This window comes from Chryseobacterium bernardetii (assembly GCF_003815975.1).
In the GTDB taxonomy this organism is placed as follows: Bacteria; Bacteroidota; Bacteroidia; order Flavobacteriales; family Weeksellaceae; genus Chryseobacterium; species Chryseobacterium bernardetii.
This window is the reverse complement of record NZ_CP033932.1, coordinates 980,418-1,095,760: the sequence shown is the minus strand read 5'-3', so window position 1 is coordinate 1,095,760 and position 115,343 is coordinate 980,418. Positions and strand designations below refer to the sequence as shown.

106 protein-coding genes, 4 tRNA genes and 3 rRNA genes (1 of these 113 only partly in view) are annotated in these 115,343 nt (G+C 37.0%); 54 read left to right on the top strand and 59 right to left on the bottom strand.

Going from position 1 to position 115,343, the window contains the following annotated elements:
- The 13 genes from ftsA to mraZ form a co-directional block, all read right to left on the bottom strand.
- Positions 1-247: the 5' portion of a cell division protein FtsA gene (ftsA, locus tag EG339_RS05100; RefSeq protein WP_123869159.1), read on the bottom strand. It extends 1,139 nt beyond the left edge of the window; 247 of the gene's 1,386 nt are visible here — the first part of the coding sequence; its start codon is at positions 245-247; the stop codon falls past the left edge of the window.
- Positions 248-332: 85 nt separating this feature from the next.
- The gene (locus EG339_RS05095) at positions 333-1,310 is read right to left on the bottom strand and encodes a cell division protein FtsQ/DivIB (RefSeq protein WP_123869158.1); all 978 of its coding nucleotides are present in this window, start codon (positions 1,308-1,310) and stop codon (positions 333-335) included.
- Positions 1,311-1,375: 65 nt separating this feature from the next.
- Positions 1,376-2,734: a UDP-N-acetylmuramate--L-alanine ligase gene (gene murC, locus EG339_RS05090; protein ID WP_123869157.1), complete on the bottom strand. Its 1,359-nt coding sequence runs from the start codon at positions 2,732-2,734 to the stop codon at positions 1,376-1,378.
- Positions 2,735-2,741: 7 nt separating this feature from the next.
- On the bottom strand, positions 2,742-3,845 hold the full coding sequence (gene murG / locus EG339_RS05085; RefSeq protein ID WP_123869156.1) for an undecaprenyldiphospho-muramoylpentapeptide beta-N-acetylglucosaminyltransferase: 1,104 nt from the start codon (positions 3,843-3,845) through the stop codon (positions 2,742-2,744).
- Positions 3,846-3,904: 59 nt separating this feature from the next.
- Positions 3,905-5,143, bottom strand: a complete 1,239-nt coding sequence (locus EG339_RS05080) for an FtsW/RodA/SpoVE family cell cycle protein (RefSeq protein ID WP_123869155.1) — start codon at positions 5,141-5,143, stop codon at positions 3,905-3,907.
- A gap of 77 nt (positions 5,144-5,220) precedes the next feature.
- Positions 5,221-6,552, bottom strand: coding sequence for a UDP-N-acetylmuramoyl-L-alanine--D-glutamate ligase (gene murD / locus EG339_RS05075; RefSeq protein WP_123869154.1), 1,332 nt, complete (start codon positions 6,550-6,552; stop codon positions 5,221-5,223).
- An 86-nt stretch (positions 6,553-6,638) separates the two neighbouring features.
- Entirely contained in the window at positions 6,639-7,880 is a 1,242-nt protein-coding gene (mraY, locus tag EG339_RS05070) for a phospho-N-acetylmuramoyl-pentapeptide-transferase (protein WP_123869153.1), read from the bottom strand.
- Between the two features lie 44 nt (positions 7,881-7,924).
- Positions 7,925-8,272, bottom strand: a complete 348-nt coding sequence (locus tag EG339_RS05065) for a four helix bundle protein (RefSeq protein ID WP_228459752.1) — start codon at positions 8,270-8,272, stop codon at positions 7,925-7,927.
- Positions 8,273-8,342: 70 nt separating this feature from the next.
- Complete coding sequence (locus EG339_RS05060; protein WP_123869152.1) at positions 8,343-9,803, bottom strand: UDP-N-acetylmuramoyl-L-alanyl-D-glutamate--2,6-diaminopimelate ligase; 1,461 nt, start codon at positions 9,801-9,803, stop codon at positions 8,343-8,345.
- Between the two features lie 62 nt (positions 9,804-9,865).
- Positions 9,866-11,857: a penicillin-binding transpeptidase domain-containing protein gene (locus tag EG339_RS05055; RefSeq protein WP_123869151.1), complete on the bottom strand. Its 1,992-nt coding sequence runs from the start codon at positions 11,855-11,857 to the stop codon at positions 9,866-9,868.
- Positions 11,841-12,206 carry an FtsL-like putative cell division protein gene (locus EG339_RS05050; RefSeq protein WP_053327577.1) on the bottom strand — a complete coding sequence of 122 codons (366 nt, stop codon included), beginning with the start codon at positions 12,204-12,206 and terminating at the stop codon, positions 11,841-11,843. The genes EG339_RS05055 and EG339_RS05050 overlap by 17 nt, the downstream gene beginning before the upstream one ends.
- Before the next feature lie 67 nt (positions 12,207-12,273).
- On the bottom strand, positions 12,274-13,167 hold the full coding sequence (rsmH, locus tag EG339_RS05045) for a 16S rRNA (cytosine(1402)-N(4))-methyltransferase RsmH (RefSeq protein ID WP_123869150.1): 894 nt from the start codon (positions 13,165-13,167) through the stop codon (positions 12,274-12,276).
- Between the two features lie 45 nt (positions 13,168-13,212).
- On the bottom strand, positions 13,213-13,671 hold the full coding sequence (mraZ, locus tag EG339_RS05040; protein WP_123869149.1) for a division/cell wall cluster transcriptional repressor MraZ: 459 nt from the start codon (positions 13,669-13,671) through the stop codon (positions 13,213-13,215).
- Positions 13,672-13,943: 272 nt separating this feature from the next.
- Between mraZ and EG339_RS05035 the strand changes: the two genes are divergently transcribed.
- The 3 genes from EG339_RS05035 to EG339_RS05025 all read left to right on the top strand — a co-directional run bounded on the left by EG339_RS05035 (position 13,944) and on the right by EG339_RS05025 (position 15,835).
- Positions 13,944-14,705 (top strand): alpha/beta fold hydrolase, encoded by a 762-nt coding sequence (locus EG339_RS05035; RefSeq protein WP_123869148.1) that lies wholly within the window; start codon positions 13,944-13,946, stop codon positions 14,703-14,705.
- A gap of 64 nt (positions 14,706-14,769) precedes the next feature.
- Positions 14,770-15,393: a ribosome biogenesis GTP-binding protein YihA/YsxC gene (yihA, locus tag EG339_RS05030; protein WP_123869147.1), complete on the top strand. Its 624-nt coding sequence runs from the start codon at positions 14,770-14,772 to the stop codon at positions 15,391-15,393.
- Entirely contained in the window at positions 15,386-15,835 is a 450-nt protein-coding gene (locus EG339_RS05025) for a GNAT family N-acetyltransferase (protein ID WP_123869146.1), read from the top strand. Before yihA ends, EG339_RS05025 begins: the two co-directional genes overlap by 8 nt.
- Positions 15,836-15,955: 120 nt before the next feature.
- Here the strand turns inward: EG339_RS05025 and EG339_RS05020 are convergent, their stop codons facing one another.
- The 8 genes from EG339_RS05020 to EG339_RS24160 form a co-directional block, all read right to left on the bottom strand.
- Positions 15,956-16,270, bottom strand: coding sequence for a hypothetical protein (locus EG339_RS05020; RefSeq protein WP_123869145.1), 315 nt, complete (start codon positions 16,268-16,270; stop codon positions 15,956-15,958).
- A gap of 75 nt (positions 16,271-16,345) precedes the next feature.
- Positions 16,346-17,413: a type I restriction endonuclease gene (locus tag EG339_RS05015; RefSeq protein ID WP_123869144.1), complete on the bottom strand. Its 1,068-nt coding sequence runs from the start codon at positions 17,411-17,413 to the stop codon at positions 16,346-16,348.
- Between the two features lie 10 nt (positions 17,414-17,423).
- Complete coding sequence (locus EG339_RS05010) at positions 17,424-17,756, bottom strand: YegP family protein (protein WP_123869143.1); 333 nt, start codon at positions 17,754-17,756, stop codon at positions 17,424-17,426.
- Complete coding sequence (gene yidD / locus EG339_RS05005; RefSeq protein ID WP_123869142.1) at positions 17,734-18,045, bottom strand: membrane protein insertion efficiency factor YidD; 312 nt, start codon at positions 18,043-18,045, stop codon at positions 17,734-17,736. The genes EG339_RS05010 and yidD overlap by 23 nt, the downstream gene beginning before the upstream one ends.
- Positions 18,017-18,280 (bottom strand): hypothetical protein, encoded by a 264-nt coding sequence (locus tag EG339_RS05000; RefSeq protein WP_123869141.1) that lies wholly within the window; start codon positions 18,278-18,280, stop codon positions 18,017-18,019. Before EG339_RS05000 ends, yidD begins: the two co-directional genes overlap by 29 nt.
- 120 nt (positions 18,281-18,400) lie before the next feature.
- Entirely contained in the window at positions 18,401-19,066 is a 666-nt protein-coding gene (locus EG339_RS04995) for a response regulator (protein WP_123869140.1), read from the bottom strand.
- Between the two features lie 12 nt (positions 19,067-19,078).
- Positions 19,079-20,725 carry a tetratricopeptide repeat-containing sensor histidine kinase gene (locus tag EG339_RS04990; protein ID WP_123869139.1) on the bottom strand — a complete coding sequence of 549 codons (1,647 nt, stop codon included), beginning with the start codon at positions 20,723-20,725 and terminating at the stop codon, positions 19,079-19,081.
- Between the two features lie 69 nt (positions 20,726-20,794).
- A complete protein-coding gene (locus EG339_RS24160) occupies positions 20,795-20,947 on the bottom strand; it encodes a hypothetical protein (RefSeq protein ID WP_164465407.1) in 153 nt (50 codons plus the stop codon).
- 407 nt (positions 20,948-21,354) lie between these two features.
- Here EG339_RS24160 and EG339_RS04985 point away from each other — a divergent pair, with 407 nt between their 5' ends.
- Positions 21,355-22,215 (top strand): hypothetical protein, encoded by an 861-nt coding sequence (locus EG339_RS04985; protein ID WP_123869138.1) that lies wholly within the window; start codon positions 21,355-21,357, stop codon positions 22,213-22,215.
- 57 nt (positions 22,216-22,272) lie between these two features.
- Here EG339_RS04985 and msrA read toward each other — a convergent pair whose 3' ends face one another.
- The 9 genes from msrA to EG339_RS04940 all read right to left on the bottom strand — a co-directional run bounded on the left by msrA (position 22,273) and on the right by EG339_RS04940 (position 35,647).
- Entirely contained in the window at positions 22,273-22,827 is a 555-nt protein-coding gene (gene msrA / locus EG339_RS04980) for a peptide-methionine (S)-S-oxide reductase MsrA (RefSeq protein WP_123869137.1), read from the bottom strand.
- 255 nt (positions 22,828-23,082) lie between these two features.
- Positions 23,083-24,051, bottom strand: a complete 969-nt coding sequence (locus EG339_RS04975; RefSeq protein ID WP_123869136.1) for an ROK family protein — start codon at positions 24,049-24,051, stop codon at positions 23,083-23,085.
- A 79-nt stretch (positions 24,052-24,130) separates the two neighbouring features.
- Positions 24,131-25,342, bottom strand: coding sequence for a PepSY-associated TM helix domain-containing protein (locus EG339_RS04970; RefSeq protein WP_123869135.1), 1,212 nt, complete (start codon positions 25,340-25,342; stop codon positions 24,131-24,133).
- Between the two features lie 24 nt (positions 25,343-25,366).
- Positions 25,367-27,478, bottom strand: a complete 2,112-nt coding sequence (locus EG339_RS04965; RefSeq protein ID WP_123869134.1) for a TonB-dependent receptor — start codon at positions 27,476-27,478, stop codon at positions 25,367-25,369.
- Complete coding sequence (locus EG339_RS04960; protein WP_123869133.1) at positions 27,478-28,680, bottom strand: PepSY-associated TM helix domain-containing protein; 1,203 nt, start codon at positions 28,678-28,680, stop codon at positions 27,478-27,480. The genes EG339_RS04965 and EG339_RS04960 overlap by 1 nt, the downstream gene beginning before the upstream one ends.
- A gap of 40 nt (positions 28,681-28,720) precedes the next feature.
- On the bottom strand, positions 28,721-30,910 hold the full coding sequence (locus tag EG339_RS04955; protein WP_123869132.1) for a TonB-dependent siderophore receptor: 2,190 nt from the start codon (positions 30,908-30,910) through the stop codon (positions 28,721-28,723).
- A 151-nt stretch (positions 30,911-31,061) separates the two neighbouring features.
- Positions 31,062-34,136 (bottom strand): preprotein translocase subunit SecA, encoded by a 3,075-nt coding sequence (gene secA / locus EG339_RS04950; protein WP_123869131.1) that lies wholly within the window; start codon positions 34,134-34,136, stop codon positions 31,062-31,064.
- 124 nt (positions 34,137-34,260) lie between these two features.
- Positions 34,261-34,482, bottom strand: a complete 222-nt coding sequence (locus EG339_RS04945) for a DUF2795 domain-containing protein (protein WP_002662059.1) — start codon at positions 34,480-34,482, stop codon at positions 34,261-34,263.
- Positions 34,483-34,618: 136 nt separating this feature from the next.
- A complete protein-coding gene (locus tag EG339_RS04940) occupies positions 34,619-35,647 on the bottom strand; it encodes a GDP-mannose 4,6-dehydratase (RefSeq protein ID WP_123869130.1) in 1,029 nt (342 codons plus the stop codon).
- A 90-nt stretch (positions 35,648-35,737) separates the two neighbouring features.
- On the opposite strand from EG339_RS04940, the gene EG339_RS04935 reads away from it, so the two are divergent.
- A complete protein-coding gene (locus EG339_RS04935) occupies positions 35,738-36,535 on the top strand; it encodes a DUF2797 domain-containing protein (protein ID WP_123869129.1) in 798 nt (265 codons plus the stop codon).
- A 31-nt stretch (positions 36,536-36,566) separates the two neighbouring features.
- A complete protein-coding gene (locus EG339_RS04930; RefSeq protein WP_123869128.1) occupies positions 36,567-39,221 on the top strand; it encodes an AsmA family protein in 2,655 nt (884 codons plus the stop codon).
- Between the two features lie 117 nt (positions 39,222-39,338).
- On the opposite strand, the gene EG339_RS04925 is transcribed toward EG339_RS04930, so the two are convergent.
- The gene (locus EG339_RS04925; RefSeq protein ID WP_066691104.1) at positions 39,339-39,689 is read right to left on the bottom strand and encodes a hypothetical protein; all 351 of its coding nucleotides are present in this window, start codon (positions 39,687-39,689) and stop codon (positions 39,339-39,341) included.
- A 174-nt stretch (positions 39,690-39,863) separates the two neighbouring features.
- Between EG339_RS04925 and EG339_RS04920 the strand changes: the two genes are divergently transcribed.
- Together EG339_RS04920 and EG339_RS04915 are read left to right on the top strand one after the other, a co-directional pair.
- Positions 39,864-40,058, top strand: a complete 195-nt coding sequence (locus EG339_RS04920; RefSeq protein WP_123869127.1) for a hypothetical protein — start codon at positions 39,864-39,866, stop codon at positions 40,056-40,058.
- A 123-nt stretch (positions 40,059-40,181) separates the two neighbouring features.
- A complete protein-coding gene (locus tag EG339_RS04915; protein ID WP_123869126.1) occupies positions 40,182-41,228 on the top strand; it encodes a PA0069 family radical SAM protein in 1,047 nt (348 codons plus the stop codon).
- A 35-nt stretch (positions 41,229-41,263) separates the two neighbouring features.
- Here the strand turns inward: EG339_RS04915 and EG339_RS24155 are convergent, their stop codons facing one another.
- The 3 genes from EG339_RS24155 to EG339_RS04910 form a co-directional block, all read right to left on the bottom strand.
- Positions 41,264-41,434, bottom strand: coding sequence for a bacteriocin-like protein (locus tag EG339_RS24155; protein ID WP_164466417.1), 171 nt, complete (start codon positions 41,432-41,434; stop codon positions 41,264-41,266).
- Between the two features lie 146 nt (positions 41,435-41,580).
- Positions 41,581-41,742: a bacteriocin-like protein gene (locus EG339_RS24150; RefSeq protein ID WP_164465405.1), complete on the bottom strand. Its 162-nt coding sequence runs from the start codon at positions 41,740-41,742 to the stop codon at positions 41,581-41,583.
- A 201-nt stretch (positions 41,743-41,943) separates the two neighbouring features.
- On the bottom strand, positions 41,944-42,894 hold the full coding sequence (locus tag EG339_RS04910; protein WP_123869125.1) for an isopenicillin N synthase family dioxygenase: 951 nt from the start codon (positions 42,892-42,894) through the stop codon (positions 41,944-41,946).
- Between the two features lie 84 nt (positions 42,895-42,978).
- Here EG339_RS04910 and menD point away from each other — a divergent pair, with 84 nt between their 5' ends.
- Positions 42,979-44,655, top strand: a complete 1,677-nt coding sequence (menD, locus tag EG339_RS04905) for a 2-succinyl-5-enolpyruvyl-6-hydroxy-3-cyclohexene-1-carboxylic-acid synthase (RefSeq protein WP_123869124.1) — start codon at positions 42,979-42,981, stop codon at positions 44,653-44,655.
- Here the strand turns inward: menD and EG339_RS04900 are convergent.
- On the bottom strand, positions 44,652-45,278 hold the full coding sequence (locus EG339_RS04900; protein WP_123869123.1) for an aminotransferase class IV: 627 nt from the start codon (positions 45,276-45,278) through the stop codon (positions 44,652-44,654). The genes menD and EG339_RS04900 overlap by 4 nt on opposite strands.
- Entirely contained in the window at positions 45,262-46,239 is a 978-nt protein-coding gene (locus EG339_RS04895) for an aminodeoxychorismate synthase component I (protein ID WP_123869122.1), read from the bottom strand. Before EG339_RS04895 ends, EG339_RS04900 begins: the two co-directional genes overlap by 17 nt.
- Positions 46,240-46,283: 44 nt before the next feature.
- Here EG339_RS04895 and EG339_RS04890 point away from each other — a divergent pair, with 44 nt between their 5' ends.
- The 4 genes from EG339_RS04890 (at position 46,284) to EG339_RS04875 (ending at position 49,161) form a co-directional block, all read left to right on the top strand.
- Complete coding sequence (locus tag EG339_RS04890; protein WP_123869121.1) at positions 46,284-47,009, top strand: hypothetical protein; 726 nt, start codon at positions 46,284-46,286, stop codon at positions 47,007-47,009.
- Positions 47,010-47,082: 73 nt separating this feature from the next.
- Positions 47,083-47,817, top strand: coding sequence for a beta-carotene 15,15'-monooxygenase (locus tag EG339_RS04885; protein WP_123869120.1), 735 nt, complete (start codon positions 47,083-47,085; stop codon positions 47,815-47,817).
- Positions 47,818-47,836: 19 nt separating this feature from the next.
- Positions 47,837-48,913 (top strand): AI-2E family transporter, encoded by a 1,077-nt coding sequence (locus EG339_RS04880; RefSeq protein ID WP_123869119.1) that lies wholly within the window; start codon positions 47,837-47,839, stop codon positions 48,911-48,913.
- A 20-nt stretch (positions 48,914-48,933) separates the two neighbouring features.
- A complete protein-coding gene (locus EG339_RS04875) occupies positions 48,934-49,161 on the top strand; it encodes a DUF3820 family protein (protein WP_045501791.1) in 228 nt (75 codons plus the stop codon).
- A gap of 72 nt (positions 49,162-49,233) precedes the next feature.
- On the opposite strand, the gene uvrB is transcribed toward EG339_RS04875, so the two are convergent.
- Entirely contained in the window at positions 49,234-51,225 is a 1,992-nt protein-coding gene (gene uvrB, locus EG339_RS04870; protein WP_123869118.1) for an excinuclease ABC subunit UvrB, read from the bottom strand.
- A 315-nt stretch (positions 51,226-51,540) separates the two neighbouring features.
- On the opposite strand from uvrB, the gene EG339_RS04865 reads away from it, so the two are divergent.
- Positions 51,541-52,758 (top strand): PQQ-dependent sugar dehydrogenase, encoded by a 1,218-nt coding sequence (locus tag EG339_RS04865; RefSeq protein ID WP_123869117.1) that lies wholly within the window; start codon positions 51,541-51,543, stop codon positions 52,756-52,758.
- 85 nt (positions 52,759-52,843) lie between these two features.
- On the opposite strand, the gene EG339_RS04860 is transcribed toward EG339_RS04865, so the two are convergent.
- The 8 genes from EG339_RS04860 to EG339_RS04825 form a co-directional block, all read right to left on the bottom strand.
- A complete protein-coding gene (locus EG339_RS04860) occupies positions 52,844-55,294 on the bottom strand; it encodes a TonB-dependent receptor plug domain-containing protein (protein ID WP_123869116.1) in 2,451 nt (816 codons plus the stop codon).
- 163 nt (positions 55,295-55,457) lie between these two features.
- A complete protein-coding gene (locus EG339_RS04855; RefSeq protein WP_123869115.1) occupies positions 55,458-56,615 on the bottom strand; it encodes a pyridoxal phosphate-dependent aminotransferase in 1,158 nt (385 codons plus the stop codon).
- A 3-nt stretch (positions 56,616-56,618) separates the two neighbouring features.
- Positions 56,619-57,698: an FAD-dependent monooxygenase gene (locus EG339_RS04850; RefSeq protein ID WP_123869114.1), complete on the bottom strand. Its 1,080-nt coding sequence runs from the start codon at positions 57,696-57,698 to the stop codon at positions 56,619-56,621.
- 238 nt (positions 57,699-57,936) lie between these two features.
- Positions 57,937-59,313: a tryptophanase gene (locus EG339_RS04845; protein ID WP_123869113.1), complete on the bottom strand. Its 1,377-nt coding sequence runs from the start codon at positions 59,311-59,313 to the stop codon at positions 57,937-57,939.
- Positions 59,314-59,405: 92 nt separating this feature from the next.
- Positions 59,406-60,023, bottom strand: coding sequence for a DUF502 domain-containing protein (locus tag EG339_RS04840; protein WP_045492390.1), 618 nt, complete (start codon positions 60,021-60,023; stop codon positions 59,406-59,408).
- Between the two features lie 23 nt (positions 60,024-60,046).
- Positions 60,047-60,625 carry a MiaE family protein gene (gene miaE, locus EG339_RS04835; RefSeq protein ID WP_123869112.1) on the bottom strand — a complete coding sequence of 193 codons (579 nt, stop codon included), beginning with the start codon at positions 60,623-60,625 and terminating at the stop codon, positions 60,047-60,049.
- A 168-nt stretch (positions 60,626-60,793) separates the two neighbouring features.
- The gene (locus EG339_RS04830; protein WP_123869111.1) at positions 60,794-61,888 is read right to left on the bottom strand and encodes an acyltransferase family protein; all 1,095 of its coding nucleotides are present in this window, start codon (positions 61,886-61,888) and stop codon (positions 60,794-60,796) included.
- A 123-nt stretch (positions 61,889-62,011) separates the two neighbouring features.
- Positions 62,012-62,899, bottom strand: a complete 888-nt coding sequence (locus EG339_RS04825) for a neutral zinc metallopeptidase (RefSeq protein WP_123869110.1) — start codon at positions 62,897-62,899, stop codon at positions 62,012-62,014.
- A gap of 182 nt (positions 62,900-63,081) precedes the next feature.
- Here EG339_RS04825 and rplU point away from each other — a divergent pair, with 182 nt between their 5' ends.
- The 5 genes from rplU (at position 63,082) to EG339_RS04810 (ending at position 65,857) form a co-directional block, all read left to right on the top strand.
- Positions 63,082-63,660 (top strand): 50S ribosomal protein L21, encoded by a 579-nt coding sequence (gene rplU, locus EG339_RS04820; protein WP_123869109.1) that lies wholly within the window; start codon positions 63,082-63,084, stop codon positions 63,658-63,660.
- Between the two features lie 12 nt (positions 63,661-63,672).
- Positions 63,673-63,930 (top strand): 50S ribosomal protein L27, encoded by a 258-nt coding sequence (gene rpmA / locus EG339_RS04815; RefSeq protein WP_027372929.1) that lies wholly within the window; start codon positions 63,673-63,675, stop codon positions 63,928-63,930.
- 191 nt (positions 63,931-64,121) lie between these two features.
- The gene (locus tag EG339_RS24145) at positions 64,122-64,286 is read left to right on the top strand and encodes a bacteriocin-like protein (RefSeq protein ID WP_164465404.1); all 165 of its coding nucleotides are present in this window, start codon (positions 64,122-64,124) and stop codon (positions 64,284-64,286) included.
- Between the two features lie 40 nt (positions 64,287-64,326).
- Complete coding sequence (locus tag EG339_RS24140) at positions 64,327-64,494, top strand: hypothetical protein (protein ID WP_164466416.1); 168 nt, start codon at positions 64,327-64,329, stop codon at positions 64,492-64,494.
- Between the two features lie 172 nt (positions 64,495-64,666).
- Complete coding sequence (locus EG339_RS04810) at positions 64,667-65,857, top strand: T9SS type A sorting domain-containing protein (RefSeq protein ID WP_164466415.1); 1,191 nt, start codon at positions 64,667-64,669, stop codon at positions 65,855-65,857.
- Positions 65,858-66,005: 148 nt separating this feature from the next.
- Here EG339_RS04810 and EG339_RS04805 read toward each other — a convergent pair whose 3' ends face one another.
- Positions 66,006-68,540, bottom strand: coding sequence for a DUF5686 family protein (locus EG339_RS04805; protein ID WP_228459702.1), 2,535 nt, complete (start codon positions 68,538-68,540; stop codon positions 66,006-66,008).
- 636 nt (positions 68,541-69,176) lie between these two features.
- Complete coding sequence (locus EG339_RS24135; protein WP_164466414.1) at positions 69,177-69,326, bottom strand: hypothetical protein; 150 nt, start codon at positions 69,324-69,326, stop codon at positions 69,177-69,179.
- Between the two features lie 578 nt (positions 69,327-69,904).
- Here EG339_RS24135 and EG339_RS04800 point away from each other — a divergent pair.
- From EG339_RS04800 to rrf, 5 genes are all read left to right on the top strand, one after another.
- A 16S ribosomal RNA gene (locus EG339_RS04800) occupies positions 69,905-71,421 on the top strand.
- A 217-nt stretch (positions 71,422-71,638) separates the two neighbouring features.
- A tRNA-Ile gene (locus EG339_RS04795) sits at positions 71,639-71,712 on the top strand.
- Positions 71,713-71,817: 105 nt separating this feature from the next.
- A tRNA-Ala gene (locus EG339_RS04790) sits at positions 71,818-71,894 on the top strand.
- Positions 71,895-72,046: 152 nt separating this feature from the next.
- Positions 72,047-74,801: ribosomal RNA gene (locus tag EG339_RS04785) — 23S ribosomal RNA — on the top strand.
- 179 nt (positions 74,802-74,980) lie between these two features.
- Positions 74,981-75,088, top strand: a 5S ribosomal RNA gene (gene rrf, locus EG339_RS04780).
- Together the 16S, 23S and 5S rRNA genes with 2 tRNA genes alongside form the textbook arrangement of a ribosomal RNA operon.
- 667 nt (positions 75,089-75,755) lie before the next feature.
- Here rrf and EG339_RS04775 read toward each other — a convergent pair.
- Positions 75,756-75,829, bottom strand: a tRNA-Asn gene (locus tag EG339_RS04775).
- 646 nt (positions 75,830-76,475) lie between these two features.
- On the opposite strand from EG339_RS04775, the gene EG339_RS04770 reads away from it, so the two are divergent.
- From EG339_RS04770 to EG339_RS04755, 4 genes are read left to right on the top strand one after another with little or no spacing between them, the layout of a single operon-like run.
- A complete protein-coding gene (locus EG339_RS04770; RefSeq protein WP_123869105.1) occupies positions 76,476-76,829 on the top strand; it encodes an ISAon1 family transposase N-terminal region protein in 354 nt (117 codons plus the stop codon).
- A 19-nt stretch (positions 76,830-76,848) separates the two neighbouring features.
- Complete coding sequence (locus tag EG339_RS04765; RefSeq protein ID WP_123869106.1) at positions 76,849-77,802, top strand: ISAon1 family transposase; 954 nt, start codon at positions 76,849-76,851, stop codon at positions 77,800-77,802.
- Positions 77,796-78,149, top strand: a complete 354-nt coding sequence (locus EG339_RS04760) for an ISAon1 family transposase N-terminal region protein (protein ID WP_123869105.1) — start codon at positions 77,796-77,798, stop codon at positions 78,147-78,149. Before EG339_RS04765 ends, EG339_RS04760 begins: the two co-directional genes overlap by 7 nt.
- Before the next feature lie 19 nt (positions 78,150-78,168).
- The gene (locus tag EG339_RS04755) at positions 78,169-79,107 is read left to right on the top strand and encodes an ISAon1 family transposase (RefSeq protein ID WP_123869104.1); all 939 of its coding nucleotides are present in this window, start codon (positions 78,169-78,171) and stop codon (positions 79,105-79,107) included.
- Positions 79,108-79,290: 183 nt separating this feature from the next.
- Here the strand turns inward: EG339_RS04755 and EG339_RS04750 are convergent.
- The 3 genes from EG339_RS04750 to EG339_RS04740 form a co-directional block, all read right to left on the bottom strand.
- A tRNA-Asn gene (locus tag EG339_RS04750) sits at positions 79,291-79,364 on the bottom strand.
- 80 nt (positions 79,365-79,444) lie between these two features.
- Positions 79,445-80,926, bottom strand: coding sequence for an RIP metalloprotease RseP (rseP, locus tag EG339_RS04745; RefSeq protein ID WP_123869103.1), 1,482 nt, complete (start codon positions 80,924-80,926; stop codon positions 79,445-79,447).
- A gap of 106 nt (positions 80,927-81,032) precedes the next feature.
- Positions 81,033-81,473, bottom strand: coding sequence for a DUF6646 family protein (locus EG339_RS04740; RefSeq protein WP_066693281.1), 441 nt, complete (start codon positions 81,471-81,473; stop codon positions 81,033-81,035).
- A 188-nt stretch (positions 81,474-81,661) separates the two neighbouring features.
- Between EG339_RS04740 and EG339_RS04735 the strand changes: the two genes are divergently transcribed.
- A complete protein-coding gene (locus EG339_RS04735; RefSeq protein ID WP_123869102.1) occupies positions 81,662-82,414 on the top strand; it encodes a nitrilase-related carbon-nitrogen hydrolase in 753 nt (250 codons plus the stop codon).
- 40 nt (positions 82,415-82,454) lie between these two features.
- On the opposite strand, the gene EG339_RS04730 is transcribed toward EG339_RS04735, so the two are convergent.
- From EG339_RS04730 to EG339_RS04720, 3 genes are read right to left on the bottom strand one after another with little or no spacing between them, the layout of a single operon-like run.
- On the bottom strand, positions 82,455-82,754 hold the full coding sequence (locus EG339_RS04730) for a thioredoxin family protein (protein ID WP_123869101.1): 300 nt from the start codon (positions 82,752-82,754) through the stop codon (positions 82,455-82,457).
- An 18-nt stretch (positions 82,755-82,772) separates the two neighbouring features.
- Positions 82,773-83,150 (bottom strand): rhodanese-like domain-containing protein, encoded by a 378-nt coding sequence (locus EG339_RS04725; protein WP_123869100.1) that lies wholly within the window; start codon positions 83,148-83,150, stop codon positions 82,773-82,775.
- Between the two features lie 4 nt (positions 83,151-83,154).
- Positions 83,155-84,564 (bottom strand): MBL fold metallo-hydrolase, encoded by a 1,410-nt coding sequence (locus EG339_RS04720; protein ID WP_123869099.1) that lies wholly within the window; start codon positions 84,562-84,564, stop codon positions 83,155-83,157.
- A gap of 350 nt (positions 84,565-84,914) precedes the next feature.
- Between EG339_RS04720 and EG339_RS04715 the strand changes: the two genes are divergently transcribed.
- The 14 genes from EG339_RS04715 to EG339_RS04655 all read left to right on the top strand — a co-directional run bounded on the left by EG339_RS04715 (position 84,915) and on the right by EG339_RS04655 (position 99,940).
- Positions 84,915-86,441 carry a helicase HerA-like domain-containing protein gene (locus EG339_RS04715; RefSeq protein ID WP_123869098.1) on the top strand — a complete coding sequence of 509 codons (1,527 nt, stop codon included), beginning with the start codon at positions 84,915-84,917 and terminating at the stop codon, positions 86,439-86,441.
- Positions 86,442-86,579: 138 nt separating this feature from the next.
- Positions 86,580-87,803, top strand: a complete 1,224-nt coding sequence (locus tag EG339_RS04710; protein ID WP_123869097.1) for a 3'-5' exonuclease — start codon at positions 86,580-86,582, stop codon at positions 87,801-87,803.
- Between the two features lie 260 nt (positions 87,804-88,063).
- Positions 88,064-89,266 (top strand): diaminopimelate decarboxylase, encoded by a 1,203-nt coding sequence (gene lysA / locus EG339_RS04705; RefSeq protein WP_185146518.1) that lies wholly within the window; start codon positions 88,064-88,066, stop codon positions 89,264-89,266.
- A 247-nt stretch (positions 89,267-89,513) separates the two neighbouring features.
- Positions 89,514-91,247 carry a thiamine pyrophosphate-dependent enzyme gene (locus EG339_RS04700; protein WP_123869095.1) on the top strand — a complete coding sequence of 578 codons (1,734 nt, stop codon included), beginning with the start codon at positions 89,514-89,516 and terminating at the stop codon, positions 91,245-91,247.
- A gap of 134 nt (positions 91,248-91,381) precedes the next feature.
- Positions 91,382-91,861 (top strand): energy transducer TonB, encoded by a 480-nt coding sequence (locus EG339_RS04695; protein WP_123869094.1) that lies wholly within the window; start codon positions 91,382-91,384, stop codon positions 91,859-91,861.
- Between the two features lie 30 nt (positions 91,862-91,891).
- Positions 91,892-92,305, top strand: a complete 414-nt coding sequence (locus tag EG339_RS04690; protein WP_123869093.1) for an energy transducer TonB — start codon at positions 91,892-91,894, stop codon at positions 92,303-92,305.
- A 169-nt stretch (positions 92,306-92,474) separates the two neighbouring features.
- The gene (miaB, locus tag EG339_RS04685) at positions 92,475-93,911 is read left to right on the top strand and encodes a tRNA (N6-isopentenyl adenosine(37)-C2)-methylthiotransferase MiaB (RefSeq protein WP_123869092.1); all 1,437 of its coding nucleotides are present in this window, start codon (positions 92,475-92,477) and stop codon (positions 93,909-93,911) included.
- Positions 93,912-93,920: 9 nt separating this feature from the next.
- On the top strand, positions 93,921-94,217 hold the full coding sequence (locus EG339_RS04680; protein WP_123869091.1) for a hypothetical protein: 297 nt from the start codon (positions 93,921-93,923) through the stop codon (positions 94,215-94,217).
- Between the two features lie 41 nt (positions 94,218-94,258).
- Positions 94,259-94,435, top strand: coding sequence for a hypothetical protein (locus EG339_RS24130; RefSeq protein ID WP_164466413.1), 177 nt, complete (start codon positions 94,259-94,261; stop codon positions 94,433-94,435).
- The gene (locus EG339_RS04675; protein WP_123869090.1) at positions 94,407-95,204 is read left to right on the top strand and encodes a tetratricopeptide repeat protein; all 798 of its coding nucleotides are present in this window, start codon (positions 94,407-94,409) and stop codon (positions 95,202-95,204) included. The genes EG339_RS24130 and EG339_RS04675 overlap by 29 nt, the downstream gene beginning before the upstream one ends.
- 36 nt (positions 95,205-95,240) lie before the next feature.
- Positions 95,241-96,530 (top strand): sigma-54 interaction domain-containing protein, encoded by a 1,290-nt coding sequence (locus tag EG339_RS04670; protein ID WP_123869089.1) that lies wholly within the window; start codon positions 95,241-95,243, stop codon positions 96,528-96,530.
- A gap of 15 nt (positions 96,531-96,545) precedes the next feature.
- On the top strand, positions 96,546-97,253 hold the full coding sequence (locus EG339_RS04665; RefSeq protein ID WP_123869088.1) for a hypothetical protein: 708 nt from the start codon (positions 96,546-96,548) through the stop codon (positions 97,251-97,253).
- Positions 97,243-97,794, top strand: a complete 552-nt coding sequence (locus EG339_RS04660; RefSeq protein WP_123869087.1) for an LptE family protein — start codon at positions 97,243-97,245, stop codon at positions 97,792-97,794. Before EG339_RS04665 ends, EG339_RS04660 begins: the two co-directional genes overlap by 11 nt.
- Position 97,795: 1 nt before the next feature.
- Complete coding sequence (locus EG339_RS04655; protein WP_123869086.1) at positions 97,796-99,940, top strand: tetratricopeptide repeat protein; 2,145 nt, start codon at positions 97,796-97,798, stop codon at positions 99,938-99,940.
- Positions 99,941-99,985: 45 nt separating this feature from the next.
- Here the strand turns inward: EG339_RS04655 and EG339_RS04650 are convergent, their stop codons facing one another.
- The 4 genes from EG339_RS04650 to EG339_RS04635 form a co-directional block, all read right to left on the bottom strand.
- Complete coding sequence (locus EG339_RS04650) at positions 99,986-100,591, bottom strand: DUF4126 domain-containing protein (RefSeq protein ID WP_123869085.1); 606 nt, start codon at positions 100,589-100,591, stop codon at positions 99,986-99,988.
- 267 nt (positions 100,592-100,858) lie between these two features.
- Entirely contained in the window at positions 100,859-101,230 is a 372-nt protein-coding gene (gene rnpA, locus EG339_RS04645) for a ribonuclease P protein component (protein WP_123869084.1), read from the bottom strand.
- A complete protein-coding gene (locus tag EG339_RS04640) occupies positions 101,230-101,955 on the bottom strand; it encodes a tRNA threonylcarbamoyladenosine dehydratase (protein ID WP_123869083.1) in 726 nt (241 codons plus the stop codon). The genes rnpA and EG339_RS04640 overlap by 1 nt, the downstream gene beginning before the upstream one ends.
- Positions 101,948-102,574 carry a TatD family hydrolase gene (locus tag EG339_RS04635; protein WP_123869082.1) on the bottom strand — a complete coding sequence of 209 codons (627 nt, stop codon included), beginning with the start codon at positions 102,572-102,574 and terminating at the stop codon, positions 101,948-101,950. The genes EG339_RS04640 and EG339_RS04635 overlap by 8 nt, the downstream gene beginning before the upstream one ends.
- A 96-nt stretch (positions 102,575-102,670) precedes the next feature.
- On the opposite strand from EG339_RS04635, the gene EG339_RS04630 reads away from it, so the two are divergent.
- The 9 genes from EG339_RS04630 to EG339_RS04590 all read left to right on the top strand — a co-directional run bounded on the left by EG339_RS04630 (position 102,671) and on the right by EG339_RS04590 (position 111,570).
- Positions 102,671-103,300, top strand: a complete 630-nt coding sequence (locus tag EG339_RS04630) for a TetR/AcrR family transcriptional regulator (protein ID WP_066693165.1) — start codon at positions 102,671-102,673, stop codon at positions 103,298-103,300.
- A 103-nt stretch (positions 103,301-103,403) separates the two neighbouring features.
- Positions 103,404-104,399 carry an outer membrane protein assembly factor BamD gene (bamD, locus tag EG339_RS04625; RefSeq protein ID WP_123869081.1) on the top strand — a complete coding sequence of 332 codons (996 nt, stop codon included), beginning with the start codon at positions 103,404-103,406 and terminating at the stop codon, positions 104,397-104,399.
- A 42-nt stretch (positions 104,400-104,441) separates the two neighbouring features.
- Positions 104,442-104,765, top strand: coding sequence for a DNA-directed RNA polymerase subunit omega (locus EG339_RS04620; protein WP_039370228.1), 324 nt, complete (start codon positions 104,442-104,444; stop codon positions 104,763-104,765).
- Between the two features lie 122 nt (positions 104,766-104,887).
- Entirely contained in the window at positions 104,888-106,093 is a 1,206-nt protein-coding gene (gene coaBC, locus EG339_RS04615) for a bifunctional phosphopantothenoylcysteine decarboxylase/phosphopantothenate--cysteine ligase CoaBC (RefSeq protein ID WP_123869080.1), read from the top strand.
- Between the two features lie 36 nt (positions 106,094-106,129).
- Positions 106,130-107,035: a type IX secretion system protein PorD gene (porD, locus tag EG339_RS04610; protein ID WP_123869079.1), complete on the top strand. Its 906-nt coding sequence runs from the start codon at positions 106,130-106,132 to the stop codon at positions 107,033-107,035.
- Positions 107,023-107,556: an SMI1/KNR4 family protein gene (locus EG339_RS04605; protein ID WP_123869078.1), complete on the top strand. Its 534-nt coding sequence runs from the start codon at positions 107,023-107,025 to the stop codon at positions 107,554-107,556. Before porD ends, EG339_RS04605 begins: the two co-directional genes overlap by 13 nt.
- 97 nt (positions 107,557-107,653) lie before the next feature.
- Positions 107,654-109,303 carry a DNA repair protein RecN gene (locus EG339_RS04600; RefSeq protein ID WP_123869077.1) on the top strand — a complete coding sequence of 550 codons (1,650 nt, stop codon included), beginning with the start codon at positions 107,654-107,656 and terminating at the stop codon, positions 109,301-109,303.
- Positions 109,304-109,353: 50 nt separating this feature from the next.
- Positions 109,354-110,820, top strand: coding sequence for a DUF5687 family protein (locus EG339_RS04595; RefSeq protein ID WP_123869076.1), 1,467 nt, complete (start codon positions 109,354-109,356; stop codon positions 110,818-110,820).
- Between the two features lie 3 nt (positions 110,821-110,823).
- Positions 110,824-111,570 carry an ABC transporter ATP-binding protein gene (locus EG339_RS04590; RefSeq protein ID WP_123869075.1) on the top strand — a complete coding sequence of 249 codons (747 nt, stop codon included), beginning with the start codon at positions 110,824-110,826 and terminating at the stop codon, positions 111,568-111,570.
- A gap of 65 nt (positions 111,571-111,635) precedes the next feature.
- Here EG339_RS04590 and fumC read toward each other — a convergent pair whose 3' ends face one another.
- Positions 111,636-113,030: a class II fumarate hydratase gene (fumC, locus tag EG339_RS04585; protein ID WP_123869074.1), complete on the bottom strand. Its 1,395-nt coding sequence runs from the start codon at positions 113,028-113,030 to the stop codon at positions 111,636-111,638.
- Positions 113,031-113,225: 195 nt separating this feature from the next.
- Between fumC and EG339_RS04580 the strand changes: the two genes are divergently transcribed.
- Positions 113,226-114,833: a fumarate hydratase gene (locus EG339_RS04580; RefSeq protein ID WP_123869073.1), complete on the top strand. Its 1,608-nt coding sequence runs from the start codon at positions 113,226-113,228 to the stop codon at positions 114,831-114,833.
- A 164-nt stretch (positions 114,834-114,997) separates the two neighbouring features.
- Positions 114,998-115,282 (top strand): hypothetical protein, encoded by a 285-nt coding sequence (locus tag EG339_RS04575; protein WP_181575077.1) that lies wholly within the window; start codon positions 114,998-115,000, stop codon positions 115,280-115,282.
- The last annotated feature ends 61 nt before the right edge of the window (positions 115,283-115,343 follow it).

The following is a 115,343-nucleotide window of genomic DNA, read 5'->3' as shown; positions in this document are numbered from 1 at the left end:
TTCCTGCAATACCTACCGTAACTTTGCGGATAGGAACCCCGGCACTGGATTGTGCTTCGGATACTGCAGCCTTGATTGAATTAATAGTTTGTGAAATATTATTCACAATCCCTTTATGAACACCAAGACTTTTAGCTTTTCCTACACCGAGAACTTCTATTTTCCCGTGTGCATTCCTTCTTCCGACAATCGCGACTATCTTTGTTGTCCCGATGTCCAGACCTACTGAATACTCTTGATTTTCCATTTTTATATCGATTTGATTTTTTTCTACTTTTTCCATGCAGAACCAAGTCTGCTTTGTGTTAAATTGTCCTTTCAGGACTCTCTTTTTATTCTATTTTCACCTTTGATTTCGGCTTTGGTTTGGACTGTACCGGGGCCGTTGTTTTTTTCTCTGTTTTCTTTGTTTCTTTTGCCTGTGTTTTAGGTTTGGTACTCTCTTTCGGTTTTGCCGGGGTTGAGCTTGTTTTTTTTACTTCTGCAATCTTTGGTTTGGCATCCGCCTTTTTAGCAGCAGCCGTAAGTGCTGGTGCTTTTGCCATTTCTAATTTACCAGCCTTCAGGATACTGTCGTTTTCCTTAAAGTGTGGATTTAGAGTGGTTACAATCTGATTTTGGTATTTTACAGAAACCATGCTGTATTTTTGGGGATCCTGATACACCAGGTATTTTTCCACAAAGGTTTTAAATCCTTTTACTTTAAAATCAATATTCTCCAGGTCCCCGATCTCTACTCTGTAGTTTCCTTCGCTGGTCAGAAGATTGTAGCTGTCTTTGCTTTTTGAAATACCAATGAAGAATTTCTTACTGAAGTCGTCTTTATCAATTTTTCCAACAAGCTCTGCCAGCTTTTCATATTCATCAGGCTGTACATTTCCTGTAACCAACATACATGGATGTGAATAGGTTCTTGAAATAGGGAATTCAACTCCTTTTTCATCCACATAAAAGTCTTTCCCTTCTTTATTAAGCCTGAAAACCGGGACTCTCTGTTTAATGTCCAGGTTGAGTTTTCCATTTAGGTTCAGATAGACATTGGCACTGTCAACAGCCGGAAGAGAATTGATCTTTTTTTCCAACGCCGGAATGTTCAGATCGCCTACTTTTCCTGATGGATTCTCCTTTTTTACAATCTCTCTGATGTCTTTTTCATCTACAAAGTAAACAGGAGTTTTCTCATTCATTTTTACAGAAATCTTATTATCTGTAATCTTCTGGCCGCTGAATCTCTTCAAGGAGAAACTCAGTAACAACCCAAGGATGATTACCGTGATAACAATTTTTAATATTCTGTATTTATTTTTCATACATTTTTTGTATTCATGTATTTATGTAAAATGTATTCATGAATACGTAAATACATTATTACTTTTTACAATTTATTCATCCATTCACAGATAGGGTCGTATAGGGTATCTATATTTCCGGCTCCCACGGTGAGAAGGATATCAAAGTCTTTTTCTTTTATTTTTTCAAAAGCATCGGATAACGTGGATACTTCTTTTTTATCTAATGTTACTTTTTCCAGTAACCAGCCTGAAGTAATTCCTTCAAAGTTCTCCTGAAGTTCTCTTGCCGGATAAATATCCAACAGGATCAATTCATCTGCATTGCTCAGGCTTTCTGCAAATCCGTCTGCAAAATCTCTTGTTCTGCTAAACAGGTGAGGCTGGAAAACTACCAGTAATTTTTTATCGGGATAAAATGTTTTGATAGAGTCCATTACCGCATTAATTTCTGTTGGATGGTGAGCGTAATCGTCAATATAAATTTTACCGTTTTCGTAAATATGTTTGGTATATCTTCTCTTAATTCCTTTAAAATTGGTAATTGCTTTTTTCAGCGTATCAAAATCTGCGCCTAAATTGTGTAGAATTGCCAATGCTACGGTAGCATTTTCCACATTATGGATTCCCGGGATCTCCCAAACAAAATCCTTGATGGTTTCTGTTGGAGTATGGAAATCAAAATAGATCTTATCGTGGTCCATTCTCAGATTATCTGAGTAATAGTCGGCTTTTTCATTCACTGCATAGGTTTGGTGTCCTCTTCCTATTTCAACACCTTTTCTTACAAATAGCTGTTGGTCTTCAGGAACTAAGGCTGCAAACTGTCTGAAACCTTCTTCAATATGGCTTTTGTCTCCATAAATATCCAGGTGGTCCGCATCAGTTGAAGTAACTACTGCCCAATCTGGTGAAAGGTTCAGGAAGCTTCTGTCATATTCATCTGCTTCTACCACGGAATATCTAGACCCGTTATACAGGAAGTTTGATTTAAAGTTCTCTGAGATCCCTCCTAAAAAGCATGAGAAAGGTAAATCTGCTTCTTTGCACAAATGAGAGATCAAAGTAGACGTGGTTGTTTTACCATGAGTTCCCGCTACTGCAATACAGTCTGTATTTTCTGTGATTAATCCTAAAACTTTAGCACGTTTCAAAACTTCAAACTGACTCTGGTTGAAGTAATCTAAAATACCCAGTGTTTTGATAGCTGGAGTGTAGATTACCAATGTATCTTCTTTTTGGAGAGCGGTAATTCTTTCGTCAATGAGGTCTTCAAAAACAATATCGATTCCTTCTTTCATCAGATTCTGGGTAAGTTTGGTGTTGGTTTTATCGTAGCCCAATACTTTTTTTCCGGACGCATGGAAGTAGCGTGCCAGGGCACTCATTCCTATACCTCCGATTCCAACGAAGTAAAAGTTTTGATATGTTTCTAAATTCTTCATTATTTCTTTATCTATTAATCACTTTAAATATCTCATCTACAATCTCTTTTGCGGCATCTGGCTTTGCAAAGTATTTCAGATTGTAGGACATTTCTTTTCTCACATTTTCATTTTCGCAGATTTCTGATAATGTATTCCAGAATTTTTCCTGCATTTCAGAGTCTTTTACCATTCTGGCTGCATTTTTTTCAACCAGATTCATGGCGTTTTTGGTTTGATGGTCTTCTGCTGCAAAAGGGAAAGGGACCAACAATACTGGTTTCTGGGCTACTGCCAGCTCTGAAATGGCAATGGCTCCGGCTCTTGAAACGATGATATCTGCTGCGGAATAAGCCAGCTCCATGTCTTTGATAAATTCACGGATCTGAATATTTCTGGTATCACTATTTTTCGTTTCTTCAATAATATCCTTATAATCAAGCTTACCTGTCTGCCAGATCAGCTGATAGTCTTTGTCTGCAATTTGTTTTAGATGAGATTTCCATGCATTGTTTAATGTTCTGGAGCCTAAAGATCCGCCTACCGATAAAATGGTAAGTTTGTCTTTGTTTAATCCCATTTTTTGCTTTGCCTGAGCTGTTTCCCGCATTCCCGAAATAATCGTGGACCGAATAGGGTTTCCAAGAAATTTTATCTTTTCTACGGGGAATCCTGCTACTTTTGGATAGGCAGTAAATATAGCTTTGGCTGCTTTACTTAATATCTTATTGGTTACTCCTGCATGAGAGTTCTGTTCCTGAATAAAAACCGGTACGCCCAATTTGGTTGCTTCATATAAAGCAGGGCCGCTTGCAAAGCCTCCTGTTCCGATAGCAACATCAGGTTTGAATTCTTTAATGATCGCTTTCGATCTGCTCAAACTTTTTATAATCTTGAAAGGAAGTCCCAGGTTGGATAATAAATTACCTCTGTCAATTCCTGCGATATCAATTCCTTCAATTTTATAACCGGCTTGTGGAACTTTTTCCATTTCCATTTTTCCGTTGGCTCCAATGAACAAAAATTCTGCATCAGGAAATCTTTTTTTGATTTCGTCTGCGATGGCGATTGCCGGGAAGATGTGTCCCCCTGTTCCTCCGCCTGATAGTAGTACTTTTAGTTTTTTGCTCATTGTCTAATATAATAGGACTGTGTCCGATGTTTTGTTAAATCGTCCCTTTGGGACTTGGTTTATGCTATATCGTTTATTTCCGCTATGCTTTGTTTTTTGCCCATTCCTTCTTCATCATAAATCTGAATTCTGGAGCTTATATTTAAGATGATTCCTAACTGTAAATAAGTCACTAGCATTGAGGTTCCTCCGTAACTTATCAATGGAAGCGGCTGTCCTGTTACCGGGATCAGGTTAACGGCAACGGCAATATTTACCGATAACTGTATAAAAATCATCACCCCGAGACTGAGCACGAGCAATGATCCGAAGAAGGCCGGCATTTTACTGGCGATCATTACAATCCTTATCATCATAATCAGATAGAGACTGATTAAAAATGCGGCTCCAATAACTCCGTATTCTTCTACGATTACCGCAAAAATAAAGTCTGAAGCAGATTGCGGAAGCATTTGTTTCAAGGCACTTTTTCCAGGTCCCATTCCTGTAATTCCACCATGTACAATAGCTGCTTTGGCCTGCATTACCTGATAGTTCTTGGCTTTTACGCTTTCATCGTCGGTGTCTGCTGTTTTAGCTTTACTTGATGTAAATGTTTCAATACGGCTCATCCATGTGTGAACACGGTTTCCGCCAATCATATTGGTATTCAATGCAATCAACAGAAAGAATACGATGGCTACAAATGAGGCAGAAATAAAGCCTGCAATATATTTCCAGTGAAGCTGTCCGATAATCAGAACTATTACTGACACCATCAGGATCATTAATGCGGTAGAACCATTATCTTTTGCCACCAGTACAAAAACAAGCAAAATGGGCCCAAAAATATACATGATATTCTCTATTGGCAGTCTTTCCCTTGTAATCTTCTTGGTTAAATATCTGCATAAATAGATAATCAACATCAGGAAGGCGAATGATGATGGCTGGAACGAGATGGGGGTTCCGGGAATTTTCAGCCATCGGGAAGCACTGGCTCCGTCAATGGTTTGTCCTGTAAACATGGTTACAATCAATAAAACGATCATCAGCCCAAGCAGGATACTGCTTAGTTTTCCGATGTATTCATATTTTATTGTTCCTACAAGCCTCATAATTGCCAAACCAAGGAGTACGAAGAACATGTGTTTGATAACGTGGCCGGTTGTGGTTCCGTTATTAACAATATATTCCAGGTTTGAACTTGCAGAGTAAACGGGGAAAATAGAAAAAATGGAGATCACAAGAATGACCATCCAAAGTACTTTATCGCCCTTTAGAAATTCAAATCTGGTTTCTGTATTCTGCTCGTCCATAATTATTGTATCATGTATTGATGTAAAATGTATTTCATGAGATTGATCTCAATGATACAGTAGTACATATATACTCTTTATACTGATTTTAATACCTGCTCTTTAAACTGACGTCCTCTGTCTTCATAGCTTTTGAATAAATCAAAGCTTGCGCAGCATGGGGAAAGCAGAACAGTGTCTCCTTTTTTAGCCAGTGATTTTGAAATTTTCACGGCTTCTTCCATGCTTGAAGTGTCATAAATAAACTCCTTTTTATCTTTGAAGAAATCTATGATCTTTTTATTGTCAATACCAAGACAAACAATTGCCTTTACTTTTCTTTTGACTAAATCCTCAATTTCGGTATAGTCATTTCCTTTATCTAATCCGCCAACGATCCATACGGTTGGGGTTTTCATACTTTCCAAAGCATAGTAGGTGGCATTCACATTGGTTGCCTTACTGTCATTGATGTATTTTACTCCATCTGTTTCAGTTACGAATTCCAATCTGTGTTCTACGGCCTGGAATGTCATTAATGAATGTCTTATGCTTTCATTATTGATCTCCAATATTTTACCGGCAATAGATGCTGCCAAACTATTGGCTACATTGTGATTCCCAAGTAGGGATAATTCTTCAACTTTCATTGAGAATTCATCCTTCATTTTTACCACAATATTACCGTTGCTTACAAAACCTCCTTCAGAAAGCTGTTCCTTTGTGGAGAAAGGAATCATCTTCGCTTTTATTTCCAGTTTTTCAAGCAGGTTTTTACTCATTTCATCATCTTTATTGTAGATGAAGAAATTATCATTTTCCTGATTTTCTGTGATTCTGAATTTAGCCAATGCATATTCTTCATAGTTATAGTTGTACTGATCCAGGTGATCCTGAGAAAGGTTCAACAATAAAGAAATATAAGGTCTGAAGTTCTGGATATCATCTAACTGGAAAGAGCTTACTTCCAGTACATAATATTCATGATTTTCATCTGCAACCTGTTTTGCAAAACTATATCCTATATTTCCTCCCAGTCCTACATTTAATCCGTCATTTTTCAGGATATAGTAGATCAGGGAAGTGGTGGTTGTTTTTCCGTTGCTTCCTGTAATGGCAATGATCTTGGCATCTGTAAATTCAGAAGCAAATTCAATTTCGGAGGAAAGCCTGATTCCTTTTTCATGAATTTTGTAGATGATCTCTGCCTTTTTCGGGATTCCCGGGCTTTTTACGATCCAATCGGCATTTAAAATCCTTTCTTCATTGTGGTTTCCTTCTTCAAATTCAATTCCATTTTCAGTAAGAAACTGCTTATAGTTATCTTTAATGGCTCCTTTGTCTGAAAGAAATACTTCCAGACCTTTCTTTTTGGCCAAATAAGCAGCTCCACATCCGCTTTCTCCTCCTCCTAAAACAACTATTTTCATATTTATTTTTTTGTAAAATGTAAAATGTAAAACGTACAATGTATCTGGTGTCTTTTTACATTAATACTTTTTACTTTTTACAAAATTTATCTCATTTTTAAGGTGATCAGACATACAATTGCCAGTATTACGCCGATGATAATCATTCTGTTTACGATTTTACTTTCGTGAAATCCGTCTTTCTGATAATGGTGGTGTAATGGTGACATTTTGAACAGTCTATTGTTTTGGGCATATTCTAACCCATATTTTTTCTTTCTGTATTTGAAAACAATAACCTGAAGCATAACAGATAGGTTTTCAATCAGGAAGATTCCGCATAAAACAGGAATCAGCAATTCTTTTCTTAAAATAATGGCTAAAACAGCAATTACTCCACCCAGCATCAGACTTCCTGTATCGCCCATGAAAACCTGGGCAGGATAGGTGTTGTACCAGAAGAAACCGATTACGGCTCCTACCATTGCAACAGCAAAAATGGTAGTTTCTCCCATATTCGGAAGGAACATAATATTCAGATAATCTGCAAAGATGATATTCCCTGAAAGATAGGCGAAAAGAGCAAGGGTAAGCAATATTATGGCACTGGTTCCTGCTGCGAGACCGTCTATTCCGTCCGTGATATTGGCTCCATTGGAAACGGCTGTTACAATGAAGATCACGATAGGGATAAAGACAATCCATGCCCATTCGTGGGCATCTTTTTCACTCATCCAAAACAGGATTCCGCTGTAATCAAACTCATTGTTCTTTGCAAATGGTACTGTAGACACTGTGATTTTCTCTGTAGGCATGAAGTTTTGCTCTACGTTGTTTCTGTTCACCACTTTTGCATCAGCATATTTTCTTTTCACAGTAATGTCGGGATGGAAATACATGGTGATTCCGACAATTAATCCTAAGCCAACCTGTCCTACAATTTTGAATTTACCGCTTAGCCCGTCCTTATTTTTTTTGATCTTCTTCAGATAATCATCCAGGAATCCGATGGCTCCCATCCAGAACATTGAAACCAGCAGTAAGACAATATATACATTCGTAATTCTTGTAAACAGCAATACAGGGATAATGGTGGCCAAAATAATGATAAGCCCTCCCATGGTAGGAGTTCCTTCTTTTTGTTTCTGGCCATCTAATCCAAGATCACGGACTAATTCACCCATTTGTTTCGTTCTCAGATAGTTGATTACTCTTTTCCCATAGACAAGAGCAATAATTAATGAGAACAAAACTGCCATTCCGGCACGGAAGGAGATGTATTTCAACATTCCTAATCCGGGAACGTGAATTCCATGATCGGTTAGATATTCGTATAGATAGTATAGCATGTTTCTATTTTTTTATTATTTAAAAATTTAATTTATTTAAAGATTTAAAGATTGGGTCTCTCAATATTTTCACTTAAATACTTAATAAAGTTTGATATGTTTGAAGAAATCTCTCTCGAAAGTGTAATCATTTCTTCTGCTTTATTTTGATCTCCTAATTTTAATCTTCTACTTACAATTAGCATACTTCTTACTTCACTACAGCTGCCTTTTGCAATTTTTAAATATCTAATAAATTGTCTGTTGTTATTATATTCTGAGCCTTCTGCAATATTGTTGCTAATTGAAAAGCTCGCTCTTTTTATCTGGTTATTAAATTCAAATTCTTTTTCAAAGCTTGGATTTTGAAGAAACTCATAAACTTTTTGAACAAGATCTAAACTTTTTGATATACCGGGAAATTTTCAAAATTCTTCGTCATCATCAAATTTTTAAATCGTTAAATGAGTTTAATCTTTCAATCTATTTAGACATTAATTTCCAAAGCTCATTAATTACTTCTTTGTCATCAAAATGATGTTTTACACCATTAATCTCCTGATAATTTTCGTGACCTTTTCCGGCTACGAGAATGATATCTTTAGGTTCGGCAAATTTTATCGCCATTTTTATGGCTTCTTTTCTATCGGGAATTGAGGTGTATTTGCTGAAGTTCTGAGGTTCAACACCTGCTTCAATTTCTTTGATGATCTGTCCCGGATCTTCTGTTCTCGGATTGTCTGAAGTGATGATTGCCAGAGTTGATTTCTTAGTAGCAATATTTCCCATTTCAGGTCTTTTTGAGTGATCTCTGTCTCCTCCGCATCCGAAAACTGTGATTAATCTTTCGTTTTTGGTTCTGATATCGTTGATGCTGTCCAGAACGTTTTCTAAGGCATCCGGAGTGTGTGCATAGTCTACAATAAAGAAAATTCCACCATCGGATTTCATGGTTTCAAATCTTCCGGAAACTCTTTTTAATTTGCTGATGGCCTGAAGAATTTCATCCTGCTCAAATCCAAGTTCAGCAGCAATTCCGAAAACCAATAATAGATTGTATACATTGAATTTTCCTGTCAATGTAGTCCAGAACTCCTTTCCGTTGAAGTTCAGCAGCATTCCGTTGAAATCAACTTCTAACAGTTTCCCGTGGTAATCTGCCATGGTTTTCAGAGCATAAGACTTCTTTTTAGCCTTTGTATTCTGAAGCATGACATTGCCGTTTTTGTCATCCACATTGGTGATGGCAATAGCTGTATCTTCCAGTTCATCAAAGAATCTTTTTTTCGTTTTTAAGTATTCTTCGAATGTTTTATGGTAATCCAAATGATCGTGGGTAAGATTGGTAAATCCTGCAACTTTGAAGTGTAACCCTTCTATTCTGTTTTGGGCAATTCCGTGGGAGCTTACCTCCATGAATGCAAATTCACACCCTTTCTCAACTGCTTCAGCCAAAATTTTGTTGATGGTAATTACATCCGGAGTGGTATGGGTGGCTGGGATAATTTCTTCCCCAATTCTTATCTCAACAGTTGATAATAATGCAGAATCATATCCTAAATTCTTGAAAACATCAAAAAGGAGGGTTGAAACAGAGGTTTTTCCATTGGTACCGGTAACACCTATCAGTTTAATTTTCTGAGAAGGGTTTCCATAGAAGTTTGACGCAAGGTGGCCTAAAGCTTTTGCAGAGTCTTTTACTTTGATATAAGTTACATTTTCTGCCAGTGTTTCAGGAAATTCTTCACAAACAACTGTTGTAGCTCCTTTCTCAATAGAAGATACAATGAATGAGTGTCCATCCGCTACTGTTCCTCTCATTGCAATGTAAAGAGAGTTTTCTGTAACCTTTCTGCTGTCAAACACCAATTCTGATACCTCACGGTTGTTGTCTCCGTGGATCTCTATTACTGGGATTCTGTTTACTAATTCTGTTATTGTCATTTTATATCAATAGGACTTTATCCTATTTTAGCTTAAATCGTCCCTTCGGGACTTTGTTTTCTTTAATTCTGCAGAGATAAATATATTCTCTGGTTCTTACTGATAGTAGTGCCTTCCAGCGGGAATTGTTCTTTGATTCGTCCAACACCCTTAAAATCGACACGGTATCCTAAGTTTTCCAATTGTGGGATGACGTTTTTACCGATCAATCCTACTACATTGGGCATTTGCTTATCAGTGACTGCTATTTTTACATTGGGTTCAACCATTTTGCTAAGGTTTACCTTTTTGTCTACAAGCATTTCTTTTTCGATGTTTTGTGGGGTTTTCAGGAATGTTTTTCCTGCAATTTCCTTAAACACCGGTGCTGCTACGGGACCTCCATAAAATCCAATTGATGTATTGGGCTCGCTCACCATCACGTAGCATGTATATTTTGGAGCATCAGCCGGATAAAAACCTGCAAATGACGCTCGGTATTTCATTGGGCCAGGAAGCCAGTATTCAAATCTTGCGGTTCCTGTTTTTCCTGCCATTTTAAGGTTAGGTGTGAAGATGCTTCGTCCTGTTCCTTTTTCTACGGCTTTGGTTAATGCGCTGGTCATCATTTTGATGGCCTTTTCGGAGGCCATTTTGTTTACCATTACTTCAGGTTTTGCACTGTACATTACTTTTCCGTCTTTCATGATCTTATCAATGAATAATGGTTTAAGCATTTTCCCACCATTAGCTACGCCATTATAGAAGGTTGCCAGCTGCAGCAGGTTAATATTGGAAGAGTATCCATAAGAGATAGAGGCAAGTGTTGCTGCGTTCCATCTTTTATTTTCAGGGGTTACGATCTTCGGTTTTGTAATCCCGGGAAGCTCAATATCCATTTTATCGAATAATTTCCAACGTTTTAAATGGTCAAGGAATATCTGCGGCTTTTCAGCATAAAATTTTGTGATAAGTTTTGCTGTTCCTACGTTACTGGATTTGGCTAAAACATCACTAATATCATAAGTTCCTCCACCGTGGCCGTCTGAAATTCTCTGTTTTGCATAGGTCCAAACTCCGTTTCCAACGTTTACGGTTGTATTTTCATCAATGAATCCATCATCCATTGCCGCTAAAAGGGAAATGGTTTTAAAGGTGGATCCCGGTTCAATATTGTCTTTTAACGCATAGTTGTAGGAATCCTCGTATTCTCCTGATTCAGTTCTTCTTAAGTTAACCAAAGCACGTACTTTTCCGGTTTCCACTTCCATTACAATTACGGTTCCGTGTTTGGCTTCGTAGTGGGTTAGCTGTTTCTCTAACGCGGAGTGTGCAATGTCCTGAATTCTAAGGTCTAAGGTTGTATATACATCTTCTCCGTCAATAGGTTCCTGAACTTTCCAGAAATCGATTGGTTTCCATTGAGAAGAGTTAATTCTCTGTTCTAACCTTTTTCCGTCAGTACCTGTTAAATATTTTGAGAAAGCTCCCTCCAGTCCGGATTTAAGCTCTCCGTTATCAATTCCGATGGTTCCGGCTCCTATTTCTGAAGTAGCCAGCTCTCTTTTGTAGTTTCTGTCTACAATGAATCCACCTTTATTTTTACCTCTCTTGAAGATCGGGAACTTTCTGATTCTGTCATACTGGTCAAAATCAAGTCCTTTTACCAGAGTGTAATATTGGTTTTTCTTTTTCTTCTGCTCGTCGAATTTCTGTCTGAACTCTCCTCTGGATTTTCCGAACATTTTGCTCAGAGAATCCGTTAATGCTCCGATATTGTTGCTGTATATCGTATCTTTCATCGTTTTGAAATCCAGATAGATGTCATAGCGCATTACGGTTGTAGCCAAAATAGATCCATCGGAAGCAAATAAATTACCACGGGCGGCCTTTAGGGTAGCTTCACGGTAATTTTTATTAATGTAATCGTCTTTAATTTCCTGAACATTGGTATTCTGAAGGATTACGATCCTTGCCAAGAACATTACAAACACGCACAAAGCTACCACTGCAAAGAGGTAGCCCCATCGTAACGTTTTTTTACGTTTATTGTCGTATTCATTTTGCTTTTGCATCTGTACTGTCCAGTTTTATTAGCAATTTATGAGGGTGGTTTTCGAGGGTCATCAAAGAGTCCCGCGCAACCTCTTTCCCCAGCTCTGATTCCATTTTTACCTTGATCAGCTTACTCTGGGCGTAAGCGTTTCTAGATTTGTATTCTTCTGTTTCTTCCTTTAAGGCGTTTACAATTTTAATTTTTTTATTGACGAGATGGTTACTGTAGATCATCGCCATCATCAGAACAAATAACAGGAGAAAATACTTGTAATGTATTTTGATCTCATCACGATTCAGAAAGTTTCCTTTTATAATGTCTATAAAAGTGAGTCTTTTCTGGGGGCGATTTGTTGTTCTTTTTGCCAAAGCTTTGTTTATAATTGATCTATGATAAAAGATAATTGATATTGCTTATCCCTTATATTTTATCATTTTATACCTTTATTCCTGTTCTCATTTTTGCACTTCTCGCTCTTGAGTTTTCTTCAATCTCCTTGTCATCCGGGATGATTGCTTTACTTTTCACTAACTCGAATGCCTTTTTATAATTTCCGTAGATATCTCTTTCCGGTTCTCCTTCAAACATTCCGTTTTTCAGGAATCTTTTTACCAAACGGTCTTCCAGAGAGTGGTAAGAAATAACTACTAATCTTCCTCCCGGTTTTAAAACGTTGTAAGCCTGAACCAGCATTTCTTTTAATACCTCCAATTCCTGGTTTACTTCTATTCTTACTGCCTGGAAAAGCTGCGCGTAGAATTTATTCACCTTATGAGGCGGAATGTAGCTGAACAGCTTTTTCAAGTCCTCAGTGGTTTCTATGCTTTTTGTTTTCCTGTGATGAACAATTTCTCTTGCCAGTTTTCTTGCTTCTCTTAATTCTCCGTAGTGATAAAAGATGTCTGCAAGCTCTTCTTCTCCATATTCATTAATCACTCTTTTAGCATCCAGGTTCTGCATCACGTTCATCCTCATATCGAGAGGGGCGTTGCTTCTGGTAGAAAAGCCTCGGTCTGCTTCATCAAACTGGTGGGATGAAACACCTAAATCTGCCAAAACACCATCAATCTGTGAAATCCCATACATCAGTAAAGAATTTTCCAGAAATCTGAAATTCTGATTCACCAATGTAAATCTGGGATCATCAATTGTATTTTTAAGCGCATCCAGATCCTGATCGAAGCTGAACAGTTTTCCTTTGTCAGAAAGTCTGCTCAAAATCTCCCTTGAGTGGCCGCCACCTCCAAAGGTGCAGTCCACATAGATTCCGTCAGGATTCGTCACCAAATCATCTACACTCTGCTTCAACAAAACGGGGTTATGATACATGCTTAATTGTGTTTTTTATTCAATAAATTTTAATAGCCTTTACAGTTATTCTTCGTCAAAAGAGCCCATTACATCTTCGGCAAGGCTGGCAAAATCAGTTTCGTTGGTAGAAATTACCTCTTCATAGGCTTCTTTATCCCAAATTTCGAAAAGTTCTCCTGCGCTGGTGATTACTACATCTTTCTGAAGATTTGAAAAAGTTATCAGGTCTTTAGAAATCTGTAATCTCCCCGCATTATCCAGTTCTACTGTTTTTACTCCTGCCGTAAACATTCGTATGAAATCAGCATTCTTTTTTATGAATCTGTTCAGTTTATTAATTTTGCCCATCAGCTTATCCCATGCATTCATTGGATAGACTTCCAGACAGGGTTGGAACACAGATCTTTTGACTACAAACGCCTTATCGTCGAAGTTTTCCATCTGTTTGATTAAAGATGAAGGAACTTTTAAGCGGCCTTTGTCGTCAATTTTACACTCATATGTCCCAATGAAATTTTTCATTTGGGACAAATTTATATAATAATTTCCAAAATTTCCCACTTTTTCCCACTTTTTGACTCAATGTTAATAAGTTTTATCAAAGATTGAGTTCTAAGAATGTAATTAATTGATATGTAGCGGGTTGTTGAAACTGTTATTTAGGCCATAATAAAGCGGTTTTGAAAAAAAAAGTTAAAAAGGGGAATATTGTATTATTTTTATCTTAAATTAGGATAATCAAAATATTTTTGAGGTTTAATTTGTATTTTTGCAGGGCTTTATTAAGGCATTATATGATATTTAGTACAAAAAAAGAAAAGAAATATTCCTATGTAGAGGCTGGGGAAGGACATCCATTAGTGCTGTTGCACGGGTTAATGGGTGGTTTGAGTAATTTCGATAAAATGGTAGATTTTTTTTCGGACAGAGGATTCAAAGTATATGTTCCTCAGTTGCCCATCTATGATTTGCCGGTACTCAATACAAATCTCACCACTTTAGCAAAATATATCATCAAGTTTATAGAAAGTCATATTTCGGGACCTGTTACCATTGTAGGAAACTCAATGGGAGGACATATAGGGCTTATTTTAACTTTGGCAAGACCTGATCTGGTAAAGAATTTGGTTCTGACAGGGAGCTCGGGTTTGTATGAAAGAACTTTCGGGGACAGTTTTCCAAGAAAGAATGACAGATCTTATATCAGAAAGAAAACAGAAGAGGTTTTTTACGATCCGAAAGTTGCTACTGAAGATCTGGTAGATGAAGTTTTCGCAGTGGTGAATGACAGAATGAAAGGAATAAAGACGGTGATGCTGGCAAGAAGTGCCATTAAACACAATATGCTGAACGATCTTCCGAAGATCCAGACACCCACATGCCTGATCTGGGGTAAACAGGATAATGTAACACCTCCGGAAGTAGCTGAGGATATGCATAAGTTTATTCCCAACTCAGATTTATTCTGGATAGATCATTGCGGTCATGCCGCCATGATGGAAAAACCGGATGAATTCAATGAAATTCTTTATAACTGGATAAAAGATAAAGTTTAAATACATAACAAATAACCATTAAGAGCTTTTCTTAGTGGTTTATTTTTCTAAAATATATTCAAAAATGATTATTAAGACAGCAACGTTTGTAAAAAGTAGTGGAAAATGGCAGGAATGCCCTGATCCCAATATTCCTGAGTATGCTTTTATCGGAAGATCCAATGTAGGGAAATCGTCATTAATCAATGCGATGATGAATCATAAGGACCTGGCGAAAACGTCACAGACTCCGGGAAAAACTCAGCTGATCAATCATTTTATGGTAAATGAGAGCTGGTATTTAACTGATTTACCGGGATATGGATATGCAAAGGTTTCAAAAGTCCAGAGAAAGGACTTTGAGAAACTGATCACCAATTATATCCTGAACAGAAGAAATCTTGTGAATTTGTTTGTACTGGTAGATGTAAGGCATAAACCTCAGGCTATAGACCTTGATTTTATGCAATGGTGTGGAGAAAGTGGTGTTCCGTTTTCAATTGTATTTACAAAAGCAGACAAGCTAAAGCCTAATGCTGTTATCAAAAATGTTGAAGATTATAAGCTGGAGTTACACAAGACCTGGGAAGATCTTCCTGAATTATATATTACTTCGGCCGAGAAGAAAGAAGGAGGAGATTTAATTTTAGATTTTATTGAAAAAACGAATGATTTTTTAATTCAAAATAATGTAAGCTTCGATGAGTAATATTGTATGGAAGATCAAAACCTTTGATGAGTTTACAGTTCCGGAATTATATGCTGTTCTAAAGGCTCGTATTGATGTTTTTGTTATTGAGCAGAACTGTCCGTACCCCGATCTGGATAATTATGACCAGAAAGCAGTCCATATCTGGGGAGAGGAAGACGGAGAAGTATTGGCATACTGCCGTATTTTTGATAAGGGAATAAAATATGATGAAGCCTCAATAGGAAGGGTTCTTACCACGGAATTGGCAAGAGGAAAGAGCTTAGGGAAATTATTGATTAAATATGCTGTTGAAACTATAGAAAATCGTTTTGGTACTTCTGAAATCAGGATTTCAGCACAGGATTATCTGTTGAAGTTTTATGGTGATTTTGGTTTTGAAGATACCGGGAAGAAATATCTGGAGGATGATATTCCGCATACGGAAATGATTAGAAAATAACAAAAAAGCATCTCAGAACTGGGATGCTTTTTCGTTTCCTAAAATAATTAAAAAAGCGAAGATTGTCTTCGCCTTAATAGTGGATAATATATTGAGTGTTTTTAGTTTTTTTCTTAGAGATTAGTTGCATCCTGCGCAATAAGACCTGTCTACATATTGTTTACTATTCCCTGAGTAATAATAGCAGCCGCCTCTTGAGCCAACATACAGCTGATTTCCGTTGTAGGTGCACCCCTTGCTTCCTGAGCTTGAATAATACGACGGAGAAGAATAGCTTGATCTTTTTGATTTGCTTTTTCTGCTGGTCTTAGTTTTCCCTTTTCCTGGTTTTTTAAAAAGTTCTTTAGCCGAAACAGTACTGTTGGCAGATGCAGAAATATTTGCGGGTAATAAAAGACCCAGTCCTAAAAGCCCTGTAAAAAGTAGTTTTTTCATAGTATTTGTTTTTTTGTTATATGACAGTTTTCATGGTTAGTGAATAGTTTTCTATTTAATACTTTGCATGAACATTTAATAATTTTCTAAAGTTTTATGAAGTTCTTCTCTGAAGTTATATATTTCGTCAAGATTATTGAGAAGTATTTTTTCACCGGAGTCCTTTCCATTATGAAAAGTTTCAATATATTTATTTGCTGTATTGAAATGGAGCCTGCAAAGCGGTTTTCTGTTATTATCATCAAGCAAAATCCCAAAATAAGATAGTGTATCTCTGTATGCTATACGTGTTGACGGAATTTTCTCTCTCATAATTGCTTTTACAATTTGAAAGCCTTCAAGCTCTTCTTCCGTAGTAACAATTTTAGAGTCGTTATTGTCATCAATTGATTGAGAAGCTTTTACATCATCATCTTGTTTTTCAATTTGTTCATTAATGCTTAATGCAGATTTTAGCCTAAAACTTATAGATTCATTGATGGAGGTTGTTAATGCTTTTTTTGTATACTCTTTAAAAGAAACCAATCTACTGGCTGTAATAGGTTTATCAAAAAATCTGTTCACCAAAAGTTTAACAAGCTCATCAGATGGAGTTTCTATTTCTTTTTCAAACTCTTTTCTTATCGCTTTGATATATTTTAAGGCTTCTGCAGAGTCCAGAATGTTTTCAAGGTTGTAATCTTTTTTAGTAAAACTTTCGAGGATTTTAATAGAACTGTCTTTCAAATCTTCAATATTAATAGTGAAAAAGGGTTTTTCATCCATAATATTAGGTTTTTCAAGATCAGTATAAAAGTTATAGATAATACCATTGGTAAGAACGCCAAAACGTGTTTTGGAAACATGATAATATCTGTGAAGCTGCGAATTATGGGCATCAGCATTTTCTTTCCAGTGTTTACACTCAATGATGAAAATTGGCTCGTCATTGTTTTTAATCACATAATCTACCTTTTCTCCTTTCTTGGTTCCTATATCACAGACATGTTCGGGAACAACTTCAGTAGGGTTGAATATATCATACCCTAAAATTTGTATAAAAGGCATTACAAAAGCATTTTTAGTAGCCTCTTCGGTAGCAATTTGATCTTTTAAGGCTAGTACTTTTTGTTGTAATTGCTCAAGTTTAATTTTTAGATCCATGATATTATTTTTAAAGGGTTTCATCTACTATTTCTGCATCAGGAGCATTGCTTTTTACTGAAGCTATTCCATTTTCCATTATTGTTTTAGAACTGTATAACTGACTTTTGCCAATGATCTCTCCATTTCGGGCTTTCAATACAAAGTAGTCTTTATCATTTACTGAAACTTTCCTTTCATATCTTGAATCTTCCAGAGAATTAAGTTTGACAGATTCTATACCTTTATGACAAGATGCTTTTTGAACATAACCTTCACTGGTTAGAATAATTTCTCCATTTTTAGCTTTTAAGTTGAATTGATATTCTTTATTTACTCTTCTAGTGATCACAAATTTTCCCATAATTGTATTTATTTTTAGTGAACCTTTCTGAAATTTCCATTTCATTAAGTATTTGTTGATTAGGTAAAATGATTTGAGTTTCTCCTGAGGAATTCTCTATAATATATGCACCAGATCTACAGTTTTTAAACCTATATATGAGAGCATTTAGCCCGGAAATGAATCCCTCATTTGTTATTGTTTCGTACACGTGTTTGGAACAACTTGTTCTGAAAATGCATTTTCTTCTTTTTTCAGGCGGAATTACCAGCCAATAGATTTTAATAAGAAGAATTAATAGATTTTTCATTTTCTTTTTTTGTAAAAACTACCATTTGATAAGATGTCATATATCCTGGTTTATGGCCAAGCCCAAAACATCCCTCAACAGGTTGTATATATGTGGACACACTTTCTAACCTTAAATATTCCCAACCATCACTAGTATGCACTTTTATTAAGTTGTCTAATTGTTCTGCAATATTTTTTGAACCCATATTTTGTTGATTGGCAGTGGCAACAAATGGTACTACTTTGTATTCCATGATTGTTTTTGTTTATGGGTCAAAAATATAACCCTTTAAAATTCAATCCTTACGGGAAACCGTAAAAACAAAAAAACCTTTCAAATTTTGAAAGGCTAATGGAATTTGAATTGCTTTAGTCTAAATAATCCCCAGGTCTTTACAAAAAGCAACAAGCTGTTCATTATTGGTAATCCCGAGCTCTTCTTTCAGGCTGTTAAGTTTTTTTTCTACACTGCTCAGACTGTTGGGCTTAATATTATTATTTTGAAGATATACAGGAATGTTTTTTTGAAGGACTCCCTGTGAAAGAAGGGAAACGAGGGTAATATCGTATTCTGAAAACTCATAGCTGTTTAGCTTTTTAATTTCCTGTTTAAGATCAAGAGACAGATAATTATTACCTTCATATACTGAGGCAATTGCTTTTTTTAAATCTTTGGAATCATTTCTTGCTTTTCGAACAAAGCCATTGATGCCATATTCTGTAAAAAGGGAATTGATAATACCGGATTTGTGCTCAGCAGAAAAAACAATGGTTTTCAAAGAGGGCTGTAGCTCTTTTGCTGCTTTAATAAGTGTTTTGCCATCTTTAATCTTTTGTTCATGATGATCTTCTTCAAAGGAAAGATCAGTGATCAACAGGTCATATAAGTTGGTTTCCCGGATTGATTTTTGAATTTTAGCGACTGCATCATCACAGTAGTATACATAATCCGCATTGGTAATATTAAGATCTTCCAGTGTTCTCTGCACAGAAATACTGCTGCTTTCGTGGTCTTCGGCTATTAAAATTTTTTTGAACATTTTTTTTTCATTTTAAGATGTGGGGAAAGAAATATTTATTTTCAATCCTGTTTCAGTTGTGTTGTCAAAAATAATTGTACCCTTTATTTTTTCAATACGGGAAACCGTATTTGTCAGTCCATTCCCTTTGATAATCTCACCTGGGATCCCAATTCCATTGTCTTTATACTGAATATGTACGAGGTTATGATTCTTTTCAAACTTAAAGGCAACGAAGCTGGCCTGGCTGTGCTTTTTCATATTAACCAATAGTTCGCGAATGACCTGAAAAATTTCATTCTGATTAGTTTCATTCACTCCGTCCCAAATATTTTGGCTGTTTCCGGTAAGAAATGGTTTTACATGGTCGCTTTTAAAGGAATCAATGAGTGTAAATATTTTTTCAGCAAATTCTGCGGTATTGCTAGTGTCTTCTTTTTCATAGGAAATATCTCTGGATTTTTCATAGACAAATTCAAGTTCGTCAAGCGCTTTATCTTTGTCAAAGTTTTCTTGATTCTCAATTTTGGTCATCACCTGATAAATACCGTTGGCCACTACATCGTGTACCTTCTTAGACATTTTGAGCTGAGTGTTTTTTACTTCAAGTTCTTTTTCCTGTTGAAGTCTCTTTTTTCTTCTTTTATACCAAAATATACCTCCGATTAATGATAATGATAAAGTAGCAATACCAATATTTCTCTGTAAAAGATCAATTTCTTTCTTGGTATTTTCCATCTTTAGCTTTTCAACATCAAATCTAATGATAGCAAATTGATTTTTCGCTTGGTTTCTGGCTGTTTGTAAACTATCATTAATATATTTTAATTTTTTAAAGTTTTCCAGATAATTTCTAGGTTCTAAAGTGATAATTCTTTCTAAGGCTAATATTTGATCATCAGGGCTATTATCTTCTTCTGCAATAGCCAGCATTTTTTTTGCAAATAGTAATGATGTATTTGGGTCTTTATTTAGATAATAGCTTGATAAAGTTTCAAAACTTGAGTTTTGTCCTTTTTTATCATTATTTATTTTACGTATTTCTAATGCTTTAAATAATTCAGGCAGGGGATTATAATCTTTATTCCCAATATATTTGGCTTTTGCAAGATTATTCAGCACTCTAGCATAGGTATCTTTATCCTTTGTTTTAATAGCTTTATTTAAATAGCTTTCCGCCCTTTTGTATTGTCCTAATGTTATTAAAACATCTCCGATATTATTGTAATAAATATATTTACTAGCTGTATCTTTTGGATTTATATACTTAAGGGCTTGTAAATAGTAATTAAAAGCATTCTCATAATTTTTTAAATAATTAGATGCTATTGCCATATTATTATAGTTTGCTGCCAGTATTTTTTTCGAGAGGCTATCACTATTGGATTTAATGGCTTTATTGGATTCCAACGATGTCTCAATTCCTCCAAAGAAGTCCCCTTTTTCTGTTTGAATAATTGCCATATTAGCTAAAGAACGTGCTGCACCTATTGAATCATGAATTGTTAAATAATCGTTTTTGGCTAAATTGAAATAATAAAAAGCTGAATCTGAGGATTTTGAATCTCTGTGGCCTGTAGCTTTTTTAAAGTTAATATTACTATTTTCACTTGAATTCTCTTTCTTGCAGGAAACAATAGCAACAATTAATACCAGTAATAAATATATTGAGTTTTTCATTATTTAGTTTTATGCAAAATAAAAAAAAGAACAGATGTATGCAATCTGTTCTTCTTTTCTTTTCTCTTCTTATGGAGTAGGAGGAGTCTGCCCTGTATTTCCTCCAACTGGTCCGCCATCATCCATTCCTTGTTCAGGTCCTGAATAGATTATTTCTATATCAGGCGTTTGGTTACTATCATTTGTTGTATTTACGTTATTATTTGGGAATGCTAAGCTCAATAGCATTAAAATAAACTGGATCATTTTTTCAAAAAATTTATTGTTAAAGCATTCGTGTTCTTCCCTGCGAAACAGATCGCAGATAGTTTTACACGGTTAAAAAAATTGAAGCGCTTCTAAATTTTTTGGGAAGTGAACCTTCAAAAACGGAGGAGAAACATCTGCTTCCCAACCCGGATTTTTTCCTCCGTTTTATCTGGTGATTTTTGAAATCAGTTTTGTAAATTTGTTTCTAATGTTTTGTTTTTCACTGATTTTCTGAAGCAAAGATGCGACAAAGCATGACGCATGTGTTAGTCACGTTTTGGACATCGATGGACACGAAATGGACAATGTGGGCTTTATGGGAATCCGTAATGTGGTATGACGGATAATCGTCTATTTTGTAAAGACTCAAAAAACTATATATGTCCAAGAAAAAACTACTAATTCATGAAGTGTTTAAGCAAGCACAGAGTAATTTCCCTGCAGAAAGTACAAAGACTGGTTGGGCTTCTGAATTGTCCGATTATTTTGAGAAAAATTTGAAATTTATAATTAATGAAAAGACATTTAGTAGGTATTATGATGCTTGTATACGTGATAATAAAGATGTTAATATAAAGGATATTGAAATTCTTAACAAGTTGAGCCAATATATAGGATATAAGGATTTTCTTGATTTTTCAAATACTTTCGTGAAAAGAGATGATGAAGCTAATAAAACAACTGTTAAAATAACTGTTGATGAGGATGAACAATCTATTTCTGAAAAGTTTTCTAAATTAAATATCAATATCACGAATGAACAGCATTTTAAAATGCCTGACTTTATAAAGCAAAACGGATTAGGGATTATAGAAATTACTTTGATCTTGTGCCTTGTAACGGGAAATGTACTTTTTTCTAATAATAAGAAGATAAGTAGCAATTCCTCATATTCTTTGGGTTTTATGTCAGGCATGAAACCAATGACTGAAAAAAAATATATGTATTGGAATGGTGAAAAATATATTGGTACAGACAGCAGCTATATCAGTCCGGGAATAGAAATTGTTGCTATGGATGCCCATAAATTGCTGCATTTCAAAAAGATCATGAGAAAAGATACCTTAACTGACGTAAATTCTCTTGGAAAGACATGGTATTCAAAGTATAATAATGAAGTCGAATTTTTTACAGATGATGGAGTAGATCCAGAGAACGGAAGAGAATTAAGAAAGACGTCATCATTCATTATTTATAAGTATGCAGGAAAACAAAAGGATTCCGTAGTATTTGAGGAATAAAAAAAGCGGAATACAGTAAGTATATCCGCTTTTATAATAAATTGATGCTTTAAGAACTTATTCTGCATTCAACATTCCCAGTTCCCCAAAATACTTTTTAAACTTCTGTATTTTAGGACCTACTACAGCGCTGCAATAAGGCTGCGTAGGGTTTTCATTGTAATAACCCTGGTGATATTGTTCTGCCGGCCAGAATTTATCGAATTTCGTTAATTCCGTTACATAAGTACCAGCCCATCTTCCTGATTCCTGAGAAACTTTAATGGCTTCTTCGGCTTTTGCCTTCTCTGCATCATCTTTATAGTAAATCACAGAACGGTATTGGGTTCCGATATCATTTCCTTGTCTGTTCAGTTGAGTGGGATCATGAAGGAAGAAAAATACATCCATTAACTGTTCGTAAGAAATAACTGCAGGATCGTACGTGATTTGTACCACTTCCGCATGTCCTGTTTCTCCTGTACAAACTTCCTGATAAGTCGGATTGTCTTTATGCCCGCCTGAATATCCTGAAATAGCAGATTGTACCCCTTTCAGCATATTGAAACAGCTTTCCACACACCAGAAACATCCGCCCCCGAAAGTAATCTGTTCTAAATTATTGTTGTCCATTGTTGGTAATTATATTGTTTTTATTATCTCTCCCTTTATCCGGAAAAGCTGATCAAAAATAGGAAAAACTTTTTCATTTGAACACGGTTTTAAGTCTTAAACTTAAATTGTAATGATAGATATGACAAATGATTTTTAAACACAAATAAACATGAAAAAATACAACATAATCATCTGTGACAATCTGTGTAATCTGGTTAAAAAAGAAAAAGCACCCTAAAAAGGATGCTCTTATATTATCTAAATGATGTTGAGTTATTTTTCCCAAACCAAAGCACTAGCGCCAAGAATAGCGGCATCGGCTTCATCCAGTTCACTGAATACCAGTTTTACCTTATTTCTGAAGATCGGAAGTAGGTTTCTTTCCATATGAAGCTTGGCAGGCTTTAAGATGAAATCTCCGGCTTTGATAACTCCTCCGAATAACAGAATAGCTTCTGGTGAAGAAAACATTACAAAATTGGCCAATGCCTCTCCAAGCTTCTGCCCTGTATATCTGAAGACTTCAATAGCGATCGGATCTTCTTTTATAGCGCATTCATATACGGTTTTAGAATTGATCTCGTCTTCAGGATATTGATTCAACATAGATTCCGGGAATTCTGCTCTCATTTTCTTAGCCGTGATGGTAATTCCTGTTGCAGAAGCATAAGCTTCAAGACTTCCTTCGGATCCTGTACTCCAGTGCTTTCTTCCGCCTGGTTTTACAATAGTGTGCCCTAATTCTCCGGCAAAGCCATCATGCCCGTAAATGAGGCTTCCGTTGGCAATAATTCCGCTTCCTACTCCTGTTCCCAGGGTAATCATGATAAAATCCTTCATTCCGCGTGCCGCCCCGAAAAGCATTTCTCCCAGTGCCGCTGCATTGGCATCATTGGTTACGGTACAGGGCAAATTGAATTTTGCGGTCATTAGTTCTGCAAATGGAATTACACCTTTCCATGGCAGATTGGGGGCCAATTCTATGGTTCCTTTATAATAGTTCGCGTTGGGGGCACCTACACCAATTCCGTCGAAGTTCTTTTCTGCGCCATGTTTTTCCATTAAAGGAGATACATGTTCATATAAAGCATCGATGAAATCTTCAACTTTATCATAGGCATCGGTTTTAAGGTTTCCTTTATCCAGAACTTCTCCACGGTGGTTTACAATTCCGAACTTGGTATTGGTTCCGCCGATGTCAACACCAAGGGCAACCTGTTTTGATAAATCTATTAATGACATTTCTATTATTAAATTCTAGGGGCTAAAATTATAAAAAAGATTGTATTAATAGCTTATTAACCTCATATTATTTAAAAGATTAAGCAGTTTTTAACGGTTTTTTCTTTCTTCTGCCCCACCAGATCATAAATCCTGTTATCGGAAGTGAAGCGCAGATAAGGCTTACAATGAAAGCAATAATCTTTGTGGGCAGGCCTAGAATAGCTCCCACGTGGATATCATAATTAGCACTTACCACTTTTTCTCCAAAGTTTTTATCTTTTGGATCATGGGTGTGGAGAAGTTCTCCTGAATTTTCATCAAAAATAAGACTGCTGCTTTTGTGGTAAGAGTAAGTAAGGTGCTTTACATATACTTCAAAGTTAGGATGCTCGTGGTCATCCATATGTTCATGTCCAAGATCTATAGCAAAACCATAAGACTCAGGATATTTTTCTTTAACTGTATTGATGATCTTATCCAAAGTGGTTTCAGTTCTCATCTCTATGGGAGCTTTTGTTTTAATGTGTGAGAAATCAGGATATACGGTTTCTCCTCCGGAAAATATCACATAGATCATTGCCTGAACTACAAAGAATGCATAAAACAAACCTGTGATGGAGAAAATTAAGGCAAAGATTGAAGAGTAGAACCCTAATACATTGTGAAGATCGTAGTTCTTTCTTTTCCAGCTTTTGATATTCTTCCATCTGAAAGAGAAGCGCTGTTTTCTTGCTGCTTTATTTTTAGGCCACCATAAAACAATTCCGGTAATCAGCATGATGATAAAGATAATTACAGGTATTCCTACCACATAAGTTCCCCAGTCCTGCTTCAGAAGGTAGCTCCAGTGGATCATTTTTACAATATTGAAGAATCCGTTTTTTTCATCATACACTCTCAGTACCTTTCCGGTGTAAGGGTTAACGTAGGCTTGTTTATAGATAGGAAATTCATCAAAGTAATTCCAGGCATCTGTATTATGTTCGTACCAGAAGAACATATAGGACATGGTCTTGTCCATAGGAATATTGACCCAATGGATGGGATATTTTTCTTTTACCTGCTCAGCAACAGCCTTTTCCATCACACGGATAGGAAGAACCTGTTTCTGCTCAATGTTTTGCTCATGGTGGTAGATTACATCCTTTCGGGTATAGTTTTCCACTTCATCCTTAAAGACATATAGTGCCCCGGTAATAGAGATAATAAAGATTAAAAAGCCAATTCCCAGCCCAAACCACAGGTGAAGCTTTGAGGACCACTTTTTGAAGAATCCTGGCTTCTTTTTGTGATGATGTTTTTTCTTCATATCGTAATGGTAAGTTAGTTTTTATTAAAATTTGTATTCAAGAATAAGGGTTCCTCTTGTTCCCGGAGCATTAACAAATTCACTGTCTCTTGCTGACCACCATGCGATAGATGGCTGATATAGTTTGTTGAATAAGTTTTCAACTCCTATTGACAGTTTCCAGTTTGTATTGATCTCACTTCCTAACTTTAGGTTAAAAACTGTGTAATCAGGAACAAATCCCTCTCCATAGGTATATTGCTTATTGGCTCCAGGCTGAAATCTGTCCTGCTGAAAAGAATGAAGCATATCCACCCCAAGGAAAAATTCAGGAACAGGCTTTATCTGTACATAGGCAAGAACTTTAGGAGCAGAGATTCTGCTGTTATTGATTTTAGCGGAGTAATTTCCGTTATCTTCCGGAGAAGTAATCCCTTCCATCCAGCTGTAGCTTCCTCCGAATTGGAGCCATTTTAGAGGAGTAAAGTGTAGAAAACCTTCCACACCATAGATAATTTCCGGTGCTCTTTTGATAGTTAAAGCCCTGTCAGCATTTTGAACAAAAGTGGCTCCAAGTTTAGAGGTGCTCACATAAGAGGTTAATTCATAATTCATCCAGCTGGAAATCTGGCCTGTAGCTCCTAGTTCGTAATTATTTACGATAATAGGTTTTGTTTCAAGATTTTTGATGGTTTCAGAGGTAGAGGTCCTCAGGATTCTACCTAATTCATTGATAGAATAAGCTTGTGAGAAGCTTCCGAAAAGATTGATATACGGTTCTGCATTGTAACGTAATCCGATATTTCCTACTAATGCATTATAATTTAATTTTCCTCCTGATACAGGAATACTGGGTGTAAATGTTCCATTATTTTTAATGACAGAAAGGGTGTTAAAATCATCTACATTTACTTTAATGTTTTCATATCGAAGCCCTCCTTTAACCGTTAATTTTTTGAAGAGATCAATTTTTGCCAGTAAGAAAGGCGCAATATTGGTCATATTCATATTCGGAGTCCAGAAACGGCCGTCTTCCAGTTTTTGTACTGTTTCATCGTTCAGAATGTCAGCGCCATAGATGATTTCTGCCTGGTAATTTTGAGTGTTCCAAATCTGGGTGTCAAAATTGAATCTTGCCCCAGCCTTTTTAGAGATAACATTAGATTGGCCGCCATTGAAAAAGGTATCGCTATATCCGTATACAGTTTTAAAATCCTGATAATATAGGTTTACATTTAAGGAAGTTCCTTTAAACAGATTCTTATTATCATAGCTTATTCTAATGTTGTGATTTCTTGGAGTTCCCTGTGGGGTTGTTTCCAAACCTTTTCCCTGGCCTTCACCAATAGTGGCCCTTACACCATATATACCTGTATTCAACCCTAGATTAAGATCTGATTTTGAGGAATAACCAATGTATGAAGCTTCTATCCGCTGGTTGTCATTAATGTCATATCCTAACTTCAGCATTCCGTTGTAATTATCCATTTTCGCAGTACTGTATGTAGGGCTTAAATAGACTTTATTGGCATCTTTCATATAACCCGTTCTTTCATAGGCCAAAGAAAGGGTATAGTCAAATTTATGGATCTTTCCGGACAAAAGCTGGCTGGCCCTTACTCCTAAAGTTCCGCCTGAGCGTTGTCCTGTGAAGCCAATTTGTGAAATTCCGGAAATTTTTTTATTGGTTTTATTTCTTTTCGTAATATAATTGATAATACCACCATCTGCTCCGTTTCCATAGATGGATGAAGCACCTTTAATGACTTCAACTCTTTCAATGGCTGACGGATCAATCACTCTTAAGTCTCTTGCTCCATTTCTAAGAGGTGTAGATTGAGGAATCCCATCTATTAAAACCAAGACCTGGCGTCCCCTTAAAGTTTGGCCTGTATTGGAGGTTTGTCCGGAATTGGTTCCTAAACTCGGAACTGTATACTGCAAAATGCTTGTAATGTCTGAATTAACCGTTAATTGAGACTGAATCTGCTTTTCTCCAACAATGGTAACAGAACTTGGTACTTCCTTAATATTCTCTTTTTTTCTGGAAGCGGTCATGACAACCTCTTCAACTTTTTGAGTGTTTAAAGAATCTTTTTTCTGGGCAAATACAGTTATTGTTCCCAGACACACAGCTGATAAAAGCGCCTTTTTCATTATATTTTCTTTCCTTGTTTCTTTCTTTTTCCCCACCAGATAAGAAATCCTGTAATGGGAAGTGATGTACATATAAGACCGGCAATAAACCAGATAATTTTTCCAAATAATCCAAAGTAAGAGCCTGTATGGATGTCATAATTGGCATTGGCATATTTCTCAGCATTGCTCAGCTGTTGCTGAGGTTTGTTAGCCAGCAGTTTTCCAGAATATTTATCAAACGTCAGAGTACTCCTTTCACTGAACCTGCCTTCCTGTGCATAAATAGTAATCGGAAGGTTTTTAAGCTCTTTTCCTTTTTTATTTTTCCCATTCAGTGATATTCTGTAGCTGGAAGCCCCTGCGTACAGTTTTTCAGTTTGTAAAGCTGCTATATCAAAAAGATCGGCCCTTTTAGCCGTTAATGAATCCGGAGATTTTATCTGTTTTTCCTTAGGAAGATCAATGGATCCGGATAAAGTGTAATTGAATGCATTTTTAACGTATGGATAAGCAAAATAGATTCCCGTTATGCTCATTAACAGGGCAATGAATGAGGCATAAAAGCCCAGTACATTATGGAGGTCATAGTTTTTACGCTTCCAGGTCTTCACATTTTCCCAGCTAAACCAGAACCGGCCTTTTCTTGCATTCTTATTCTTTGGCCACCATAGGATAATGCCTGTAATCAGCATAAAAATAAAGAGAACAGAAGGTATACCTACTACATATTTTCCCCAGTCTGAATTTAAAAGCAATCCCCAGTGGATGTACTTCAAAATGTTGAAAAAATCATATTTTTCATTGTATACGGCCAGGATTTCCCCGGAATACTGGTTCACATAGACTTGTTTGTTGATAAGGACCTCCTGAAAGTAATTCCAGCCTTTTTTATTCTTTTCATAATATAAGAAGCGGTAAGATTTTCTTTTATCTAAGGATACTTCAACAGAGCTTATCGGGTATTTCTCGTTAAGCTCCAGGCTTACTTTTTCCCGAAGAATACTGATAGGTAATGGTTTCTGTGATGAGGTACCATGCTGTACATAAATGGCATCTTTTCGGAGAATGTTCTGTACTTCATCCTTAAAAACATATAAAGTCCCCGTAAGAGAGACTATGAATACAATGATACCAACAGACAAACCAAACCACAAATGCAGTTTGGCAGACCATTTCTTTGTTGAAGAAATTTTCTTTTTATGATGATGCTTTTTTCTCATAGCAAAAAGTTAACCCCCAAGAGGGCTAACCTTTAATTTTTTAAAATTTATAAGTGAAGCTTCCTAATACGTTCGCAAGGGCCTGTGCATTGGCTGTTGTATATCCGCTCCAGTATTTTTCGTTTGTGAAGTTGTCTACCTTTACCCCAATTCTGAATTTTCTTGTATCATAAAAGGCATTAGCATTCAGCACCAGATATTTTGGAAGAATAAAAGTTCCCATTGTAGTTGAGTTGACGATCTTGTTATCGCTGGCATAATTTCCTCCCACACCAAATCCAAGACCTTTTAAACTTCCGTCAAGGAACTGATAGCTCGCATTGAAATTAACCAACCACGGAGAAGAAGCTGTAGCAGGCCTTCTTCCAATTACAGTTTCATCCGCTTCAGTATATTTCATATCATTATAGCTTACACCGGCAATTACAGAGAATCCTTTAATCAGATAAGCATTTGCTTCCAATTCAATCCCCTGACTTGTTAGTGATCCTGCCTGTCTTTGAATTGCTCTCCCTTGATCAGTATATCCAGCATTCAGAAGTGTATTTTTTACTTTGATATTGTAATAGCTTAATGTTGTACTGATTCTTCCTTTGATAAGACTGGCTTTAAATCCACCTTCGAACTGATTAGCTCGTTCAGGGTCAGAAAGGGTTACATTAGAATTGGCGTCGGAAACATAATATCCGTTGCTAGTGAAACTATTTTGATAATTTCCAAATACAGAGACTTTATCCTGAACAATCTGATACACAATTCCCAGCTTCGGAGACCATGCTCCCTGGCTATATGCTGCAGTTACATTTTGTCCCGTTTGACCTCCTTTAAAATCTACACTTTCATATCGCAAAGAAGTAAGGATATTAAGTCCTGCTACAGGAGTGATTACATTGGAAATGTATCCACTGTAAACATCTTTTTTTCCTGTACTGATATAGGTGTTATTTTTTTCAAAATCAGGCTGGTTTCTCAGATTGTCATACATTGCTCCCAATGTCTGGCTATTCATATTAGAATAGTCAGTACCTTTAAAAGGAACCCAGTCAAAATTGGTAAACATAAAGTACTGATTGTCATTCAATCTCAAATAATCAAAACCGGCTACTGTTCTGTTTCTTATACTTCCAATATTGAAATCAAAATTAAAATTCTGCTGAAGCTGGAAATAAGTTCTTTTGCTGTCTTTGGTTGACTGGTCGGCTCTTGCTATTCCAATTTCAGAACTATTTGTAGGATTGGGGGAGAAATAAAAATATGGACTGAATCCGTCTGAATAAGAATAGGCAGTACTTACATTAGTGGAAGATTTAATATGTTCATTAATCTTATAGTTAACCTGCCCAAAGAAATTTCTTGCTCTACCTACAGTTTTAAGGCCTTCCCCGGTATAAGACTGTTTATAGTTATATCCAAGTTTCTCCATTTTGTCCATGCTGTCTGCTCCAAGTTGTGAGCTAGGATAATAAAAGAAAAATGCAGTTTCAGGATATGAATGGGTTTCAAACATTTCCAGTTCCGCATTAATTTCTAAATTATCTGTAGGACGGTAAGTGATGGAAGGTGTAAATGCATAGAATGAATTCTTTGCATTGGTTCTCTGGAAGGTACCCTGGTTTGTATAAGCCGTATTTAATCTGAATAATAACTTCTTATCGTTGGTCAGCGGAGCATTTACATCTGCCTGTACCCTGTAGTAGTTGTAACTTCCTCCTGCAAGAGATATTGCTCCTCCGAAAGTTTCATAAGGTTTTTTTGTAATTCTGTTGACAACTCCGCCATAAGAAGTTACATTACTTCCAAATAACGTTGCAGAAGGCCCTTTTAAAACTTCAATTCTTTCAACATTAATAGCATCCATGGAAGTGGTAATAGGAGCTACCATACCATTTCTGATAGAGTTTCCTGCTACAAAACCTCTCAGGTTAAGATAAATTCCTCCGTCTCCGGATCTGTTGGTTGCACTCCACATCTTCTGTGCACCTGCTACATTTCTGAAAGCATCATCTACGGTGAACAGCAGTTGGTTTTCTAAAACTCCTTTGTCAATAGAAGAGTACACCTGTGGATCCTCTATGGCCTTAAGAGGCATTTTGTTGGAATAATCACTGTCTTTCTTGACATATGTATTGATAACTACTTCATCTATGTTTTTTGTGGTTAATGAATCTTTTTTTTGGGCAGAAACCATCATTGTCGCCAGTGCGGAAGCACAGATCAGTACATTTTTCATGAAAGCAAAATTTTATGCAAATATATTGTTTTTAACTATTCTAAATAAAAAACAATGTTGATATTTATCATAAAATTATTATACATTCCACAATAAAAAACCGCTCCGGGCAATGCCAGAGCGGTTTCTTAATAATATCATTAATTATTTCCTATGCAGGAATTTCTCCTTTGTATAAGAAAGAAATAATTTCTTTGTTTAATTTCTCCATCATTTCACTGAATAAGTGGAAAGATTCCTGTTTGTAAATTACAAGCGGATCTTTCTGCTCATAAACAGCTCCCTGAGAAGATCTTCTTAAGTCGTCCATTTCACGAAGGTGAAGCTTCCAGTTTTCATCAATGATGGATAAAGTGATATTCTTTTCAAAATCGTTGATTAAGCTTTCGCATTTGGTCTCATAAGCTTCTTTTAAGTCAGCCACAATTGTCATTGTCTTGTGTCCGTCTGTGAAAGGTACCTGAATCATCTTAAACATTGATCCCTGGTTTTGGTATACATTCTCAATGATCGGGAATGATTTTTCCTTCAACAGGTTCAGCTTCATCTGGTAATCTTCCTGAGCTGCTTTGAATAAAATGTTCGTTAGGTCCTGAACATTTTTATTCTTGAAGTCATTTTCAGAAACAGGAGATTCCATAGTAAAGGTCTTAATGATCTCATATTCAAAATCCTTGTAGTTTCCTGTAGCTTTTCCTTTCGCAACGATTGAGTTGGCTACATCAAAGATCATATTCGTGATGTCATATTTCAGGTGGTCTCCGAACAGAGCATTCTTTCTTCTCTTGTAGATTACATCACGCTGCTTATTCATTACGTCATCATACTCAAGAAGTCTCTTTCTGGTTCCGAAGTTGTTTTCTTCCACTTTCTTCTGGGCTCTTTCAATAGATTTGCTGATCATGGAGTGCTGAATAACTTCACCTTCTTTATGACCCATTCTGTCCATCATCTTGGCAATTCTTTCAGAACCGAATAAACGCATCAGGTTATCTTCAAGAGATACGTAGAACTGAGAACTTCCAGGATCTCCCTGACGACCTGCTCTACCTCTTAACTGTCTGTCAACACGTCTTGAGTCGTGTCTTTCTGTACCGATAATTGCTAAACCTCCTGCGTCTTTTACTTCTTTCGTAAGCTTAATGTCGGTACCACGTCCTGCCATGTTTGTTGCAATGGTTACAACTCCCGGACGGCCTGCTTCAGCAACAATCTCTGCTTCTTTTTTGTGAAGCTTCGCATTCAGTACCTGGTGCGGAATTTTTCTTAACTGAAGTGCTTTTGAAAGCAACTGAGAAATTTCAACTGAAGTTGTTCCTACAAGAACAGGTCTTCCGGCAGCTGTTAATTTTTCAACCTCTTCAATTACGGCGTTATATTTTTCTCTGTTAGTTTTGTAAACTAAGTCTTGTTTGTCATGTCTTAGGATAGGACGGTTAGTAGGAATTACCACAACATCCAGTTTGTAGATCTCCCAAAGCTCACCAGCCTCTGTTTCAGCAGTACCCGTCATCCCCGCAAGCTTGTTGTACATACGGAAATAGTTCTGAAGCGTAATGGTCGCAAAAGTTTGGGTAGCAGCCTCAATTTTTACATTTTCTTTAGCTTCAATTGCCTGGTGAAGACCATCAGAATAACGTCTTCCTTCCATGATACGCCCGGTCTGCTCGTCAACAATTTTTACTTCACCATCAATAACTACATATTCATCATCTTTTTCAAATAATGTGTAGGCTTTCAATAGCTGGCTCATTGTGTGAACTCTTTCAGACTTTTCCGCAAAATCACTGAAAAGTTTTTCTTTAGCTTCGAATTCTTCTTCTTTAGATAAGTTTTTTGCTTCTAATTCAGCAATTTCAGTTCCGATATCCGGTAGAACGAAGAAGTTTGGATCAGAGTTCCCCTGAGACATGTATTCAACACCCTTGTCTGTAAGATCTACCTGATTGTTTTTTTCTTCGATGACGAAATAAAGATCTTTATCTACAATCGGCATATCACGGTTGTTGTCCTGCATGTATTGAGCTTCAACTTTCTGAAGCAATGCTCTGTTTCCGCTTTCCGATAAGAATTTGATTAATTGTCTGTTTTTAGGAAGACCTCTGTATGCCTGAAGCAATTTGAATCCTCCTTCTTTGGTGTTTCCTGCTGCGATTAATTTTTTCGCTTCATTGAAAATAGCAGAAACCGTTTTCTTCTGAACTTCAACAATTCTGTCGATAGAAGGCTTAAGAACATCGAATTCCTGTCTGTCTCCCTGAGGAACCGGACCTGAAATAATCAACGGTGTTCTGGCATCATCTACCAATACAGAATCCACCTCATCCACGATCGCAAAGTTCAATTCTCTTTGTACCAGTTCCGAAGGTGAAGTTACCATGTTATCTCTCAGATAATCGAAACCGAATTCGTTGTTCGTTCCGTAAGTAATATCTGAGTTGTATGCTTTTCTTCTTCCGTCTGAGTTCGGCTGGTGGTTATCAATACAGTCGATAGACATTCCATGGAACTGATAAAGAGGACCCATCCATGCGGAGTCTCTTTTCGCAAGGTAATCGTTCACGGTTACAACGTGTACTCCTCTTTCCGGAAGTGAATTTAAGTAAATAGGTAATGTTCCTACCAAAGTTTTACCTTCACCGGTTGCCATTTCGGCAATTTTACCACTGTGAAGAATAATACCTCCGATAAACTGAACATCATAGTGGACCATATCCCAAACTACTGGAGTTCCGGCAGCGTCCCATGAGTTTTTCCAAACAGCCTGGTCTCCCTGAATACTAACAAAATCTTTTCCTGCAGCAGCCAATTCTCTATCCCAATCGGTTGCAGTTACACGGATTTCTCCATTCTGTGCCCATCTTCTTGCCGTTTCCTTTATCAATGCAAAAGCTTCCGGAAGGATCTGGGTAAGAACTTTCTCTTCAATTTCGTAGGATTCTTTCTTTAGAGACTCAATCTTTGTGAAAAGAGCTTCTTTCTCATCAACATTTGTTGAGTTCTTTATCTGCTCTTTAATCTGTTCTATTTGAGCTGTTATCTTGCTGGTTGCAGATTTTATATTCTCTTTAAACTCAGCAGTTTTTTGTCTCAAACCATCATCCGACAATTGTTGGATGTTAGGTTCTACAGCTTTGATTTTTGTTACAACTTTTTTTACTTCTTTTAGGTCCTGCGCTTTTTTGTCTCCCAAAAACCCTTTAAGAACTTTGTTTAAAAAACTCATAAATTTTTTGCTTTATGCTTAATGCAAGATGCTTTAAGCGTTTTAATGACACGCTTATCGTGTAGTTAATATATAAAAAAGGGCAAAAAAGCTCTAAGCCTGCAGCCTAAAGCTTATCGCTTTATTAATATTCGTCCTCGTTCCAAAGGAAGTCCTCGTCGGTTGGATAGTCGCTCCAAACCTCCTCAATAGATTCATAAATTTCTCCTTCATCTTCAATTGCCTGAAGGTTTTCTACTACTTCCATAGGTGCACCAGTTCTGATTGCGTAGTCAATAAGCTCTGCTTTTGTCATTGGCCAAGGTGCGTCACTTAGATATGAAGCTAATTCTAATGTCCAGTACATAATTTTCTAATTTTTTGCAAAAGTATAAAAATAGGTTGTATAATAAACTTTTTTATACTTGATTTTCAATTCTTTTTATAATATTTTCTTATAAATCACTGTCACCAACTGCATGACAGCCATGTCAGTAATTTACTTATTGTCGTTTTCTCAAAAACCATTCCACAAATTTTTTTATGCCATTTTGGAAGTCTGTGTCAGGTTTATACCCTATTAAAGTCTTCGCCCGGGTAATATCGGCATTGGTTTTTGTGACATCTCCCGGCTGCATTGGCAGAATTTTTCTGATGGCAGGCATTTTTAAGGCATTTTCTATTGCAGCTACCATTTCCGTTAAGGTAACCACCTGATTTTCTCCTAAATTAAGGATTTCGTATATATTGGAATTGTTTTCCAGATATAGAATAGATTTGGTAACCCCATCAATAATATCATCAATATACGTATAATCTCTGGCAGTTGTACCATCACCATAAAAAGGAATTTCTATACCTTCTGAAATAAGTTTTGTAAACTTATGGATAGCAAGGTCCGGCCGCTGCCTTGGCCCATATACGGTAAAGAACCTGAGCTGGATCATATCGATATGATAAAGGTTATGATAAACATGGCCAAGAATTTCTCCGCATTTCTTTGTTGCGGCATAAGGAGAAATAGGGTTGTCTACATTGTCGGTTTCTGTAAAAGGAACCTTTTCATTGTTTCCGTAAACACTTGATGAAGATGCACAAATGAATTTTTTAATATTAAAATCCTTACACAACTCCCAAAGGTTCATGGTGCCACGGATGTTGACTTCTTCATACTCCAAAGGCCTTTCAATAGAGGGACGAACACCGGCCAATGCTGCCAGGTGGATCACCATATCGATAGAATGGTTTCTGAAAATATCTTCAAGGCCTTTTTTATCTCTGATATCCTGATAATAGAGGGTATATTTTTCAGAATGAGAGAGGGAAACCAGACGCTGAATATCAGTTTCTTTATCTGAAAATTCAAAATCCGAAATTTTATCAATAGACTCTAAAGTATTTTTAATTTTTACCTGATAGCTATAGAAATCATCAAAATTGTCAATGTTTATGACAGAATGTCCATTTTTTAATAATTGTTCAACTAAATGGGAACCGATGAACCCGCTACCGCCTGTTACAAGATAAATCATCAATGGTTTTTTATGGATACAAAAATATAAATTTTACTTTTTGAAAAATATAATCATTAAATTTACGTAAAAAAGTAATATAAATATAATATGCAGTTTCAAGGGCAAATTTTAAAAATGATAAGCTATGATGCTAAACCCATTCAATATTATCTGAATCTTTCAGGAGATCTGATTCATATTAATGAGTTATTAGGGAAGGAATTAAGCATTAAGCATGTTGGGTTTCAATGTGTAAACTGTGGCGAAAATAAGCCTGTTTATCGGATGGGTTTCTGTAAAAACTGTTTTTTTGAAAGTCCTTATGCCAGTGATACGATTATCCGTCCGGAGCTTTCTACTGCCCATTTAGGAGTTGCAGAACGAGACCTGGAAGTGGAAAAAGAAATTCAGCTTCAGCCTCACACGGTTTACCTGGCCTATACCGGGGACGTGAAGGTAGGAGTGACCAGAAATACACAGATTCCTACAAGATGGATTGATCAGGGGGCTACTTTTGCCTTGCCTATTGCCAGAACTGAAAACCGTTATGAAGCGGGAATGATAGAAGTTGCATTAAAAGAACATTTAGCAGATAAAACAAACTGGAGAAAGATGCTTCAGGATGATTTTGAAGATGAAGTAGATCTTGCAGATTTCAGGCAAAAGATCAAGGAACATTTCCCTGAGGATTTCCAGAAATTCTACAGTGAAGGGGAAGAACTGTGGAGGTTTGATTATCCTTTTGAAAAACCAGAAAAGGTTACTTCATTTACATTAGATAAGAAACCTGAATTTTCCGGAAGACTTACCGGAGTGAAAGGACAGTATCTTGGATTTGAAGGTGGGAATTTCATCAATGTAAGAGGGCATGAAGGCTATGTGATAGAATTGGAAATCAAAAATTAATCTTATCCGAACATTCAACCAAATCACAAATATGAAAAAATGGGTTAAAAGACTACTAATCAGCTTCGGAATCCTGGCAGGGCTTCTACTGGCCGCTAACTTCGGACTGAATTTCTGGCTTAAAACCCAACTTCCGGCGTATATCAAAAACAATACGGACTATAAAGTCTCTTACAAAAGTCTGGATGTTGATCTAAGTACAGGAAATATACTGGCAACGGGGATTTCCGTAAACAGTAAAGATCCGCAGAATACTAATGTTATTGGGTTACAGGGGACTATTGATACACTAAAGGTCAGCCGATTCGGGATCTATGATGCGATTTTTAATAAAACAATAAGTTCCTCAGACTTATTACTGGCAAAACCCAATCTGAACATTATTCTGGCAAAACCTGTAGACCAAAAAACGGGAAAAAAAAGGAATCCTTTCTTATTTGAAAACATCAGGATCAATGAAGGAAAAGTTACTATTTTCAGGCATACTAAACAGAAATTTCTATCCGTAGAGAAACTGGATCTGTTGGTGGAGAACCTGCAGATGACGGAAGAATCTGTAGAAGATAAACTGCCTGTTGTTTTTGACAGATACAGCATTAAAGGACAGAACTTCTTTTTCAGACCGGATGATGTATATGCCATTACCATCCGTTCCATCAATACAACAGATGGGCAGATGGTTGTTCAGAATTTTAAGTTGATTCCATTATTGTCTTTTGCTCAGTTTAAAAGGTTTTATCCTAAAAAAACTCAGCTTTTTGAATTTACTATCCCCAAAATGGAATTCAAAGATGTGCTTCTGACTAAAAATAAAGTGTCTCTTGCAGATGCAGATTTTCAAAACCCGGTTTTTACAGTATATAATACCGGGGTGAAGAATGTTAAGAAGGAAAAGAAGAAATCTGACTTTGAGGTTAATTTGGAGAATGTTAAACTTAAAAATGCTGCAGCCCAAATTAACAAGGCGGATGGAAGCAGGCTTTTATCTGCAGGAAACATGAGTTTGAATATCAATAAATTAGTGTTTAATAAAGAAACTTCTGAGCAGATAGTTCCGGTTGGATATAAGGATTTTACATTTTCCGGAAGGGATATCGTATATGCTGATCATCAGAATATTGCTATTGGAATTGCTGCTTTAAAGCCGACTAACGGCGAAATCAGAGATCTTTCATTTTCTCCGGGTTCTCCAGACAACACAAAAACAACAATGGATTTAAAATCCAGTCATATTGCTTTTAATATCAATAAGCTGGAATTCATTAATAAAAAACTGAATCTAGACATTAAGGACATTCTGGTTGAAAATGCAAACGGAACCATAAATGCTGGAGATCATAAGCCAAAGAAAAATACTAATCCCGGTATTATACAATCTATCATTGTAAGGAAACTTTCTTTTAAGAACTCGAATCTTATCTACGATAAAGGAAAAGAGCCATTGGCTTTTCATGACCTGAATGCTACTGTAAACGGCATTAAAATTGGTCCGGAATTTAATGATAAAGGTCTCTCTTTTACAATAAAAGATTATTTTCTGACAACCCGGAATTTTGCTTATAGAACACAGTTTTATCATATCAGTGTTGGACTCTTGAAGCTGAATAAGAACAGAATTCAGATCAATAGTTTTGCGATGAAACCTCTCGTTTCGAGAAATCAGTTTATCAAAATGATACCTGTGGAAAGGGATCTGTACGATTTGAAAGCAGGACAGGTTACTGCTGAAGGAGACTGGGAGCTATTTTCAAATCATAAGTTTATCAATGCCTCCCATGTTGTGATCCAATCTGCGGATGCCAATATATTCAGAAGTAAGATTCCAAAGGATGATCCGAAAGTAAAAGCACTGTATTCTAAAATGCTTCGGTCCATTAAAATTCCTATGAACATCAATACGCTTGATCTGAAGAACTCAGTTTTGGTATATGAAGAAGATACCCCGGAAAGTATGGGACCGGGTAAACTCACATTCAGTAATTTTAATATGAATGTTAAGAACCTGAATTCAGCGAAGGCAAAAGGAAAACCTACCAGGGTAGATATCAATATCAACTGTTCGTTCATGAACTTATCACCGCTTTCTGTAAAATGGGGCTTTGATGTTGCAGATCAGCATGATGCTTTTATGATTTCAGGAAAGACCACAAACCTTCCGGCAAATGGAATTAATCCGTTCATCAGGCCTTATCTGCATGTGACAGCTACGGCGGGAACTATTCAGGAAATGTTATTCAGTTTCAAAGGAAATCCTGCCGGATTGCACGGAACATTTAATTTGAAACATAAAGATTTGAAGATAGCTGTCCTGAATAAAAATAACCATGAGAAAAAAGGCTTTTTAACAGCAGTTGCAAATGTCTTTTTAAAATCAGACTCTGGGAAGTATCCGGAATCAGTAACGGTAGAAAATGTGGAGCGTGATCCTACAAAATCCTTCTTTAACCTTTTCTGGAAGGGAATTGAGCAGGGATTGAAAAAGACTCTTATTGGAAAAAATGTTGAAAAAACCGAACAGAAAGTTAAAAATGCAGTTTCTTCAGTGAAGGAGATGAAGCAGTCTGTAAAAGATATTAAAGAGGAAATCAAAAATAAAAAGAATCCCTCTCCATCTGAAGAGAAAAAGGAGAAAAAAGGATTCTTAAACGGTATTTTTAAAAAGAAAGATAACTCTGAAGAGAAATAATTTTTTTAAACCATTAAAGTGTAACCGTAAACTGATTTTTTTAATAGAAGTAAAATCAATTTTATTTTAATTGAAACAGCCTTAATGGTTTAAAAAATCAATATTGTTATTTGATATTTAAAAATTGAATTCATCACTTTCATGAACGGGGATGTCTCTAAGGAATTCATCAAACTTTTCACCTGGGTAATTGCTGTCTGCCCCATAGGAATCAATGATCATTCCGCGGTTTCCGGCATCATCTTTTACTACATACAATACGGCATTGTCATCCGGATTGCTGTCTCCTTCGAAACGATAGGTTTTTAAAATAGTCAATTCGGAAGGCTGATAAATTTTTTCAGAATTCTCAAATTTCATCTCACAGTTTTCATTCATTCTGAATTCCCTTTGTATTCCTCTTTCAGAGAGCTTTTTCATAACCTGGCTCAGGGTAGTCATTTGATCGATGTTTTCTGGATTTTCCATAATAATATTTTTGTTGATAAGTACAATAATTAAACCATTGCTTTTCTAAAGATAAGAAAAATAGCAGATTATAATTTTCTTAAAAACAGTGTTTAATGTTAACAAAATTTATAATTCGGAAAGGTAAAATAGGTACACTTTTTGCAATACTCATCTCAATAAATCAAAGAAAATATGAAAAAAGAAGTTGGAGTTTTACTGGCAGGGGGAGTTGGTCTTTTGGCAGTATTAAGTTTAATAAGCATCAAAAAAATATTGACTAAAAAAGATAAAAAATATAGTGACAGTTATTCAGACTATCACCGACACTTTGATGAAAAAAGCCACGACGACGAAACACACGGAGTGGAATTTTACGCGCTGAAGTAGTAAAAAAAAATATTAAATTATGTTTAAATCCAACGCTTTTGAAAGTGTTGGATTTTTTTTGTGGAAAACTTAAGTGTTAAAGTTCATTATTTTATAAGAAATCCATTCTAATTTTATATCAGAATGTCAAACGAAAATTTCATAAAAGGTCAGGGAGCTCAGCAAAACGTTATCAACCGTTTCGACCGGTATACCTATGAGCCTGAAGATGAAGATTTCGAGGCTGTGAAGACTTCTTTTACAGAAGTTTTTCCGAAAACTATTGTGAATCAGGTAAAAAGTGAAGATCTGCCAATGGAATATTCTATGAATCCTTATCAGGGATGTGAGCATGGCTGTTCTTACTGCTTTGCCAGGCCTACTCATGAATATTGGGGCTACAGTGCCGGAATTGACTTTGAAAGAAAGATCATGGTAAAGAAAAACGCCCCTGAACTGCTGGAGAAATTTTTTCAGAAAAGAGGCTATAAAGCGGCGCCTATTTTACTTTCAGGGAACACAGATTGTTACCAGCCTGCGGAAAGACAATTTGAAATTACAAGAAAACTCCTGCAGGTTTGTATGGCTTACAGACATCCTGTCAATATTCTGACAAAAAATGCATTGGTATTGAGGGATTTGGATATTTTAAAACCAATGGCTGAGCAAAACCTTGTCTCAGTTTCTTTAAGTATCCCTACGATCAATGAAGAACTAAGACGGAAAATGGAGCCGAGAACAAGTTCTGCTCCCAATAAATTGAAGGCAATTGAAATCCTTTCCGAAAATAAAATTCCTGTTCACGTCATGGTAGCACCTATTATTCCGGGGCTGAACAGTGATGAGCCTTTAACTATTTTAAAGTCTATTTCTGATGCAGGAGCCTCTGGTTTTGGGTATACATTAGTAAGGTTAAACGATACTGTGGAGCCGGTTTTTGTTAACTGGATTGAAGCTCATTTTCCAGACCGGGCGCAGAAAGTATTGAATCTGATCCGCTCTATGCGGGGAGGAAAACTTGGTGATAAAAGATATTTTGAAAGACAAAGAGGCGAGGGGAATATTGCTGAAATGATACACACCACTTTTAAAGTAGGAAGGAAGAGATTCTTTGAAGGAAAAGAGTTTCCTAAACTATCAACAGCCAACTTTACAGGAACTAAGGATCAGCAGCTGAGGTTGTTTGATTAAATAGAAAAACGCCCCAAAAGGAACGTTTTGTTATTTTAGTAAATAACAGGCTGTTCGCCATCAGGACAAATGAACTCCATTCTGCATAGTGCTTTATACTGAATTCCATCACTGCACACATAGAAACAGTCGCCTGGAAAAGGAAAACTTATCCCTCCGGAGATTACTTTCAGTTTACCTTTGCTTAATTTTTTTAAGTTTTTCATATTATTTGATTTTGAGATTAAATAAAGATATGAAAAAATACTTAAGTGGTTGTTTATAAGTTTATTATTTTGTTTTAATTCCTGAGTAACGGAAAATAAAATACCGTTTCTGCTGAAACGGTATAATTAACTTGTAATAGTTGAAATTACATTTCTTCAGCTGTAACAGGGCATTTAAAATCATCGCTGCATGCAGCACAAATTACTGTACCATTACAATAATACATGCAATATTCAATAACAGGAATATTAGCTCCTCCTGAAATACCTTTTAATTGGTCTTTTCTTAGTTTTTTTAGATTTTTCATATAATTTTAATTGAAATTTTGATAGTAAAGCAAAATTAATTAAAATATATTTAATTAAATAGGGTAATGTGTATTAATATGTAATATTTTAAAACATCAGGAAATTTCATCGCGTTTGCGACAGAACTTGGCGTGTTTTATTCTGAATAAAAAATCGGCTGTCTCAAAATGAGACAGCCGATCTATATCGTTATGTTATATTTATTTCTTAATCAAGCCTAATTCTATCAGTCTTTCATGTAAGAATTCTCCTGCAGTAGTGTCTTCGTATAACTTTGGATTGTTTTCGTCTACACAGTTTTCAAGAGCATTTAATGACATTGCGCTTACTGGGTGCATAAAGAAAGGAATTGAATATCTTGAAGTACTCCATAATTCTCTTGGTGGGTTTACCACTCTGTGAATTGTAGATTTCAATTTGTTGTTGGTATGCCTTGACAACATATCTCCAACGTTAATCATCAATTCATCCGGTTCTGCAATGGCATCAATCCATTCCCCATTGTGGTTCTGGACTTGAAGACCTTTCCCCTGTGCTCCCATTAAAAGAGTGATAAGGTTAATGTCTCCGTGAGCTGCTGCTCTTACCGCATCATCCGGTTCTTCAGTGATTGGCGGATAGTGAATAGGTCTTAAGATAGAGTTCCCTTCAGCGATTTTATCGTCAAAATAGAATTCATCTAAACCAAGGTGTAAAGCTAGTGCTCTTAAAACATACTGTCCTGTTTTTTCAAGCATCTGGAAGGCTTGTTTACCTACTTCGTTGAATTTTGGAAGTTCATCAACGATGACATTGTCAGGATACTCTGCTTTGTATTTTGAATCATCAGACAGGTACTGTCCGAAATGCCAAAATTCTTTCAAGTCTCCTTTTTTGAAACCTTTTGCAGTTTCTTTACCAAATCCTACATACCCTCTCTGGCCACCAATGCCGGGAATCTCATACTTCTGTTTTGTTTCCACTGGCAGCTCAAAAAAGTTTTTTACCTCTCCATATAAATCTTCTACAAGGTTGTCATCAAGAAAGTGGCCTTTTAAGGCAACAAAACCAATTTCTTCATAAGCTTTTCCGATTTCATTTACAAATTTCTGTTTGCGTTCCGGGTTGTCCGAAAGGAAATCACGCAGGTCTACACTAGGTATTTTGTCCATTTTTAGAAATTTACGAACAGCAAAATTACATTTTTTTTAAATTAAATGATTTTAAAATCATTATTTATAAGTTAAATTTGCTGTATGAAAAAATATTCTTCTAAGAGAAGTATCCAAATACTTGCACATCTTCTTCAGCAGTACGGAATTGCAGACATTGTAATTTCACCGGGATCAAGGAATGCTCCTTTGGCAATTCATTTTTCAGAAATAGACAGCTTCAACTGTTACAGCATTGTAGACGAAAGAAGTGCGGCCTTTGTGGCAATGGGAATGGCTAAGAGTGAGAAAAAACCGGTTGCAGTTACCTGTACCAGCGGATCTGCAGTAGTAAACTATTATCCTGCTGTTACAGAGGCCTTTTATCAGAATATCCCGCTTTTAATTCTGACTGCTGACAGGCCAACTGATTTTGTTGATATTTTTGATGGGCAGACCATCAGGCAGAAGGATGTTTTTCATCAGCATTCTTACGGAGATTTCCAATTACTGGAAGATAGTAAGGAAAATGCGGAAGATATTAATTTCGATACCATAAAAAAGGCTATTGAACTTTGCTTTGAAAAGCAGGGTCCGGTGCATATCAATATTCCTTTAGAAGAACCATTGTATGAACTGGTTTCAGAGCTTCCAACCTTTCCTACGGTTGAAAAGACAATCAAACATAAAGATTATGAAATTCCATCCAATCTGATTGCAGAATGGCATACTTCTCAGAGAATTATGCTATTGGTAGGAACAAAAGACTATAGCCCGGAATTGGAAAATCAATTAACGCAATTGGTTAAAAACCATTCCGTTGTAGTATTGAGCGAAGCGAATTCCAATTTGTATCATGAGAAGTTTTTCAGACATATAGACCGTTATATCTTCAACTTTACAGAAGAAGATTTTAAAACGTATGCCCCGGATCTTTTGATTACTGTAGGGCAGAATGTAGTGTCTAAAAAAGTAAAACAATTCCTTAGAAGTGCAAGGCCAAAACAGCACTGGCATCTGGATGAAGTCTGGCAGCCGGATACCTATTTCTCTCTGACAGAAAAAATAGAGGTGAAACCGGAAGTTTTCTTTTCCAAATTATTGAAATTCATTAATCTGGAACCGAGGTCTTACTATAATCTTTGGGATGTTCTGAGAGATAAAAAAGATGCGAGGCATCAACAGTTTGTAAATACAGTGGAGTTCTCAGATTTTTATTTCTTCAATAAAGCGGCACAAACTGTTCCTGAAAACTATAACATCCATTTCAGTAATTCATCAGGAATCAGGTATGCCCAGCTGTTTGATTTTGGGAAAAGAAGAATATACTGTAACAGAGGAACCAGTGGTATTGACGGCTCAACTTCTACGGCAATGGGATTTGCTATTAAAAACCAGAATCCTACGTTATTGATTACCGGAGATTTAAGCTTCTTTTATGATATCAATGGTCTTTGGAACCAATATATTCCTCCTTTTGTAAGAATCATCATTTTCAATAACGGGGAAGGGAATATCTTTAAAATCATTCCCGGGCCTGGAAATGCCAATCCTAATACTTTGGATGAGTTTATCGCAACCAAACACCGTAAAAATGCTGAGCATCTGGCCAAACATTTCGGGTTCTCTTATATCAAGGTAGAAGATGAACTGACGCTGGACAGGGTATTAGAGAATTTCTTCAAACCTGATGCCCAGCCAAAGATCCTGGAGGTAAATACCTACGGGAAGAACAGTGCTGATGTTCAGAAAGCTTATTTTAATTTCATGAAAGAAAACTAAAGATCAAGATATTCTTCACTTCCCGGCAGGTTCATAATCCTGTCAATAGGGTAAATGAACATATCATCAAAATCATTTAGGGCATTAATAATTTGAAAGTGGCTGAATTGCTTTATATTCTGAAGAGTAATTTCAGCCTCTTTTATTTTCTTGTTTTTTAAAAGATGCTGTCTTTGTACTCCATTCAATAAATAAGTATTGGGAGTAAACCAGTCTTTACCCTTTAAAAATAAAAGATTGGAAAAAGAAGTATCGGTAATGTGATTATTTTTTACAATGATGATTTCCTCAGCCTTGGATTTCATTTTCATTTTATCCAATTCTCTGCGGTCTTCAAATTTGAAAGAGTAATCGAAACTGTTGTTTTCCACCAGTTGGAAGTCATGAATTTCAGGAATCGCATAAGGAATCATTTGAGTTCTGATTTTTTTATCCAGGTCATAAGAAATTCTTAGTTTGAAAAGTCCATCTTCATCATGTTCCAGGTTTTTATAGATCTTGGCCAGATCAATAGAACCCTCTTTGCCAAAGTGGGAAAATGTTTGGTTAACACGTTTCTGATGGAGCTCCAATAGAAAAATCTCCTGATCTTCTACTTTTATGCTTTCAATGAATTGGGACATAGATTTTATTTTTCATTTCCTGATATTCGTCTTCTAATTTACTCATGTGCGTTATACCGCCTCCGCTTTTGAAATAGAGTTTATCATTCTCTTTTTCAATAAAACGTATCATTACGCAGCTGTCAACATTTTGACCATCGAACCAGCCGCAAACACCCGTGTAATATCCTCGGTTGTAACCTTCAGCATCCAGGATGATTTCCAGTGTTTTAGGTTTTGGAGCACCTAAAATAGAACCTGCCGGGAGAAGTCTCTGCATGATACTTCCCACTTTTCCGTTAAATTCAGGTTTTAATCTTCCTGAAATTTCCGAACTCATGGCATATAAATCCTTTTGCCGGGTTTTGAGGAAATCAATATGCTGAAACTGGTCTACACGCACGTCATCTGCAACCATGCTCAGGTCATTGCGGAGTAAATCTACTACGGTATAATGCTCGGCTTTTTCCTTGGGATCATTCTTCAGGATTTCTGCAGCATTTTCTATGGAGGCGTCAATAGTACCTTTCATAGGATAAGTCAGAATTTTTCCGTCAATAATCTTCACAAAAGTTTCAGGAGAAAAAAATACAAAAAAATCTTTATAAAAAACTTTGTATTTGGCTTCCGAGTGATAAAAAATTTCTTCAAGGCTTAAATTGGTCTCAATTTCGGTTTTTCGGGTATAATTTACAAGATAGGAATTTCCGAGACGAATATTTTTCTGAACCTTATCAAACCCTGTTTTAAAACTTTCCAGGGTCTCCGGAAAAGATTTCCATTCTACTTTTTTATCAAGTTTATGTTCTTCTTTTGTGTTTGAAAATATCTGAAAATCAATTAATAAGCCTGATTCTGCAATATCGCCTTCCTGATAAACTTCAACATTCTCTGAAAGAAAGTCGATAACAAAGAAATAAGGAACCTTCTGAAGAGAAAGTTCATCCATTTCCATAAATTTTTGATGATTCACTGAAAACATTCGGCAAAAATAATTATTGATGTTTACTTTTGCATAAAATTTTTATGATGCAGAGTAAATATCCTCAGAAACCGGGAATTGATTTTATATTGAAGCAGGCTTTTTTCTATTGGAATAAAACACTGGTTTTTCAGTTGATGTTTTCAATGATCTTTTTTGGAATCTTTCTTACGTCTCTGTTCTTTTTTGGGAACTGGTACGGAATATGGGAGCAAAATCAGGTGTTGACAGAAGCTTTAAAAGAAGGGACAAAAGCTTATATGGAAAAGATCGCGGAACTAAGTGCCACGGAAGAGTATCAGATGTTTACTCTTGCCATCTGGGCAACCACCGCATTTCTTTACCCTCTGAATCTTGGAATGTTCCAGATCTTCAGGAAACTTGACCTTAACGAAAAAATTGAACTCGGAGATTTATTTGTAGGATATAATGGGATTAACTTTTTTAAATACCTGGGATATTATCTTTTCTGGTTTATGATCTACAGGCTTACGGTTCCTACAATTCTGTTGGCCATTGTCTGGGTAGCAGTAACGGTATTTGTGGCACCATTGATGTTTTTTACGAATAAAAGAATATTTGAAGCTATTTCTTTAAACTTTAAGGCCCTTAAAATGTATTTTATTGAAATCATGGTGTGTATATTCGTTGCGGTTTTATTTAAATATCTGGGTTTCAGTTTGTTTTTGATTGGTGGCCTTTTTACATTTCCATTCTGGAATGCAATGATATACTCACTGTATAAAACCATATTTTCAGAGAAAGGCTAAAATTCAGCAAGGTTTAATATGCTTTTCTATCAAAAAAAAGTTAAATTTGGTAAAATCATTAAATATTTAAACTATGTCTGAATTTAACGAATTTGATCAGCAAGGTTCTGTGCCTAACAAAGAAACAGGATCAATCATTTCACATGCCTTTGAAATGTATAAGGGTGTTTTTGGGTATGCTATTGTTGCCATGATAGTCTATATTGTTGGAGGGATGATTATCCAAAGTATTACCGGTTTCAATTCTGCTGCTATTGTAGAAGAAATGCAGTCTTCTGGTGATTACGGGAGCTTTAGATATTGGGAAACCCCTGGGTTCTCAATGTATATGACATTTTCCAGCATTTTTTTACTGTTGCTGACTCCTTTGTATGTAGGTTTGATTTATATGGTGAATAAATTCAATACCAAAAATCCGATTGAGTTTTCAGATCTATTTATCGGATACCGTCAGAATTTTGTTAATATATTGATTTATAGCTTCCTTTCAGGACTTATTTCTTCAGTTGCCCTTACGCTTTGTTTTCTTCCGTTTATTTTTATTTATCCTTTTCTTTTACTGGGATATCCTATCCTGTTATTTGAAAATTCATCAGCTATTGATGCTTTAAGCAAGTCATTCAATATTGCTAAGGAAAATTACGGAACCTTTTTAGGAGTAAGCTTTCTTGGACTTTTAATTTCAATGGCGGGAATCATTTTATGTGGAATTGGTATTATTTTAACGGCTCCATTCATTATGGTCGTAATGTATTCTGCGTATTGTGCATTTGTAGGAAAGCCAAGGCAGATCATGTATACAAAATAATAAGATAAAATAACTTTTGATGAATAAAGACAATCAAATAAGCAGTGTTGCCATAAAGCAGGTTTCTTTGCTCGCCATTATTTTGGTGCTGACAGGCTTAATCTGCTTTAACCTTGCATTGTTTATTCCATCAGTTTTAGGAGCTATTACTATTTATGTTGTTTGCAGAAAGTATAACTTCTACCTTCAGGAAGAAAAGAAATGGAAGCCTTCTCTTGCTGCTTTTGCCTTAATGTTTGCGAGTCTTATCGTTCTGATCCTGCCTATTTATTTCATTGCAGATCTGATTATTGATAAGCTGGGAAACGCACAGGCATATATGGATAAATTCAATGTATTTCTGGATAAAATACATTCCTACGTTTATGGTAAGGTTGGCTTTGATATTCTAAGCCAGGAAAACATGAATAAGCTGAAAAGTTTTGTAGGAAAATTCTCTACATCTGCATTAAGTGGAACATTCAACACTCTTACGGTAGTAATGTCTATGTACTTTATCCTGTATTTTATGTTGGAAAAGCCCAGATTGTTTGAGAGGATCCTTACCAATTCGGCACCTTTAAAGCGATCTAACGTTTCTTTGCTGGGTGAAAAGCTTAGGAAGCTTATTATGGCAAATGCTATAGGGATTCCTGTAGTGGCTGTTGGACAGGGAGTTGTATCTTTCATCGGATATCTGATATTTGGAGCTCCGGGAGCGGTTCTTCTTTTTGCTTTAACAGCTGCAGCATCTGTTATTCCGGTTGTAGGAACAGCCATTGTATATGTTCCTGTCTGTATCTTTATGATTGCAGAAGGCAATACAGGACAAGGGTTAGGGCTTGCCATCTATTGTGTAGTGGTAGTAGGGCTTACCGATAATCTGCTACGTTTTACACTTTTAAAGAAACTTGAAAATATCCATCCACTGAACACTGTATTTGGAATTATTATGGGGATGAACCTGTTTGGCTTTATGGGACTTATTTTTGGCCCTATTCTGATTTCATTAACCCTTCTTCTGATGCAGGTATACAGAAATGAATTTGCAGATGAAAATGTACCTCCTGATCTGGAATTACCCAATCAGGCAGAAATAGATGATAAATTAATTTAATTACATAAAAAGTGGAGGGAATAAATCCGGAAATATTAAAAGAGATCTGTGTAGTGAAAATGCCATTTGGCAAATACGAAGGAACAGTTTTGGCAGATCTTCCTATAAGCTATCTTGAATGGTTTCACAGAAGCGGAATGCCCAAAGGAAAACTTGGGATGCAGTTATCAACCATCTATGAAATCAAAATAAACGGATTGATGGAGCTGCTAATCCCTATCAGAGCTTCTGTAAGGAATGGACTGTAAAATGAAAAAATTGTTTTTAGATAAAGTACCGGCGGCTTCGAAGAAGCCGCCGGTACTTTTTAACAGACACTTTTAATTTTTCAAGGCTGCAATTTCATCTCTTAGTTTAGCTGCTTTGATGAAGTCAAGATTTTTAGCAGCAGCTTCCATTTCTTTCTGCTTTTGTTCAATTATCTTTTCTACATCTTCACTGGCATAGGTAGCTTTAACTTCAGCTACTTTTTGAAGAATTTCTTTTTGGGTATATTTTTCATCAGGGAAATCTTTGCTTCTTCCAACAAGGTTTTCAGAAATCTTTTTATTCAGAGCTTTTGGTACCAGTCCGTTGTCTTCATTGTATTTCATCTGCTTTGCTCGGCGGTATTCGGTTTCATCTAATGTTGCCTGCATAGATTTTGTGATCTTATCAGCATACATAATGGCTTTTCCATTGATATTCCTTGCGGCACGCCCTACTGTCTGTATCATGGATCTTCTGCTTCTTAACATACCTTCTTTATCAGCATCCAAAATAGCAACTAATGAAACTTCTGGTAAATCCAGACCTTCTCTCAGTAAGTTAACCCCAATCAAAACATCAAAGAGCCCCAAACGCAGATCCTGCATTATCTGAATACGCTCCAGGGTTTCTACATCCGAGTGGATATACCTTGTTCTGATCCCGAATTTTGTAAAATATTTTGTAAGCTCCTCTGCCATTTTCTTGGTTAAAGTAGTTACCAGAACTCTTTCATCAGCATCAGCTCTTTTTTGGATTTCTTCCATGAGATCATCAATCTGATTTAAGCTTGGCCTTACTTCAATAACGGGATCAAGAAGCCCTGTCGGGCGGATGATCTGTTCAATATAAGCTCCTCCTGTTTTTTCCAGCTCATAATCTGCCGGAGTTGCAGAAACATAAATTACCTGATTCTGCATAGATTCAAATTCCTCAAATTTTAAAGGTCTGTTATCCATAGCGGCAGGAAGTCTGAAGCCATATTCCACTAAAGATTCCTTTCTGCTTCGGTCTCCACCATACATGGCATGAACCTGAGGAACAGTTACGTGGCTTTCATCTATCACCATCAAAAAATCCTTAGGGAAGTAGTCGATCAGACAGAAAGGCCTTGTGCCGGGAAGCCTGCCATCAAGATATCTTGAATAATTCTCAATTCCTGAGCAGTAACCTAATTCTTTTATCATTTCAAGATCCAGCTCTGTTCTTTCCTGAAGTCGTTTCGCTTCCAGTGGTTTTCCAATAGAGCTGAAGAAGTCAACCTGTTTTACCATATCATCCTGAATCTCTTTGATAGCCCCATTCAGTGTTTCTTTCGAGGTAACGAAAAGGTTGGCAGGATAGATCTGAATCTGGTCAAAATTAGACTCTACATTTCCTGTTACAGGATCAAAACTTTGAATTTTTTCAATTTCATCTCCAAAAAACTGAATTCTGATCGCATTATCAGCATAAGCAGGGAAAACATCGATAACATCTCCCTTTACACGAAAGGTTCCTCTTTGAAATTCATTTAAAGTTCTTGCATATAAAGCATTCACCAAAGAATGGAGCAGGGCGGTCCTCGTTACTTTTTCACCAATTGCAATAGAGATTAATGATTTATGAAATTCAGTAGGGTTTCCAATACCATAAATACAGGAAACGGAGGCTACGATCAATACATCCCTTCTTCCTGAAAGAAGGCTTGCTGTAGCGGAAAGACGTAATTTTTCAACTTCTTCGTTAATGCTCAGATCCTTTTCAATATAAGTTCCGGTAGTGGCAATATAGGCTTCCGGCTGATAGTAGTCATAGTAACTCACAAAGTATTCCACAGCGTTTTCCGGAAAAAATTCCTTAAACTCCATAAAAAGTTGGGCAGCCAGTGTTTTGTTATGAGCCAGGACCAGGGTTGGGCGCTGAACATTTTGAATAACATTGGCAACCGTAAAGGTTTTCCCGGATCCGGTTACCCCAAGAAGAGTCTGGTATTTTTCACCAATTTCTATTCCTGCAGTTAGTTTTTCGATGGCTTGGGGCTGATCCCCGGTGGGTTTATATTCTGATTGAAGCTTAAAATCCATAAGAAAAGAATGTATAGAACAAAAATACAAAAGAAATAATTAGGCATGCTAAAGATTTGATGATGAAATATTTTGATTATCAAACTATAGTAATTATTCCTATGGCTTTATTTCTTTTGAAGAATAAAATGCTTTTAAAATATACAGCATGAAGGTACCAATCTCAGAACTATTTTGATTATAAAGACAGTATAACTATTTTTTTCTTATTGCCAATAATATAATGAAGTTCTAAAGATGTAAAACAAGGTTTTAATTACACAAACTTTATGGCATTATTTTTCCATTCATTTTTAAACACTTAATCATAATATCATGAAAATCAATCAATTTTATATTCCGGCACTGAGTCTTTTCCTTACTTTATCTTCATGTAAAAAGAATAATGCGAACGCACAACAAACAGGAAAGGATGGCAGCGTAGAAACTGAGAAGCCTAATTCTGATTATCAGCCAGCTTTTAAAGGACAAACCAGAATTAAAGCAGTAAAGACAAATACTCCCTATAATGCTGAAATCTTGAATAAAGATCTTGGGAAGCCCTGGGGAATTATTAATTTACCGGACGGAAGGTTTCTCATTACAGATAAAAGAGGATATATGAATGTTGTTTCCAGGGATGGAAAACAGATCACGAAAATAGAAGGCTTTCCAAGCGTGGATGCAAAAGGGCAGGGAGGAATGCTTGATGTAGCTCTGGATCCTGATTTTACAACCAATTCTATTATTTATTTTAGCTTTTCAGAACCATTTGGAAAAGGAAACCTTACATCTGTGGCAAAAGGAAAACTGTCTGGCGATCTTAAAACGGTTTCAGAGGTGAAAGTTATTTTCCGGGCTGAACCTTCTTATGACGGAGACAAGCATTACGGAAGCAGGCTGGTTTTTGATAAAGACGGTAATTTATTTGTCAGCACGGGTGAAAGGTCTGATAAAGTAACAAGAGCCTATGCACAGAAGACTAATAATTATTTGGGCAAAATCATCAAAATTACCAAGGAAGGATTACCTGCTCCGGGAAATCCTTTTATAGGAAAGAAAGGATATAAGCCTGAAATTTATGCATATGGGGTCCGCAATCCTCAAGGGTTAGCTATTGATCCTAACGGAAATCTTTGGGATGTGGAAATGGGGCCAAGAGGTGGAGATGAGATTAATCTTATTCAACCTGGTAAAAACTACGGTTGGGGAGATGTAACCTATGGGATTGAATATTCAGGAGCCAAAGTAGGAGAAGGTATTACCCAAAAAGAAGGTACAGAACAGCCGGTTTATTATTGGGATCCTGTAATTTCTCCAAGCGGAGTTACCTTTTATACCGGAAATATAGATGAATGGAAAGGAAATCTTTTCATTGGCTGCCTGAGTGGTGAGCATATCAACAGAATTGTGATGAAGGATAATAAAGTTGTAGGTGAAGAGCGCCTTCTGGCAGATCAGAATGAAAGGTTCCGGGATGTACTGGACGGAATGGATGGGAATCTTTATGCCGTAACAGACAGCGGTAAATTATATAGAATTTCCAAGAAATAAAAAAAATGCCTGCTGAAATTTTTCAGCGGGCATTTTGTAGTGAAGTAGTAACCTGAATGGGGAACTATTGCAGCTTCTGGCCATTTTAAAACTTAAAATTAAGTCTGGCAAAAACCTGTCTTCCTGCAAATCCCATCTGTACCGGATCAAAAATTCCTCCGGATTCTGTGTTTCCGATTGTTACCTGTGTTTTTTGCAGGGTTGGATATCTGTTGAATATATTCTTGCTTCCTAAAGTAAAATTGAGGTTGCTTGAAATCTCATAGCCAAAAGAGATATCAGTTGTTACTTTAGGATTATAAATCTGTTCTGCGTCATCGTATCCAATTAAGGTAACCTTGTCAAATCTTACCAGTTGTAGATTCGCATTGAATTTACTGATCTTATAGTTGAGATTGAGGTTAACCTTTGTTTTGGGTGCGGAAGCAAGAATAAAAGCTCTTTCTCTATAGCTTAAATAGACGTCTTCCATACCTTGTAATTTTGGGGAGGTATTAACTTTGGTTATTTCCATGTCATTATAGTTTCCTGCTAATGTTGCCGTTAACTTTCCTGGACCTACGTTTTCACTATAACTCAGGATAACATCAATTCCTTTGGTTCTGGTATCTATGGCGTTAGAAAAGAACTGGGCCTGGTCAATGTAAGGATAAGCAGTCTGAACATCAGAAGGCAAATCGCTTCTGGAGAAATTTCCTGTCAGAACGATCCTGTTTTTTACGCTGATATAGTATCCGTCAATTGTAGCTGTGAATTTACCTGTATTAAAAGTAAATCCGGCACTTCCGTTCACGGATGTTTCCTGTTTCAGCTGTTCAATCCCTAATTTGTTGGCAAGATCACTATCATTAGATGCCAATTGAATGGTTACCAATTTGCCACCCTGGAAATTTGTGAACTGCTGGCTGTAATACTTCTGGGCAAGAGAAGGGGCTCTGAATCCTGTAGAGATAGATCCTCGGAAGGCGAATTGTGGGGTAAAGGCATACCGCGTCGCAAACTTACCGTTTAAAGTGCTTCCAAAATCATTATAGTTCTCAAATCTTCCGGCTATACTGATCATCCAGTTTTTGGTAATATCCAGTTCTGTATCTACATAAGAGGCAAAATTATTCCTGCTTTTACCAATATCTGCAGAATAGCCGGGGAAACCCTGTGAGCCGCCTGGTCTTTTGTTATCACTTGGGTCAGCAAGGGGATTGGTCACCAACAAATTGTCAGGAGTATTGGGGGTTACAGGATTACCGTTGATGTCATACATTGTATAGGAAGCTTCTTCGCCCTTAATAATATTGAATTTTTCATATCTGAACTCTGATCCGAAAGCAATATTCAATCCTTCAAGTACCTTAAACAATCTTACAGCGTTAAAACCGGTTGTATTTTGCAGCAATGAATGCCCGCCAGCATAAAATTGGGTTGGAGATTTAGTGCCTAAGGTTGCATTAATGGTATTGGTGATATCATAAGTAAATCTGTTGTTTCCAAAAGCATTATAAAAATCTACATCCCAATCAGCCACTTTGAATTTTAAACCATTATCAAATGTAAAATCACTGATACTGGTATCTTCTATAGGATTAAATCCCATCGGATAGATCTCCGGGATATTGCCATTGGACTCAGGAGTTCTTGTCCATGCATAAGCTTTGGTATTTCTGTGAGAAAACCCCTGGCGGGAATAGAATTTTAACCCATCAGTTAACGGAAGTTCAATATTTCCGAAAAAATAAATATTCTGGGCTTTGGCATCACCGAAACGCTGTCTTGGAGCCAGAGTGGGATCATTGTAAATGTCTGGGTTAGCATTTCTGATAGCGTAATCCTTATTGACGAATTCTGCGGTAAAATTACCGAAGCCGCCCTTATTTCCAATTTTTGTTCCCAGGTTTCCGCTGAAATCAAAGGTAATCCCATCTACTTTATGATCGGAAACCACATCATTATTGCCGGGACTTTTAAAAAGATTCATTCCATAGAAAGCATTACCTTCAAAGCCTTTATCACGGTCATTAAGGATAACATTGATAACACCGGCAATAGCATCCGAACCGTACTGAGCCGAGGCTCCGTCACGAAGTACTTCTACACGTTTGATTGCTCCGATAGGAATTGTATTCATATCATAGCCGGTATTGCCTCTTCCTTTGGTTCCGAAGAGATTAATCAGGGAAGACTGGTGATATCTTTTTCCATTAAGGAGCAAGAGAGTCTGATCCGGGCCTAGCCCTCTTAAAGTAGCCGGATCTACCGCATCAGCGCCATCGGATCCTGATTGTTTGTTAGAGTTAAAGGAAGGGGCGGAGAACTGTAAAAGCTGGTTCACCTCTACCTGACCCGTTGACTGGCTAACCTGTTTGATATCTATAACATCAATAGGAACGGGAGTGTTGATAACAGTTCTTTTCTTGTTCCGGCTTCCGGTAATGGCCACCTCGTCTATTTTTGATTCTTTTGTTAAGGTATCTTTTACCTGCTGAGCATAAGATAGTGAAGATGCTGTAAGAAAAACGATGCTTATGTATTTTATCTTCATATTGATAATTTTAGAGGATGACTAGATCAAAATTACCAATATTTATTTTTAAATCAATACTTAAATTGAATATTTGTTATGAATGTCTTAATTTAATACTGTTTATGTTAAATTAAAGTAAAATGATAATCAAAATACATGAAATTAACGAAAAATTTTAATGCTAAAAGCTGGTAATGATTCTGTTAAGTCCTTCTTCAAGAATTTCCTGTGAAGTAGAAAAACATATTCTGATGTGGCCCTCAGCTCCTTTTCCAAACCATCTTTCCGATCCTGGAACAATCGCTACTTTACCATATTGCAGAACATGCTGGGCAAACTGATCGCTGGACATTCCGTTTTCAATCTTCGGAAATAATACAAAAGTAGCTTCAGGAAGATTAGGTGTTACAAGCCCCGATCCCTTCAAAAGCCGGAAAGCAAGATTCCTGTTTTGCTGTAAATGACTTAAAAACTCTTTGTACCAAGGCTTAGCTTTTTCCAATGCTACACTTGCCGCAATTTGTGATAGTGTGGAAACTCCTTCAATAGTAGAATTAAAGTTCGATTTTTCTGTAAAATCTTCCAGAATTTCCTGATCGTTACATAGTACGGCCCCAATTCTCAAACCTGCAATGCCAAATGATTTTGAGAATCCATAGACTGTGAAACTCTTTCTTTTGGCCTCTTCAGATACTGCCGAATAGGTATAAAAATCCCTGTTATCATAAATAATATCACTCCAGATTTCATCACTCATCACCCATAAATCATGAGCCGAAGCAATCTCTGAAACTTTTTTGAGTACGTCTTTAGAATATACCTTACCAAGCGGGTTATGAGGGTTACAGATGCTGATGAGCTTTGTATTGCTATTGATTGAAGCAATCAGTTTTTCAAAATCAATTTCTCCGGTTTGGGTATTTACAGGGCAAAGTTTTACGGTTCCACCAGCCGTTTCTACAGACTTTTTAAATAAAAAATCTACAGGATCCAGAATGATAGCTTCATCACCAGGATTTAAAACATATTTTGCGATAAGGAACATTCCCTGCGCCGCGCTGTTAACTGCCAGCACATTTTCAGCATAAAAACTCCCGTGTTTTTCATGGTTAAAATGATCTGCAACACTTTTCTTGAATTCAGGAAGTCCTGAGAATGGCCCATAGCTCAGGTAGCCGTCTTTTATATAGTCAATGATTCCCTGTTCTATTTCAGGAGCAGCCCTAAAGTCCGGATCTGCAGCTGTTAAAGGAATAATTCCGTCTTCCAGGGTTGCCCATCTTCCGTTATAGGCTTTTCTTTTTAAGGCTTCAAAGTTGATATCGTTATTGGTAAACATTTCTTATTTGTATGATATGGGTAAAATATTATCTGTCTGTTGGTCTGTTGGAAGCAGAAACTGTTTCAATAATATTCTGCCGTTATTGATGTGAGTTTCTATTTCAGGCTTTCTTTCCGATTCATATTTACGAAAAGCCTCTGCGATTGTATGCTCTTCAATCAGATATTTAGTCAAGATATAAGAGTCTTTAAGTGCTGAGGTAACTCCCTGGCTTGTAAAAGGAATGAGTGGATGGGCTGCATCACCTATGAATACTATATTGTCTTTATAAAAAGGGTTGAGCTCCTCCAGTTCATAAACACACCATAAATGTACATTTTCATAATTTGAATTTTGAATGATTGAAGAGACTAAAGGATGCCAGTCAGCGAAAAGCTCAAGCATATAGCCCTTCAGATTGTCCGAAGTATATTCATTGATTTTATATTTTTCATTATCAAACTGGGAGTACCACAGAATGGTGTCATGAGAAAGCTTCAGAACTCCAAAAGTTAGTCCGCCCTGATCATGATGAAACTTTATGAAATCATTTTCAACAGAAGCTGCAATAGTTTCATCCTTAATAATATTGACTACTTCATTCTCCTGTACCTGCCTCATTTTTTCATCTTTGAAAAGATTCCTTCTGATGCGGCTTTTAGAACCATCTGAAACAATAGTTATGTCAGCTTCTATAGTAGTTCCGTCGGGATGTTTCAATTTTCCTTTTTCTTCTGTTTCAGAGGGGATTACTGTTGCATTGTATGTTATTTTTTCAGAAGAGATGTTTGCGGACAGAAGACGAATAAGGGCCTGTCTGGAAATAGCAAATACATTGCTGAGGTCCTTTTCTGCAATTTTTTTTCCGGTATGAGAATATTGAATATATTTTTTCAGAAAGCTTCCCTGTTCAAAAAGGAGATCAGGATCTATAATTTTGTTAAGATACTCAATACCTTCCTGTGGGATAAGAAAGCCATGGCCTGCCAAATCTTCCTTGCTTCTTCTTTCGTAAATATGATAATCAATTTTGTGTTTTTCGAGATAATTCGCCATGCTTAAGCCGGAAATACCAGCGCCCACGACAGCAATTTTATTCATGTTCGGAATAACGGATTTTTTCAGGTTAGTGTTTAAATATTTTTTCGGTCTGTTTTACAGATGCAAAAGTAAATTAAAATCATTCATTATTTATAAAAAATAAATTAATTTGATTTTGAATTTTTGAAAAATAAGATAAAAAACATGAAAAATATGCTTAGACAAGAATGAGATTTTGAAGCAGATAGTTTCCTGATCGGTATAAAAAAACCGGAAATAAATTCCGGTTTTGTTATTTTTATGCTTTTTCAAGCTGAACGGTAAAGTGTCTTAATATTTCCGGTTCCCAGGTAATTTTATACCCTTTTGCTATTTCTTCACGTCTTTCATATACATTCTTTATTGCAGCAGCAATATAATCCATATGATTGTTGGTGTATGTTCTTCTAGGAATAGCAAGGCGTACCAGCTCCAGTTTCGGATAACGGTTTTGTCTGGTCTCAGGATCTCTGTCTGCCAGTAAAGTCCCGATTTCTACGGTTCTGATACCTGCTTCCTTATAAATTTCAAGACCTAAAGTCTGAGCCGGATATTCTTCGCGGGAAACATTAGGTAGGAAATTTAAAGAGTCAATGAAAACAGCATGTCCTCCAATTGGCTTCTGTACAGGAATTCCGTACTCAATTAATTTATTTCCAAGATATTCTACCTGAGATATTCTACTTTCCAGATAAGCGAATTCTGTAGCTTCATCCAGACCTACCGCTAATGCCGCCATATCTCTTCCGGCCATTCCGCCATAAGTAATGAAACCTTCATAGATAATGGTGAAATTAGATGCTTTTCTGAAAATCTCCTCATTATTTAACGCGATAAATCCTCCAATATTTACCAATCCGTCCTTTTTAGAACTCATGGTCATCCCGTCACCATAAGAAAAAATTTCTTTACAGATCTCTTTGATGCTTCTGTTTTCCTGTCCCTGTTCCCTTTTCTTAATGAAGTAGGCATTCTCGGCAAATCTTGCGGAATCAAAGAATACAGGAATTCCATACTGATCAGAAAGAGCCTTTACGGCTTTCATATTTTCCAGAGAAACAGGCTGTCCTCCAGAAGAATTACAGGTAATGGTAATCAGGCAGAAAGGAATACTTTCTTTAGGGTGGCTTTTGTAAACTGCTTCCAGTTTTTCAAGATTGATATTTCCTTTGAAAGGATGAAGATTATTAATATCAAAGGCTTCATCAATAGTACAATCTATGGCGTGAGCTTTTCTGAACTCAATATGTCCTTTTGTAGTATCGAAATGTGAGTTTCCAGGTACCACGTCTCCTTCTTTCACCAAAACGGAGAAAAGTACATTTTCAGCAGCTCTTCCCTGGTGAGTTGGTAACAGATATTTGAATCCTGTGATTTTTTCAACACTGTTTTGAAGCTGTTCAAAAGAACGGGATCCTGCATAACTTTCGTCTCCGGTCATCAACGCTCCCCATTGCCTGTCAGACATAGCTCCGGTTCCGGAATCGGTTAAAAGATCAATAAAAACTTGTGAAGATTTTAAGTTGAAGAGATTGTAATTAGCTTCCTTAAGCCACTGTTCTCTTTCTGCTCTTGTAGATTGGTAGATTTCTTCCACCATTTTAATGCGGAAAGGCTCCGCGTACGGTAAATTCATGGGTTGGTATGTTTTTAAATTGTTTGTAAAAGAAAAATCTGTTTGAAATAACTTTCAAATTCATCAATGTACATGTAAAGGGGGAATGGGAATTATTCCGGTGCTTTAAATATATTTTCATCAGAATGGAATCCGGCTACACCGCCGCTTACGGCAAACTTCATGGCAGAAGCAGCAGTCATTCCCACTACAGGTTTGATGTTTTTTTCTTCAGTAACAATTACCCATCCCGAAATGGCATAGGAATGGGGTAAATATACCGCAACGTAATTATGCTTGTCAACGTCCGACATTTCTTTTTGGGTTAAAAAACCGATTCTCCAGATCTCTGGATTCTCATTGGTCTTTACCCATACAGGATCGTTGAATTTTTTCTTGTCGCCCACAAATGAAGACATAACGTCCTTTGTAGGAGTATAAATATGTTTTACTCCAGGGGTTTTTTCCAGTAAACTATCCATAGTGTCAAAAAAGAACCTTCCCACTACAAACTTGTTTCCCAGATAACCTAAAATAGCGGTAAGTAATATGATAGAAACGAAAACAAGCCCCGGAACCTGTTTTGCAAGTGAAGGAACAAGATTGTCTATAGCACTTACAATATACCAGATCACAAAAATTGTCAGCCCGATTGGTCCAATAATAACCAGTCCCTGAAAAAAGTTTTTCAGGAATAGATTGGCAATACTTTCAAAGCTTGGTTTTTTCAATGTTTCTTCTTTACTGTTTTATTTTAACCGTGGATGGTTTCTTTATTTCCGTAGGATTTAATGATACTGGCTTCATATTCTAACCATGCATCCCATCTTTCATTTACCTTTTCAGGATCCCCAAGCTGTCTTGCAAATCCAATGAAGGTTGTATAATGGTTGGCTTCTGAGATCATAAGTTCCCTGTAGAAGACTTTTAGTTCTTCATCTTTGATATTTTCAGTAAGAACTTTGAATCTTTCACAGCTTCGGGCCTCAATCATGGCTGCGAAAAGCATTTTGTCTACAATAAGATCTTCCCTGCTTCCCTGTATGATAAATTTTGCCAGCTCATTCACATAATCATCTTTTCTGGCTCTTCCAAACTTGTAGCCTCGCTTTTTGATGATTTCGTGAACCTGGTTGAAATGATCCAGCTCTTCCTGAGCAATAGCAAGAAGTTCTGTAACAATCTCTGGGTATTCAGGAAGCATGGTGATCAGCCCGATTGCATTGGTAGCGGCTTTTTGCTCGCACCAGGCATGGTCTGTTAAAATTTCTTCGATGTTTCCTTCTGCAATATTTGCCCACCTTGGATCGGTTGGGAGTTTCAACTTAAACATGTTTTAAAATTTTTGTAAATTTAAAACAAATTAGACATATTTAGTGCTTCTGATGGGATAGAATTTGTCTTCTGTTGACTTTTATATAACAGAGAAAGCGTTTTATACAGTATTTATAAATATTGAACCTCCTAGAATTGACCTTTTAGATATGTTTTAATAAGAAAGTCAGTCCTTAATGGCTGTTTTCTTTCTTAAAAATTCGAGAACATTCCATCCTAATGTATCTATTTTTTTCAGCCCTGCGGAAATAATTAATGCCAGGATGATGTTAATGCCATAAATAATGACCATCAAGGCCCACCAGGACATGTTTTCTTTCAGTGGAACTACTATAAAATAAACCAAGGATGAGCTTATTCCCTGGGCAAAATAGAAGAAAATAGCATTCTTACCAATATAAGTAATGATATTTTCTTTAGTTACTTTTAACCTGTTATAGAGGACAAATAATGTAACCAATGAGAACTGTGCCCAAATGATGTATGGAATTTGTGGCGGAAATTTATTTTTATTGATTTTGTAGAAAATTTCATTTCCATAATACCAGAACATCCATGTTAAAGCCACGCCTACAAGAGCATATAAAACAGGAATAAGTTTGGCTGGAATTTTTCTTCCACGCATCCTGTTTCCAATTAAGAATACTGCCATATAAAAAGCAACATAACCAACCTGTCCGGTCGGATAATACTCCGGGAAAATGTTGAACAATAAAGTTAAACCAATACAAAGCCCAATAAACCAATTGATATGTTTTGGGAAAAACCTTAGGATTAATACGCCCAGAACGGTAAGGATATAATAAACTTTTAAATACCAGAAGCTTCCCATAACAACCGGGAATGTATCGGCATTAGTGTATTGATGAAGATACCAGTTGCCAAGGTTTTGCCATTGAGGTATTGCTGATATACTGGTTGTAGAATATTTTGATCCAAATGTTGAATAAAAGCCCTGCAGCCATTCCAAAGAAAAGAAAGTAAGGCCAAATACTTTAAAGAAATAATCTAAAAAGAACAGAAAAGTTACAAAGATCATATAAGTGATCTGTAGCTTGAGCAACCTGTAAAAAGTTTTCTCAATATTGGCTCCTGAAGTGATTCCGCTTAATGCATAGAATAATGCAACATCAAAAACAAGAGAGAAGACCCTTACTTCTGCCGGAATATAAAACTGTCCCGACCAGAATGCTGTATGGATGAAGATAATGGAGAGGGTAGCCAGTCCTTTGGCGAAATCAATGTAGAGGTCTCTGTTCATTATTGTCGGATATGGGATCAAAAGTAAATAAACTTCCGTGATTTTTCAAATCAAATCAAATAAAAAGAGGCACAACCCAATTGTCTGCCTCCTTTCTTAAATATGCTAAAAATGAATGTTTCTTTACTGAAGATGTTTAAATTCTTCTGCTGAAATTTCTCCAGACTGAATTTTTCTCAACTCATCTATATATTGGCTCATGTAAGCATCAATTTCAGGGTTTACAGTGTTTTTAGCCATTTTATAAGTTCCGTTAAGAACTCCCTGATAATAATAGAAGAAGTTATAATCAAAGTTGGATGCATTAAGGTCATACTGTCCTAAAAGGAAACCTAAACGAACGGCTGATCTTCTCTGTGCCGGAGTCCCGTGGTGGCCCGGACTTGATGTCTGATAATCTCCGATGCTTTGTGCAAATTCATAAGCTGCAGCAATTTCTGGGAAGCTTGTCTTGTTGTAACCGTTTGGTCTTCTCAGATAATACCCAGCGAAGCCATCTGCTTCAAGCTCATTAGGTCTGGCTGTGTTTTCGCTTACTGAAGGAAGTCCAAAGATATACTGTAGCTGATGCCCGTATTCATGAGCAAGGATCATCGCATTTACAATATCTCCACCTTTGGCTTTTGCATCATAATAGATGGCGTATCCATAATAGATCTTTCCTGTAGAGTAGGAGATGGCATTGTACGTTGAATTGAAGTTGGATGGATCGTTCACAAATCTTAAAGTAGGATTGCTTCTTCCCCATAAGCTTGCAATTTTAGTCATTTGGGCATTCATAAAATTGGTGTCTGTGGAGTTCTGAAGTCCGGTCATTAAAACTGAAGAGGAGCTCCAGTTGTTGTCTACGTAAGAGCAGTTTTTTTCAATTGCTCCAGGTTGTTCAATTTTTGCACTAAGGCTTTCCTGTTGAGGAAGAACAGTTTCTTCCATCTTGTCATCACTACATGCTGTCAGGAATGTTGCAGCAATGGCGCCTGCTATTAAGCAGAGATTAAAGTTTCTTTTCATATAATTATTTAGTTGGTGAAACGAAGGTATGAAATTATCTTTTATGAATGAGTACTTTAGTATTAAAAATTATTCAAAACATAGTGAATATAATTTTTAGATAAAAACATTGCTTTGATTGTAAGCTGTTTAGAATTTTATTTGTATATTTGCACCTCGAAATAACTAAAAATTTATAAACAATGTTTGCAATTGTAGAAATAGCAGGGCTTCAATACAAAGTTGAGCAAGACCAGAAGTTGTTTGTAAACCGTTTAAAAGGAGACAAAGGAGGAAAAGTTTCTTTCGATAAAGTACTTCTTACTGTAAACGGTGCAATCACTGTAGGCGCCCCAGCTGTAAGCGGAATCACTGTAGAGGCAGAGATTCTTGACCACGTAAAAGCTGATAAAGTAATCGTTTTCAAAAAGAAAAGAAGAAAAGGTTACAAAGTGAAAAACGGTCACAGACAATCTTTAACTCAAATCGTAATCACTGGTATTACAGGATTTGAAGGCGGAGCTAAAAAAGCTGCTGCTAAAAAAGAAACTGTAAAGTCTGAAGTTCTTTCTGACAACGCAACTGTTAACTTTAGTGAAGATCACGAGTTGAACTACCACTTAAAGAAAAACAATTTGTCTCAGTCTAAAGAAAACAGAGAAACTTTAATTACTTTAGGTAAAGCAGTTAAAGTTGAATTAGAGAAAAATGTTCTTACTCATGAAGAAGTAGATGCTGCTATCATTAAGAATATTGATCAATTTAAAGCACTTAACAAATAATCCAGTAATAAAATGGCACACAAGAAAGGAGTCGGTAGTTCCAAGAACGGTAGAGAGTCTCACTCTAAAAGATTAGGTGTGAAGATTTTCGGAGGACAAGCAGCTATTGCCGGAAATATTATTGTTAGACAAAGAGGTACTCAACACCACCCAGGTGATAACGTTGGTATCGGTAAAGACCACACTTTGTTTGCATTAGTAGATGGTAAAGTAGTTTTCAGAAAGAAAGCAAACAACAGATCTTTCGTATCTGTAGAGCCAAACGCATAATTCAAGCGTTTTATAAAATTAAAGCCTCGCATTTTTGCTGAGGCTTTTTTTGTTTTTATATCAGGGAACTAAAATTTTTATAAAGATTCTACAGCAAGTGAAATATTTATATATTTGTTATATATCAAATACAAATCACTTGCGGAAGCCGAAAAGCATATAGAGTAGGCAACACATTAAAACTAAATAATATGAAAAATTCAAAAAAATTAACTAAAAGACAATTAAAAACAATTGTTGGAGGTGAAAGATGCCCGATTCCTGCTACATGGTGCAGCGAGTGGTGCGGATGGACAGCCTGGCAAAAAGCCCATTGTCTGAATGCTGTTATTGATGAAATGCCTTGTAATTGCTAATCAGTTCTATAAGTTAGTCAGTAAATTAGTATAGAATAGTATGAAGCATTTAAAAAAACTTACACAAAAGAGTTTAAAAAATATCAATGGTGGAGCACAAGAATGCCCGCCAGTATATGATTCGTGTGAAGCCTGGTGCAGATGGACTCCATGGCAGAAGTCTCATTGTATACTTGGAGAATTATGTATGCCTTGTGATGACAACTAAGGTAATACCGATCACCAGATAGAATTTAAAACTACAGTTTCTTTGAAGCTGTGGTTTTTTATTTCAATTTTAATCTAATTTTAATTTTTTATGCTCCAATGAATTTCAAAGTATTATAATTTTGTTCCCCATTTTTAAATATAGAATGAATATGAAGAGTAAAATTATACTAATGTTGAGCATACTGGCATCTTTTAGCTGGCAGGCACAGATTAAAGTACTGTTTGATGCTACTAAGGCGGAAATGGCAGGAAACGCAGATTGGGTTATAGATGCGGATGTTCACAATCTAAGCTTTTCTGCTAACGGCATAACTACAACGGGAACAGAATCTAATCCGCAAAGATTTCCGGTTCCTGCCCAAAGCGGAATTACTGCTGCTACTACAGAAACGTATTGGCAGGGAGCTTTAAGCAATTGGGGAATTGACCTGGTACGACAAGGTTATATTGTAGAAACGTTACCTTATAGTGGAAGTATCACTTATGGAAATTCATCCAATCCGCAAGATCTTTCCAATTATAAAGTTTTTATTGTAGTTGAACCCAATATCAGATTTACAACATCAGAAAAAACTGCGATGCTTAATTTTGTAGCAAATGGAGGGGGCCTTTTCTTGATTTCGGATCATACAATAAGTGATAGAAATAATGATGGCTGGGATTCTCCCGCGATCTGGAATGACTTTTTTACCTCCAATGGTATAGTAAACGATCCTTTTGGTATTAGTTTTAATCTGAATAATGTCTCTCAAGTGAGTTCAAACTTTGCACCGGCTGGTGTAAATCCTGCTATTCTGAATGGCCCGCAGGGAACTCCAACCCAAATGAAATTTTCCAATGGAGCTACAATGACCTTAAATAAAAATAATAATGCCTCCACCCAAGGGCTTATATTCACAACAGGTTCTTCAACGAGCGGTACTACCAATGTAATGTTTGCAACATCTACTTATGGAAATGGAAAAATATGTGCATTAGGCGATAGTTCTGTTCCGGATGATGGCACTGGGGATACTAATGATACATTATATAACGGATACACAGGAGATGCTAATGGAAACCATAGGCCTCTTTTGGTAAATGCAGTGGTTTGGCTGGCTGGTTCTTCAAGTCTTGGCGTTCATGATTTGACCGTGAAGAAGGAAGTTGTAATATATCCTAATCCGGCTACAGATTATGTGCATATAGAAAATACACAGTTCAAAACTTATAGGATTTTAGATGAGACAGGAAAGTTGGTAGGGTCTGGAATACTTCCGGATAACGGAGTAATCAATGTTCAATATTTACCTGCTGGTGTATATTATATAATGTTGCAGTCCGATAACGAAACCCAATCTACGAAATTGGTTAAAAAATAAAAATATGGTGCAGATGGACTTCATGGCAGAAACTGCATTGCCCAAACAATATCTTCGAAGAATCTTGTAATTGCTCTTAATAAAGTTTACAATACAATTGGGCGGCTTCATAGAAGCCGCCCAATCTGTTTATTATAGTTGTTTTACTTTAGAATCCTACCTGGAAGCCAGCCTTCACACCGAATTTTGAAATATCAGGCCTGTCAAGATAATTTCCTCTCCAGTTGAAATCTACTCTGAAAATTCTCAGGTTACCAATTCCTATATTTTCAATACCAAATCCATATTCATAGTAAATATGCTCGCTGGGAGCTGAATATTTGAACCCCTCTACATTAATTGCTTTGGATGCATCACTTAAAGTTCCGTATGCTCCTCTGATAAAGGCAACTTCTCTAAGTTTTAGCTTTTTGATCAGAGGAATATAAGAAAGGATCTTTCCGTTAAAGTGATGTTCCAAATGAAGGGTAGTATAAGCATCAGCAACAAATTCATAATAATTAAGCTGGGAGAACGTATTTGGAGCTAAACCATAAGAAAGGTTGGCGGGAATAACATTCTGTAAAGCTAAAGGAACAGTGTTGAAATTTTTCCCAGCTTCAAAATTGACGATAGTTTTCCCTAATGTTCCGATCAGGAATGGCTTGTAGAACATAAACTGAAGTTTGTCATAATTGAAATCGGCATTAAATAATCCTTCAATACCTCTGGTATATCGTAAAACAATAGTAGGAGCAAGGTTTCTTGCCTGATATCTGTCAATTCCGGTTTGCGAAAATCTGGCGCCCGGTTTAGCGATCAGACTGATGGTAACATGTGAATCATTCACTGTTTTTCTTAATTGCCCATCCGGCTGATAATACATAAGGTTAAATTTCTCAGGAATGGCAGATTTGATACTTTGCATAACTCCATCAACTCTTATCTGTATATTTTTCCATGGCTCAATAGCCGCAAAAACACTTGTTTGGTTTACAGAACTTAAAGAAATATTCTCGCCTCTTGCAAAAAAAGTACTTGAAGATAAGGAACGCGACGCTACTCCATCTCCTGAAGTGAGCTGTCCGCCAAGCTGAACAATATCTCTGCTGGTTCCTGCCCCAATCATAAAACGGTTGAGTCTGTTAAACATATATCGTGCTTCAACACCATATTTTACCTGCTGATCTTTAAAGCCATAAGCAGTATAGAACTGAACTCTCCATGGGTCATTCAACCCGAAATATGATCTTGCACCCACTCTTATTCTGTCTCCTTCTACCTCGTTTCTGCCGTATACAGAGAAGATAGGGCCGAAGTCTACGCCTTTAAAAGCATTATAATAACGTGAACCAAGGGTTTCAAAAAGTTTTACCATGCGGTTGAACTTCGGTGTTTGCTGTAGTTGGTCCAACATTTTATATACACCCTGTTCAGATTTAGATAAAGTATCTGGTCTTGCTTTTGTCCAGTAAGCCTCGTCTTTGTCCGTAAATTTATCTTCATATTCCTCCTCCTTTCGTTTGAAAACTTTAGGATCAAGAGGAATGTTGAACTCATAATTAGAATAATCAACAGATTTTTTGGCAATAATACTTTTAGAGCCTTTCTTCTTAGAAAATGGGCTCATTTCAACTTCCGTAACCAATCTTTTTGGAAGAAAAGTTGTTTCATCCGGATTATCGTATTCCAGTTGAGTATATACACTGTTAACGAAGTTAACATTGATTTTTTGTGTTGATCTTAAAGTAGCTCCCAAAACGGCATAGCTGTCTGTATCTATATAAAGGTTTCCCTGAAATGCCAGTACATCCTTACGCTTAGGCTGATATCTTATTTGAAAAGCCTTCTCTCCGCGAATAGAAATGGTATCTACAAGGCTGTAGTCATATGTTCCGAATCCATCTGTTCCAGCCGGGCTTTGAAATCCAATATCAAAATAATTTAAAGTATTATCATAAATATTAATATCTCTGTAAAGGTTCTTTGCAGAAACAGTAATTACCTGATTGTCCTGAAATCCAGATGTTTTTTGAGCAACTAAAGTTCTTTTACTGTCTTTATCCGGTTTGTTTTTACCATAATTTTCATAAACAGCTTCATTAAGGAAAATAGGCAGCCCAAGCCTGCCGCTGGCAGTAGAATCTGCATAATCAAAAATAAAATCCAGCTTATTGAAGATTTTTTTCTTCATAAAAGCACTGTCTATATTATTAAGGTCAAATTGAGTCTTTTCATATTCCTTGTATGAATAGGTATCAAATTTTTCCAGTCCGTTATTTCTTTTTTGGGCCCAAACTTTTTGCATGATAGCGTAGGCCGGGTTTTCTTTCTTGCTTTTGTATTTAGGTTTTCCTGCCTGGATAACCACTTCCTGGATATTGCTTACCTTGGCTTGGGAAAGCTGAATAAAAATGTTTTCTGCATTATCAGGAGTAATATCGAGAGTTTCTGTAGTATAGTTTTTTCTAACAAATTTCAGTCTTTGAATAATACTGTCAGACTGAACGGTAAAGCTTCCCGAAGTAGTGGTCAAAGAAGGAGCTGTATTATCATTGATAAAAATATCTACCTTACTTACTTCTTTGTTATTTTTGGCATCAACAATCTTTCCGCTGGCCCTTTTTTGAGCGTATGCGAAGCTGGCAATGGTCAGGAAAAAAAATATAAAATAGTGTTTTTTGGAGTTCTTGTTTAACATCATTCGTTTCTTCAGGCAATTAGCACAAACAAAAAGTATGCAGTTTTTTAAAAATATATAAAAAAATAAAATATTCTTACGTTTCTATGTAAAACGGCAAATTTAACAAAAATAGTACTACCAGTTACGAAAAAATAAATACTGTGCTTATTACCTTAACAGATAAGGATCAATTAATTAATGACACCATTAAAATCTGCTTTATTTATGATTCGTGTTTACAAATAATGTTGTTTTTAACAGATTCAGAATTGGAAGTTTTTAAAGACAATGACTTATATCTCACAAAGCATATAATGTTAAATATTAGAATTTATAAACAATTATATTATGATTATGTATGGAAGTTATACCTCTATCTTTTAAGGGATCCAAACGCTCTGCACCCAAATTTTTTCAGGAGCTTTATCCCGCTATCCGCTCATACTCCTCACCCTTTGGCATTCCAATGCTTAAATCCTGTAGCTTTCCAATTTCTGTTGTGGGGTAACCGCTGCTATCGGGGCTAGGGAGGAAGTGTGAATGATAGGTAATGAGCAATGATTAATAGATAAGCCTTAACTTAACCATTGTCTATAAGAAGAGGCTTTTATCATTCTTCTGACGAGGGTGTTTTCTAACAATCCAACACCACAATCCCTAATCCCCTGTGAAAATCTGTGCCATCTGTGGGAAATAAAAATATTCACTTCCGATTTTACAATTGCCTTCCATACTGTAATCCTCTAAAAGCCATACCAACACCAAATCCTGAAATAACCCAAGACCTGTTATATATAATGTATACATTCCATTACCCATTACCTTCACATATAATTCAATCCCCTTTCTCCAAACAAATGTTTAAAAATTTTTCGTCCATGGTATCAGCGTATTAGGGGTAAAAAGCGTAGTCAGTATGAATTTTATGTTAAATAAACTTGTTTTGCGTTGTAAGAAGTTGTTATCTTTGCCCCACTGAAAACGAGAGTATCAGTACAAGCGCAGAAGAGCTTTTAGCTAAGCATAAACATAATATTCTACTAAGATATCAGGCGAAAAAAAACTTTTAATTTTTATTGTATAAAAGTTGCGAGTTAAAAAAGAGTTTGTATCTTTGCAGTCCGAAATAATTCGGAGCGCAGGAGTAGATAGATTGAGGGTTTGGGAAGGATTAAGGTTACTTGAAAAACTTTAAAATTTTCTTTCAAAACATTTGGTCAATACAAAATAAAGTTTTACTTTTGCACTCGCAAATACGGAGCGACACTGACAGAGAGATTGCTTCGTTACAAAGCGGAAGATAAAAAGATCATTGACATACAATATAACAACCAAGTAAGGAAAAACTAAAGCGTTAAAAAACTTTGAGTGAGTCAGACAAACATACAATGGAGAGTTTGATCCTGGCTCAGGATGAACGCTAGCGGGAGGCCTAACACATGCAAGCCGAGCGGTAGAGTCTCTTCGGAGACTTGAGAGCGGCGCACGGGTGCGGAACACGTGTGCAACCTGCCTTTATCTGGGGGATAGCCTTTCGAAAGGAAGATTAATACCCCATAATATATTGAGTGGCATCACTTGATATTGAAAACTCCGGTGGATAGAGATGGGCACGCGCAAGATTAGATAGTTGGTGAGGTAACGGCTCACCAAGTCTACGATCTTTAGGGGGCCTGAGAGGGTGATCCCCCACACTGGTACTGAGACACGGACCAGACTCCTACGGGAGGCAGCAGTGAGGAATATTGGACAATGGGTGAGAGCCTGATCCAGCCATCCCGCGTGAAGGACGACGGCCCTATGGGTTGTAAACTTCTTTTGTATAGGGATAAACCTAGATACGTGTATCTAGCTGAAGGTACTATACGAATAAGCACCGGCTAACTCCGTGCCAGCAGCCGCGGTAATACGGAGGGTGCAAGCGTTATCCGGATTTATTGGGTTTAAAGGGTCCGTAGGCTGATGTGTAAGTCAGTGGTGAAATCTCACAGCTTAACTGTGAAACTGCCATTGATACTGCAAGTCTTGAGTGTTGTTGAAGTAGCTGGAATAAGTAGTGTAGCGGTGAAATGCATAGATATTACTTAGAACACCAATTGCGAAGGCAGGTTACTAAGCAACAACTGACGCTGATGGACGAAAGCGTGGGGAGCGAACAGGATTAGATACCCTGGTAGTCCACGCCGTAAACGATGCTAACTCGTTTTTGGGTTTTCGGATTCAGAGACTAAGCGAAAGTGATAAGTTAGCCACCTGGGGAGTACGAACGCAAGTTTGAAACTCAAAGGAATTGACGGGGGCCCGCACAAGCGGTGGATTATGTGGTTTAATTCGATGATACGCGAGGAACCTTACCAAGGCTTAAATGGGAAATGACAGGTTTAGAAATAGACTTTTCTTCGGACATTTTTCAAGGTGCTGCATGGTTGTCGTCAGCTCGTGCCGTGAGGTGTTAGGTTAAGTCCTGCAACGAGCGCAACCCCTGTCACTAGTTGCCATCATTAAGTTGGGGACTCTAGTGAGACTGCCTACGCAAGTAGAGAGGAAGGTGGGGATGACGTCAAATCATCACGGCCCTTACGCCTTGGGCCACACACGTAATACAATGGCCGGTACAGAGGGCAGCTACACAGCGATGTGATGCAAATCTCGAAAGCCGGTCTCAGTTCGGATTGGAGTCTGCAACTCGACTCTATGAAGCTGGAATCGCTAGTAATCGCGCATCAGCCATGGCGCGGTGAATACGTTCCCGGGCCTTGTACACACCGCCCGTCAAGCCATGGAAGTCTGGGGTACCTGAAGTCGGTGACCGTAACAGGAGCTGCCTAGGGTAAAACAGGTAACTAGGGCTAAGTCGTAACAAGGTAGCCGTACCGGAAGGTGCGGCTGGAACATCTCATTTTAGAGCGTCGTTAGACGATAAAAAAATTAGTATCGTAAGATACAAAGTACTTACTTCAAAGTAAAGCTTTAGTTTTTTGTTTGGTTGATATATAAAAATACAACACCCACTAGAAATTAGTAAAGGGAAGAGGCAAGAGAAAAGAACAAAGATGAAAGACAGAAGTTGAAAAGGTCTTTATTCTATATTCTTAGCTCTCAAGGTCTAACATAAAGACAGTCTCGTAGCTCAGCTGGTTAGAGCGCTACACTGATAATGTAGAGGTCGGCAGTTCGAGCCTGCCCGAGACTACTAATTATAAGGGATGTAAAAAGTACAAAGTAGCTTGTACAATGTAAGAGATTAAATCTGATACATTCTACATTTTACATTATACAAAGTACATCACTACTAGAGGGGGAATTAGCTCAGCTGGCTAGAGCGCCTGCCTTGCACGCAGGAGGTCAAGGGTTCGACTCCCTTATTCTCCACCATCATAGATGGTTTAGTTTTAAAAAAGCAAATAGAGCCAAAAACAATATTTGCGAATTAAATCAGAAATAGATTTAAGATCATTGACATTAACGGTAAAGACATCACAAAGAGAAAACCGAGCGCATAAAGCGCTTGAGTAACCAAAAATAGGAAAGAAATCGTTAAGGGCGTATGGCGGATGCCTAGGCTTTCAGAGGCGACGAAGGACGTGGTAAGCTGCGAAAAGCTGCGGGGATTGGCACACACGAATAGATCCGCAGATGTCCGAATGGGGCAACCCAATACATTGAAGATGTATTACCTCGTAAGAGGAGCAAACCCGGAGAACTGAAACATCTAAGTACCCGGAGGAAAAGAAATCGAAGAGATTCCGTAAGTAGTGGCGAGCGAAAGCGGATTAGCCCAAAAGCTTTTATATGTTTAATAGAATGTTCTGGAAAGAACAGCCATAGAGGGTGATAGCCCCGTATATGAAAGGCATATTTGAGTGATAAATGAGTAGGGCGGGACACGTGAAATCCTGTCTGAATATGGGGGGACCATCCTCCAAGGCTAAATACTCCTGAAAGACCGATAGTGAACAAGTACTGTGAAGGAAAGGTGAAAAGCACTTCGAATAGAAGGGTGAAATAGAACCTGAAACCGTACGCCTACAAGCGGTCGGAGCAGCGTAAAGCTGTGACGGCGTGCCTTTTGCATAATGAGCCTACGAGTTAATTTTACTAGCGAGGTTAAGGTATTAAGTACCGGAGCCGGAGCGAAAGCGAGTCTGAATAGGGCGCTGAGTTAGTAGGATTAGACGCGAAACCTTGTGATCTACCCATGGGCAGGTTGAAGCTCTGGTAACACAGAGTGGAGGACCGAACCGGTTGACGTTGAAAAGTCTTCGGATGACCTGTGGGTAGGGGTGAAAGGCCAATCAAACTGGGAGATAGCTCGTACTCTCCGAAATGCATTTAGGTGCAGCGTCGCAAAAAAGTTTATTAGAGGTAGAGCTACTGATTGGATGCGGGGGTTTCACCGCCTACCAATTCCTGACAAACTCCGAATGCTAATAAATGTTGTGCGGCAGTGAGGGCATGGGTGCTAAGGTCCATGTCCGAGAGGGAAAGAACCCAGACCAACAGCTAAGGTCCCCAAATATATGTTAAGTTGAAGCAACGCGGTTGGACTGCATTGACAGCTAGGATGTTGGCTTGGAAGCAGCCATTCATTTAAAGAGTGCGTAACAGCTCACTAGTCGAGCGGTCCGGCATGGATAATAATCGGGCATAAACATATTACCGAAGCTATGGATTTGTACATTGTACATCTGGTAGGAGAGCATTCTATTTGCGCCGAAGCAGTACTGTGAGGTATTGTGGAGCGGATAGAAAAGAAAATGTAGGCATAAGTAACGATAAAGCAGGCGAGAAACCTGCTCACCGAAAGACCAAGGCTTCCTCAGCCATGCTAATCAGCTGAGGGTTAGTCGGGACCTAACGCGAACCCGAAAGGGGTAGTGGATGGACACAGGGTTAATATTCCCTGACTTGCTCACAATAAAAGGGGACGGTTGGATGTATCTGCTGGAGACTGACGGAATAGTCAAGGCCTAGCCTTCGGGCGAAGCTGCTGTAGAGTAATCTGATCCAAGAAAAGCCGAAGTGAAGCAACCCGTACCAAAACCGACACAGGTGGTCGAGGAGAGAATCCTAAGGTGCTCGAGTGAGTCGTGGCTAAGGAACTAGGCAAAATAGTCTCGTAACTTCGGAAGAAGAGACGCCATCAGCAATGGTGGCCGCAGTGAAGAGGCCCAGGCGACTGTTTATCAAAAACACAGGACTCTGCTAAATCGAAAGATGCTGTATAGGGTCTGACACCTGCCCGGTGCTGGAAGGTTAAGGAAGGTGCTTAGGGTTAAACCGAAGGCATTAACTGAAGCCCCAGTAAACGGCGGCCGTAACTATAACGGTCCTAAGGTAGCGAAATTCCTTGTCGGGTAAGTTCCGACCTGCACGAATGGTGTAACGATCTGGGCACTGTCTCAGCCACGAGCTCGGTGAAATTGTAGTATCGGTGAAGATGCCGATTACCCGCAATGGGACGAAAAGACCCTGTGAACCTTTACTATAACTTCGTATTGACTTTGAGTAAGTAATGTGTAGGATAGGTGGGAGGCTTTGAAGCAGGCACGCTAGTGTTTGTGGAGCCGTCGTTGAAATACCACCCTTTACTTACTTGGAGCCTAACTTCTTTCAGAAGGACATTGCGTGGTGGGTAGTTTGACTGGGGTGGTCGCCTCCAAAAGAGTAACGGAGGCTTTCAAAGGTACCCTCAGCACGCTTGGTAACCGTGCGTAGAGTGTAATGGCATAAGGGTGCTTGACTGTGAGACCTACAAGTCGATCAGGTGCGAAAGCAGGACATAGTGATCCGGTGGTTCCGTATGGAAGGGCCATCGCTCATAGGATAAAAGGTACTCCGGGGATAACAGGCTAGTCTCCCCCAAGAGCTCACATCGACGGGGAGGTTCGGCACCTCGATGTCGGCTCGTCACATCCTGGGGCTGGAGAAGGTCCCAAGGGTTGGGCTGTTCGCCCATTAAAGTGGCACGCGAGCTGGGTTCAGAACGTCGTGAGACAGTTCGGTCTCTATCTATTGCGGGCGTTAGATGTTTGAGAGGGCTTGATTCTAGTACGAGAGGACCGAATTGAACAAACCTCTGGTGTATCAGTTGTACCGCCAGGTGCACCGCTGAGTAGCTACGTTTGGAAGAGATAAGCACTGAAAGCATATAAGTGCGAAACTCGCCTCAAGATGAGACATCTTTTAAGGGTCGTTGTAGATGACGACGTTGATAGGCTACAGGTGTAAAGACAGTAATGTCATAGCCGAGTAGTACTAATTACCCGTAGATTTATAGCCTATGGTTGCTAAATCTAAAATTATAATATAATAAATATGACAAGTACTTTATGCGCAGTAAAGGTTTTGTCTTTGTGAAAGTTTTTATCGCTTAAAACTTGTAAAATATAGAATGTAAGAAGTATGATATAAATACCTTGTACATATTACAACCGACATTTTACAATATATACCTTCTTTAGGGTGGTTTTAGCGGTGGGGCTCACCTGTTCCCATTCCGAACACAGAAGTTAAGCCCACCAGCGCCGATGGTACTGCTAACGCGGGAGAGTAGGCCGCCGCCAGTTTTTATTTTATTTTTAAAAATCCTTTATCATTGTGATAAAGGATTTTTTTTTGTGCCATACCCAAGAGTATAATACCTAATACCCAAACTAAACTCTTTACCAGGTTCATTTAGCCTGTATACCATTATCTCCGATTTTTCCACCCTTATTTTATCCAGATATTCTCTTGATAAACTTACCATTTTTTCATCCTGCAAAGATCTTTAGCTTTTGCAAGAGAAATTAGTGTTTTACAATTGGAGAATATAATATCCGGTGAATAACACTGTCAAGATTCCTGTGAGAATGAAAGTATCCTATAATGTTATAAATATTTAGCTTGATTTAGCCTTAAAAATCATTGATTTTATGGGTATGCTTATTTGGGGTGTCATTGAACATATTTTGCGGTTTAAAATGGCTCATTTGTGTCTATAAATAAATTTCTGAAAAACCTTAAAAAGAACCTTTCTTATATGGCTATTAAATGATATATCGAATGGTTTGTGATTTTAATTTAAACTTTAAAAAGAACGCTTTTGGGAATAGGGCTCAAAATAAGATATTACTTATTCTCAAATAGAGAAAGATTTATTAAATAGCTGATTGTGGATCTTAGGTTTTTGAAGGAATTGCTTTAAAGTAGATAGAAATAAAAAAGACTTACAGAAATGTAAGTCTTTTTTTGCTCCTCCTGCTGGGCTCGAACCAGCGACCCTCTGATTAACAGTCAGATGCTCTAACCAACTGAGCTAAGGAGGAATGTCCTTTGTTTTAAGTGGTGCAAATATAATATGAATATCTGTATCAAGCAAGTTTTTATCCTTTAAAATTTAACAGAAAATGCTATTGTTTTATTTTTCAGTAAATTAAAATTATTTAAAATTTTAAATTGCTAGGATATGAAGTGTTTTTAAACACTATTTCAGATGTAAAAGGGATGCTGTAATAGGTAATGTATATGAAGAGAAGAAAACCTTTCTAAATATTTTATACCATAATTTGAGTATCTATTAAGTAAGCTTTTATTTTTTAATCTTATTCTTATAGGATAGGATCTGTTAACCATAAGGTCTTTATCCATGTTCTCCCAGTAATGTATTGCCCTGAATAAAATGAGTATAATCGTTGTATGGTGATCATATAGTTTTCCAGATGGTTTGTTTACTATTTAGATGCGTGGATTAATTTCTGAATGGCTTTTTTAAGAATTATTAGAGGATAATAAAAGTCTTTATATCAAAATTAGGGAAAAGAATTCTTTCTCTGATTTATTATACAAAATTGACTGCTGTAAATCAATCCTAAGTTAATCCTTTACTTTTAATGACGAAATGGTATTATAGAAACCGTTACGGGCTCAGTCTCAAAAGTTGGGGGGAATGTTAAGTAGTTTTATCTTTGCATCATGTTAAGCGATCACGACCTTCTTAAATTATTACTTCCGGAATTTTTAGTAGAGCACTTTGATATCCTCAAAGCAGAAACTCATGATGCAGAACTTCATATTTATTTTGAAGAAAGAAACAGTATTCCCCATGAATTTAAAGAAAGGAGACTTGAATCCAAGGGCTTTTTACCTGAAATCATTGTAGATGATTATCCATTACGGGGTAAAATCGTAAAGCTCCATGTTAAAAGAAGGAGATGGACAGATAAATCCTCCGGTGAGATCCTTCAGAGAGACTGGCAGCTTGTAGCGAAAGGCACACGGATGACAAAGGATTTGGCAGTCTTCTTAAAAAAAATTAGCAGACACTAAAGCTCTTCCCCTAAAAGTTATAGCAGAATTTTTCGGGATCAAAGGCAAGACCTTCCAGAGGCAATACAAGAATAATCTCAGCGAATATCATAGCTGGGAACAAAAACCGCACGCAGAGGACTGGATCATTTACCCTGAAAATGTCTCAGCCTCCTTATCTTTAGACGAAGTAGCATTATCTGATGGAGAACTTTATACCGTTCTTACCTCCAAAAAAGCAAAAGGGAGAAAAGGAAGTATTGTTGCTATGATAAAAGGTACCCAGAGTGATTTTGTCATCACACATCTTTTGAAGATCAGCAGAAAACTTCGGATGAAGGTAAACGAAATTACATTGGATATGGCGGGTTCCATGAAGCGTATTGCCCAACGCTGCTTTCCTGATGCAGTACAGGTTATTGATCGTTTTCATGTTCAGAAGCTGTCCATAGAGGCCCTTCAGGAGATCAGGATCAGGCATCGCTGGGAAGCCATTGAAATGGAAAACAATCCTTTTAACAGTCACTCAGCTGAAACAGAAGTTTTTGCAAATGGAGATACCCGGAAACAGCTCTTGGTAAGAAGCAGGTATTTACTATATAAAAGCCGTGAGAAATGGACTCTGTCCCAGAAACAAAGAGCTTCGATCCTTTTTACCCAGTATCCTGATCTGGAACAGGCATATGAATTGACTGATGGACTTAGAAAAATTTATAACCAGAATATTTCGAAATCTGTAGCCATGACTAAACTGGCCCATTGGTTTAGAAATGTGGAAGAAGCAGAGTTTAAATCTTTTTCTACCTTAAGAAAAACAATAATGAATCATTATAGAAATATTCTCAACTACTTTGATCAAAGAAGCACCAATGCTGCTGCTGAATCTTTCAATGCGAAAATAAAAAACTTCAGAATGCAGCTCAGAGGAGTAAAAGAGGCTCAGTCTCAAAAGTTGGGGGGAATGTTAAGTAGTTTTATCTTTGCATCATGTTAAGCGATCACGACCTTCTTAAATTATTACTTCCGGAATTTTTAGTAGAGCACTTTGATATCCTCAAAGCAGAAACTCATGATGCAGAACTTCATATTTATTTTGAAGAAAGAAACAGTATTCCCCATGAATTTAAAGAAAGGAGACTTGAATCCAAGGGCTTTTTACCTGAAATCATTGTAGATGATTATCCATTACGGGGTAAAATCGTAAAGCTCCATGTTAAAAGAAGGAGATGGACAGATAAATCCTCCGGTGAGATCCTTCAGAGAGACTGGCAGCTTGTAGCGAAAGGCACACGGATGACAAAGGATTTGGCAGTCTTCTTAAAAAAAATTAGCAGACACTAAAGCTCTTCCCCTAAAAGTTATAGCAGAATTTTTCGGGATCAAAGGCAAGACCTTCCAGAGGCAATACAAGAATAATCTCAGCGAATATCATAGCTGGGAACAAAAACCGCACGCAGAGGACTGGATCATTTACCCTGAAAATGTCTCAGCCTCCTTATCTTTAGACGAAGTAGCATTATCTGATGGAGAACTTTATACCGTTCTTACCTCCAAAAAAGCAAAAGGGAGAAAAGGAAGTATTGTTGCTATGATAAAAGGTACCCAGAGTGATTTTGTCATCACACATCTTTTGAAGATCAGCAGAAAACTTCGGATGAAGGTAAACGAAATTACATTGGATATGGCGGGTTCCATGAAGCGTATTGCCCAACGCTGCTTTCCTGATGCAGTACAGGTTATTGATCGTTTTCATGTTCAGAAGCTGTCCATAGAGGCCCTTCAGGAGATCAGGATCAGGCATCGCTGGGAAGCCATTGAAATGGAAAACAATCCTTTTAACAGTCACTCAGCTGAAACAGAAGTTTTTGCAAATGGAGATACCCGGAAACAGCTCTTGGTAAGAAGCAGGTATTTACTATATAAAAGCCGTGAGAAATGGACTCTGTCCCAGAAACAAAGAGCTTCGATCCTTTTTACCCAGTATCCTGATCTGGAACAGGCATATGAATTGACTGATGGACTTAGAAAAATTTATAACCAGAATATTTCGAAATCTGTAGCCATGACTAAACTGGCCCATTGGTTTAGAAATGTGGAAGAAGCAGAGTTTAAATCTTTTTCTACCTTAAGAAAAACAATAATGAATCATTATAGAAATATTCTCAACTACTTTGATCAAAGAAGCACCAATGCTGCTGCTGAATCTTTCAATGCGAAAATAAAAAACTTCAGAATGCAGCTCAGAGGAGTAAAAGACAGAACCTTTTTTATCTTCAGATTAGCTAAACTTTTTGCCTAGTCCCCAACTTTTGCGCTTGATCCGTAAAAGACAGAACCTTTTTTATCTTCAGATTAGCTAAACTTTTTGCCTAGCCCCCAACTTTTGCGCTTGATCCCCGTTACGATGTTAAAAAAAGTATATGTTTTTAGAATTCATAGTCAAAAAAAATAAAAAAAGACTCACATTTCTGTAAGTCTTTTGCTCCTCCTGCTGGGCTCGAACCAGCGACCCTCTGATTAACAGTCAGATGCTCTAACCAACTGAGCTAAGGAGGAATGTCCTTTGTTTTAAGTGGTGCAAATATAGGACGAATATTTATACCCTGCAAATATTTTTAGAAAAATTTTCAAAAAAATTATAAAGTTCCTGTAATGGCTTTAATAATATCACTTCCAAAGATAAGAGCCATTAATCCTAATAGGAAGATAACTCCCACCATCTGAGCGTTTTCTAAAACTTTTTGAGGAACAGGTTTTCCTACAATGATCTCGTATAGGGTAAATATAACATGCCCCCCGTCAAGTCCTGGAATAGGAATAAGGTTCAGGAATGCCAACCATACAGAGAACATTGCTGTAAAGCCCCAGAATGCTGTCCAGTCAATAGAAACACCACCTTGTGCATCTTTACTTATAGGCATGTTCTTTACAATAGCAAGTGGACCGCCCACTTTTTTATATCCTTGTACTTTTTTGTTAAAGATCAGCTTAAATTGTTTGATCTGGTATGTTAAACTCTCAATGGTAAGGGTAAACCCTCTCTTAATTGAACCAAAGAAATTATATTCATTATGAACCATAAATTTCTCAGCTTCTTTGAAAGAAAGAATTCCAATAGTTCCCTCTTTAGATACAGGGATTTTAAGATCAGTAATCTGATTGTCCCTTAATACCTGAAAATCCACAACCTTGCCTGCATTAGGAACTACTAAAGGTTTTACTTCATCGTAATAAGAAACAGGTTTTCCGTTGATGGCAACAATTTTATCACCTAATTTTAACCCTGCATCCATTGTAGATTGACTAACAATAGTGTCGATAATAGGAGACATTCTTGGCGTTAAGAAAGATCTTGGCTCCGGATCATGAAATGCCATTACCTTTCCGTCATCATTGGTTGGGAAAGTAACTTCTTTTCCGTTTCTTGAAACTGTAATCTCGTCACTTAATAAAACGTCTAATGCCAGTTTTTTGAAGTCTTTCTGAACTTTTCCATCAACTTTTAATATCTTGTCTCCATCCTGGAAGCCCATTTTTTTAGCTGCAGCAGTATAATGAAGCGGTGTATTGATTTTATCCGCATCAAAAATTGTTTCTCCGTTCTTTCCAACCAATGCAGAAAATATGATCCATGCTAAAAAGAAGTTTACTGTTACTCCTCCTAACATGATAATCAATCGCTGCCAGGCTGGTTTAGATCTGAATTCCCATGGTTCAGCCGGTTTTTTCATCTGGGCTGTATCCATACTTTCATCCACCATGCCGGCAATTTTCACATAACCACCAAAAGGAAGCCATCCGATTCCATATTTTGTCTGCTCCGGATATTTTCTCCAATCATCGTCAGAAAGTTTTGATATATCGATAGGAACTTCTTCCTTTTTTCCGTTGACTTCTATTACTTCAGTATCAGGTAGATTCTGAGAGAAGAATTTATACTTCCATTTTCCGTTAACTTTCTTCATAGAGAATATGGAGAAATAAGGATCAAAAAACAGAAAGAATTTTTCTGCTCTGGTCTTGAACCATTTTGCCGGTAAGAAGTGCCCAAGCTCATGAAGAACTACAAGTATAGAAATACTCAGAATGAACTGGAAGAGTTTGATTGCTATTTCCATTAATAAGTTTTAGATTTTAATTTGCAAAGGTAACAATTATCAAAACTATGCCAAATAAAAAAGCTCCTCGAAATGAGAAGCTTTGTCATATTTCAGGACTATTTGATTATAAATTGAATGAAACTCCAAGACTGCCGTTATTACCCACCTCTGCAAATACACCAATTCTATCAGTAAAGAAGTAGCGTGCACCAATGTGAGCTCCTATTCCAAAGTCTTTTCCTACCACTCCTACATCAACTCCTGGATAAATATCCAGCTTTGGTGGAAGGCTTAAAGCTTCCTGTAGGTGAAAATTCAGTCTTCCAAAAACAAAAACACGGTTATCCTTGTCGTTGTTCTTGTAATTGCTGAAGTAACCGTTAAGTCCAGCCCCCACAGAAATAAGCTTATTCAATCCATAGTCGTAAGTTCCCGTTATACCGGTTCCATATCCCCAGGCACTCAGGCCCAGTTGAATCTTTTGATCTCCTTTTCCAGTCCACGCCTGAGCATTAGCTGTGATCCCGAAAAAAAACATCATCACCATAAAAACCAATTTCTTCATAAATTTTATAATGTTTAATGATATTAATAAAAATTACCTGCATCAAAAATGAAACCGAAAGGCATTGGATACTACAAAAATAGCAGACTTTAATAAATATTAAGAATTACAACTCTCTTTTCATTATACAAGATAAAAGCTGTATTTTTATACTTGAGATATTGTGAAATAATTAAAAAATAAAAAAGATGAAGATTGTAGGGCTCAATTTGGATATCATCTGGAAAAATAAAACTGAAAATTTTAAAATAATAGAACGAGAACTTCAAACTCTTGATGCAGATTTGTTTCTGCTTCCTGAAATGTTTTCAACGGGCTTCTGTATGGATGCATCAGAAGTTTCTGATAGAAATGAAGAATCTCTGGAGTTTTTAAAAAAAATCTCAAAAGAAAAAAATGCAGCGTTTTGTGGAAGTGCTCCGGTAGAAGAAAAGGGTAATTTTTTCAACAGAATGTATTTTGTACAACCTAATGGGGAAGTTTCTTTCTATGATAAAAGGCATTTGTTTTCTTTCTCGGGTGAGGATAAGGTTTATACTCCGGGGAAAAGCAGAGTTATTGTAGAATATAAAGGAATCCGTTTTTTACTCCAGGTTTGTTATGATCTTCGTTTTCCCGTATTTGCAAGGAATAATGATGACTATGATGCTGTTTTATATGTGGCAAACTGGCCGGAAAAAAGAGTAGGGGCCTGGGAACATCTATTGAAGGCAAGGGCCATTGAGAACCTTTCTTTAGTGTTTGGACTCAATAGGATAGGGACAGATGGAAATAATTTGTTTTATCAGGAAAGTTCTCACTGCTTCTTTGCGGATGGTAGGGAAATTTCAGAGAAGAATGGAAATATTGTATCTGCAAAGCTGGATATGAATGAGTTAAAAGACTTCAGAAGCCATTTCCAGTTTTTAAATGACCGCGATCATTTTTCAATTGATTTATAAAGAATAAGGCTGAGTTCCAAACTCAGCCTTAATAATATTCTTACATATATTGTTGCAGAAGTTGCGTTAATGTATTCACATCGTGTACTCCGCTTTCTTTCCATAGGAGTTCTCCATTTTTGAAAACTGCTAAAGTAGGTACACCTCTTACCCCATATTGTGCTGCCAGAGCAGGGTATTGGTCTACATCTACCTTGATGATTCTGGCTCCATCTCCTATATTTTCCTTTACAGAATTTAAAACAGAAGACTGAACCTTACATGGCTGGCACCAGGTGGCAAAAAAGTCAATAAGTACCGGTCTTTCGGAATTGATGATTTCCTGGAATTTTTGTGACATAGTTTGAGTTTTATGAGTTTACTTTTTATCTGCTTCGGCTTCATCCTGGATACCTTTCACATTTTTCCAGCTTGTTCCATCATAAGCTTCCACACCATTTTTCTTTAAAATTTCCATCGCCTGATCTGCCTGTACTCCTTTGTTGCAGAAAACAACTACTTTTTTACCCTTCAGGGTCTGAATGCTGTTCTGGATTTCTGCCAGAGGAATGTTGATGGCATTTTTAGCCGTTCCTGCTGAATACTGCTCAGGGATTCTTACGTCCACCAGCGTTACATCTGAACTTGTAACCACATCCTTAATGTTAGCCTTGGAGACTTTCTCGGAATGGTTTGTTTTACAGCTGTTTAATGCTAAAACAGAAGCTAAAATTATTCCAAAAAAACGCAGCTTCATGATATTAGAATGTTTTGGATTGGCAAACAAAGTCTGTTGTCGGAAATTTTTCTGTTTTTTTTATGCCGTTGAAACCTCCTTCTATTTCGGTAAAGTTTCTGATTCCGTGTGAATTAAGGATGCTTGCTGCAATCATGCTTCTGTATCCTCCTGCACAGTGTAGAAAGAAATGTTCAGAGTTATCAAGATCACGTGCCCATTCACTGATGGACTCCAAAGGTTTGTTATAAGCATTATCAATATGCTCTGCAGAATATTCTGTGAGCTTTCTAACGTCAATTATCTTTGAATCTGCTGTAAACTGTTCTGCAAATTCAGCCGGAGTGATCCTTTTCACTTCGTCAATTTCTTTCCCTGCATTTTTCCAGGCTTCAAAACCTCCTTCCAGATAACCTACTACATTATCAAAACCTACGCGGCTTAATCTGATAATGACTTCTTCTTCCGTTCCTTCATCTGTGATCAATAATAAAGGATGCTTAACATCTACAATTAAAGTTCCTACCCAAGGAGCAAAGTCACCTTTTAAACCAATATTGATGGAATTAGGGATAAAGCCTTTATGAAAATCTGCAGCCCCTCTTGTATCAAGAATTAAAGCTCCGGTTTCTTCAGCTATTGCTTCGAAATCCTGGGGAGAGACAGGTTGCAGTCCTTTATTCATCACTACATCCAGACTCTCATATCCTCCTTTATTCATGGCTACGTTCATTCCGAAATATTTTGGAGGTGCTGTAAGACCGTCTAGTACTTCTCTGATAAAAGAAGCCTTATCCGGCTGGTTAAGGGCATAATTTGTTCTTTTTTGATTTCCCAGAATATCTACGGTTTCCTTCTGCATATTTTTTCCGCATGCAGAACCTGCCCCATGGGCCGGATAAACCGTAATGCCATCATCCAAAGGCATAATTTTACTCTGAAGACTGTCATACAGAATTCCAGCAAGGTCTTCCTGAGTAAGGTTCGTAGCCTTCTGAGCAAGGTCCGGTCTTCCTACATCCCCTAAAAACAGAGTGTCTCCAGTAAAGATGGCTGTTTCCTTACCGTTTTCATCAATCAAAAGATAAGTAGTGCTCTCCATTGTATGGCCGGGAGTGTGAAGTACCTTTATTTTTATTTTTCCAATTTCAAAAATCTGGTTATCTTCTGCAATAATAGCTTCAAATTCTGGTACAGCAGTAGGTCCATATACAATCGGAGCTCCGGTTTTTTTGCTTAAATCCAAGTGTCCTGAAACAAAATCAGCATGGAAATGGGTTTCAAAAATATATTTTAAAGTAACATTGTCTTTTTCCAGACGATCAAGGTATGGTTTTACCTCTCTTAAAGGGTCAATAATGACCGCTTCGTTTTCTGATACAATATAATAGGCACCCTGAGCCAGACAGCCCGTATATATTTGTTCAATTTTCATTGGGTATTTTTTTAATAGTTAAAGATACAAAGTATTAGATAAATTCTAAATCAAATGTTAAATTCAATTGATAGTTTCTTTCAATACTTGTTAAACAAATGTTTAATGTCGTTTTTTTCAGCAAAAAGGATGCCTTACATAGGATTAAAAAGCAAATACTGTTTTTTATCATGTTTGTTTATAGGCAACAGGCTTTTAACAATACTGTTTCTTTATTTCATATACCGTGGTTTGAATTTTGCTTAAACCGAAATCTGGCCGTTTTCTCAGGCGATTAATGAAAGTTAGAGAGGAAATATTACAGAATATGTTAAAGAAAATTTTATATTTATAAGTTAAAAAGTGATCAAATGGCAGACAAAGCACAATTTATTGAAGAATTAAATGCTAAATACACTCCCAAGGGAGAACATATTATATTAGGAAAAGGAATGCTGGACGGAGAAGTAGTTCCGGAAGTGAATGTAACTATTCCTTTAAAAACAATTAACCGCCATGGCCTTATTGCCGGCGCAACGGGAACAGGAAAAACCAAAACTTTACAGGTGTTTGCAGAGCAGCTTTCGCATCAGGGGATCCCGTCACTGGTTTTAGATATTAAAGGTGACTTTTCCGGAATTGCAGAAGCCGGCCAGATGAATTCTATCATTGAAGAAAGGTATGCAAAAACTCAGCTTCCTTATACTCCGCAAGGGTTCCCGGTAGAACTGATGAGTATTTCCGGAGGGAAAGGAGTGAAACTGAGAGCTACCGTAACAGAGTTTGGCCCTGTTTTATTAAGCAAAATTCTTGGGCTTAATGATACGCAGCAAAGTATCATGTCTATCGTCTTTAAATATTGTGATGATAAAGGACTTCCTTTAATTGATCTTAAAGACCTTAAGAAAGTTCTTCAGTATGTTACAGATAACGCTCAGGGAAAAGCTGAACTTGCTGCGAATTACGGATCAATAGCCCCGGCTTCTTTGGGAGCTATTCTGAGATCTATCGTAGCATTGGAGCAGCAGGGTGCAGGAGATTTTTTTGGAGAATTGAGTTTTGATGTTCAGGATTTATTGGAAACAAAGGATGGAAAAGGAGTTGTTAATATTCTGAGGGTATCGGATATTCAGAATAAGCCACAGCTGTTTTCTACCTTTATGCTTTCTCTTTTTGCTGAAATTTATATGACTTTTCCGGAAGAAGGAGATAGTGGAAAGCCAAAACTGGTGCTGTTTATAGATGAAGCACACTTACTTTTTGATGAAGCCTCAAAAACCCTTCTTTCCCAGATTGAAACAATGGTGAAATTAATCCGTTCAAAAGGCGTGGGAATTTATTTTATTACACAGATTCCCGGTGATGTGCCGGAAAGTGTTTTGTCTCAATTAGGCTTGAAAATACAGCATGCCCTGAGAGGGTTTACTGCAAAAGATAAAAAGGAAATTTCCAAAGCGGTTGAAAACTATCCGACTACAGAGTTCTACAATGCTTCGAACCTGATCCAGAATTTAGGAATTGGTGAAGCATTCGTTACCGCTCTTGATGAGAAAGGTATTCCCACACCATTGGTTCATACCTACCTTATTTCTCCTGAATCAAGAATGGATGTTCTGAGTGATGCAGAAATTACGGAATTAACTTCCAGTTCAGCTATGGTAGCCAAGTATGAACAGGCAATAGATAGAGAATCTGCCTATGAAATGTTAACCAACAGAATGGAACAGGCTGCCCAAAATCCAACGCCTGATCAAAGAACAAGACCAGTGAAAGAAGAACCGGGAATGTTTGAGCAGGTATTGCAGAGTAAGGCAGGAAGAACCTTTACCAATACCCTGATGCGGGAAGGAGCAAAAGCCATTCTTGGAATGTTCGGCCTTGGGGGCAGAAGGAGGTAGTAAGTATTCAGTATAGCAGCCTGCTATGTTTTGATATATTTTTTACTATTTTAGCAGGTTATCTTTACTGATGGGGAAATAATATCTGATGAAAGAGCTGAAATTTTTAATAATAAACACAGTAGTTAACGAAAATAAATGTATTCAATTATAGACATAGAAAGTAATGGTGCAGGTTATAGACATGAATGCATTATAGATATTGCCATTTACAGATACGATGGGCAGAAAATCACAGACCAGTTCATATCCCTTGTCAACCCGGAAGGAGAAATTACTCCTTTTGTTCAAAAGCTTACCAGTATTACACCCAAAATGGTGAAAACGGCCCCGAAATTTCATGAAATAGCTAAAAGAGTTATTGAAATTACCCAAAATACAACATTAGTAGGACATAATATTGATTTTGATTACAGGATGCTTCGTCAATCATTTAAAAGGCTGGGTTACGATTTTAAAATCAATACTTTAGATACTATTCCTTTAGCTAAAAAATTGATTCCTGATGAAGTAAGCTATTCGTTGGGCAAACTGGTAAAATCATTGGGAATTCCTTTAACCAATCACCACAGGGCAGACGGAGATGCAAGAGCAACTTTGGAGCTTTTCAAGCTTTTAATATCAAAAGACACTGAGAATGAGATCATCCAAAAACAGCATGAGGAAACTAATGCAAAAACCTATATCAATAAGATAAAAGAACTTACTCAGGATCTTCCCAATGATAAAGGGTTTGTCTATTTTCAGGATGAGGCTGGCAGAATTATCTTCTCAGATTATGTTCAGGATATCAATAAATTTTCAAAAAAGGTATTCAACTCCAAGTCCAAAAAATGGGAACAGGTTCAAAAAGATTCAGAACAGATCAACTTTGAGCTTACCGGAACGGATATTATTGCCAAACTGATCCTGAATTCTAAAAATGTGAAGAAAAAAGAGATTCTGCCTTTCGGGCTTTATTTCAGAAACAATAAATATATTGTTGAAAAGAATAAGCTCAATAAAACAGAAAAGCCAATCCTTAAATTCCGATCATTCACCCAGGGAACAAAAGCAGTTCAGTTCATTGAAACTCATGAAGAATACAGTGAAGTAGCCATATTGAAGCAGAAAATAGAGTTCAGAAAAAAGAATGAGCTTTGGCTCGGTACAGGAAGAAAATTAGGTGAAAAATTATTTTTAATTATTGAAAACGGAAAAGTAATCTCTTTCGGCTTTTATGAACTGTTTACGCAGATACAAACATTAAGTAAACTTGCCAAATTAAAAATAGATCTCCAGTTGTCTTCAACGGACCTGAATAATGAATTACAGTTAGCACTTCTGCGTGGAGATTTTGAAACGTTGCCGCTACCTAAATAATAGAGAAATTTAAGCCTTAGATTTTGATTAGAAAGAAGATGCTTTTCAAATCATTTTTCTCAGAATAAAAAATAAATAGTATTTTTGCAAAAAATAAATAGAAGCAATGCAAATTTTTAAACAAATAAAAACTGGAAAAAAGGGAGCTGTTAAGTTCTCTAAGGTTTGGAATATTTAAAAGACTTGTCTTGCATAAAAAATAATCAATGTGGCAGGCTCTTTTTCTAAGAATCTGCCTTTTTTTATGTTAAAATGAAATTATGAATTCACAAGAATTATTAAAGATCGCCAATGAGTTTGGCACACCAGTGTACGTTTACGATGCTGAATCCATCAAAGTTCAATACGAAAAACTTACATCTTCTTTTTTAAAACATACTAAGTTCTTCTATGCAGCGAAGGCATTAACAAATATCAATATCCTTAAGTATGTCAAGAAGCTGGGTGCATCTTTGGATTGTGTATCTATTAATGAAGTCAAATTAGGATTAAAGGCAGGATTTCCAAAAGAAAAAATATTATTTACTCCCAATTGTGTTGACTTAGCTGAAATAGAGGAAGCAATGACATTCGGAGTTCATATTAACATTGATAATATCTCTATTCTTGAACAGTTCGGGAATAAATACGGAAATTCTTATCCTATTTTTGTTAGAATCAACCCGCATATCTTTGCCGGAGGAAACTATAAAATTTCAACAGGTCATATCGACAGTAAGTTCGGGATCTCCATTCACCAGCTTCGTCATATTGAAAGAGTGATGAAGAGTACCAACCTTAACGTTGAAGGGCTTCACATGCACACAGGAAGTGAAATTAAAGATCCTGAAGTTTTCCTTCAGGCGCTGGATATCATGCTTGAACTTTCTGAGCATTTCCCTAATCTGAAATACCTGGATATGGGAAGCGGCTTCAAAATCCCTTATCAGGATAGCGAAGAAGAAACCGACGTTAAAACACTAGGGAAAAAAGTAGAAAAAGTTTTAGGTGAGTTTTCAAAAACAACGGGAAGAAAATTCGAACTATGGTTTGAGCCCGGGAAGTTCTTAGTAGGAAAAAGCGGATACCTGTTAGTAAAAGCTAACGTCATCAAACAAACTACGGCTACTGTTTTTGTTGGAGTGAATTCAGGATTTAACCACCTGATCCGCCCGATGTTCTATGATTCGTATCACATGATTGAGAACTTATCCAATCCAAAAGGAGCAGAAAGAATTTATACCGTTGTAGGAAATATCTGTGAGACGGATACCTTTGCATGGGATAGAAAATTGCATGAAGTAAGGGAGGGCGATATCCTTGCATTCCACAATGCGGGAGCTTACGGTTTTGAAATGAGTTCAAATTTCAATTCAAGATTAAAGCCTGCTGAAGTTCTGTTCCTAGACGGGAAAGCCCATCTGATCCGTAAAAGAGATGAATTTGAAGACTTATTGAGAAACCAGATAGAAGTGGTTATCTGATCAATAGAAGATAATATAAATGGCTGTCCTTTGGGCGGCCGTTTTTTTTCAGCAATACTATTCTTTACTAAATGAAATGGCTGTGCATCTCATTCTGAATCATACACTTTAAATCCTTTACGAAAAATTTACAAGTTTTTTAATACTTAATCTGACTTGGTTCTCCCATTAATTGGCTAAATTTGATAGGCTTAGGATATTTTCATCCCAATCCTTGTAAAGAAAACAACTACCAAATCTATTAATTATGGCTAAAAATATAGCAGAGCAAATTGTTGAAATGCTCGAGAATGCTAATGTGAAAAGAATTTATGCAGTAACAGGAGATAGTCTTAATCACCTAAATATTGCGGTGAAGAAAAGCAGTATCCAATGGATTCATGTTCGCCATGAAGAAGTGGGAGCTTATGCCGCCGCCGCTGAAGCAGAACTTGATGGTCTTGCTGTATGTGCCGGGAGCTGTGGACCTGGGCACGTTCATTTAATAAACGGAGTATATGAAGCACACAGATCTCATGTTCCGATGCTGGTGATTGCTTCTACAATTCCCAGTGATGAAATGGGCATGGATTATTTTCAGGAAACCAATACTATAAAGTTATTTGATGACTGCAGTTATTATAATCAGATGATCACACGCCCCGAACAGGTACAGAGAACAGTTCAGACGGCTATTCAGCATGCCATTTCCAAAAAAGGAGTAGCGGTAATTGGTCTTCCGGGCGATGTTTCAGAACTGGATGCACAGGAAGCTGCTACTTCAGCCCAGATTTTTAAAACCAATCCTGTGATAAGACCATCAGATGATGAACTGAAAAATCTGGCTGCCCTAATCAATGAAAGTAAAAAAATAACCCTTTATTGTGGGATAGGGGCTGCTGAAGCCGGTGCAGAAGTAATACAATTATCCAATATGCTAAAAGCCCCTGTAGGATACTCATTCCGGGGGAAGATGACCATTCAGCCAAATAATCCTAATGAAATAGGTCTTACAGGTTTGTTGGGATTTCCGTCTGCCTACCATGCAATGCACGAAGCAGACCTTGTGATTCTTCTGGGCACAGATTTCCCTTATCAGAAATTTATGCCTGTAAAAAATAAAATTATTCAGATTGATGAAAGTCCGGAAAGACTGGGAAGAAGAGCGAAGCTTGAATTAGGACTTACAGGAGACGTTAAACAAACTATTTTGGCTTTACTTCCCTTGCTGGATGAGAAAACAGATATTGATTTTCTTAATGAACAGCTCGCTTTTTATGATAAAGTAAAAGAAAATCAATTTGAATATGTAAAAGATCAGGGAAAAGAAGATGCCATTCAGCCTGAATATGTAGCTCATACATTAGACAGGTTAGCTAAAAAAGATGCTATTTTCACAGTTGATACAGGAATGTGCTGTGTTTGGGGAGCAAGATTTATTACAGGAACCGGAGAACGGAAGATGTTAGGTTCATTCAACCATGGATCCATGGCCAATGCTATGCCAATGGCTATCGGAGCCTCTTTATCACATCCGGATAAACAGGTTATTGCCATGTGTGGAGATGGAGGTTTATCAATGTTGTTAGGTGATATGGCTACTATTTTTCAGTATAAACTTCCTGTAAAACTGATTGTTTTCAATAACAGGACTCTGGGAATGGTAAAATTGGAGATGGAAGTGGGCGGAATGCCGGATAATGAAACAGATATGATTAATCCGGATTTCGCATTAGTTGCCCAGGCTATGGGTTACCCCGGGAAAAATGTTCATAAGCCTGAAGAAGTAGAAAATGCCATAAAGGAATGCCTGGATTATAATGGCCCCTATCTGCTCAATATCTTTACCAATCCTAATGCGTTAGCCCTTCCACCAAAGATTGAGCTGGACCAGGTTCTGGGAATGACCAAATCTATGGCTCAGTTAATGTTGGGTGGAAAGATGGATGAGGTGCTTGAAACTGTTAAAAGCAACTATAAACACATTAAAGGTCTGTTATAAAGGTTTCAAGAACTTCCGAAGACAAGATGTGAAACTATATTTTAGAAAACTTCATGCATTGTGTGAAGTTTTTCTTTTTGATAAGACATCTAAATATTTACCTTTGCTCATTAATTTAACGAACAGATCAAGCTATGAGAACGATATTTTTATTTTTTGCCTTATGTTTTGCAAACTTTTCTTTTGCACAGGAGCTTGAAGATAGAGATGATTCCTTTATTGTAGAAAACAATAAAAACCTTTTCAAGATAGATATTAAAGAACCTTTTCTGCAGGTGGCTGTAAAGTGTAACGACTTTAAGCCCGCAGCATTTGAAGGAGGGGCTTCAGCATATAAAGATATTCTGAACAAATACATGTATACCTATCTGAATGCAGATTTCTATACCCTCAGCGGGGATTTTACATTTACTTTAATCATAGATGGATCAGGAAAAGTGATAGATGCAGTCGGAGCACCAAAAGTTTTACACAGTGAAGCTTTCTTTGATGATATGCAGTATGTAGTAAGAAGAATCAAAAGAAACTGGAAACCAGCAACCTGCAACGGACAGCCTGTAAAATCGGAAATGAAAGTAAAAATGAACTTCTCTTCTTTATCAGTGGATATGTAAAGGCAAGATTCTGACTAACTAAATATAACCATGAAAAAACACATTGTAATCCTGTTCCTGCTTTTGGGGTTTATAGGATATTCACAACAGTCACAATCTCCAAAAGAGGATATAACAACTTCACAATATGCAGAATTCCCAGGCGGAGATGCAGCCTTTACCAAAGAATTTCTGCAAATGATCCATTCTTATATTGATTTGGGAAAATATGCAGTAAACGGAAAATTTGTTTTTGTCTTTGATGTGAATACAAACGGTAAAATAGAAAACCTCGATGTACTGCCTAAAGTGAAGAATAGTGAAATGTTTATTGATGATATGAAGTTTGCTATTAAAAAAGTAAAAAAGAAATGGAAGCCTGCAATGAAAGATGGACTGCCTGTAGTTTCTAAAAAGATCATCAAAATCAACTTTACATCAGACCATTTTGATCATGGAGATTAGCATATGTTCTATGGAAAAAATGATGACTCTTCACGAGTTTAACAGATCATAATAATCCTCCTGCCATTCTGTCACAATATTTTGTATCTTTGCAGACTCATCTGTTCGTAATTTAAAATTCACGGAGTAATTTCCCGTGTTTTTAAATGAGGACCTTAAATTGAATATTGTGCAGGAAAAATATATAGACGAAACAAAACAGGGCGAAGCATTTGCTATTGCCGAAAGACCTGAGAATTCTAAAAAACTGTTTTTAGAAAGCTATGGTTGCCAGATGAACTTCTCAGACTCCGAAATTGTTGCCTCCATTCTTAATGAACAGGGATATAATACAACAATGAAGGTAGAAGAAGCTGATCTGATCCTGTTAAACACATGCTCTATCCGTGAAAAAGCTGAACAGACCGTAAGAATGCGTCTTTCACAGTTCAAAAACCTTAAAAAAGAAAAACCAAACATGACGGTGGGGGTTCTTGGATGTATGGCGGAAAGGTTAAAAACCAAATTCCTGGAAGAAGAGCAGCTGGTAGATCTTGTAGTAGGCCCAGATGCCTATAGGGACCTGCCGAACCTATTAAAAGAAACTGATGACGGTAGAGATGCTATCAACGTAATTCTTTCCAAAGAAGAAACGTATGCAGATATTAATCCTGTTCGTTTAGGCGGCAACGGAGTTACAGCTTTTGTTACTATTACAAGAGGGTGTGATAACATGTGTACTTTCTGTGTGGTTCCATTCACAAGAGGAAGAGAAAGAAGCCGTGATCCACATTCCATTATCGAAGAGTGTAAAGACCTCGCGAATAGCGGTTATAAAGAAATAACCCTTCTGGGGCAGAACGTAGATTCTTACTTATGGTATGGAGGTGGTCCTAAAAAAGATTTTGCTAAAGCATCTGAAATGCAGAAAGCAACAGCTGTTAACTTTGCTCAGTTATTAGATTGGGTTGCTAAAGCAGTTCCGGGAATGAGAATCAGATTCTCTACATCAAATCCTCAGGATATGAGCCTTGATGTCTTCAGAATGATGGCGAAGCATGATAATATCTGTAAATATGTACACCTTCCTGTTCAGAGTGGAAGCAATAACATGCTTGAAGCAATGAACAGACAGCATACCCGTGAAGAATATCTTGAACTTATCAGAAAAGCGAAAGAAATTGTTCCGGAAGTAGCATTCTCTCAGGATATGATTGTTGGATTCTGCAACGAAACGGAGGAAGACCACCAGGATACATTAAGCCTGATGAGAGAGGTGGAATATGACTACGGTTATATGTTCGCTTACTCAGAAAGGCCGGGAACTCCTGCCCATAAAAAAATGGAAGATAATATTCCGGCTGATGTGAAGCAGAGACGTCTTGCTGAGGTAATTGCCCTTCAGGGGGAGCTTTCCAGAAAGAGAATGCAGTCTTATGTAGGAAGAGTTCATCAGATTCTGATTGAAGGAACTTCCAAGAAAAATGAAAACCAATGGAAAGGAAGAAATTCCCAAAATGCCGTTTGTGTTTTCGATAAACTTGAAGGACAGCAGATAGGTGACATTGTGGATGTTTTTGTGTATGATAACACCCAAGGCACGCTTTTAGGAAAGATCACAGAATAAGTATAAGTTTTGAAATCGGTTTACCTTTTTACTCTATTTTCCTTTGCTCTGTTTTCATGTCAGGTAGAGAAAGCAGCGGGTAAATATCCGGATACCGTGGGTGATATAGCTTTTGATGAAAAGCTGGATGAAGCAGAACTTAAGAAGTGCAGAGCTGGAAAAGACAGACCTTTCAGTTTTCAATATTATCATGGTTCAAAGACATTTGGGTATAAAGGAGAAAAATTGCGATCACCGAAAAGCTTAAAAAAGAAAATATATATTCAGAAAAGAAGGTTAATGGTTATATTACCGTTAGATTTTTAGTAAATTGTGAAGGAAAAACAGGACTGTTCAGGCTCAGGCATATGAATTCAGAATTGAAGGATATTGCTTTGGATCAGGAACTGGAAAATAAGCTGTTGAATTTCACAAAATCATTAAATGGCTGGATGCCGAAAGAGATAGAAGGTTTAAAAGTAGATTACTATCAGTATTTAACCTATAAAATTGAAGATGGAAAAGTTTCAGAGGTATTACCTTAGCTTTTTGTTACTTATAGTGTACACCAATACTATTGCACAGGTCAACTGTAATGCGATAGAGGGTGAGGACTGTAAAAAAGCCTGTGAACTTTACAACACAGCTTCAGATTTACAGGGCTCCAGAGTATCTCAGGAAGATTTTGATAAAGCTATAGAACTTTGCCCGGATTTCTCCAGTGCTTATATGGAGAAAGCAGTGCCTTACCTCAAAAACGGAGATTTTGTAACATGGAAAATCCTCGTTGATAAAGCTGTTGCATTAGACCCCAAAATGCATCTTGGTTATAGAGGCTGGTGTAAGTTTCAGTTTTTAAGAGATTATAAAGGAGCTGTTCTGGATCTGGAAGAGCTTAAGAAATATTATCCGGAAGACTTAGGAAGGTCTCAGAACGGAGATTATAATCTGGACGTAGTGAAAGCTATGTCCTACAGTGCTTTAGGGCAGAAGGAAAAAGCAGCGGGAATTATTGAAAGACTGCTGGCAACAACAGGATATGTAAAAGGGATGTTTGATCATTACCAGTTAGGGGTTACCTATTTTGAGTTGGGAAAATATGATAAGGCCCTTGAGAATTTCGAAAAACAAAGCAAAGAATACAACTTTGCTGAGAATATATACTTTAAAAGTAAAGTTTCTAAAATCAGAAACAAAGATTATTTGGATTTGAAAATGTTAGCCTTAAAAACGTATGATGAAGGAAAGACAATGAAAGATGTCTACACCCATCATTTTAACAAAGTCTACAGACAGCAGATAGAAGAGCTGTAGAACATTAACATTCAGACAATAATCAAAAATTTACTTATGAGCAACGAGTTACAAAACATAAAAAACCGCTTCGGAATTATCGGGAATTTTCCGGCACTCAACAGGGCCCTTGAAAAATCGATACAGGTTGCCCCTACAGATATCTCTGTCCTAGTTATCGGAGAAAGTGGAGTAGGGAAAGAATTTATTCCGAAGATCATCCATTCAGAATCCAGAAGAAAACATCAGCCTTATATTGTAGTAAACTGTGGGGCCATCCCGGAAGGAACTATAGATTCAGAATTATTTGGGCACGAAAAAGGGGCTTTTACAGGCGCTACAGCCACCAGAAAAGGATATTTTGAAGTAGCAGATGGCGGAACCATTTTCCTGGATGAGGTAGGAGAACTTCCACTACAGACACAGGTTCGTCTTTTAAGAGTACTGGAGAGTGGTGAGTTTATGAAAGTAGGATCTTCACAGGTACAAAAGACCAATGTAAGAATCGTAGCAGCTACTAACGTTAATATGATGAAGGCTATTCATGACGGAAGATTCCGTGAGGATCTGTATTACCGCTTGAATACCGTGCAGATCGATATGCCTCCTTTAAGAGAAAGAAAAGGAGATATTCACCTGCTGTTCAGAAAATTTGCAATAGATTTTGCAGAAAAATACAGAATGCCTGAGCTGGAACTGGAACCAAGTGCTGTTCATTATATAGAAAATTATTCTTTCCCGGGTAACATCCGTCAATTAAGAAATCTTGTTGAGCAGATGACCGTGGTAGAGAGGAACAGAAATATCACAGCTGAAAAACTTGCAGAATATATTCCGATGGAAGCCCACCTTCCGATGGTGGTAAACAATCAGAGTACCCCAAAATCCAGTGATTTCAGCAGCGAAAGAGAAATTATGTATAAGATTCTCTTTGATATGCGAAACGATATTAATGATTTAAAATCCTTAACTTCGGAACTAATAAAGAACAGAGGAACAGCAGATCTGAGCAATCATGAGAAAAACCTGATCAATAGAATTTATACTTCTGAAAATCAGCAACAGCTAAATTCCGGCTCTTTATTGTATTTTGAAAATAATAATGACGCTCCGGCAGTTCAGACTCCTACCATTATTTCAAATACTGATGACAGCTATGAAGATATTGAGGACATTGAAGTAGAAGAAAACAGACCGGAATCTCTCTCTCTTCAGAATAATGAAAAAGACTTGATTATCAAAGCGTTGGAGAAGCATAAAGGAAGGAGGAACAGAGCCGCAGACGAGCTGGGAATCTCACAAAGAACACTATATAGAAAAATAAAACAGTATAATCTGGAAGATTAGTAAGCACAAAAAATAATGAATGTAAATTTAGCACCTAAGCCGATTAATTTTAAATTCGGGGAATATATTAACAGAGGTTTCGAATTTTTAAAGAAAGATTTCGGAAATATTTTTATCGCATTTTTAGTTTGCGCTATAATGTCAATTATTCCTTTTTGTGGAATGCTTGCTATGGGTAATATGTATAAATATCTTCAAAAACTTAATAAAAATCAGCCTGCAAGTCCCGGAGATATTTTCGACTTCAAAGATTTTATGCCTTACTTTATGCTGCAGTTAATTGTTTTTGGAGGCGTTTTTATTATTTACATTCCACTGATTATTGTATTGGCTTTAACCGGGGCATTATCTAATAATGGGAATGATGCCGGCCCGCTTGCTGCTATTTTTATAATACCTTATGTAATTTTCATCATGGTAGCCATCTATTATTTTGTTTTGAAAGCATTTTATATTGTTCCATTAATCAGTCTTAAAGGAATTACAGATTTAAAAACAGCATGGAATATTTCAAGAGTAATGACCCAGGGAAATCTTATAGCCATTCTTCTTTTCTCTTTCGTAATAGGACTTTTGGCCCAGATTGGAATTCTTGCATGCGGAATTGGGATTTTTCTTACCATTCCATTTGTATATACTGCTAATTATTTTGCTTACGAAGATGCTATTCAGCAAATTGAATTTGATGAAATCACTGAAATTGGATCTAAAAATGAATTTTAAAAATAAAAAAATCAGTCTGAAGCAGCCATTGCTAATGATGGCACTCTTTGCATTGCTGGGAGTACTGAATTCATGTTACAGCTTTACCGGATCATCACTTACAGATGAGAAAACCGTTCAGATCAATGAGTTTCCGAACAATGCATCTCTTGTAAATCCTGCATTATCACAGCAGTTCTCAACAGATATTCAGAACAGATTTTTACAGAGAACAACCCTTAAAGGAACAAAGTCAAATCCTGATATCCTGATAGAAGGAGAGATTACAGACTATGCTTTTGGCTCCACTACGATCAGTTCTAATACACAATCAAACCCTTCCGGTGGAATAGTACAGCAAGCTCAGACTAAACTTACAATTACTGTAAAAGTGCACTATGAAAATAAGATACATCCGGACTCCAGTTTCGACAGGACCTATTCGGATGAAGCTACCTTCAACAGTAATTTGTCACAAAGCGATATTGAAAGTCAGCAGGTAAAAATTGTGACCGATAGAATTATTAATAAGATTTTTAACGACATTGTAGCGAATTGGTAAGATGAATCCCAGAGTTTTAGAATTAATAAAAAATCCGAAAAATATTCAGTCAGAAGACCTTGGGCTTTTGAAGGAAGAGATTCATGCATTTCCTTATATCCAAAATATCAGGGCACTTCATCTGTATGGGGTACATCTGTATGAAAAAGAGAACTATCAGAAAGAACTTTCTATAACAGCGGCTTATACCACTGATAAAAAAATTCTTTATCAACTGATCAACGGAAAAATCCAGCAGGAACTAAAACCGGAAATAACAGAAGATAAACCATCTGTAATAACAGCTGAAAAGCCTGTTAAATACAATTATAATGTCAAAGGTTTCCCTATAAGAAGGGAAGAAACAGCTTCTGTTCCTGAAAAAGAAAAGGCAGAAGAAAATGAAATATGTTTATTAGACACAGCGCAGGAAGTTAAACATCTCTATGTAAGCGGAGAGCGTAACAGAATCCTGTTTGAAGGGGAAGAAAACTTCCTGGATGGAGAGAATTCTGAAACCATTGATCTTGAATCCACACTAGAATCAGGCATACTGGTAACTCAGAAATCTGAGCCGGAAGCTAGGATACCGGTTAAGCGGGAGGAAGAAATACCGCAGCAATCAGAAGAAAACGCCGGAGAAAACTTTACACCTGAAACTGTTATTAATGAAGATCAAATTGATTCAAAAGCGGTAGAAAATAAAGTTGAAGATGAGAGTACTGTAAGCTTTGAAGAAACAGAATCCTTGTTGCCGGAAGCAGATGTTCAAGAAAATACGGGCGAAACCCCAACAGAAGCTGTTGAAACTAATGTCGGTAAAGAAATTTCTGCTCCTGAAGTTCAAGAAGAGAAAAGCTTAAATCTTAAAGAGACTGAACCTGTAATATCAGAAGCTTCTATCGAACAAAGTACAGTTGAAATTCCAACAGAAGAAGATGCTGAAGCCATTGCTGATGAAGAAATTTCTGTTTCTGAACTGGAAGGAGAAATCGCAGAAGAGCAGGATGCTGAATTAAGTTTCCACGGAACTGAAGCATTTCTTCCTGATGTTAAAATTCAGACTAATAACGAAGAAACTACAGAAAAAGTTGAAGCTCCTATATTCAATGTTAATAAACATGAGGAGGAAATGAGACGTCTGATTGAGGAGGTTGAGAAGAAAATGAAGGAGGCTAGGCCTGCTGCTCAAGAAGTACAGGTAGAGCCGGAAGTTACTGAAGATCACGAGATAAGCTTTGCAGAGACCCAAAGCTTCCATTTCTGGTCAAACGATAAGGAAAGTTCAGAGAAGCCGGAAGAAATAAAACCGGAAGAAGTACAGGTAGAGCCGTCTGAAGATATACCGTCTGAAATACATGATGTAAAAGATGAAGCTGTTGAGGAAACAGTTCCTGAAGTTCAGACAGCATGGAAGCCTATGAGCCTTGAAGCCAATATGCCTGACTCTTTAATTAATAAATCGCTTGAATCCGTTACTCCTGTAGCAGATACTGCAGTAATAACAGAAGTACCATCAGCAGAAGCAAAAGAAGAAACAGAGATTGTTGAAGAGCCGGAAGCAATAGCAGAACTCCCTGCTGAAGATCATTCTGTAGAAGAAGTGATAACAGAACAGCCTGAAAAAACTGAAGAAATACAGGGAATTCCGGAAGAGGTTCAAAAAGATGAGGAAGTTCCGGTAATGAACGTTTCATTCTTTGGTACAGATATTTCCAGCCTGAAAGTGGAGGAATCAAAACAAAATAAAGAAGAGCCTGTAAAAGAAGAACCAATGAAGGAAGCAGAAGTGGGAAGTGTTTCTCAGACTCCAATCAACAGTAATGTCCCTGGATTCATTAATACATGGCAAAGCTGGCTGAAAATAGGCAGAACAGAAGAGATAGAGAAAGAAAAAGAAGATATCAAGGAAAAAGCAATTGAAACCTTTATTGAAAACAATCCTAGAATCAGTCAGCTGAAAGAGGAAAGCAATTATGTTGTCAAAGAAAAAAATGATGATATTTCCCACCTGATGACGGAGACACTGGCTAATCTTTATTTCGAACAGAAACTATATTCTAAAGCCATTAAAGCATTTGAGATACTCATTAAAAAGCATCCGGAAAAGAAAGAATATTTCGAAACCAGAATTAAAGAGATTAAAGATTTCAGAAGTAAAAATTAAGATATAATATAAAAGGTACAGCTCATGAGACTGTACCTTTGTTTTTTATTGAGTTGAATGCGTTTTTTTGCCCCGGAGTTTCCGCCATGCTTTTCGGCCGTATATAACGATCAGAATCAACAAGACAATAGCCAGAATAGCGGCAATAACAGGTGCCACCATTGCAAGTATAGTCATAACACCGGCTCCTGCTGTCTCAGTAGTTCCCACAACGGCATTTCCCAATCCTCCTGTAGTTGCAGTAGAAGCCGCCCTTATTCCCGCAAAACCGGAACTTATGGTAGCTGCTGTTCCTCCACCTGCAATTAAAGCCAATGCCCACTGTGGAAATGTTCCCAGGTCTGCAAACTGACTGGCAAATAAGACAGACCCCGCTACAGTGGCCAGAGGAACGGAAACAGTATCCAGTAAATGGTCTACAAATGGAATATAGTAAGCCAGAACTTCAACAACCGTTGCGATTCCTGTAGTAATAAGTGCTGGCAGACCTGCCAGCCATTCAAAACTTTCACTCATCGGAATCCAGTGAAAATAAGAAGCGAGGCTTACGGCAAACATAGGAAGAAAGACTCTGAAGCCTGTAGCTGCAGAGAGCCCAATACCAATGAAGGCACTGATGATGTACGAAAGATAGGGAACTTGATCTAACATATTAATTTTCAGATTTATTGTTTCCCTATAAAATTACAAAAAGTATGCGAGATTGAAATGTCGCAAATGATGAGGTTGGGTTTCGATTACAGGATGCTTGGTTTAGGATTGTTAAGAAGTACAGCTTTATCAATAAAAACCACTTTATAGAAGCAGTTTAATCTGTGTTGGCTGCGGAAAATAAAAAACTGTATAATCAGTAAAATCTGCGAGAAAGCCATCAGCAGTATTAAATACTATTCTAACTGTAGGCTCCTCTGTCAAAAATTATTTTTTCTGTGCTTCACAAAGCTTGATAAACTGCGCTTCTACATCCTGAAATTTCTGAGGCATATCAGAAGAAACCCAAAACAGCATGGCCATGGTCTTTTCACCAAAAGCTTCTTTAAATAAATCCTTGTTCAGTCGGTAGCATTCTCTTAACAGCCTTTTAATACGGTTTCTGTGAACCGCTCTCTTGAAATATCTTTTAGAAACAGAAACGCCCAATTTCCCGCTTTCAATTGGAGTTGTAGGTTTGTCTTTCAGAATAATGATTCTCAGATTTCCGGAAGTTTTCCATTTACCTTTTTCAAAAAGTAAACTGATTTCTGTATTTTTTTTGAGCTTTTCCGCTTTGGGATACTTGGAATTCTGCATTAATCTTTTTTCACTAAATAATTAATCACTTCAGCAGCAGCATATAAACCGAAAATTGCAGGAATAAAGCTGATGGTTCCGTAAAATGATTTTTTAAAGTTGCTTCCATCTGTCATTTTCAGACTCTCTTCCTTCTGAATTTCATTGGAGAATACACATCGGAAGCCTTTATTGATCTTTTCTTTCTTTAATCTTTTTCTTACCTGTTTGGCAAGGAAACAGTTGTGGGTTTTGCTGATATCCCTTACCATTACCATACTAGGGTCTGTTTTTCCACCAGCTCCCATAGAACTTACAATTTTAATTTTCCTTCTTCTGGCTGCTTTTATCAGGCAAATTTTGGGCGTTACACTGTCAATACAGTCAAGAACATAATCAAACTTTCCGGAGTCAAGAACTTCATCCATTCTTTCAGGGTTCAAAAACTCATTTATTTTGATTAACTTAAGCTCAGGATTAATGTCAAGCAGCCTTTCTGCAACCACTTCAACCTTGTGTTTACCTACTGTTGAACGCAGGGCCGGAAGCTGTCTGTTGATGTTCGTAATGTCCACTGTGTCTCCATCTACAATAGTCATATTTCCAACACCGGCTCTTGCCAGAAATTCTGCCGCAAAAGAACCCACTCCACCAAGTCCTACAACCAGGATGTTTGCTTTGATTAGCTTTTCCAATCCCTCTTCCTTTACCAAAAGTTCCGTTCTTTCTAGCCAGTATTTATCCATTTTTTATTGTGTGTAAATTTTCTAAAATTTGTTCATTGAGATCTTCCAGAGAAATTTCTTTTATTTCAGAGACCTTAAGGTACAATTCTTCGATCTTAAAATCTTCATTGTCAGTTTCTAAAAAGAATTTGTCTAAGGGAGTGTTTTTTAAAATATCCTGCAAAGATAAATTATACAAAACAGCTTTTCCAAAACTCAGATAAAAATTATTGGCTAGAAGATCCTCTGCAATTTTCTTTTTTTTATTAAAACCATGCATAATCATTGGCTGCTCCGCCTTTTTTTTAAAAGAAATAACCTCATAAAATTTTCTGACGCAATGAACGATGATGGGTTTTTTTACCTCATTGGCGATGTTGATCTGCTTTACAAAAACGTCCTCCTGAATTTTCTGATCAATAGAAACAAGAGAGTCCAGCCCGCATTCCCCTATAGCAAAACAATTCTGGAACATTGTGCTTTTCATCCAGTTTAACTGGCGATCTATGTTGTTAACGTCAATATCATTAGGGTGTATTCCTATTGAATAGGGCGAATCTGGCGGAATTTGCCCAATATCCAAATTGTAAATTCCGTCTCTGATGTATTTTTTATGATGATGAAAATCAAAAAATTCCATATTCAAAAATACTATTATTTGGAATTAATATAAAATTATTAAACGATCGTTTATAAATGTGTTAAAAATTTCTTAACTTTACTCAAAGTGCACTTCATGAAAAAAAAATTTACGGAAAAACAGATTCACATACTGGATATTGCTGAAGAATTGATTGCAAAGAAAGGGTACGAAGGAACTTCTGTGAGGGATATTTGCTCCAAAGCCAATATCAATGTCGCTATGATCTCCTATTACTTCGGTTCTAAGGAGAAAATGATGTCTTATCTTTATCAGTATAGAGTATTAAAGACCAGGGAAAATTTTTCAGAATTTGCTGATACCATCAAAGAAGGCAAGCCGGAAATGCAGATGCGTGAAATGATAAAATATATTGTTTCCCAACTGTTCAAGTACAATTATTTCCACGGGTTTGTTACCCAGGAACTTCGTCATACAGAAAATTTAAAGGATGAATTGCTGGACTTTTACCAGCTTTTTGTAAAGAAACTGGATGAAGTCATCAAAAAAGGAGTGGCTTCCGGAGTATTTACTTTTACTCCAAAACCGGAAGATATTCTTACGATGATAATAGGTTCCACCTTATTTGTGATCAGGAATAAAAACTTTTATGAACTTTACGTACCAAGTAAAAACGAAGAAGCCTATGCAAAAGAGGCTGAAAAGAAAGTGAGAATGAATCTTTTATTAAGTGTTTTTGCAATTTTAGGATACGCTGCAGACTAAAATTACGTTAAATATTCATAAAAAAAAATCTATTGACAAAAAAGTTATATTTTTGCAAATTAGTAAATCGGCTGTATAATCCGAAAACTGTTGAATTTTTTATATGAAAAAATATATTTTAGGTCTTTTTGCTGTAGCCGTGGTGGCATCATGTGTAAGCCAGCAAGAAAGAGCAATGAAGAGTGCTGATAAAGATTTTATCTTAAAAGCTGCCAATGAAAACTTCGCTAAGAAAAAGTGGAAAAATGCATTGGCCCTTTATGACAGACTTGCCAACCTTGTAGCAGGAACGGATGATTTTCCTAATGTAGGTTTCAATACAGCTTATGCCAATTATTACGATAAAAGTTATAAACTGGCGGGGCATCAGTTTAAAAACTTTGCAGTAAACTTTCCAAAAGACCCAAGAGCTGAAGAGGCTGCTTATATGTCTGCATTATGTTACTATGAGGGATCTATGGATTACAACCTGGATCAGTCAAGTACAGAATTAGCCATCAATGAGCTTCAGGACTTCCTCACCAATTATCCGAATTCGGAAAGATCAAAAAATATCAGCCAGCTTATTGACGAGCTTTCTTATAAGCTTGAATTTAAAGCCTATGAAAACGGGAGACAGTACTTTAAAATGGGTGAGTACAAAGCTGCTAACGTAGCATTGGAAAATGTATTGGAAGACTTCCCAAGTACAAAGCTTCGTCCGAAAATTTATGACTATATCATGAAATCCCGTTATGAATTGGCAACGAAGTCTATTTATAGCCTTAAAGAAGAGCGTATTGAAAGTGCTTTAACTTATGTGAAAATGGTTGAAAAGGAACTTCCTAATACAGAATACGCTAAAACAGCATCTGATCTGAAGGCAAAACTGGAAAAAGAGAAGGAGCATTTTGCGGTGGTTAAAAAAGAAACTGAAGCAAAAATTGCAGCTTTAACTGCTAAACAAAAGAAAGAAGCTGAAAAGCTTGCCAGCCAGGATAAAAAAGAACAGCAGATTAAAGATCAGATCAGCAACGAAAAGCAGGCAAAGCAGATGCAGAGGGATAGTGCGGCACTTCAGACCCCACCACCTGCAGCGACTTTCAAAATTAAAAGATAATTCGTAAATTTGCCATCTTAAAATAAAAATAATTTTCTCAAAATGAGTGTAAAAGATACAAAAGCAGAAGTAAATACTATTACTTACGACAAAGATAAGATTGAAGATAAAGTAGGTTCAATCTACGAAGCTATTGTTATCATGGGAAAGAGAGCAGAGCAAATCAATGCGGAGATCCGTACGGAACTTCACAATAAATTGGATGAATTTGCGGTTCACAATTCTACATTAGAAGAGGTTTTCGAAAACAGAGAGCAGATTGAGATCTCTAAACATTACGAAAAACTTCCTAAGCCAACTTCAATCGCTATTGAAGAATGGTTAAACGATGATGTATATTTCAGAAAAACAGAAGACAGAAAGTAATCATCTGTGTTTTTATAAACGAAGGTCATAAAGGAACTGAGTTCTTTTATGACCTTTGCCGTTTTAAACCCTGATTATGGGAAAAAATAAGTACTTTAGTATTTCAAAAAAATTAAAGCTAAATGAGTGTTTCCGGTAAAAAGATCCTTATTGCAGTTTCTGGTGGAATTGCAGCCTATAAAGTTCACTTCCTGATAAGAGATTTTATAAAACAGGGAGCTGAGGTGCAGGTGATTATAACCCCCGATGCAGAACATTTTGTAACCAAATTAAGTTTGGCTACCTTATCCAAGAAACCAGTTTATTCTGATTTTTATGATGTAAACGGAACATGGAACAGTCATGTAGAACTTGCTCTATGGGCAGATGTGATGGTTGTGGCTCCGTGTACAGCCAATACCTTATCTAAAATGATCCACGGAATGTGTGATAATCTCGTTATTGCAACTTATATGTCTGCAAAATGCCCGGTATTTATTGCTCCTGCGATGGATCTGGATATGTATGCGCATCCTTCCACAAAGAGAAATCTTGAACTTGCAGAAAGCTATGGACATATTATTGTTCCGGCTGAAAACGGAGAGTTGGCAAGTGGCCTGATAGGACAGGGAAGAATGGCTGAACCGGCAACTATTTTGAAGGTAGTGAATAATTATTTTTCAGATCATACCATTGAAAAAAGCCTGCAGGGAAGAACTGTTTTAATTACGGCAGGTCCTACTTATGAAGCTATTGATCCGGTAAGATTTATAGGAAATCATTCCTCAGGAAAAATGGGGTTTTCTTTAGCTGAAGAAGCCGCAAAGAGAGGTGCAAAGGTGATTCTGATCTCCGGACCAAGTTCTCAGGTTCTTACTGATAAAAGAATAGAACTGCATAAAGTAACTTCTGCAAAAGAAATGCTGGCCAAAGTATTTGAATTCTATGACAGAATAGATATAGGAATTGCAAGTGCTGCAGTGGCAGATTATGCTCCCAAAGATGTAGCTAAGGAAAAGATCAAGAAAAATGATGAAAACCTTACTATTGAACTGGTGAAAAATCCTGATATCCTTAAAACAATGGGGGAAAAGAAAACCCACCAGTTTCTGGTAGGATTTGCCTTGGAAACCCAGAACGAAGAAGAAAATGCCAAAGGAAAACTGGAGAAGAAGAACCTGGATATGATTGTTTTAAACTCCCTACGGGATGAAGGTGCCGGATTTAAAAATGATACCAATAAGATCAAGATATTCACCAAGACAGAAAAAAGAGAATTTGATCTGAAATCTAAAGATGATGTAGCGAAAGATATTCTCAATTTTGTTGAATCTCAGCTTTTAAAATAATTTTAATAAATTTCCGTTCTCAATTTTTAATAGACAATGAAAAAAATTATAAGTTTATTTTTTCTGTTATTTATCTTTAACCTTGGTTTTTCCCAGGAGCTGCTGGCAACTGTTCAGGTAAACTCCCAACAGATAGGAGGAAGTAACCAGCAAGCATTTAAAGCTTTGGAAAAAAGCCTTAGGGATTTTATCAATAATACCAGCTGGACAGGGAAGAAATTACAGAATTTTGAAAAGATCAAATGTGGTTTTTCCATTGTTATTGCGGAAAGAGATGTAAATAAATTCAAAGGAACTATTGTTGTTCAGGCAGTGCGCCCTGTTTATAATACCACGTATGAGTCTCCCTTGCTGAACCTTCAGGATCAGAGATTCAGCTTTGAATATATTGAGAATGAAAACCTTATTTTCAATGAAAGACAGTTTTCCGGTAAAAACCTTACCGATGTAATCAGCTACTATATTTACCTTATTTTAGGCTATGATGCAGATAGCTTCCAGTCTATGGGAGGAACGCAGTGGTTTTCAAAAGCCCAGCAGATTGCCCAAAACTCTCAAAACAGAAATTATGATGGCTGGAATACCATCAACGAGCCTAGAAGCCGTACCATATTAATCAATGAAATTCTGAATCCGAACTGGAGCCAGCTGAGATCTACCATATATACCTATCACAGATCCGGTATGGATAATCTTTTTAATCAGGATCAGACCCCGGCTAAAAAAGTGATCTTTGATGCACTCATGCAGCTTAAAATGTATGAGAACTCTTTCCAGCAGGGCTTTTTCTTCAATCTTTTCATGGATACTAAGAGTGATGAGATCTTCAATGTTTTCAACTCCGGGAATAATGGTGGGCTTATCCTTAATGATCTTAAGCAGACCATGATTATTCTTTCTCCCAAAAATATTGATAACAAGTGGAATAAATGGAAGAATTAAAGCATGAAGAAGTAAAAATTAAAGAAATAGTTGATAAAATTCTTCATTTTTGGGTTGAGAATGAACTCAACCAGCTTCCTTGTGATATTGAAGAAAAAATGCTGGCTCCCGGGCAGCCCGATGAAGAATGGAAATTCTGGCTTCCTGTTACAAGTACCATTACAGATGCTGAGCTTCAGGAGTTTGAAACAGAAATTGGGTTTATTTTCCCCGATGACTTTAAAATTTTCCTGAAATATAAACATTTTTATGAACTCCAGATCTCAGAAGTTTCCTTTTGTTCACTTCCTATGAGTACATGGAAAGCCTCTCTCCGTGAGATGATATTCGAGACCTATCCAAGAGAATTTCTATTTGATAAAGGATATGTTCCGTTTGCTGTATACAGTGATTGGGGGTTGTTGTGTTTTGATACCCATAATAATAATGCTGTTGTTCGATGGGACCACGAAGAGCCGGATTTCTTTGAGTACCAATATCAAAACTTTTATGAACTGCTGACAGAAATTTCAAAAGCTTAAATCTCCCTATTTTAATCTTTATCTGTCATTTCTGTTTTCACTAAAAAAACTTATTTTTACACTCAATATTAATATCTGATAAAAACACGGATTATCCATGCTTTCAAGAATTTACATTAAGAATTTTGCCCTGATTGATACTCTTGAAGTATCATTGAATAACGGTCTTCAGGTAATTACCGGAGAAACCGGAGCAGGAAAATCTATTATTTTGGGTGCATTACGTCTTATCCTGGGAGAAAGAGCAGATGTAAAATCCATTTCAAAAGCAGAAGAAAAAAGTGTTGTAGAAACAGAGTTTGCATTAAACAATCAGTTCAAGAAATTTTTTATTGAAAATGATCTGGATTATGAGCTGCAAACCATCATCAGAAGAGAAATATTGCCATCCGGTAAATCAAGAGCGTTCATCAATGATGTTCCGGTGACTCTGGATATATTGAAGGAGCTTTCTTCTCAGTTAATTGATATCCACTCTCAGTTTGAAACTTCCAATCTTTTTACATCGGAGTATCAGTTTAAAATTATTGACGGACTTTCTGAAAATAAAAAGATCATTGAAGACTATCAGCAGGAGTTTCTGGCATTTCAGAACCTGAAAACATTGCTTAAAAAGCTTAAAACACAACTTTCAGAAGCCAATAAAGAAAGTGATTATAAAGAATTCTTACTCAATGAACTTGAAGAATTAAAACTGGATGATGTAGATTACGAAGATATTCAAAACCAGTTATCTGTTCAGGAAAATGCGGGAATGATCTCTGAAAACGTAAGCCAGATCCTGTCCAGGTTTCATCAGGAAGAAATCGGAATTCTTTCATTCTTTAACGAAGCAAAAGCGAAACTCTCCAGAATTGCGGGTATTTCAACCAGTTTTGCAGAGCTGGATCAAAGACTTGAAACTTCATTTGTTGAACTGAAAGATATTATTTCTGAGCTTGAGCATGAAGCTGAGAAACTGGAGATCAACCCGGAAAGTCTTCTTGTTCTTACCGAACTCAATAACAAGATTAATGCATTGTTTCTTAAGCATAATGTTTCAGATCTTAATGAGCTGATCGAGATCAGAAATGAACTGGCAGGAGATCAGAAAGGAGCCTCAGAATTGGAAGCACAAATTATGGAAACTGAAGAAAGTATTACTGAAAAAGAAAAATCTCTTCAGATCCTGGCTGAAAAACTTTCCAAAAACAGAAAAAAGAATATTCCTGTTTTTATTAAAAAAGCTGAAGGGCTTCTTAAAAAATTAGGGCTGGAAAAAGCCAGAGTAGATATAGAATTGCAGGACGCTGAAGAGTTTAATCAATTCGGGAAAGAAAATATTCAGCTTTTATTCCAGGCGAATTCAGGATTCCCTTTAAAGCCAATCCAAACCGCTATTTCAGGAGGTGAAAGATCAAGGGTAATGCTCGCTGTAAAAAAGATTATTGCAGAAAGTGATGAATTACCAACGTTAATTTTAGATGAAATTGATACCGGGGTTTCTGGAAAAGTTGCTGAAGAAATCGGAAACCTGATGCGCGAAATGTCTGAAGATATGCAGTTAATTGTTATTTCCCACCTTGCGCAGGTGGCTGCAAAAGGAAATGATAATTATAAAGTGGTAAAACAGGATATTGCCGGTAAAACACAATCTACTATCATTCCTCTGAGTGAAGATGAAAAGCTGAATGAAATTGCCCAGCTGCTTTCAGGAAGCAAAATAACAGAGGCAGCCCTTGCCCAGGCGAAAGAACTTATTGGATAAGAAGCTGTAACGTTTTTTACATTATATTTACTAATGTAAAAAACTAAACTATGTTTCTAAAGTTCCTTAATCTTGAAATTAAAAACTTCTTCCGTGGTACCTCTTTAGGAGTTAATCTTACCATGAAGATTCTGAGGTTCATTGCGATTCTTTATTTCATGGGATGCCTTGTAGGTGGAGCTTTTCTGGTCTTTATGTATGTGAAGGATGAAGTGCATCAGGACCCTTTAAAAGTCGTTTCTACATTCTTACTCATGGGCTGGGTGGCAGATTTAGCCATTAAATATCTCTGGCAGGAAATTCCAACACAAAATATTAAACCCTTTCTCACTCTGAATATCAAAAAGAGAACTTTGGTTAATTACCTGTTGGTAAAAACTTTTTTTTCAGCCTTCAGTTGGTTAAATTCACTCTTTTTTATCACATTTTCCGGCATTGCATTGTTTTATGGATATAGCTTTCCTGGGATCTTATCGTGGGTAATTGGAGTTTCTGCATTATTTTATCTGAATAGCTTTATCAATATTTTTTTGAACAGTACAGAAAAGGTGGCCATAGCTGCTGCTGCTGTGATTGTAATAGCAGCAGCGTTAGGCTATTATGATATTATTCCGCTGCTCTCTTACTCGGAGACAGCTTTTTACAGCCTTTATGAAAAGCCATACTTATTTCTGATCCCTGTTGCTTTGTTTGTCATATTATGGATCTTTTGTTTTAGATATATCCGCAGAGAATTTTATCTGGATCAGGGGCTTGAAGCTAAGAAATCGGTAGGGAAAACAGAAAATATTGCTTTCCTGAATAAATATGGTGTTATAGGAACATTTATCAATAATGACATTAAAATGCTGAAACGGAATAAAGTTACAAGAGGCATTCTTTTGGGAAGTTTTATGTTTCTTTTCTATGGGCTGCTGATGTATACTTCCAAAGCCTACAAAACTCCGGCGATGACAATGTTCATGGGGCTTTTTGTAACTGGAGGCTTTCAATTTCTGTTCGGGCAGAGAGTTCCTGCCTTTGACAGCTCTTATTATCCTCTGATGATGACTCTGAATGTTCCGTACAAACAATATTTAAAGGCAAAATGGTGGTTGATGAATATTGTGACCGGGGTATCAATTATTGTGGCTGCATTTTATAGTTATTTCGGTTGGGAAATTTATGTAACATTTTTTGCCGCCGGATTATACAATATTGGGGTAAATTCACAATTTACGCTGTGGTCCGGAGCATTTAATAAAACTCAGATTGACCTTAACTCAAAAGAAAAAAGATTTGGGCAGAAAAATAGTTTCAATTTGAAATCAATGCTTTTGCTTATTCCTAAAATGCTGCTTCCTATGGCCGTATTTGCCGGTGCAAAATATCTTTTTGGGATCACGGCAGGGGTTATAAGTATTGCCGTCATGGGTCTCATAGGATTTTTACTGAGGGAAAAAATCTTTGATATTATTGTAAAGCATTATAAAAGAGAAAAATATAGCACTTTAGATGCATTTAAAAATAAAAGCTAAGCTATGATTACTATAAATAATTTATCTAAAACATACGGAACAGCAACCGTCTTGAATATTGAGCATCTTGAAATCCCCAATGGTGAAACCTTTGGCCTGGTGGGAAATAACGGAGCAGGGAAGACTACTCTTTTCAGCCTGATGTTAGACCTTATCCAGGCAACTACAGGTTCTGTAAGTATTGATGGTATTAAAGTAAATGAATCCGAAGTGTGGAAAAACAAAGTCTCTGCATTTGTAGACGATTCATTTCTTATCGGTTATCTGACTCCCGAGGAGTATTTTTACTTTATTGGAGAGTTAAGGGGGCAGAATAAAGCATCAGTTGATGAGTTTTTAAAACCTTTTCACGATTTTTTTAATGGTGAAATCCTTAAATCCGGAAAATATATCCGTGATCTTTCAAAAGGAAATCAGAAAAAAGTAGGAATTGTAGGGGCTATTATCGGAAATCCTGAAATTATTATTCTGGATGAGCCATTTGCTAATCTGGATCCGTCTACACAGATTAAGCTTAAAAATCTAATCAAAGAATTATCAAAACAGGATGGTGTTACTTTCCTTATCTCTAGCCATGATTTATCGCATACTACAGAAGTGTGTAACAGAATTGTAGTAGTAAACAAGGGACAACTGGTAAAAGATATTCAAACAACACCTGAAACGTTGAAAGATCTTGAACAGTATTTCTCAGATCAGGTTTCCGGCATTGATGAAATTAATGGTTCAGTCATAAAAAATAATATATAAATTACAAAGCACCGGAGATAATTCCCCGGTGCTCTGTTTAAGTCTATGAATGAAAATTGGAATGATTATTTCAAACTACCCACCATATCTTCCGGTTTTACCCATTCATCAAATTGTTCAGCTGTTAAAAGCCCAAGATTGATCGCTTCTTCTTTTAAAGTTGTACCATTTTTATGGGCTGTTTTGGCAATTTTTGCAGCGTTTTCGTAACCGATATGTGTATTTAAAGCAGTTACCAACATTAAAGATTTATCTACAAGCTCTTTAATTCTCTCATGGTTCGGCTCAATGCCAACAGCACAATGGTCATTGAATGAAATACATGCATCGGCAATAAGTTGTGCGGATTGCAGGAAGTTATAGGCCATTACAGGTTTGAAAACATTCAACTCATAATTTCCTTGGGTTCCGGCAAATGAAATCGTAGTATCGTTTCCTAAAACCTGGGCGCAAACCATCGTCATAGCCTCATTTTGAGTAGGATTTACTTTTCCTGGCATGATGGATGATCCCGGTTCATTTTCAGGGATATAAATTTCTCCGATACCGGAACGTGGTCCGGATGCCAATAGTCTGATATCCTGAGCAATTTTGAATAAAGAAACTGCAAGCTGTTTTAAAGCACCATGACTTTCAACAATCGCATCATGCGCAGCCAGTGCTTCAAATTTATTTTCGGCTGTAATAAACGGATGATTGGTAAATTTTGCAATATATTCAGCTACTTTTACATCGTAACCGGCTGGAGTATTTAATCCTGTTCCTACAGCAGTACCTCCTAAGGCAAGTTCAGAAAGGTGAGGTAAGGTATTTTTTAAAGCTCTTAAACCGAATTCCAATTGGGCAACATAACCGGAAAATTCCTGTCCTAGTGTTAATGGAGTAGCATCCATAAGGTGAGTTCTTCCGATTTTTACAACATCTTTAAAGGCTTTAGCTTTTTCAGAAAGGGTATTTTTTAATTTTTCAACGGCAGGAATGGTTACTTCTACTACTTTTTTGTAGGCTGCAATGTGCATTGCCGTTGGATAGGTATCGTTGGATGATTGAGACTTATTCACATCATCATTCGGATGAATTTCAGATTTTTCCCCTAAGGTTCCGCCATTGTTAACATGGGCACGATTGGAAACCACTTCATTCACATTCATATTGGACTGGGTCCCTGAACCGGTCTGCCAGATCACCAAAGGGAACTGATCATTTAGCTTTCCCTCAAGAATTTCATCACAAACTTTTGCGATCATGTCTCTTTTTTCAGCTGAAAGTACTCCCAAATCAGTATTTGTATAAGCTGCAGCTTTTTTTAGATAAGCAAAAGCTTCAATAATTTCGTGAGGCATAGAACCCTCAGGGCCTATTTTGAAATTGTTTCTTGAACGTTCTGTCTGTGCACCCCAAAGTTTATCTGCAGGTACCTGCACTTCTCCCATGGTGTCTTTTTCTATTCTGTAATTCATTGTGGTAGAAATTTATAGTATTTATTAATTATGAAACCATTTTTAACTTTTTTGGATTCATTATTTAATTAGTATAAAGGTACTTATAAACTCATAAACCCGCAATTTATAATCATTATAAATATCGATTCAAATGACTGATTTTACTCATCTTTTTTTAATGGAAGCCGTATTTTTGTACAAACAAAAAATTGAATGGAATTTAGATATCAGGATCCGTATCCAATTCAGAAAGATGATACGGTGTATAAAAAGCTTACATCAGATTATGTAAAGGTTGAAAAACTGGGTGACAGAGAAATTTTAACAGTTGATCCTAAAGGATTGGAGCTATTGGCTGAAGAGGCTATGGCAGACGTTTCTTTTATGTTGCGTTCCTCACACCTTGAAAGCCTTAGAAGAATCATAGATGATCCTGAAGCTACTGACAATGACAGGTTCGTTGCTTATAACTTATTACAAAATGCCGCTGTAGCGGTTGAAGGAGCTCTTCCTTCCTGCCAGGATACAGGAACCGCAATTGTAATGGGTAAAAAAGGAGAAAATGTATACACAGGAGTGGATGACGGTGAATTCTTAAGCCGTGGAATCTTTAATACTTATCAGAAAAGAAACTTAAGATATTCTCAGGTTGTTCCTTTAACGATGTTTGATGAGAAAAACTCAGGATCTAACCTTCCTGCCCAGATTGATATCTACGCTAAAAAAGGAGATTCTTATGAGTTCTTATTCTTAACAAAAGGAGGAGGCTCAGCTAACAAGACATTCCTTTATCAAAAGACAAAATCTTTATTGAATGAGAAGTCTCTTGAAGAATTCATCAAGGAAAAGATTTCCGATCTTGGAACAGCAGCTTGCCCGCCATATCACTTAGCTTTAGTAATCGGAGGAACTTCAGCTGAAGCAAACCTTGCTGCTGTAAAGAAAGCTTCTGCAAAATATTATGACAATCTTCCAACTGAAGGAAATGAAGCAGGCCAGGCATTCAGGGATCTGGAATGGGAAGCTAAAGTTCAGAAAATCTGCCAGGAAAGTGCTATTGGAGCTCAGTTTGGAGGAAAATACCTTACTCACGACGTAAGGGTAATCAGACTTCCAAGACATGCTGCTTCCTGCCCGGTAGGAATGGGTGTATCCTGTTCAGCAGACAGAAATATCAAAGGTAAAATTACAAAAGACGGTATCTTCCTTGAGCAATTGGAACAAGATCCAAAAAGATTCTTACCAGCTACACCGCCACACCTTGAAGAAGCAGTTGAAATTAATTTGAATAAGCCAATGCCTGAAATTCTTGCTGAGCTTTCAAAATATCCGATCAAAACAAGATTAAAATTGAACGGTACACTAATCGTAGCGAGAGATATTGCTCACGCAAAGATTAAAGAAATTATCGACAGTGGAAAACCAATGCCTGAATATTTCAAAAATCACCCAATCTATTATGCAGGGCCGGCAAAAACACCGGAAGGAATGGCTTCAGGAAGTTTCGGACCTACAACAGCAGGAAGAATGGATGTGTATGTGGATGAATTCCAAAGCCACGGCGGAAGTATGATTATGTTGGCAAAAGGAAACAGAAGCAAAGATGTTACTGATGCTTGTAACAAATACGGAGGATTCTATCTCGGGTCTATCGGAGGGCCTGCAGCTATTCTGGCAAAAGATAATATTGTATCTGTAGATGTAGTAGACTTCCCTGAATTAGGAATGGAAGCTGTAAGAAAAATTGAAGTGAAAGACTTCCCGGCATTCATCATTACCGATGATAAAGGAAATGATTTCTTCGCAGATCTTGCACACTAATCACAAACACATTGAGAATGGAGATATGAGGTGAGTGATTAAATTTCAAATCCCATGTCTCACAGCCTCAAAACCTATATAGAATTAAAATAAATTAAAAATTAGAGCCTGTATCTTTTGTGTAAAAAAGAAAAAAGCTTTATTTTTGCCTAAAATCTTTAAGAATGATAACTATTTTATCAGCATTTTGGCCGTTCTACCAGTTCCTTTGGACTGTATTCTTCATTACTATGTTCTTAGTAGGATTCTGGTGTATTTTTATGTTCTTCGGATTAGTGATCCCAATGTGGCTAACTGAAGGTTTGAAAGAGTATTTCGGAAAAGTGAAGCCTTTCGATCCTGAAGATATCAGAAGAAAGCTTATTACTGAGCAGGAAGGTGTAGAAACAATTTACAGCCAACCTAAAGGAAACGGACCTTTCCTTCACGATCACGGACATCATCATTAATTGATTGTCATTGCTTTTTCACCTGAATTCTGAAAAAGCAATATCAAAGCAAAACAACATA

What these genes read in the sequence shown, in the direction of transcription:
- EG339_RS24150 (WP_164465405.1), bottom strand. Translation starts at nt 41,742, where the DNA reads ATGAAAAATCTAAAAAAACTAAGAAAAGACCAATTAAAAGGTATTTCA.
- EG339_RS24135 (WP_164466414.1), bottom strand. Translation starts at nt 69,326, where the DNA reads ATGTATACATTATATATAACAGGTCTTGGGTTATTTCAGGATTTGGTG.
- EG339_RS04740 (WP_066693281.1), bottom strand. Translation starts at nt 81,473, where the DNA reads ATGAAGAAATTGGTTTTTATGGTGATGATGTTTTTTTTCGGGATCACA.
- EG339_RS04580 (WP_123869073.1), top strand. Translation starts at nt 113,226, where the DNA reads ATGGAATTTAGATATCAGGATCCGTATCCAATTCAGAAAGATGATACG.
- EG339_RS04900 (WP_123869123.1), bottom strand. Translation starts at nt 45,278, where the DNA reads ATGTCCCAATTCATTGAAAGCATAAAAGTAGAAGATCAGGAGATTTTT.
- EG339_RS04735 (WP_123869102.1), top strand. Translation starts at nt 81,662, where the DNA reads ATGAAGATTGTAGGGCTCAATTTGGATATCATCTGGAAAAATAAAACT.
- lysA (WP_185146518.1), top strand. Translation starts at nt 88,064, where the DNA reads ATGAATTCACAAGAATTATTAAAGATCGCCAATGAGTTTGGCACACCA.
- EG339_RS04655 (WP_123869086.1), top strand. Translation starts at nt 97,796, where the DNA reads ATGAATCCCAGAGTTTTAGAATTAATAAAAAATCCGAAAAATATTCAG.
- secA (WP_123869131.1), bottom strand. Translation starts at nt 34,136, where the DNA reads ATGAGTTTTTTAAACAAAGTTCTTAAAGGGTTTTTGGGAGACAAAAAA.
- EG339_RS24155 (WP_164466417.1), bottom strand. Translation starts at nt 41,434, where the DNA reads ATGAAAAACTTAAAAAAATTAAGCAAAGGTAAACTGAAAGTAATCTCC.
- rnpA (WP_123869084.1), bottom strand. Translation starts at nt 101,230, where the DNA reads ATGCAGAATTCCAAGTATCCCAAAGCGGAAAAGCTCAAAAAAAATACA.
- EG339_RS04895 (WP_123869122.1), bottom strand. Translation starts at nt 46,239, where the DNA reads ATGTTTTCAGTGAATCATCAAAAATTTATGGAAATGGATGAACTTTCT.
- EG339_RS04675 (WP_123869090.1), top strand. Translation starts at nt 94,407, where the DNA reads ATGGAAAAGTTTCAGAGGTATTACCTTAGCTTTTTGTTACTTATAGTG.
- EG339_RS04605 (WP_123869078.1), top strand. Translation starts at nt 107,023, where the DNA reads ATGGAAGAATTAAAGCATGAAGAAGTAAAAATTAAAGAAATAGTTGAT.
- EG339_RS04930 (WP_123869128.1), top strand. Translation starts at nt 36,567, where the DNA reads ATGAAAAAATGGGTTAAAAGACTACTAATCAGCTTCGGAATCCTGGCA.
- EG339_RS04860 (WP_123869116.1), bottom strand. Translation starts at nt 55,294, where the DNA reads ATGAAGATAAAATACATAAGCATCGTTTTTCTTACAGCATCTTCACTA.
- EG339_RS04940 (WP_123869130.1), bottom strand. Translation starts at nt 35,647, where the DNA reads ATGATTTATCTTGTAACAGGCGGTAGCGGGTTCATCGGTTCCCATTTA.
- EG339_RS04880 (WP_123869119.1), top strand. Translation starts at nt 47,837, where the DNA reads ATGAATAAAGACAATCAAATAAGCAGTGTTGCCATAAAGCAGGTTTCT.
- EG339_RS04720 (WP_123869099.1), bottom strand. Translation starts at nt 84,564, where the DNA reads ATGAAAATTGAACAAATATATACGGGCTGTCTGGCTCAGGGTGCCTAT.
- uvrB (WP_123869118.1), bottom strand. Translation starts at nt 51,225, where the DNA reads ATGGATTTTAAGCTTCAATCAGAATATAAACCCACCGGGGATCAGCCC.
- EG339_RS04865 (WP_123869117.1), top strand. Translation starts at nt 51,541, where the DNA reads ATGAAAATCAATCAATTTTATATTCCGGCACTGAGTCTTTTCCTTACT.
- EG339_RS04975 (WP_123869136.1), bottom strand. Translation starts at nt 24,051, where the DNA reads ATGTCATTAATAGATTTATCAAAACAGGTTGCCCTTGGTGTTGACATC.
- EG339_RS05025 (WP_123869146.1), top strand. Translation starts at nt 15,386, where the DNA reads ATGAGTAATATTGTATGGAAGATCAAAACCTTTGATGAGTTTACAGTT.
- EG339_RS04805 (WP_228459702.1), bottom strand. Translation starts at nt 68,540, where the DNA reads ATGATGTTAAACAAGAACTCCAAAAAACACTATTTTATATTTTTTTTC.
- EG339_RS04935 (WP_123869129.1), top strand. Translation starts at nt 35,738, where the DNA reads ATGCAGTTTCAAGGGCAAATTTTAAAAATGATAAGCTATGATGCTAAA.
- EG339_RS04890 (WP_123869121.1), top strand. Translation starts at nt 46,284, where the DNA reads ATGATGCAGAGTAAATATCCTCAGAAACCGGGAATTGATTTTATATTG.
- EG339_RS04665 (WP_123869088.1), top strand. Translation starts at nt 96,546, where the DNA reads ATGAATGTAAATTTAGCACCTAAGCCGATTAATTTTAAATTCGGGGAA.
- murG (WP_123869156.1), bottom strand. Translation starts at nt 3,845, where the DNA reads ATGAGCAAAAAACTAAAAGTACTACTATCAGGCGGAGGAACAGGGGGA.
- EG339_RS04850 (WP_123869114.1), bottom strand. Translation starts at nt 57,698, where the DNA reads ATGAATAAAATTGCTGTCGTGGGCGCTGGTATTTCCGGCTTAAGCATG.
- mraY (WP_123869153.1), bottom strand. Translation starts at nt 7,880, where the DNA reads ATGCTATACTATCTATACGAATATCTAACCGATCATGGAATTCACGTT.
- EG339_RS05055 (WP_123869151.1), bottom strand. Translation starts at nt 11,857, where the DNA reads ATGCAAAAGCAAAATGAATACGACAATAAACGTAAAAAAACGTTACGA.
- EG339_RS24140 (WP_164466416.1), top strand. Translation starts at nt 64,327, where the DNA reads ATGAAGCATTTAAAAAAACTTACACAAAAGAGTTTAAAAAATATCAAT.
- EG339_RS04830 (WP_123869111.1), bottom strand. Translation starts at nt 61,888, where the DNA reads ATGAACAGAGACCTCTACATTGATTTCGCCAAAGGACTGGCTACCCTC.
- rpmA (WP_027372929.1), top strand. Translation starts at nt 63,673, where the DNA reads ATGGCACACAAGAAAGGAGTCGGTAGTTCCAAGAACGGTAGAGAGTCT.
- EG339_RS04650 (WP_123869085.1), bottom strand. Translation starts at nt 100,591, where the DNA reads ATGTTAGATCAAGTTCCCTATCTTTCGTACATCATCAGTGCCTTCATT.
- EG339_RS05080 (WP_123869155.1), bottom strand. Translation starts at nt 5,143, where the DNA reads ATGGACGAGCAGAATACAGAAACCAGATTTGAATTTCTAAAGGGCGAT.
- EG339_RS24145 (WP_164465404.1), top strand. Translation starts at nt 64,122, where the DNA reads ATGAAAAATTCAAAAAAATTAACTAAAAGACAATTAAAAACAATTGTT.
- EG339_RS04965 (WP_123869134.1), bottom strand. Translation starts at nt 27,478, where the DNA reads ATGAAAAAGGCGCTTTTATCAGCTGTGTGTCTGGGAACAATAACTGTA.
- EG339_RS04590 (WP_123869075.1), top strand. Translation starts at nt 110,824, where the DNA reads ATGATTACTATAAATAATTTATCTAAAACATACGGAACAGCAACCGTC.
- fumC (WP_123869074.1), bottom strand. Translation starts at nt 113,030, where the DNA reads ATGAATTACAGAATAGAAAAAGACACCATGGGAGAAGTGCAGGTACCT.
- EG339_RS04770 (WP_123869105.1), top strand. Translation starts at nt 76,476, where the DNA reads ATGTTAAGCGATCACGACCTTCTTAAATTATTACTTCCGGAATTTTTA.
- EG339_RS04855 (WP_123869115.1), bottom strand. Translation starts at nt 56,615, where the DNA reads ATGTTTACCAATAACGATATCAACTTTGAAGCCTTAAAAAGAAAAGCC.
- EG339_RS04970 (WP_123869135.1), bottom strand. Translation starts at nt 25,342, where the DNA reads ATGAAGAAAAAACATCATCACAAAAAGAAGCCAGGATTCTTCAAAAAG.
- mraZ (WP_123869149.1), bottom strand. Translation starts at nt 13,671, where the DNA reads ATGAAAAATTTCATTGGGACATATGAGTGTAAAATTGACGACAAAGGC.
- EG339_RS04885 (WP_123869120.1), top strand. Translation starts at nt 47,083, where the DNA reads ATGTCTGAATTTAACGAATTTGATCAGCAAGGTTCTGTGCCTAACAAA.
- EG339_RS04910 (WP_123869125.1), bottom strand. Translation starts at nt 42,894, where the DNA reads ATGGACAAAATACCTAGTGTAGACCTGCGTGATTTCCTTTCGGACAAC.
- EG339_RS04955 (WP_123869132.1), bottom strand. Translation starts at nt 30,910, where the DNA reads ATGAAAAATGTACTGATCTGTGCTTCCGCACTGGCGACAATGATGGTT.
- EG339_RS04990 (WP_123869139.1), bottom strand. Translation starts at nt 20,725, where the DNA reads ATGAAAAACTCAATATATTTATTACTGGTATTAATTGTTGCTATTGTT.
- msrA (WP_123869137.1), bottom strand. Translation starts at nt 22,827, where the DNA reads ATGGACAACAATAATTTAGAACAGATTACTTTCGGGGGCGGATGTTTC.
- EG339_RS05000 (WP_123869141.1), bottom strand. Translation starts at nt 18,280, where the DNA reads ATGGAATACAAAGTAGTACCATTTGTTGCCACTGCCAATCAACAAAAT.
- murD (WP_123869154.1), bottom strand. Translation starts at nt 6,552, where the DNA reads ATGAAAATAGTTGTTTTAGGAGGAGGAGAAAGCGGATGTGGAGCTGCT.
- porD (WP_123869079.1), top strand. Translation starts at nt 106,130, where the DNA reads ATGAAAAAAATTATAAGTTTATTTTTTCTGTTATTTATCTTTAACCTT.
- EG339_RS04920 (WP_123869127.1), top strand. Translation starts at nt 39,864, where the DNA reads ATGAAAAAAGAAGTTGGAGTTTTACTGGCAGGGGGAGTTGGTCTTTTG.
- EG339_RS04690 (WP_123869093.1), top strand. Translation starts at nt 91,892, where the DNA reads ATGAAAAAACACATTGTAATCCTGTTCCTGCTTTTGGGGTTTATAGGA.
- menD (WP_123869124.1), top strand. Translation starts at nt 42,979, where the DNA reads ATGAAAAAATATTCTTCTAAGAGAAGTATCCAAATACTTGCACATCTT.
- EG339_RS04925 (WP_066691104.1), bottom strand. Translation starts at nt 39,689, where the DNA reads ATGGAAAATCCAGAAAACATCGATCAAATGACTACCCTGAGCCAGGTT.
- EG339_RS05095 (WP_123869158.1), bottom strand. Translation starts at nt 1,310, where the DNA reads ATGAAAAATAAATACAGAATATTAAAAATTGTTATCACGGTAATCATC.
- EG339_RS04630 (WP_066693165.1), top strand. Translation starts at nt 102,671, where the DNA reads ATGAAAAAAAAATTTACGGAAAAACAGATTCACATACTGGATATTGCT.
- bamD (WP_123869081.1), top strand. Translation starts at nt 103,404, where the DNA reads ATGAAAAAATATATTTTAGGTCTTTTTGCTGTAGCCGTGGTGGCATCA.
- EG339_RS05010 (WP_123869143.1), bottom strand. Translation starts at nt 17,756, where the DNA reads ATGGGAAAATTTGTGATCACTAGAAGAGTAAATAAAGAATATCAATTC.
- EG339_RS04635 (WP_123869082.1), bottom strand. Translation starts at nt 102,574, where the DNA reads ATGGAATTTTTTGATTTTCATCATCATAAAAAATACATCAGAGACGGA.
- EG339_RS04845 (WP_123869113.1), bottom strand. Translation starts at nt 59,313, where the DNA reads ATGAATTTACCGTACGCGGAGCCTTTCCGCATTAAAATGGTGGAAGAA.
- EG339_RS04695 (WP_123869094.1), top strand. Translation starts at nt 91,382, where the DNA reads ATGAGAACGATATTTTTATTTTTTGCCTTATGTTTTGCAAACTTTTCT.
- EG339_RS04670 (WP_123869089.1), top strand. Translation starts at nt 95,241, where the DNA reads ATGAGCAACGAGTTACAAAACATAAAAAACCGCTTCGGAATTATCGGG.
- EG339_RS04640 (WP_123869083.1), bottom strand. Translation starts at nt 101,955, where the DNA reads ATGGATAAATACTGGCTAGAAAGAACGGAACTTTTGGTAAAGGAAGAG.
- EG339_RS04985 (WP_123869138.1), top strand. Translation starts at nt 21,355, where the DNA reads ATGTCCAAGAAAAAACTACTAATTCATGAAGTGTTTAAGCAAGCACAG.
- EG339_RS04575 (WP_181575077.1), top strand. Translation starts at nt 114,998, where the DNA reads ATGATAACTATTTTATCAGCATTTTGGCCGTTCTACCAGTTCCTTTGG.
- rplU (WP_123869109.1), top strand. Translation starts at nt 63,082, where the DNA reads ATGTTTGCAATTGTAGAAATAGCAGGGCTTCAATACAAAGTTGAGCAA.
- EG339_RS04995 (WP_123869140.1), bottom strand. Translation starts at nt 19,066, where the DNA reads ATGTTCAAAAAAATTTTAATAGCCGAAGACCACGAAAGCAGCAGTATT.
- EG339_RS04700 (WP_123869095.1), top strand. Translation starts at nt 89,514, where the DNA reads ATGGCTAAAAATATAGCAGAGCAAATTGTTGAAATGCTCGAGAATGCT.
- EG339_RS05015 (WP_123869144.1), bottom strand. Translation starts at nt 17,413, where the DNA reads ATGGATCTAAAAATTAAACTTGAGCAATTACAACAAAAAGTACTAGCC.
- EG339_RS05035 (WP_123869148.1), top strand. Translation starts at nt 13,944, where the DNA reads ATGATATTTAGTACAAAAAAAGAAAAGAAATATTCCTATGTAGAGGCT.
- yihA (WP_123869147.1), top strand. Translation starts at nt 14,770, where the DNA reads ATGATTATTAAGACAGCAACGTTTGTAAAAAGTAGTGGAAAATGGCAG.
- EG339_RS04760 (WP_123869105.1), top strand. Translation starts at nt 77,796, where the DNA reads ATGTTAAGCGATCACGACCTTCTTAAATTATTACTTCCGGAATTTTTA.
- EG339_RS04730 (WP_123869101.1), bottom strand. Translation starts at nt 82,754, where the DNA reads ATGTCACAAAAATTCCAGGAAATCATCAATTCCGAAAGACCGGTACTT.
- EG339_RS04710 (WP_123869097.1), top strand. Translation starts at nt 86,580, where the DNA reads ATGTATTCAATTATAGACATAGAAAGTAATGGTGCAGGTTATAGACAT.
- yidD (WP_123869142.1), bottom strand. Translation starts at nt 18,045, where the DNA reads ATGAAAAATCTATTAATTCTTCTTATTAAAATCTATTGGCTGGTAATT.
- EG339_RS04620 (WP_039370228.1), top strand. Translation starts at nt 104,442, where the DNA reads ATGAGTGTAAAAGATACAAAAGCAGAAGTAAATACTATTACTTACGAC.
- EG339_RS04960 (WP_123869133.1), bottom strand. Translation starts at nt 28,680, where the DNA reads ATGAGAAAAAAGCATCATCATAAAAAGAAAATTTCTTCAACAAAGAAA.
- murC (WP_123869157.1), bottom strand. Translation starts at nt 2,734, where the DNA reads ATGAAGAATTTAGAAACATATCAAAACTTTTACTTCGTTGGAATCGGA.
- EG339_RS04945 (WP_002662059.1), bottom strand. Translation starts at nt 34,482, where the DNA reads ATGTACTGGACATTAGAATTAGCTTCATATCTAAGTGACGCACCTTGG.
- EG339_RS04915 (WP_123869126.1), top strand. Translation starts at nt 40,182, where the DNA reads ATGTCAAACGAAAATTTCATAAAAGGTCAGGGAGCTCAGCAAAACGTT.
- EG339_RS04600 (WP_123869077.1), top strand. Translation starts at nt 107,654, where the DNA reads ATGCTTTCAAGAATTTACATTAAGAATTTTGCCCTGATTGATACTCTT.
- EG339_RS04825 (WP_123869110.1), bottom strand. Translation starts at nt 62,899, where the DNA reads ATGAAAAGAAACTTTAATCTCTGCTTAATAGCAGGCGCCATTGCTGCA.
- EG339_RS05060 (WP_123869152.1), bottom strand. Translation starts at nt 9,803, where the DNA reads ATGACAATAACAGAATTAGTAAACAGAATCCCAGTAATAGAGATCCAC.
- EG339_RS04725 (WP_123869100.1), bottom strand. Translation starts at nt 83,150, where the DNA reads ATGAAGCTGCGTTTTTTTGGAATAATTTTAGCTTCTGTTTTAGCATTA.
- EG339_RS04715 (WP_123869098.1), top strand. Translation starts at nt 84,915, where the DNA reads ATGGCAGACAAAGCACAATTTATTGAAGAATTAAATGCTAAATACACT.
- coaBC (WP_123869080.1), top strand. Translation starts at nt 104,888, where the DNA reads ATGAGTGTTTCCGGTAAAAAGATCCTTATTGCAGTTTCTGGTGGAATT.
- EG339_RS04595 (WP_123869076.1), top strand. Translation starts at nt 109,354, where the DNA reads ATGTTTCTAAAGTTCCTTAATCTTGAAATTAAAAACTTCTTCCGTGGT.
- EG339_RS04660 (WP_123869087.1), top strand. Translation starts at nt 97,243, where the DNA reads ATGAATTTTAAAAATAAAAAAATCAGTCTGAAGCAGCCATTGCTAATG.
- EG339_RS05020 (WP_123869145.1), bottom strand. Translation starts at nt 16,270, where the DNA reads ATGAAAAAACTACTTTTTACAGGGCTTTTAGGACTGGGTCTTTTATTA.
- EG339_RS24130 (WP_164466413.1), top strand. Translation starts at nt 94,259, where the DNA reads ATGAATTCAGAATTGAAGGATATTGCTTTGGATCAGGAACTGGAAAAT.
- miaE (WP_123869112.1), bottom strand. Translation starts at nt 60,625, where the DNA reads ATGTTTAAGTTGAAACTCCCAACCGATCCAAGGTGGGCAAATATTGCA.
- rsmH (WP_123869150.1), bottom strand. Translation starts at nt 13,167, where the DNA reads ATGTATCATAACCCCGTTTTGTTGAAGCAGAGTGTAGATGATTTGGTG.
- rseP (WP_123869103.1), bottom strand. Translation starts at nt 80,926, where the DNA reads ATGGAAATAGCAATCAAACTCTTCCAGTTCATTCTGAGTATTTCTATA.
- EG339_RS04810 (WP_164466415.1), top strand. Translation starts at nt 64,667, where the DNA reads ATGTTGAGCATACTGGCATCTTTTAGCTGGCAGGCACAGATTAAAGTA.